Here is a 115,343-nt window from a genome sequence, read left to right on the forward strand (position 1 = left end):
TCTTCAGCCGCGACGGGCGTTCCCGAGAACGCCCGTCGCGGCTGAAGCCGCTCCTACAGCGCAGGACGCAGTAAGCCCCTCTCCCCCCGGGAGAGGGGTTGGGGTGAGGGTCCGGGCGCGTAGCGGTCGCTGAACTGTCAGGTTTGCGCCGCGATGCATGAACACGGGGGCGGGTGTTTGCGTTCGACAGCCAACGGCCCGCATTGCGGGCGCCCAACTGCGCGATGCATCGGGCCTGCGTGCTTTCGAGACTGCACGCATCTACATCCAGTGTGTTCGCACATGCCGCTCCTACAAAAAAAGACGCGTGATGTCCGCGCTGTCGTCCCGCGCCACGCCATCGGCGCAGCGCGGGACGCCGGCTCAGCGCGCTGCCGGCGCGTAGCGCAGGGTCAGCGCGTATTCGCGGCCCGGCTGGTTGTACCAGTTCACCGTCTGGTAGTCGCGATCGAACACGTTGCTGGCCTTGGCCTGCAGCGTCCAGTCCGGGGTGAACGCGTACTCCGCGCGCAGGTCGACGGTGCCGTAGCCGGCCAGGCGCACGCGGTTGGCCGCGTCGTCGAAGCGGTGGCCGCTGCCGAAGACGGTGACGCCGAGCTTGACCGGGCCGATGCCGCGGTCCACGTCCAGGCGCGCGGTGTTCTGCGCGCGGCGCGCCAGCCAGTTGTCGCGGTTGTCGCCGTCGCTGCGGTTGCGCGGGTCGGTGTGGCTCAGTTGTGCCGACAGTTCCCAGCCGGCCAGCAGCGCATAGCCGGTCAGTTCCGCACCGCGGATGCGCGCCTCGTCCACGTTGACCGGCAGGAAGCTGACCGCGTCGTAGGAGATCAGGTCCTTGACCCGGGTCTCGTAGGCGTTGAAGGTCCAGTTCCAGCTGTCGGCATACTGCGCAATGCCGAGGTTGCCGCTCTTGGAGCGCTCCGGCTTCAAGTCCGGATTGCCGGCGAACGGGTAGTACAGGTCGTTGAAGGTCGGCGCCTTGAAGCCGGTGCCGACGCTGGCGGTGAGCTTGAGGCCATGGTCCAGCGCCAGACCCCAGCCGAGGCTGCCGGTGGTGTGCTCGCCGAACTGCTCGTTGTCGTCGCTGCGCACGCTGGCCTGCACCTGCTGCGCACCGAAGCGGCCCTGGTACTCGGCGAACACGCCGGTGTTGTCGCGGCTGTCGACGTCGAAGGCGGTGCTGCTGGCGACGTGCTCGCGCTGCCAGTCGCTGCCGACGCTGAGCAGGTGGCCTTCGGCCAGGGTGATGTCGCCCTGCAGCGCGGCGGTGTCGCGGCGGCTGTCGAAGGTGCTGACGAAGCTGCGGGTGCGTGCGCCCGGCGCACGGTAGTAGCTGTCGGCGTCGTCGACGTTGCGGCCCAGTTGCGCGGCCAGGTGCAGGCGATCGGACGGAGTCCAGTCGAGCTTGCCGCTGAACACCTGCTGGGTGTTGTCGGCCTCGTTGCCGGCGAACAGCGCGTCGCCGTCGTACTCGTTGCGGCTGTCGATGTTCAACGCCTGGCCTTCGATGCGCAGCGTGTCGGTCAGCGCGTAGCCGCCGCGCGCGCTCAGCGAGACGTTGCGGTAGCCGTCGCGGTCGGGCTGGTCGACGAAGCAGCCGGCGAACAGCGTGGCCGAACCGTTGCAGGCATTGATGCCGTCGGTCTTCTGGTAGCCGCCCTGCACGGCCAGCCAGCCGCGCTCGCCGCGGTTGCTGAAGCCGGCGCCGGCCTCGCGCAGGCCGTGGCTGCCGCCGCCCAGGCTCAGGTTCTGTTGGAAGCCCTGGCCGCCGCGGCGGGTGAAGATCTGGATGACGCCGCCGATCGCGTCGGAGCCGTACAGGCTCGAGCGCGGGCCGCGCACGATCTCGATGCGCTCGATCTGGCTCAGCGGCAGGTCCTGGAACGCGGCCAGGCCGGCGCTGGCCGAGCCGATGCGCACGCCGTCCACCAGCACCAGCACGTGGTCCGACTCGCTGCCGCGCAGGTTCAGCGTGGTCAGCTTGCCCAGGCCGCCCTGGTTGGAGAGGCCGATGCCGGCGCGGCCCTGCAGCAGTTGCGCCAGCGACGTGGCCTGGCTGCGCTCGATCTCGGCACGGTCGATGACCTGCGCCGGGACCACGCTGTCCTCCACCGAGATCTGGGTGCGGGTGGCGGTGACCAGGACCTGGTCGAGGTCGGTGGCGGCATCGGCGGCGTGGGCCAGCGCGGGCAGGGACAGGGCGGACGCGATCGCGACCGAAAGCAGGCGGGACGACATGGGTGGCAACTCCGGCGCGCGGCTGCGCGCTGTGACGGCAAGGGAGTCGCGAACGGAAGGTGCAAGCGGACGGCGCCGGACACGGCGCGGCACGCCGCGACGCCCTCCGCATCGCAACCAGTGAACTGCAAGGCCGGTCTCCGGGCTCGCGATCGGGGAGGCGGACCTCCCGGCTGCGACGCCTTCCCATGCCGAGGCACAGTGGCGCAGGTCGTCAGCGCGGATCGCTTACCGTTGCGGGGGCAGCGCCGGCCTTGTCGCAAGACGCACCGGCTTCCCGTTTCAACCCGCTGGCCGGAGCCGGTGGGTCACCTTGAAGCGGCGCGATTGTACGCGATCGCCGCCGCCCGCGCGGCCAGGGCGTGTCATCCACTCGCGAGTGCACTGCGTTGGGCCTGGCAGGCGCGCCGCTGCTGAGAGGCGCAGCGCCTGGTGGTCGGGTCGAGTCGCACGGCGCCGGCGGCGCGCCTGCCAGGCCAGGCAGCAGGGGGATGAGTGCATGTGTCCGGTGCCGCGTCGTTGCCCGGGCGTGAACTGACGCCCACGGTTCTCCCGCTTCCCTTGTCACCGGCATGCGCAATCACGGCGCGGAATGCCCGGGGATGGAGGCCACGCCCTAGTCGGCGTGGGGGCCGTGGCCGTCGTCGTCGCCGTGCTGGTCGCCCATCGGCGTGTCGTGCGTGTCGTGCGCGTAGGCGTCGTCGGCAGCGTCGTCGCCGCGCGTGTCGTCGCGGTCGAAATGCGTGGTCGCCACCGGCCCGGCGACCGGCAGGCCGCGCTGCGCCGGCAGCGCCGCCGTCGCGGTTTCCAGCTCGCCCAGCAACTGCGCGCGGCGTGCCTCGGACAGTTCCTGCCAGTGGCAGCCGCTGAGCGCGCCTTCCAGCGAGTACAGCAGATTGAGGCTGGGCTTGAAGCCGGCGCGCTTGACCTTGACGAAGGCGCCGACCGCGCCGGCCGCCTCCAGGTCCTGTTGCGTGCGCACGCCGACCTGGCGCAGCCAGGCCGCGCTCTTGGGGCCGATGTTGCGCAGCTTGGTGGTGCTCATCGCAGGCTGTCGACGAAGACTTGCGCGATCGCTTCCAGGCCGCGCTGGTCGTCGGCGTCGAAGCGGGCCAGGTCGGGGCTGTCCAGGTCGAACACGCCGACCAGCGCACTGTCGCGCAGCAGCGGCACCACCAGTTCCGAACGCGAGGCCGCATCGCAGGCGATGTGCCCGGGAAACGCCTCCACGTCGTCGATGCGCTGGGTCTGGCCGCTGCTGGCGGCCGCACCGCACACGCCCTTGTGCAGCGGAATGCGCACGCAGGCCGGCAGGCCCTGGAACGGCCCGACCACCAGTTCCTTGCCGTCGTAGAGGTAGAAACCCACCCAGTTCAGCCGCGGTAGCGCGTGGTACACCAGCGCCGCCAGATTGGCGGCATTGGCGATGCGGTCGGGCTCCCCGGCGACCAGGGCGCGGGCCTGGTCGAGCAACTGGGCGTACTGTTCCGGCTTGCTGCCGGTGAGCGAGGACGAGGCGAACATCGCGCGAGTCTAGCAGCGCGATGCCTCCGCCGGCACCGCGGCGGCTGACGCGCGCGGCGGGCCCGGCTATCCTGCGCGCCGCCGCGCGTCCCGCCGGCCAACCGACAGGGTTTCGTTCGCATGGCTGTTCCCGCCTTCTACGTCACCGGCACCGATACCGGCATCGGCAAGACCATCGCCAGCACTGCGCTGCTGCATGCCCTGCGCGCGCGCGGCCAGCGCGCGGTGGGCATGAAGCCGGTGGCCAGCGGCTGCACGCGCGAGGCCGAGGGCTGGCGCAATGAGGACGCACTGGCCCTGCAGGAGGCCAGCACGCCACGCCCGCGCTATGACGATCTCAATCCGTACGCGCTGCCGCTGCCGCTGGCGCCGGAACTGGCCGCCGCCGATGCCGGCGTGCAGATGGAGCTGGCGCCGATCGCGGCCGCGTTCGACCGCCTGCGCGCGCAGGCCGACGTGGTGGTGGTGGAAGGCGTGGGTGGCTGGGCGGCGCCGCTGTCGGCGACGCTGGACCAGGCCGATCTGGCGCGGGCGCTGCGGCTGCCGGTGGTGCTGGTGGTCGGCCTGCGCCTGGGTTGCCTCAATCACGCCCGGCTCAGCGCCGCGGCGATCGCCGCCGACGGCCTGCAGTGCATCGGCTGGATCGGCAACGAGATCGACCCGGCGATGGAGCGCATCGACGACAACATGGCGATGCTGCGCGCGCGCCTGCCGATGCCGTGCTGGGGGCGCCTGCCGTATCGCCCGCAACCGCAGGCCGAGCAGTTGGCTGCGGCACTGCAGCCGTGGGCGGGCATGTCGCCCGGCTGAGCCGCTGCCTAGGCGGGTTTTGTGGGAGGGACTTCAGTCCCGACGCCCCACCAATGAAGCATCGGTGCGGCAGCTTTTTCCTCAAAGAAAGCCAGGAACGCCGAAACGCGCGTAATCGGCAAATCCCCAATCCCCACTCCCGAATCCCGCCCACAAAAAAAGGCCCGGTAGAGGGAGGGATCTACCGGGCCTTGGGTTGCACGGGGGGAGGGACCCATGCAGACCGAGCGTGCGTCGGGCGGCGAACCGCAGCGACGTCGAAAACTGGTGTTACTTGGCGGCGGGCTTCGCCTTCGGCGCGGCCTGTTCGGTCGCCGCTTCGAACTGGTGCTTGGCGAGCTGGCCGATGGCCTCGGAGGCCTTCAGGCCCAGGCCGAACACTTCCTGGTTGGCCGTGGCCAGCCGCTCGAAGTTGTCGCGGGCGATCTGCAGGCCCTTCGGCCACAGCGCCTGCACGGTGCCCAGATCGCGCGCCTCGGTCAGTTCGCCGAGGAAGCCGGTGGTGGCCGACACGTTCTTCTCGAAGGTCTTCAACTGCACGCCGAACACGCTCTCGGCGCTCTCCAGCGCCAGGCGGTTGGCACGCGCCGCGGCGGCGGCGAACTGCTGGGTGTAGCTGCTGAACTGATCGTTGAATTGAGCGGACATCATGCAACTCCGTTGGAATGCCGACTGCTGTTGCAGTGCAACATACGCCCATTCTGCTGCGATGCAACAAAATTTTCTGAAGCCGCTCAGGATTCGTTCAAGCTGCCTTTCGGATCAAAGACTTGGCGCAATTTCCCCGCGCTCGCTGGGCATCTCTGCGTCTCTGGCAAGCGGCAATGCGCGCGCCCCGCACAGCCGGCCAGCCTCATTAGCCCCTCAGCCGTCGCAGTGCCGTCCTTGCGATTCCCGATTCCCCACTCCCCAATCCCAGCCTTGCTCAGCCCGGCCCGCGATAGCGACAGCCGGAGGTGCAGGTCTCGTGCACCACCACTTCGCTCAGCAGCGGCAGTGCCGGCTTGAGCCGGTCCCAGATCCACACCGCCAGACGCTCGCTGGTGGGGTTGTCCAGGCCCTCGATGTCGTTGAGGTAGTGGTGGTCGAGCTGGTCGTAGAGCGGGCGGAACGCCGCCTTGATGTCGCCGAAATCCATCACCCAGCCGCTCTCGGCGCCGGGTTCGCCGCTGACGTGCAGCTCGATGCGGAACGAATGCCCGTGCAGGCGCGCGCACTTGTGGCCGGGCGGCACGTTGGGCAGACGGTGCGCGGCTTCGAGGGTGAAGACTTTGAAGATATCCATGGGGAGCATTGTACGGTCAGGGCTGGAGCGGCATGGCGGGCTGCCGGTGCCGCGCGACGACGACGGCGCCGTCGTGCGGCAGGGCGTCGCGACATGCGCGATGCCGGGTGGAGCGGACAAAAAAGGCCGCCCCGAAGGGCGGCCTGAGTGCGTGCGCAGCGCGTGGCCGCGGACGGATCAGCGCGGCGCGGCGGGGCGGTTGCCGCCGCCGTTGCCGTGGCGGCGGCCCTGGCCCTGGCGACGGGCGCCGTCGGCGTGGCTGCCGCCGGGCTTCTTGCTGCCGGCGTGCGCATGCGCGTGCGCCGGTGCATCGCCATGGCCGCGACGGGCGTGGCTGCCGCGACGGGGCGGGCGCTGGCCGCCCGGACGCTCGTCCGGCGGGTTGTTGTTGCCCCAGCGGATCGGCGTGACCGGCTCGAAGCCCGGCACGTCGCGGATGTCCATCTCGCGCTTGAGCATGCGTGCGATCGCGCGCAGCAGCTTGGCCTCGTCCTGCGCCACCAGCGAGATCGCCTCGCCGGTCGAGCCGTTGCGGCCGGTGCGGCCGATGCGGTGCACGTAGTCCTCGGCGACCATCGGCAGGTCGTAGTTGATGACCTTGGGCAACTGGTCGATGTCGATGCCGCGCGCGGCGATGTCGGTCGCCACCAGCACGGTGATGCGGCCGGCCTTGAAGTCGCTCAATGCGCGCAGGCGCTGGCCCTGGCTCTTGTTGCCGTGGATCGCCGCGGTCTTCAGCCCGGACTTGTCCAGGAACATGGTCAGCTTGTCGGCACCGTGCTTGGTGCGGGCGAACACCAGGGTCTGCTTGCGCGAGTCGGCGGCCAGCAGGTGCAGCAGCAGTTCGCGCTTGCGCGCACCGTCCACCGGATGCACGCGGTGGGTGATGGTGTCGGCCACGGTGTTGCTCGGGGTGGCCTGGATTTCCTGCGGGTCGTGCATGAACTCGCGGGCCAGTTGCTTGATGCCTTCCTCGAAGGTGGCCGAGAACAGCAGGGTCTGCCGGTTCTGCTTGGGCAGCTTGGCGAGGATGCGCTTGATCGACGGCAGGAAGCCCATGTCGAGCATGCGGTCGGCTTCGTCCAGCACCAGGATCTCGATGCCCGACAGGTCCACGCTGCGACGCTCGAGATGGTCGAGCAGGCGGCCCGGGCAGGCGATCAGCAGGTCCACGCCGCGGCGCAGCGCGTCGAGCTGGTTGCCCATGCCCACGCCGCCGTAGATGGTGGTGCTGGGGATGCGCAGGTACTTGCTGTAGCCGCGCAGGCTGTCGTGGACCTGGGTGGCCAGTTCGCGGGTCGGGGTCAGGATCAGCGCGCGCGGCTTGCGCGGGCCGGGGCCCACCGACTGCGGCGAAGTGCCCAGGTGCTGCAGCAGCGGCAGGCCGAACGCGGCGGTCTTGCCGGTGCCGGTCTGCGCGCCGGCCATCAGGTCATGGCCTTCCAGGGCGACGGGAATGGCCTGCGCCTGGATCGGGGTAGGGGTTTCGTAGCCCTGCTCGGCCAACGCGCGCAGCAGGAAGGGCGCAAGGCCCAGGGATTCGAACGACATGAGAATGCTCCGGATAACGCGCCGACGCCGGGACGGACCCGGCGCGCAGACGCAAGTAGGTGAGGCTCGGAGCGTTCCCGTGAACCGCGCTGCGAGAGGGTGGATCAACCCGCAGCGCGAGGCTGGGGTTCGTCGGCACCACGAAAGGCGTCGGGCGGGGCGGGCGAGTCGGATCGTTGCGATCCTGGCCTCGCCGGCGATCCCTGAGGGAAACGGACGGCCGCATGCAGACCCGGGCAGTGTACCTGAATTGGCGCGCTGCACAAAATCCGGGTCCGTTTCAGTTGAAACCAAGCCGGCGTCTGGCCGTACAATCGCCGGCTCAGCCCCCGGCACTGGACGGACATGAAGCTAGGTTCCCTGAAGGAAGGCGGTCGCGACGGCACCCTGATCGTCGTGTCCCGCGATCTGACCCGCGCGGTGCGCGCCACCGGCATCGCGCCGACCCTGCAGCGCGCGCTGGAGGACTGGAGCAACCTCGCGCCGCGCCTGAACGCGCTGTCCGAGTCGCTCAACGACGGCAGCGCCGACGGCCAGTTCGACTTGGACATGGCCGCGCTGGCGGCACCGCTGCCGCGCGCCTACGAGTTCCTCGACGGCAGCGCCTACCTGCCGCACGTCGAGCGCGTGCGCCGCGCGCGCGGCGCCGAGGTGCCGGAGAGCTTCTACACCGACCCGCTGATGTACCAGGCGGTCAGCGCCGGCTTCTACGGCCCGCGCGATGCGGTCAAGGTGGTCAGCGAGGACTACGGGATCGACCTGGAAGCCGAGATCGTGGTGGTGACCGACGACGTGCCGATGGCGGTCAGCCCGGCGCAGGCCGCCGCGCACATCCAGTTGATCGGCCTGGTCAACGACGTGTCGCTGCGCAACCTGATTCCGCCGGAACTGGCCAAGGGCTTCGGCTTCGTGCAGTCCAAGCCGCGGTCGGCGCTGTCGCCGGTGTTCGTCACCCCCGACGAACTGGGCGAGGCCTGGCAGGGCAACAAGGTGCACCTGCCGCTGCTGACCCACATCAACGGCGCCTGGTTCGGCGCGCCGGAAGCGGGCGAGGACATGCAGTTCGATTTCGCGCAGCTGGTCGCGCACGCGGCCAAGACCCGGCCGCTGGCGGCCGGCGCGGTGGTCGGTTCGGGCACCATCGCCAACCAGGACACCACGCGCGGCGCCTCCTGCTTCGCCGAACAGCGCACCGTGGAAACCCTGCGCGACGGCAAGCCGAGCACGCCGTACATGTCCTTCGGCGACGTGGTGCGGATCGAGATGCTGGATCGTGACGGAGTGAGCATCTTCGGCGCGATCGAGCAGCGCATCGAGCAGGCGCCGCTACCCTGACCCGGCCGGCGGCGCTGCCGGGGCGACCGGCGGCGCCGCGCCGCCGGTGTCCACCGGTATCGTTGTCGACTGCGCAGACGGAGGCGGGCATGGACGAGGCACTGCAGCTTTACACCTACTGGCGATCCAGTGCCGCGTACCGGGTGCGCATCGGGCTGGAGCTCAAGCGCCTGGCCTACCAGTCGCTGCCGGTGCATCTGGTGCGCGACGGCGGCCAGCAGCACTCGCCGGAATATGCGCGGTTGAATCCGCAGGAGCTGGTGCCGACCCTGTGCCACGAGGGTCAGCCGATCCGCCAATCGCTGGCGATCCTGGAGTACCTGGACGAGCGCTGGCCGGAGCCGCCGCTGCTGCCGGACGCGCCGATCGATCGCGCCCGCGTGCGCGGCCTGGCGCAACTGATCGCCTGCGACATCCACCCGCTCAATAACCTGCGCGTGACGCAGTTCTTCGAGAGCGCCTGGAACGTGCCGCAACCCGAGCGCGAAGAGTGGATGCGGCACTGGATGCAGACCGGCTTCGATGCGCTGGAGCAGTTGCTGGCCGAGTCGCCCGACACCGGACGCTTCTGCCACGGTGAGCAGCCGGGCCTGGCCGACTGCTGCCTGGTGCCGCAGCTCTACAACGCGCGGCGCTTCGGCGTGGATCTGCAGGTCTACCCGACCCTGGAGCGGATCGAGCGCGCCTGCCTGGCGCTGCCGGCATTCGACGCGGCGCGCCCGGAAAACCAGCCGGACGCGCAGTGAACCCCGCTGTGTCGTACCCGATGCGCAGCGCGTCCTGCTGCCTCGTAGGAGCGGCTTCAGCCGCGACCGGGCGCCACTGATGCGCGGTCGGCCTCCGCCGCCGCCCCCCCTGCCGCATCGATGAGCATGAGACTGTAGGAGGGACTTCAGTCCCGACGGCAAACGGCAACTCGTCGGACGTTCCGGTCTTCGCGCGTCGCGACTGAAGTCGCTCCCACAGGAGCGTGCGGCGAACTCACTGTGTGCACTGTGGGAGGGACTTCAGTCCCGACTGCAGTTTGCTGGATGAATCGCTGCTTCGTTCATAGCGCCTGAAGGGCGCCTCGAATAACGCGGTATTGCCGCGGTTCGGCATGATGTATCGCCGCTCCTACAAATGGCCTTTCGTCGTTATTAGAACTGCCCTGAAGCCGCTCCCTGCAGAGCGCGGGGCCGCACCTGGCGCGCAGGTGCGTGGGGGCGCTGGTCGCGGCAGGACGTCTCGGCAGCGGTCTGCGATGGTCCAGGCCCCGCCGTTGCCATGGCTCACCGCGACCAACGAGCTGCAAAACCCGGTCGGCCGAAGCCGCGCCTACGACGACACGGCGAGGCCTCAGACGAAGCCGTGGGTGATGCGCGGCGCGGCGCTGGGGCCGCTGTCGTAATCGGCGTAGGGATCGTGCTCGCCGCTGCCGCCTTCGGACAGGCGGAACTTCAGGGCCAGGCCGTCGCGCGAGTCGGCCGCGCGCAGCGCTTCCTCCTGCTCGATCTGGCCCTGCTTGACCATGCGGAACAGGCACTGGTCGAAGGTCTCCATGCCTTCCTCCAGCGACTCCTCCATCGCCTGCTTGATCTCGTGGACCTGGCCGCGGCGCAGCAGGTCGCGGATCATCGGCGTGTTCAGCAGCACTTCCGACGCCGGCCGGCGGCGGCCGGTGTTGTCCTTGACCAGGCGCTGCGAGATCACCGCGCGCAGGTTCAACGACAGGTTCATCAGCACGTTCTTGTGCGCGCTCTCGGGGAAGAAGTTGAGGATGCGCTCGATGGTCTGGTCGGCGTTGTTGGAGTGCAGGGTGGCCAGGCACAGATGTCCGGTTTCGGCGAAGGCGATGGCTGCCTCCATGGTCTCCGCGTCCAGGATCTCGCCGATCAGGATCACGTCCGGCGCCTCGCGCATCGCGTTCTTCAGCGCGTTGTGGAAAGCGTGGGTGTCCAGGCCGACCTCGCGCTGGTTGACGATGGACAGCTTGTGCTTGTGCAGGTATTCGATCGGATCCTCGATGGTGAGGATGTGCCCGGTGGTGGTGCTGTTGCGGTAGTCGATCATCGACGCCAGCGAGGTGGACTTGCCCGAGCCGGTGGAGCCGACCACCAGGACCAGCCCGCGCGGGGTCATGATCACGTCCTTGAGCACCTGCGGCAGGTGCAGTTCCTCGATGCTGGGAATCTTGCTGCGGATCGCGCGGATCACCATGCCGACCTCGCCGCGCTGCTTGAACACGTTGACGCGGAAACGCCCGGCGTCCTGCAGGGCGATGGCCATGTTCAATTCCAGCTCCCGCTCGAACTGCGGCACTTGGCCCTCGTCCATCAACGAGTAGGCGATCTTCTTGACCATGCCCGGCGGCAGGCCGGTGGCGCCGAGCGGGTACAGCTTGCCTTCGATCTTGATATAGACCGGTGCTCCCGTGGTCAGGAACATGTCCGAGGCGTTCTTTTCGGTCATCAGCTTCAGGAAATAGCCGATATCCATGCGCAATGGTTCCCCAACGATCCGCAATCGCCCGTTGCAAGCGCGCCACAGGCTTCCGACAATGGCCGTGACCGACGTCTCCGTCCACGGCCCCCCTAGATGAAAACTAGCTTCGCACACTTCCGTTGTCAGCAGTATGTGATGGCCTGCGCATTGGCGTTGTTCGCCGCGCCGGCCGCGTTCGCCCAAGTGGCTTCGCCGGAGCTGCTGTCCGCGCAGCAGGCGGTGCAGCGTGCGGTCCAGGCCGATGCCGACCAGTACGCGCCGGACCTGCTGGCCAGTGCCCGCCAGGGCCTGGAACAGGCGCAACAGGCCGCGCTCGACCGCCGCCAGCGCAAGACCGCACCGCAGCTGGCCCTGCGCGTGGCGGCCGATGCCGACCTGGCGCGCGCGCGCAGCGAGGAGGCGGTGGCCAATGCACAGTTGAAGCAGCGCCAGGCCGAGGTGGCCCAACTGCAACAGACCCTGGGCACCGGGGAGGGCCGCCCATGAGCCGCGCCCTGCATGGAATGCGCCGCCTGGCCCTGCTGGCGTTGCTGCTGGCGCCGCTGGGCGCGATGGCCGCCGACGACCCGGAACTGGCCGTGCTCAACCAGCGCCTGGTGGCGCTGCAGGCCGATCCGCTCAACGCCGATGTCGCCGCCTACGAGCGCCTGCAGGCGCAGCAGGCGGTGGCCAACTTCGCCAACGCCAAGCGCAAGGAGCGCGACGAGGCGCGCTACCTGGCCGAGCGCCGGGTCGAGATCGCCGAAACCATGGCCCGCGCCGAGATCGCCCGACGCCAGGTCGACCAGTTGGAGAAGACCCGCAGCGACCTGCTGATCGAGGCCAGCCGCCGCGAGGCCGCGCGCGCCCGGCAGGAGGCCGAGCGCCTGCGCGTGCAGGCGCAGATCCAGGCCGAGGAGGCCGAGAGCCTGCGTCAGGCCGCCGAGGCCGAGCAGGCCGCACGGGCAGATGCGGATGCGGCCCTGGCCAGCGTCGCCGGGCAGCAGACCGCCAAGCTCAGCGCCGCGCAGCAGAAGTCGGCCAAACTGGCGCGCGAGGAGGCCGAGCTGGTCGCCGGCACCAAGCTGCCGGCCTCGCGCTTCGAGACGCGCGGCGAGGTCTTCACCTTCTCCGGCGCGGCCTTCGGTGCCGGCAAGGCCGCGCTGTCGGGCGATGCCAGCAACCAGGCCAAGGCCCTGTCGCAGTACCTGCAGATCAGCAAGGGCAAGGTGCGGATCGAGGCCTACGACACCGACGCCGGGGTGGCGCAGAAGCGCGCCGATGCCCTGCGCGCGGCCCTGGTCGGCGGCGGCGTCGCCGCCAACCGGGTGCAGGCGGTCGGCAAGAAGGGGGCCTCGACCAAGGCCCGCTCGGCCGAAGTCGTGATCGCGCCCTAAGCTCGGACGGCGCCCTGTGCAGGCGGTTTAACGGGGTTTTTCCCTGGGCCTGAGCGCCGAGCAACTGAATGCGGCAAAGCGGGCCTGCTTCTCTTGTCCGCGACGGTGGGGAGGCGTAGGGTCGGTACTCCAGGTGGCACTCCCGCCGCCTGGTGCCAACGGAGGAGTTCGAGCCGATGACGCAGTGGCGCGCACCGCAGTCCGACGTCCCGGGAACCGTGGTTCCAGGCGTTGCAGCGGTGCAGCCGGCGGCTCGCGCGCTTCCGCTCCCAGGCAACGCCCCGTGCCGCAGCGGCCGGGGCGTTCTTGTTTCTAGCTGAAGGAGGCTATTCCTATGTTCGAAGGGCAACCGCAGACCGAAATCGACGCGTTGATCAAGTCCGATCCGGAGTTCAAGCAGCTCTACCAGCGCCACAAGACCTTGGACAAGAAGTGCATGGACGCCGAGCTCGGCGTGCTGCCGATCGACGATGTCACCCTGGCGCAGATGAAGCGCGAAAAGCTCGCCGCCAAGGAAAAGCTGCTGCGCCTTTACGAGCAGAAGCCGCACTGACCGTACTATTCCCTCTTGTCGCGGGCGGTGGCTGGCCTCCTCGTCGGCTTGCCACCGTCCGCGTCATCCCCTCCGAAAGCCGCGACCGCGGCTTTTTTCGTCCCCGCCGCGCGCATTCTCTGACTTTCCACCCCCGAGCGCGGATAATGCCCGGTCCAGCCGCTGCCGCGGCGCGACGCATTCGGACCCGATGGCCATTCACTCCTCCGTACTCGATCTGATCGGCGACACCCCCATCGTCAAGGCCAGCAAGCTCGACACCGGGGTGTGCGAGCTGTACCTGAAGCTGGAGAGCGCCAATCCCGGCGGCTCGATCAAGGATCGCATCGGCCTGTCGATGATCGAGGCGGCGGAGCGCCGCGGCGACCTCAAGCCCGGCGCGGTGCTGGTCGAGGGCACCGCCGGCAACACCGGCATCGGCCTGGCCCTGGTCGCCCAGCAGAAGGGCTACAAGCTGATCCTGGTGGTGCCGGACAAGATGAGCCGGGAGAAGATCTTCAACCTCAAGGCGATGGGCGCCGAGGTGGTGCTGACCCGCTCGGACGTGGCCAAGGGCCACCCCGAGTACTACCAGGACCTGGCCGCGCGCATCGCCGCCGAGACTCCGGGGGCCTACTTCATCAACCAGTTCGGCAATCCCGACAACCCGGCCGCGCACGAGTTCGGCACCGGCCCGGAGATCCTGCGGCAGATGGACGGCCGGCTGGACGCGATCGTGTTCGGCTGCGGCAGCTCCGGCACCATGACCGGCCTGTCGCGCGCCTTCGCCGCCGCCTCGCCGCACACCGAGCTGGTGCTGGCCGACCCGGTCGGTTCGATCCTGACCGAATACATCGAGCAGGGCACGGTCAGCGAGAAGTCCGGCAGCTGGCTGGTCGAGGGTATCGGCGAGGATTTCCTGCCGGCGATCTCCGATTTCACCCGGGTCAGTAAGGCCTATTCGATCAGCGACGCCGAGAGTTTCCACACAGCGCGGGAACTGCTGGCCAAGGAGGGCATCCTTGGCGGCTCCTCCACTGGCACCCTGCTGGCGGCGGCGCTGAAGTACTGCCGCGAACAGACCGAGCCCAAGCGCGTGCTGGTGTTCGTCTGCGACACCGGCAACAAGTACCTGTCGAAGATGTACAACGACTACTGGATGCTGGACAACGGCTTCCTGGAGCGCCCGCAGCACGGCGACCTGCGCGACCTGATCCTGCGCCCCTACAGCCAGCGCGACACGGTGGTGGTCGGCCCCAAGGACCTGCTGACCACTGCCTACCAGCGCATGAAGCTGTACGACGTGTCGCAGCTGCCGGTCATGGAAGGCGATCAATTGGTCGGCATCGTCGACGAAAGCGACGTCTTGTTGCATGTATACGGCGATGAAGCGCGGTTCCGCGACCCCGTGGCCACGGCCATGGTCAGCAAGCTCGACCGGCTGGACGTCAAATCGCCGATCGAGGCCCTGCTGCCGGTGTTCGATCGCGGCCAGGTCGCCATCGTGATGAACGAGGGCGCCTTCCTCGGCCTGATCACCCGCATCGACCTGCTCAACTACCTGCGCCGCCGGGTGCAGTAATCCCTGCGCCCGGCACGGCCCCGTGCTGCATGGGGCCGTTCAGACCGCACTGCTAGAATCACGCCCCTTTTCCGGTAACCCCACATGACGGACAACACGTCGAATCCCCATGGCGACGGCCCCGCGCTGGCGCTGGCGACCCTGGCCATCCATGGCGGACAGCACCCGGACCCGTCCACCGGCGCGGTGATGCCGCCGATCTACGCGACCTCCACCTACGCCCAGTCCAGCCCCGGCGAACATCAGGGCTTCGAGTACTCGCGCACCCACAACCCGACCCGCTTCGCCTACGAGCGCTGCGTGGCGGCCCTGGAAGGCGGCAGCCGCGGCTTCGCCTTCGCCTCGGGCATGGCGGCGACGGCCACAGTGATCGAACTGCTGGACAGCGGCAGCCACGTGATCGCCATGGACGACCTCTACGGCGGCAGCTACCGCCTATTCGAGCGGGTGCGCAAGCGCACCGCCGCGCTGGAGTTCGGCTTCGTCGACCTGACCGACCCGGCCGCATTCGAGGCGGCGATCCGCCCGACCACCAAGATGGTGTGGATCGAGACCCCAACCAATCCGATGCTGAAGATCGTCGATATCGCGGCGATCGCCGCGATCGCGCGCAAGCACGGCCTGCTGGTGGTGGTCGACAACACCTTCGCCTCGCCGCTGCTGCAGCGGCCGCTGGCGCTGGGTGCGGACATCGTGGTGCATTCGGCGACCAAGTACCTCAACGGCCACTCGGACATGGTCGGCGGCATGGCCGTGGTCGGCGACAACGCCGAACTGGCCGAACAACTGGCCTTCCTGCAGAACTCGGTGGGCGGCGTGCAGGGCCCGTTCGACAGCTTCCTGGCGCTGCGCGGCCTGAAGACCCTGCCGCTGCGCATGCGCGCGCACTGCGACAACGCCCTGGCCCTGGCGCAGTGGCTGGAGACGCACCCGGCGGTGGAGAAGGTGATCTACCCGGGCCTGCCCTCGCACCCGCAGCATGCCCTAGCCGGCCGGCAGATGAGCGGCTACGGCGGCATCGTCTCGATCGTGCTCAAGGGCGGCTTCGACGCGGCCAAGCGCTTCTGCGAACGCACCAAGCTGTTCACCCTCGCCGAATCGCTGGGCGGCGTGGAGAGCCTGGTCAACCATCCTGCGGTGATGACCCATGCTTCGGTGCCGGTCGCGCGGCGCGAGCAGCTCGGCATCAGCGATGCGCTGGTGCGGTTGAGCGTGGGGGTGGAGGATGTGGGGGATTTGCGCGGGGATCTGGAATGGGCTCTGGCAGGTGACGCGCAATGAGTTCGGTGCGTTTACCGGCGCGCGCCGTGCTGACCTCGCCGCTATCGATGGCGCGCAGTTTCCTGGCGAACCGCGCGCTGACCTATCAGTTGGCAAAGCGCGAAGTGATCAGCCGCTATCGCGGTTCGCTGATGGGCCTGGCCTGGTCGTTCTTCAATCCGCTGCTGATGCTGGCGGTATACACGTTCGTGTTCTCCGTGGTGTTCAACGCGCGCTGGGGGCAGGACACGTCGCATCGCGGTGAGTTCGCGATCATCCTCTTCGTCGGCATCCTGGTGCACGGCATTTTCGCAGAGTGCGTGAACCGGGCGCCGACCCTGATCATCGGCAACGCAAGCTACGTCAAGCGTGTCGTATTTCCCCTGGAAACCCTGCCCTGGGTGGCGATGGGGGCGGCGCTGTTCCATGCACTGGTGTCGTTGGCGGTGCTGCTGATTGCGCAAGTGCTCATCCGCGGCGTGCTGCCGCTGACCGTGCTTTACTTCCCATTGGTGCTGCTCCCGTTGGTGCTGTTCACCATGGGGCTCGCCTGGTTGCTCTCCGCGCTCGGCGTGTTCGTGCGCGACATCGGCCAGATGACCGGGATCCTGACCACGATCCTGATGTTCCTGGCGCCGGTGTTCTATCCGGTCAGCGCGCTGCCCGAGGGGCTGCGCAAGTGGATCTATCTCAACCCGCTCACGTTCATCATCGAGCAGGCGCGCGACGTGCTGATCTGGGGCAATGCGCCGGATTTCGTCGGTCTGACCAAGTACTTCGTCTTCGCCATGCTCGTTGCCTGTTTCGGCTATCTGTGTTTCCGCAAGATGCGTCGGGGATTTGCCGATGTCATCTAATCACTCCTCCGCGGACACGTCGGACCTTGCGATCCGCGTATCCGATGTCGCCAAGTGCTTTCAGGTGTACATGCAGCCGCAGGATCGTCTCAAGCAGGCTCTCTTGCCGCGTCTGTGGCGTTTCCTAGACAGGCCCCGTAATAAAGATTACTACAGCGAATTCTGGGCACTCAAAGGTGTCAACTTCGATGTACGTCGCGGCGATACGGTCGGTGTCATTGGGCGCAACGGTTCGGGTAAGTCGACCTTGTTGCAGATCATCTGCGGAACCCTCCAGCCCACGTCCGGCGAGGTCACCGTGCGTGGCCGCGTCGCCGCGCTGCTGGAGCTGGGCGCGGGCTTCAATCCCGAGTTCACCGGGCGCGAGAACGTCTATATGAGCGCCTCGATCCTCGGCCTTTCGCGAGAGCAGGTGGACCAGAAATACGAGGACATCGTGGCATTCGCCGATATCGGCGATTTCCTCGATCAGCCGGTGAAGACCTATTCCAGCGGCATGTACGTGCGCCTGGCCTTCGCGGTGATCGCGCATGTCGATGCCGATATCCTGGTGATCGACGAGGCGCTGGCCGTAGGCGACGCGATCTTCGTGCAGAAGTGCATGCGCTTTTTGCGCAAGTTCCGCGAGAACGGCACGCTGCTGTTCGTCAGCCACGATACCTCCTCCGTCCTCAATTTCTGCCAGAGCGCCGTATGGCTTGATCGCGGGCAGATGCGCATGCACGGTACCGCCCAGGAAACCTGTAATGCGTACATCGAGTACTGCGCCCAGGAAGTCTATGGCGACACCGTCAAACTGGAATCCAGGCAGACGGGAGGCGCCGCGGCAGCGAGGGCGCCTTCCTTGCCGAGCATCGAAAAGGATCTCAAGGTCCAGCTCTTCGACAACGTGGCCCATTCCGACGGCTGGCAGTCCGGTGTGGCGAGCATCGATTCGGTCGTGCTCTGCAACGAGCAGGGCGAGTCCGTCACGGCCTTCGCAGGCGGCGAACATGTCGTGCTGAAGATCCGTGCGACCGCGCACGAGGCGTTGCAAAGCCCGTTGATCGGGTTCTTCGTCAAGGACCGGCTCGGTCAATCGTTGTTCGGTGAACATACCTATACGCATGTGCAGCCGCCGATGGCGGTCGAGGCACAGACCTGCCTGGAGGCGTCCTTCCGTTTCATCCTGCCACTGCTGCCAAATGGCGAGTATTCGATGACGGTGTCGATCGCCGATGGCGACCCCTACGCCCACACGCAGCACTGCTGGTTGCACGATGCCGTGCTGATTCAGGTGTCTTCGCCCAAGCTTCGCTACGGGCTCGTCGGCATTCCCTTCGAGGAAGTGACGATGAAACGTGTCGGAGCCGAACGATGAATCACGGTGCCATTCCGCCGCTGGTATCGAACGATCCGCGGATCACGGTCGGTCGCTTCACTTATGGCGAGGCGCGATTCAAGGTGTGGACCGAGGCCGAGCGAATCCAGATCGGTGCGTTCTGTTCGATCGCCGAAGGGGTGACCCTCTTCGGAGGCGGCGAGCACCGGTCCGATTGGGTGACGACCTACCCGCTGCGGATCGCCTTTAACTCTCCGGGAGCCGGACAGGACGGCCTGCCGCATACGAAAGGCCCCACCATCATCGGCAACGACGTCTGGATCGGGCATGGCGCCATGGTGCTTTCCGGGGTCACGGTCGGTGACGGCGCGTGCATCGGTGCCGGCGCGGTGGTCAGCAAGGACGTGCCGCCCTACGCCATCGTTGCCGGCAATCCGGCGCGGCTGGTGCGGATGCGTTTCGATGCGCGGAGCGTCGCGCGCCTGCTGGAGATTCGCTGGTGGGACTGGCCGATCGAGAAGATCCGCGCGTTCGAGTCGCTGTTGAGCGATAGCGACATCTCCGCATTCATCGAAGCTGCAGAGCGCAGCGAAGATACTTCCGCAGTTCCTGCGAGGCAGTTTGTCCCATGATCGGATTCGCGTTTTCCTCAAGCATGCTGATGGTCCCGCGCTCGTTGTCGCTCAGTGCTTGGCTGGGCCATATTCCTTTCGCGTCGTGGTTGATCGAGCAGCTCAAGCCGCAGTCGATCGTGGAATTGGGAACGCACCGTGGCGCGTCGTTCCTCGCGCTTTGCCAAGCGGTCGACGAGCAGATGTTGACGGCACGCGTGTTCGCCGTCGATACCTGGGAAGGTGATGAGCATGCCGGGTTCTATGGCGAGGATATCTACAACGAACTGCGCACCTACCAGCAGCGCTACTACGCCGGCATCTCGGAGATGCTGCGGATGCGTTTCAGCGAGGCATTGCATTACTTCGCCGACGGATCGGTGGATCTGCTGCACATCGATGGCCTGCATACCTACGAGGCGGTGAGGGAGGACTTCGAGAGCTGGTTGCCGAAGCTGTCCTCGCGTGCAGTGGTTCTGTTCCACGACACCTGCGTGCGAGAGCGCGAATTCGGTGTCTGGCAGTACTGGGACGAGATCAGTCGGCAGTACCCGTCGTTCGAGTTCACTCACACGCACGGGCTGGGTGTGTTGCTGGTGGGCGAGGACCGAAATCCAGAACTGGTCAAGCTGGCGGAGGTTGCGGCGGATGGCCAATTCGCGCCGATCAACCATCTGTTCGATGCTCTGGGTCGCAGCGTCAAGGGGATGGAAGAGATCGAGCGCCTTTATGTCGCGCTGGCCACAGAGCGCGCGGAAATTGCGCGTCTCACCCAAGAACAACAGCAGACTCAGCAGCGGCAGGCGGAGCTGGGCGCTCATGAGTGGCAGCAATTGCAACAGATGTGTCAGGAGCAGTTGCAGGGCGTGCAACAACTGGCGCAGTCCGTGCAGCAGGTCTCCCAAGAAGTGGAGGCAAGCGGCGCAGCGCAGCGGGCGCTTGTCGACTCACATCTGCAGTCCCTGCAGGCGTCCATTGCGACTGTGGTGCAGCGCTTGGAAAGCCAGGAACAGAAACTGGATCGCGTGCGGCGCCCATGGTGGGCTTCCTGACCGTCTTTCCAGGCTGAGGGGCGGGGCAAGCGCCGAAGCTGTCCCCGCTTCATGTCGGACCCGGCGGCTGTGATGGGTCGTCGTGATGCTCTCCGCTTCTGAGTGGGGTGAGCACGTTTTGGGGTGATTGATCTGCGGCCAATTCGTTTCGTTCGTAACTCCCGCGTCGTAGCGGGGGGGGGGGGGGGCTGGCCCGTGCCACGCTCGCGTGCCGCCTTTTACTGCGCGCTGGGCTGCAGCGCTGTGCGATGGGGGTTGGACGTCGACGGGCGGTGCTGGTGCGGACATCGGTCATTGTCCCGAAATGGTAGAATTTCACGCTAGGCGGTGAGGATGGTGTCTGAGACATTGTGTCCAGGCGCCATCGCAGGATGCCGTCTCATGGGGCTTCAAATGTCGGGGTTGGCGGTCGTCCAAGGGCCCTGTAACGATCGTTTTTTAGGAATGGAAATGGAGCACGTGAAGGCTATCGCGTTTTATCTGCCGCAGTACCACCCCGTGGCGGAGAACTCCGAGTGGTGGGGGCCGGGATTCACGGAATGGACCAATGTCGCCAAGGGCAAGCCGAATTTCGTCGGCCATTACCAGCCGCATATACCCCGTGAACTGGGCTTCTACGATCTGCGCCTGGTCGACAACATGCGTGCGCAGGCGGAGTTGGCGAAGCTGTACGGCGTCCATGGGTTTTGTTTCTATTATTATTGGTTCGATGGCCGTCGCATTCTCGAGCTGCCGCTCGATAATTACCTGAAAAGCGACATCGAGTTTCCGTTCTGCATCTGCTGGGCAAACGAGAACTGGACACGCACCTGGGATGGACTCGAGAAGGACGTGCTGCTGGAGCAGAAGCATGGCGAAGATCAGGATCGTCGGTTCCTTGAGGATATCCTCCCGCTGCTGAGCGACAGGCGCGCCATTCGCGTCGACGGCAAGCCGATCGTGTTGGTCTACCGTGCCGACCTGTTCCCCGATTCCCTGGAGACCACTGCGCGTTGGCGCGATGTCGCCAGGCAGAAAGGCATCGGCGAAATCCACCTGGTGGCGGTGCAGTTCTATGGCATCGTCGATCCGCGCGAATGGGGATTCGATGCCGCCGTGGAGTTTCCGCCGCACACCTTCATTGGTGCCGACAACCGGCTGACGCACCACATCGAGTTCACCAATCCGGAGTTCCGTGGTGGCATTGTCGATTACCGCAAGGTGATCGCGCAGTCCATCGGTCGTCCCAAGCCTGAGTTTCGCTGGTATCGCGGTATCGTTCCGTCCTGGGACAACACCGCCAGACGCCAGCATACCTCGCATATTCTCGCCGAATCCTCGCCGTCGCTCTACGCGTACTGGCTGCGCAAGCTGGTCGAGTACACCCGCGTCAACAACGCGCCCGAGGATCAGGTGATCTTCATCAACGCCTGGAACGAATGGGGCGAAGGGTGCCATCTCGAGCCAGACCTGAAGCATGGCCTTGCCTATCTCGAAGCGACATATGCGGCGTTGTCGGGCGATCGCTCGGAACTGGATGAGGTCCTGAAGGACGAGAGGCTGTTGCGTACACTTGGAGGAGACCGGCTGAAGGCGCTATTGGACGATCGCGATCGCCTCGTGAACGACGTCGTGCTGCTCTCCGCGGAAGTGCGCAGGACAAACCCGCAGGGCATCGAAATGAATTCGCCCTCGCCATCCGGTTTGCGTTCCTTCATTGGTCGATGCCTGCTGCCCTTCCCGCGCCTGCGGGCGTTCGCCGTCCGGGTCTACAACGCATGGAACCGATGAAACCGGTGCGCCGCGTTGCGGTCGTCGCTCATTTTGATGCCGAAGGCTTATTGACCGAGTTCACCCGTCGCCTGCTCGACGAATTACTGTTGCACGCCGAACGTATCGTGCTGGTCTCCACTCGACTGGCGCCGGAGCAGGCCGCCACGCTCGATGCCCGCATCAAGGTGATCGTCCGGGAGAACGTCGGCTACGATTTCTACTCGTTCCGTACCGGCATTTTCGCGGTCGAGGCGCTTTACGCCTATGACGAGTTGATCGTCGCCAACGACAGCGCCTTGACCATCGACCGTGGCGGCATCGGCAAGGCGTTCGCCAAGATGCGCGATGTGGACTGCGATGCCTGGGGAATGACGCAATCGTTCCAGGTGGCTCGCCATCTGCAGTCCTATTTCCTGGTTTTTCGCAAGAATGCGTTCTTCAGCCAGTACTTCGATCGTTTCTGGAGAGACGTGCGTGTGCTGGAGGACAAGTGGGAAATCATTCTTTCCTACGAGATCGGCCTGACCCAATGCCTGCTCAGGAATGGCGCGAAGATCGCGGCCGCCTTCGAGCCGGACGCGAGTCATGAAGGCAAGGTTTCCGCGCGGCTGCAGCGTCGCCACGCCGGTGTCGGCGACCTTTCCTCTCCGAGCAACAAGGAGATCGCGGAAGCCAATCCCGTGCATTTCCTTTGGGATGAGCTCTACCGCAGCTTTGGCTTCATCAAGAGCGAGGTGCTGCGCGACGATCCCAATGGCGTCAACGATGTCGATCTGTCGAGCGTGGTGACCGACCCGCAGCTGCGGGCGATGGTCGAACACGAAGTGCAGCGCATGCGCCAGACGCGCGCCAAGGCAGCGCCCCTTGGCGCGGCGGAGAATGTCCTGGCGTCCAAGGATGAACTCGAGCGTTACGGCGTGCGCTCGATCCTTCCCGGAAGCCTGCGGGCGCGGTTCGCGATCGTCCTGCACCTTTACCATATGGACCTGATCGACAACATCTACGGTTACATGCGCAATGTGATCGTCGACCACGACGTGTTCGTCTCGGTTAAGTCGGTCGCCGACCACCGGGTCGCCGTTCGCTACTTCCAGGAGCGCAACGTCCGCGCCTTCGTTTTCGTGCATCCGAACATCGGGCGCGATGTCGGTCCGTTCGTCAGCCTGCTCAACACCGGTCTTCTCGATCGCTACGATGCAGTCTGCAAGCTTCATTCGAAGAAAAGCGTCTACCACAACGCCGGTGGGCAGTGGCGCGACGATCTGATGAAGTCATTGCTGGGTTCCTCGCTCACGGTGCTGAAGATCCTGCAGGCCTTCGACCACAGACCCGCCTGCGGCATCATCGGGCCGGAGAGCGCGTATGTCTGCAACTCGCGCTTCTGGGGCGGCAACGAGGAGCGACTGCGGGTGCTGGCCGCAGAAACGCATATCGACGACGCGCGCATTCGCCTTGGGTTCTTCGCTGGCACCATGTTTTGGTTCCGGCCCGTGGCGTTGGGTGCCTTGAAAGCGCGGAATATTGCCCTTAGCGAGTTCGATCCTGAGGCGGGTCAACTCGACGCGACGCTTGCCCACGTGATCGAACGCCTCTTCGTTCTATGGATTGAGCAGTCAGGGTATTTCGCAAGTACCACGCGATGCCCGGGCGTCCCGCTCCGCCACGAAGACTACGAAAAGCGTGGGCTTGCCGTCCTGCCAGCTAATGGTGTGAACTAGCACTGTGCACAGCGGGGGGGGGGCAGCGTGATCAGTCGAGTATGGCGTCAGCATCTTTCCAAGTACTTTGCGGCTCTATCGGAGGAGGCGGCGAATTCCGTACTGGAATGTGAGCAGCAGAGATCTTTCGGTTTTCCAATGAGCCTGTACCAGCCGGCGCTACTGGTGGCCAGGCGCCGTTTAAAGGCGCTTATTGGCTCAATGAACATGAGTCATCTCTACCCTGCCTGCGGGCGGACTGGGAGCGCATTCTGCGCGATGCCGGGCATGCCAGTCCGAATAGTGGCTATGCCGGTGTCTTGATTACGGGGGTTTCGGATCAACATGGCTCTTCGCTCCTTCATGCAGGGCTGGTATGAATGTCTTCTGTACATCGTGATTTTGTCGCATCTTTTGCGCTCGATTGCAGTCAGGACATCGTCGCCATGATCGCTCGATTGTTTGAGTTATTCTGCGTCCGAGCCGTCAAGCGAGCGGGCAACTACAACGATGCGAGATTTTCCGCCCTTTTGCGCTGCATAAGTAGGTGCTCCCCCGGGTGGCCAGCATGTCTTACACATGCCGGCTGGCAATACTGCTGTCGCACAAGTGGCCTGCTGCGGTTGAACGGCAATCTTCTCGTCGTACCACAGGTCCGATATCTTGCATCTGGCGAATTTACATGCATTCGTCGATGTCGCTATGTCGCGAAGATGCTATTGCATCGTATGGGATCAACCATTGGTCTTGTGCGGGCAGTGGAGGCTTATGCCAGATGTGGGAGTCTGCGCTTTGCGGACTTCCTGGTGGTATGTCAGTGGACCACCTTTAGTGTGCCAAGGCTGCGCGACATCAGGTCATTGGAATCGCCGATGTGCAACCATGCCGAACTTTGAATATCAGCATGCTGGCAATTGCCTGCATTCTCGTTCTTAACAATGGCCGCCTAAGGCCTGGATCATAGAAATTCATGAACGACCGCCACTCAATTCACTCCCCCGATATTCAGCCGACGTCGCCATCAAGTCGGTATGCGGCCGTGGCAGCTTTCCTGCTCGTAATATTGATGGTGACGCCTTGGGCGCCCGCTATGCCCTTCGCTGGATTGGATGGCTCTTGGAGCTATGCGATGAACGTCGCTACGGCCCAGCATATGCGCTTTGGCCAAGACATCATCTTTACCTTCGGACCTCTGGCGTCCATCTTTACCCGGGTCTACCACCCCGCGACCGACATGCTGATGATCGGCGGATCGCTACTAATAGCGGTTGCGCTTTTTGCCGGCATTTGGGCATGGCTAGCGCCGCATCGGCGCTGGTTGCTGCTGTGGTTGCCAGTGCTTATCAGCTTTTGCTGGGGGCGCGATGCGCTGTTCTTGTTCCTTCCGCTTTTATTGCCTTGTGTCGCCAGTGTCGGCGTGGAGCGTGGCCGGCCCATAACTATGACTTTGGCTCTTTTGGCTGCCGCCAACGCGATTTTGCCGCTGGTTAAGGGTAACTTTGGCGTAATGGTTGGAATTTCGACTATTGTGGCTATCTTGATCTGCTTGCGGTCGTCGCCACGCAGCGCGCTTCTAATTATCGTGGTGGAAGTGGGGGCGCTGATTTGCGCCTGGTTGCTTGCTGGACAACGAATAGATGATCTGCCTGGTTACTTTCTCGCGCAATTGCCGATCATCTCTGGATATACTGGCGCTATGTCGGTGCCTGGAAATGGGCTTGATATCGTCGTGTTCATGCTTGCGGCGACTCTCCTGCTAGGTATTTCGATGCTGAGCCGTCTGCGCCGGCACTGGTATCTTCCTGTGCTGTTCGCGGCCTATCTATTTGTGTGCTTCAAGACGGGGTTTGTCAGGCATGACGGCCATGCATTAACCGCCGGAATGGGCTTGGCTTATGTGGGCTTCCTCTTTTGGTTGGGGCCGACCAGCGGCGATGGCCGCGGTCCAGTCGCTTTTGCCACCGGGTTGATCGGCTGGGCATTGATTGCGTCTTCTTATCAGCCGGTGGGGCTGGAGGGCTCGGTATCCCGTTTCACCGAAATGGTGACGGAAAGTGCACGTGGTGCATGGGTGCGCCTGAATAACTCAGGCGCCTTGCAAGCGCAGTTTGAACGCCATGTTGCACAACTGGCGGCACATCCACCATTCGTGCGCAGTCAAGAACCGGCGGATGTCTATCCCGTTGAATTGACGCCGTTGCTGGCGACAGGGGCTAACTGGAAACCACGGCCGATCTTGCAGAGCTATTCCGCTTACACTCCTGGCTTGGTGATGATCAATGCTGAGCATTTGGTTCGTAACCCGCCTTCACGGATCTATTTTGCTCTATCCCCAATCGACAATCGTTATCCTTCGCTCGATGACGGCGCTAGTTGGCCGGCACTACTAGGCAGCTATACCTTGAAGCAACTGAACAGCGACTTCGCTGTGCTTGAGCGTGCGTTGCCAACCAAGGCGCCGCTGACTCCTGTTGTGCAACGTCAGGTAGATGCAGTCTTGGGTGAGGATGTGGCCGTCGCTGATTCGGAACATCCGGTATGGGTCACTGTAGATATTCAGCCGACCCTGCTTGGAAGATTGGTTGCTCTGCTTTACAAGTTGCCCGAATTGTCGATGCGCGTGCGCTATGTTGATGAGGCAACAGCTGATTTCCGCTTCATTCCTGGTATGGCACGTAGTGGTTTCCTGCTATCGCCGACGGTTAGAGATGCCAAGGACTTCGCGGCGTTGAGTTCGCATTATCGAGCGAATCTACTTGGTCAACGCCGGGTGGCCGCGCTTAGCATCGCCGGAGCCCGGGGCACGCGCTGGCTCTGGCGCCATAGTTATCGTTTGGTTTTTTCGCGTCTGGATATACCCGCGTCCGCGTCGGTTGATGAGGTTCTGGCTGGTGCCAGGACGCCTAGCGCAGGCCCGTCTTCTTTCGCCATCGGGGGGCAGTGCCGTATCGACGAGATCGATGGCCGGCCTGTCGGCGGCGCACCTTCTGCACTCGTCAAGCCAATGGTTGTGATTCGGGGCTGGGCCGCCCTTGATGCGGAGCATGGCAGGCCGAATCAGGGGGTTCGGCTGCTGATGAGTTCGGGTGGATCGGAATTCGGCACATTGCCTGCCTATCGTGTGTCACGTCCTGATGTCGCTCGTCACTTCAACCATCCCGAACTCGAATACTCAGGTTTTGAAGCCTATGTGGATGTGCGGCAGCTACCGGTAGACTCCCATATACAGATTCTTCAAAAAAATGGCGACCGGTGGCTGCTATGCAGCGGTGTCACAGCAGCTACTCACCGCGCCGACGGAGGGGAGTAGCACGCGCAGTAGCGACATAGTCCAAGATCTGCGCGCGATACTGCTATCACTTGGGTGCCCGAGCCCTTGTCAAATCTCCCGCGCGTAGTTTGCGTCATGCCTTTGAGTAGCTAACAAAACTGCTGCGCAGCCGCCAAGTGGCCGGACGGTTATATGCCACTAGTTGTGATCTCTCATTAGGTTGTTCATCCGGGGCGTCTCTGGAAGATGGGGTTACCAAGCCAACCCAGCCCCCAGGAGCCCCGGATGGAGCTGCATAAACATGCCCGTTGAACCCACGCGGTCGAGGCCTGGTTGTGGATCGCATCCTTGTTCAGGGGCTGCGCGTGGAAGAAGCAGCGCATACGGCCGGTGTCAGCGTCCGAACAGCCTACAAATGGCTCAAGCGCTTCAAGGAATAGGGGCGCAAGGCTTGACCGACCGCACATCCAGCCTCACGACTGCCCCCATGCCACGTCTCAGCGCGTCGTGGATCAGGTCATCTCACTGCGCCATTCACGCCACACGTATCGGCAGATCGCCGAGCGGTTGCCTGTGGCGCCGAGTACCATCGCGCGGTTGCTGCGCCGCGCCGGCCTGCACCGGCTGGCGGATCTGGAGCCGGCCCTGCCGCGCAATCGCCATGAGTACGCCCAACCCGGCCAACTGCTGCATCTGGACCTCAGAAGCTTGCCCGTTTTCGCCAACCCGGCCGCCGCGTGACCGATGATCGGACGGTCACTTCCCGTGGCACTGGCTGGGAGTACGTCCACCTTGCCATCGACGACCACTCCCGCGTGGCCTTCGGCACCATCGAGCCCGATGAACGCGGTATCAGTGTCTGCAGGTCACTGATGCAAGCGGTTCGCTACTACCGCAGCCTGGGCGTGCGCTTGTAGCGCGTGTTGACCGACAACGGCGCCTGCTACACATCACGCCTCTGTCGACGCCTTGTCCGATGGCTCGGCCTGCGCCATCTGCGAACCCGACCCTACACGCCGCGCACTGATGGCAAGGCCGAACGGCTGGTGCGGACCAGCCTGCGAGAACGGGCCCATGCGCGCTTTTATATCGAGTCCACACAACGCGCCAACGCCCTCCTGGGCTGGCTGCATCACTACAACTGGCATCGACCACACGCTAGCCTCGGCTACAAGTCTCCCATCTCGCGAATTCCAATGAACAACGTGGTGAGTTTACGCAACTAGCACACAGCGGTTCCTGCACGCCGTCCAAACCCCTCTGGAGGCTGCTCGCGACGTCTTGTTCACCCCTCTTGGCTTCAGTGCTATTTCGCTCACGGTTGTTGCTTTTTCGCCTCGATCGTAATGCTCCATCCCGGCGGGTTGATGGGGATTGTGTGTGTACCTGGTTGCTCAAGGTCGGAGGCGTGGTCACGCCAGGAGAAATCGCTGAGTGCGGCCCGCCTCTGGAACTGAGGATTGTTGAGTGCCACTAGGCAGATCAGCGCCGAGACGATCGCCGTTGCGCGGAAGCGACTTCCAGTGCTGCGCAGTGCTAGCCAGACCACCCACCACCACACTACTTTTATGAGATAAAAATAACGATCGGCTGCGCTTGGTTGGTAAATCTGTTGCAAATCCGTGATGCGCAGGGCGGAAGCGATGGTTTCAAGTATGGCGAAGACTGCGAACCCCATGACCTGCAGCCGCGCGTGGCCATCGATTCGCTTTGAGAGCACCAGCGTCCCGATGAGTAGTGCGTAGAGTGCCAGCCAACTAGTGCCGGTAAGGAAGTCATTACCGAACATATGGATAGGAACTAGCTCGGTGAAGGTGGCATTTATGAGCTTTAACAAGTCATGGTGCGTGGCGCTTTCCGTCGGCGGTGCTGCCAACAGCACGCCTGTCTGGATTATCGCTCCCAGCCCCAGAGCCAATAACGCTGGCCAGTCACGCTCACTTAGGAAACTACGCAAGGCTCCGTCGAATGGATCATAGGACAACTGCCTAGCCATCCAACTGGATGCCAACATGCCTGTGATGATGATCGAGAGAAGAATTGAAAAGGGGCCTGTCAATGCCATTAAAAGTATGCCTATGACGCGCAGCCATCCTAGGGTGTTGGCGTAGCGTGGAGATGCAGGCGAGAGACAGCAGGCACCTAATGCGAATTGCAGGAACCACTGTGCGTTAGTGATCGTACCGAAGATCTCACCGCTGGTCGGAACCGCCAGGCATGACAACGCAACTACCCAGGCTGGTACGTACAAGCGCAACTTCTGGCAGGTCAGGGTAATCGCTGATGCGCTCAAGGCGATGGCAAATGCGTTGTATACCAAGGGTGCCTTAGTAATGGATATCCATGATGCAACCCAGGCCACCAATCTAGGAATGGCATGCAGGTAGCCAGCGTAAGGAACCCAAAGTTGAGGCAGCTTATGCCCGAACTGTTGCTGAAAAAAGATGGTGGCGTCTTCGGCCCAAAACTGGGGATGGCTTAGCGCATCGTTGCTCTTGTAAGCGATCACGAGCAGGATCACCAAGAACATAGATGCCTGTGGTTGAGCAATCTGTGACTGGCGATGGAGGAGGGGCGGAGGACGCTTTGTCATACGATAAGCCTGTTCAGTTCATGGTGCGTGGCGAAGCGAACGAAAGACGCTTGTGCCCGAGATAGCTAGTGATGACCGGCGCCGCGACTCCAATGGCGTGTGCGATGGTTTCGTTGTGAAAATCAATGCCAAGTGTCGGTAGCAGCCAGCGAGCAAGCAACAGGCTGATAAGGATCGTCTGGCCAAGAGCCACCAGATTAATCGCCGTAAACCAGAGCATCTGATGATGTAGGCGATTTCTGGCTTGATTGAATACAAAAATTTTGTTGAGCGTGAACGCCGATATCATGCCCAGTACATACGCGATGATGATGGCTGGTACATAGGCGATCCAATGGCTCAGAACCATGCGGGAGCCAAAGTTCACTGCGGCAGCCAACCCACCCGCGATCAGGAACAGGAGGAATTGCCGGGACAGGATTGGCCCCTTCACCGCTTTTCCGTCCCCAGTGCGGCCGTATCGGCCAGGGTCCGGCCGACCGCGATGCTCTCGTTGATCGAGCGATCTTCCGGGTAGTAGTACGCCGTATCCGCCATGTAGAAGCCCGCCAGCGGCGTCTTCATCGGCGGCAGCATGTCCTGGAATCCCGGCGGGCAGATGGTCTGCGCATACTCGTAGCGATGGCAATGGGTCGCGCGGATCCACTCCGGCTTGAAGTCCGGATTGATCATCGGCAAGTAGCTGATGACTTCGTCGATCAGCTGCTGGTTGCTCCACTGCCATTTCGGATGGGTCTTGGGCATGTAGTAGGGCGCATACACGATGTGCTCGCCCGGGCCCTTGCCGGGGTTGAGGTTGCTGTATTCGATCAGGCCGGGGATGGAGATCCGCTCGTCGCTGATGTTCATCCAGAAGTTCTCGCTGACCGGCTTGGACAGTTTCAGGATCACGCAGGCGACGGGGATGTTCTCGATCGCAGCGACTTGGTCGGCGAAGGTCTTGGGCAGGCCGGGCACCATACCGGGCACGTACTGGATCGGTGCCGTCGACACCACGCCATCGTAGGCATGATGGCCGTCGCGGGTGCGGATGCCGGTGACCTTGCCGTCGACCGAGACGGCCTCTTCGATCGGTTGCGACAGCAGGATGCGTCCGCCCAGGCGCGTCACTTCCGCGGCCATGCGCTCCAGCAGCACGGCTGAGCCGCCTTCCAGATAGCCCATGCTTTCGTTGAACAGGTTGCGCCGCGACAGCGCCACGCGCTTGATGCGGGTGCCGATCCATGAGGCGGACAGGTCGTTCTGGTATTCGAAGAACTTCAGCGCGAAGGCCTTCTCCCACATCACCTTGTAGGCCTTGGGGCCGATCCAGCGGGTGATCCAGTCGCGCGCGTTCTCCTTGTCCAGCGCGGTCCAGTCGCTGATGCCCTTGGTGTGCATGACGTGCAGGGCGTAGCGGATCTTGTCGACCAGCCCCAGGTGCGGGAAGCCGAGCAGCGCGAACGGCGTGCCCCACTTGTGCAGCTTGCCCTGGTAGTAATACCCCATCTTGGTGTCCGTCCAGTGCAGGCGGTCGGACAGCTTCAGGTCCTCGAGCAGCTTGAACAGCGGGAAATCGGTCTTGCAGATGAAGTGGTAGTAGCGCTCGATGCGCAGGCCGTCGAAATCGAAGTCCGCGGACATGCCGCCGATGCGGTCGTCACGCTCGTAGACGTCGACCTGGTGGCCCTTCTTCAGCAGTTCCATGGCAGCCATCAGGCCCATGGGGCCGCTGCCGACGATCGCGAATGTACTCATGGTTCTAGTCTCGTATGACGGTTCAGCGCTTGAGCACGATGTGGCTGTAGCGCGGGTCGGTATAGCTTTCGCGGATCGCGTCTTCGAACGGGGTCTGGCGCACGCCGAACACCGCTTCGGTATCGACGCCCTTGAAGTCGTCGCCGGCGCTCAGCGCCTTCAACTGGTCGGCGGTGAACGGCGGCTTGGAGCTGAAGAGCGAGTACACGCGCAGCAGGAAGGCGAAGAAGCCGATCGGGATATGCACGATCAGGGTATGCAGCTTCTTGACCCGCTTGATCGTCTTGATGATGTCGACATAGTCCACGCGCGTATCGCCGACGATGTCGTAGACATCGCCGTCGGGTTCGCGCTCGATGCACTTGGCGATGCAACGGCAGAAGTCGCGCTCGTACAGCGGCTGGCGCATGAACCGGCCATCGCCCGGGATCGGGAACACCGGCGTCTTTGCCATGAAGCGCGACAGCCAGCCCAGGTGCTTGGGGTCGAACCAGCCGAACATCAGGGTCGGGCGCAGCACACAGTGGCGCAGGCCGCTGGCGACCACCATCTCTTCCTGTGCGCGCTTGGTGTTGGTGTAGTCGTCCTTGGCCACCGAGTTCACCACCGAGGAACTGATGTGCACCAGATACGGCACCTTCGCCGCGCGGCAGGCGTCGAGCACGTGCGCGGTCGCGGTCAGGTTGTTGCGGGTGAACAGGTCGGTGGTCTTGCCGGTGATCTGCGCGTGCAACTGGGCGACGCAGGCCGCACCCTCGAACTCGCGCGCCCACTCGCCGGGCTCGGCCAGATCCGCCTCCACCACGCGCACCGCCGGATGCAGATCGCGCAGGATCTGCAGGTTGTGCGCATGCTTGTCGATCGCCACCAACTGGGTGTAGCCCTGCTGCTCCAGTTCGACGATCAGGTTCTGGCCGACCAGGCCCGCGGCGCCGGTGATGACGATCTTGGCGTGTTTGTCGGTCATGTCAGAGCTTGATCCTGCGGAAAACGAATTCGGGAATGGACTTGATGACGAACATGATCGCCCACCAGAAACCGGGCAGGTAGGCGACCGCGCGGCGGCCGTCGACCGCGCGCAGGATGCCCTTGGCGATCTGGTCGGGCTTGGCCCACAGCGCGCCCTTCTTGAAGGCTGCGGTCATCGGCGTATCGACGAAGCCTGGCTTGATCGTGAGCACGTTGATGCCCTCCGGGCGCAGGCGCTGGCCGAGGCCGCTCAGGTAGGCGCTGACCGCGGCCTTTGCGCTGCCGTACAGGTAGTTGCTGGCGCGGCCGCGGTCGCCGGCGACCGACGAGATCACCGCCAGCGTCGCGCCCGCGCGCAGGCGCGGCACCAGCGCGGCGCACAGTGCGATCGTCGAGGTGCCGTTGGTGGCGAACTCGCGCATCGACAGCTCCACGGAGGCGTCGCACGCGGTCTGGTCAGGCAGTGTGCCGTGGGCGATCAGCACCACGTCCACGCCGCCCAGCGCGGCCCAGGCGGCATCGAAGGCCGCGGCATGGCTGGCGCCATCGTTGACGTCGAGCACGCCGACGCTGGCCTTGCCGCCGCGCGCCGACAGGTCCGACGCGATCGCGTCCAGGCGCGCGGCCTGGCGGCCGAGCAGGTGGAGGGCCGCGCCGCGCGCGGCGTAGTGCCGGGCGGTGGCCTCGGCGATGGCCGAGGTGGCGCCGATGATGAGGACGCGTTGCATGTTCACTCCGTGACCCGGCGCCAGAAGCCGGAAGAAAAGCGGGGATCGAGATAGCGGCTGAAGTCCTGCCAGCGGGCATAGGCGCGCTGGAACGAGGCGGCGGACATGCGCGCGTCCTTGGCAGGGTACAGAGCGCCGCCGGCGGCGTCGACAATCCGGTCCAGCCGCTCCAGCAGGCGCAGCACGTCGGCGCCGTCGTTGGGAAAGTCCAGCGCCAGCGTGGTGCCCGGACGCGGGAAGGACAGCATGCCGCGCGCAGGGAGGTCGCCGAATTCCTTCAGCACGGCCAGGAAGGAGCCGCTGCCGCTGCGGGCGATTTCCGCCAGCAGCGCATCCACGCCGTCGCGTGCGGTGGCCGGCGGCAGCACGCACTGGTACTGCAGGAAGCCGCGCGGGCCGTACATGCGGTTCCAGTGGCGGATGCCGTCCAGTGGATAGAAGAACGGCAGCAGGTGGCTGAGCCGGCGCTTGCTGCGCGCGGGCTGGCGCCAGTAGTACAGCGCGTTGAACGGCCGCAGCGACAGCTTGTTGACCAGCGAGACCGGCGGGGTCAGCGGCATCGCCAGGCCCTTGCCGGGCGAGGCCGGGCGCTCCTCGGGCAGGCCCGCGCAGTGATCGGCGCGGGTGAAATGGCCGCGGCCGCGGGCGCGGCCGCTGGCCAGGCAGTCGATCCAGGCGACACTGTATTCGTGGCTGTCGGCCGAGGCGGCGGACAGCGCGAAGAACTCGTCGAGCGAGCCGAAGCGGATGTTCTCCGTCTCCAGCGCCGGGCCCGGCACGCGGCGCAACTGGATCTCCGCCCAGGTGATCAGCCCGGTCAGGCCGAGTCCGCCGACCGTGGCCGCGAACCAGCCCTCGGCATCGGCGTCCGGCGTGCACAGGCGACGGCTGCCGTCGCTGCGCAGCAGCTCGAAGGCGAGCACGTGGTGGCCGAAGTTGCCGGTGCGGTGATGGTTCTTGCCGTGCACGTCGTTGGCAATGGCGCCGGCCACGGTGACGTAGCGGGTGCCCGGCGTCACCGGCAGGAACCAGCCCTGCGGCAGCGCCAGATCGATGATCTCGGCAAGGGTGACTCCCGCCTCGCAGCGCAGCCGGCCGGACGCGGGGTCGAAGCCGATGAAGCGGTCCAGGCCGCGCGCGCACAGCAGGGTGCCGTCCGGATCGAGGCAGCTGTCGCCGTAACTGCGGCCGTTACCACGCGGCAGCGCGTGGCCGGCGAAGGACGGCAGGGCGGCCGCCCGGTCGGCGATCGGCAGCAGCGTCTGCGTCGCCTGCGGGTAGCGTCCCCAGGACTGCCCGGCATCGGCCATCAGATGGCGCTCAGCGCGAACAGCCCGCACAGCACCACGACCACCTGGCTGACCCGGTCGGTGGCGGCGAAGACGATCGGGTCGTCATGCATGTCGCCGCGGTGCGCCACGATCCAGACCCGGCTGACCCAGTACAGCAGCACCGGGCAGATCAGCCACAGCAGCTTCGGATGCCGGTACAGCTGCACGCTTTCCGGGCTGTTGATGTACAGCGCCATCACCATGACCGCGATGTAGCCGGCCGCCGCGCCCATCGACTGCAGCAGCACCAGGTCTTCCACCGAATAGGCGCGACCGCTGGCCTTGGTCTTGCCGCTGCCGAGCATCGCGTGCAGTTCGGTGTAGCGCTTGAGCAGTGCCAGCGAGAGGAAGATGAACATCGAGAACGCCAGCAGCCAGAACGACAGTTCCAGGTCGATGGCCACCGCGCCGCCGATGATGCGCACGGTGTACAGCGCCGCCAGCAGCACCACGTCGATCATCACGATGCGCTTGAGCCGCAGCGAGTACGCCAGCGTCATCACGTAGTAGATCAGCAGGACCAGGGTGAAGTGCAGGTTGCAGGCCAGCGACAGCGCCAGTCCGGCCACGGTCAGCGCGGGCGCGGCGAACAGGCCCTGCAGCAGCGGCAGGCGGCCGGCGGCGAACGGCCGCTTGCGCTTGCGCGGATGCTGCCGATCCGGCGTCAGATCAAGCAGGTCGTTGAGCACGTAGACGCCGGAGGCGCACAGCCCGAACGCGACCATGGCGATCACCGACTGCAGGACCGATTCGCCCTCCAGGAAGCGGTGTGAAGTCAGCAGCGGCACGAACACCAGCAGGTTCTTCAGCCACTGGTGCAGGCGCAGCGCCTTGAGCCAGGCGCGGGCGCGCGGCGGCGCCGGCCAGTGCCCATGCACGGTGGTGCGCTGTGCGGCGGCCACACGCAAGCCGTTGCCGTTGTTGACCACCCAGGCACCACCGGCCTTGTCCCACACGTGCAGATCCACGCGGCCATTGCCGGCGTAGTCGAAATTGCCTTCGCCGAATCGCTGCACCAGCACGTCGGCCTTGTTGCGGCCGGACAGGTTGCGCTGGCCGTCGCTGGCGATGACTTCCTCGAACAGGTCCAGGTGCGCGGCGATCGGCGCGACCAGCAACTGGTCGGAGGCGGTACACAGCACGCGCGGGCGCTGCGGCGTGGTGCGCAGCAGCTCCAGGACGTGCTCGTTGTAGGGCAGGGTCTCGGCCGGGAGCGTGACCCGCGCGGCCAGTTCGCGCTTCAGCGCGGCCTTGCCGCGCAGCAGCCACAGCGGCAGCATGAACACGTACAGCGGATTGCGCGCCAGCAGCGCCAGCAGGGACTCATAGAGAATGTCCGAATTCAGCAGAGTACCGTCCAGATCCACGCAGAGCGCGCGCCCTGAAACAGCCGGGCGGTCGGCGGGAGAGCTGGGTGGGAGGGACATGCTGCGGCCTGGGGATGCATAGCGGGGCCGCGATTATAACCAGCGGTTCAGGCGGCCTGGCGTCGCTGCAGGAATTCGGTCGCGCCCATCGCCAGGGCACCGACGGCGACCGCGTACCAGAGCGTCACCAGCCGCGCGGCCACCGCGACCGCGATCGCATCGGCGGTGGCGACGCCCAGCCGGTCCAGCATCAGCACGATCGCCAGTTCTGTGGTGCCGACCCCGCCTGGAACGAAGGACAGCGCGCCGATCAGCATCGCCAGCGGGTAGATGCCGAATGCGACCACCGGATCCAGCTCCAGGCCCAGGCCACGGCACATCCCGACGAAGACCGCCGAGGTCAGGCCCCAGGCGCCGGCGCCCGCGATCAGGCTGCGCACCATCTGTGCGGTGCCCAGGCAGGCACGCAGTTCCACGGCGGCGAACACGGCGAACTGGACCGTCCTCCGCAGCCAGCGCCCGGGCAGGCGGTGTCCCATGCCCTCCAGCCAGGCCAGCAGGGCCGGCCAGGCAGCGGCGCCGAACAACAGGGCGACGAAGCCCAGCACCACCGCGGCGAGGGTGCCCAGGGTGGGGAAGACCGGCGCGGCCAGCAGCGACAGTGCCAGGATCACCAGCAGATCGGAGGCGCGCTCGAATACGAACACCGCCAGCGTCCGCCCTGCCGGCACACCCATACGTGCGAAATAGCGGATGCGCAGCAATTCCCCGGCCTTGCCCGGGGTGGCGGTCAATGCGAAACCAGCCAGATAGGCCGTCCATCCCAGCCAGAACGGCACCGCATGACCCTGCCGCTGCAGCAGCCAGCGCCAGCGCCAGAAGCGGAACAGATAGCTGGCCGAGACCGGCAGCACCGCCAGCGCCAGCAACGGCCAGATCGCGCCGAGCCGGGCGAACGTGCCGTTGCCGCGGTCGATCCACCACAGGGCGGCCAGGTAGCCGCCGCACAGCAGTACGACGAACAGCGCCAGACGATCCGCACGGTGGCGCGGCGCGGGCACGCCGTCGGCGCCGTGCGGCATCATCCCCGGGTCCCCGCGACGGCTCAGCCCAGCGCCTTTTCCAGCTCCGGCAGCACCGTGAACAGGTCGCCGACCAGGCCGATGTCGGCGATCTCGAAGATCGGCGATTCCGGGTCCTTGTTGATCGCGACGATGGTGCCGGCGTCCTTGATGCCGGTCAGGTGCTGGATGGCGCCGGAGATGCCGACCGCCACGTACAGCTCCGGCGCGATGATCTTGCCGGTCTGGCCGACCTGCAGCTCATTTGGCACGTAGCCGGCGTCGACCGCCGCGCGGGAAGCGCCGACCGCCGCGCCCAGCTTGTCGGCGAGCTGGTAGACGATCTGGAAGTTCTCCGCCGAGCCGACGCCGCGGCCACCGGACACCACGCGCGTGGCGCTCTGCAGGTCGGGGCGGTCGGACTTGCCGGCGGCGAGGCCGACGAAGCGGGTGTGGCTCGGCAGCGTCGCGTCCACGCTGGCCGCTTCGACCGCCGCGCTGCCGCCCTGTGCCGCTTCCGGCCAGGAGGCGCTGCGCACGGTGGCGACCACGATCTGGTCAGCCGGCGCCTGCACGCTGATGATGGCGTTGCCGGCGTAGATCGGGCGCTTGAACGCGTAGTCGCCGTCCACGGCCATCAGGTCGGAGATCTGGTTGACGCCGAGCAGGGCGGCCACCACCGGCATCAGGTCCTTGCCGAACGTGGTGGAGGGGCCGAACACGTGGGTGTAGCCTGCCGCCAGGGCAGCGATCTGCGGACCCAGCACCTGCGCGATGGCGTGTTCGTTGGCGGCATTGGCGACAGTGAGGACGCGGGCCACGCCGGCGATCTGCGCGGCCTGGGCAGCCACCGCGGCCGGATCGGCGGCCAGCACCACGATGTCGATGGCCTCGGCCGACAGCGCCTGCGCGGCGCTGACGCACTTGGCGGTGGCGGCGTTGAGCTGCCCGTTGAGATGTTCGGCGACGACGAGGATCTTGGCCATTACAGCAACCCCTTGTTCTTCAGTGCGGCCACCAGTTCGGCGGCATCCTTGACCATCACGCCGCGGCTGCGCTTGGCCGGCGGGGCGTAGTGGGTGGTGGTGAGGCTGTCGTTGGCCTGCACGCCCAGGTCGGCGAAGGCCAGCGTCTGCAGCGGCTTGCTCTTGGCCTTCATGATGTCCGGCAGCTTGATGAAGCGCGGCTCGTTCAGGCGCAGGTCGGTGGTGACCACCGCCGGCAGGTCCACTTCCAGGGTCTCCAGGCCGGCGTCGACCTCGCGGGTCACCGTGGCTTTGCCGTCGGCCACCACCAGCTTGCCGGCGAAGGTCGCCTGCGGCCGGCCCCACAGCGTGGCCAGCATCTGCCCGGTCTGATTGGCGTCGTCGTCGATGGCCTGCTTGCCGAGGATCACCAGGTCCGGCTGCTCCTGCTCGACCAGCTTGAGCAGGGTGCGCGCGGCGGTCAGCGGCTGGATCGCCGCGTCGGCGACCACGTGGATGGCGCGGTTGGCGCCCATCGCCAGGCCGTTACGCAGGTGCGCGGCGGCGTCGGCCGGGGCGATGGTGGCGACCACCACCTCGCTGGCGATGCCGGCGTCGCGCAGGCGCAGCGCCTCTTCCAGGGCGATTTCGTCGAACGGGTTGGCGGAGAGCTTGACGCCCTCGGTCACCACGCCGGAGCCGTCCGGCTTGACCTGGATGCGGACGTTGTAGTCCACCACGCGCTTGTAGGCGACGAGGATTTTCATCGTGTACGAGATCCTTCAGCAGTGCGGGAAGGCCCGGCCGCGGCGGCTGGCACGGGGCAGTCGGAGGATTCTAACCGGGCGCGGGGGACCATGCGAGGGCGTATGGTGGGCCATTCGGCGGGTCGTGGTCGCCGCATGCGGCGCCCACGACCGGTTCATATAAAGCGTATATCCTGTGTCGTTTGAATATCAGGCGCCGACGGCGCCGAATCAGGAGAGACACACAGTGGCGACTTGGCTCGTGACCGGCGGTGCCGGTTTCATCGGCGGTAATTTCGTGCTCGAGGCGGTGGCGCGCGGCATCCGTGTGATCAACCTGGACGCGTTGACCTATGCCGGGAACCTGAACACGCTGGCGTCCCTGGACGGCAACCCGGACCATGTATTCGTGCACGGCGATATCGGCGACCGCGAGCTGGTGGGCCGCCTGCTCGCCGAGCACCAGCCCGACGCCGTGGTCAATTTCGCCGCCGAAAGCCACGTGGATCGCTCGATCGACGGGCCCGGTGCCTTCATCCAGACCAACGTGGTCGGCACCCTCGGTCTGCTGGAGTCGGTGCGCGATCACTGGAAGGCGCTGCCTGAAGACCGCCGCGACGCGTTCCGCTTCCTGCACGTGTCCACCGACGAGGTCTACGGGACGCTCGGCGAGACCGGCAAGTTCAGCGAAACCACGCCGTATGCGCCGAACTCGCCGTACTCGGCGTCCAAGGCCGCGTCCGACCACCTGGTGCGCGCGTTCCACCATACCTACGGCCTGCCGGTCCTGACCACCAACTGCTCCAACAACTACGGCCCATACCACTTCCCCGAAAAGCTCATCCCGCTGGTGATCGCCAAGGCGCTGGCCGGCGAGCCGCTGCCGGTGTATGGCGATGGCAAGCAGGTGCGTGACTGGCTGTTCGTCGGTGACCACTGCGAGGCGATCCGTACCGTGCTGGCCAAGGGCAAGGTCGGCGAGACCTACAACGTCGGCGGCAATTCGGAGAAGCAGAACATCGAGGTGGTGCAGGCGATCTGCGCGCTGCTGGACGCACGGCGTCCGCGCGAAGACGGCAAGCCGCGCGCCAGCCAGATCACTCACGTCACCGACCGGCCCGGCCACGACCGACGCTACGCCATCGACGCCTCCAAGCTGAAGAACGAACTGGGCTGGGAGCCGCAGTACACCTTCGAACAGGGCATCGCGCTCACCGTGGACTGGTACCTGAGCCACCAGGACTGGGTGCAGGGCGTGCTCGATGGCAGCTATCGGCTGGAACGCATCGGTACCGCGGCATAACGCCAGTCCCTCGCAAGAGTCCGCCCATGCGCGTGCGGACTTCACCAGGAAATACCTCATGACACAACGCAAGGGCATCATCCTCGCTGGCGGCTCCGGCACGCGGCTCTACCCGATCACCAAGGGCGTCAGCAAGCAACTGCTGCCGGTGTACGACAAGCCGATGATCTACTACCCGCTCAGCGTGCTGATGCTGGCCGGCATCCGCGAGGTGCTGATCATCAACACCCCGCACGAGCAGGCGCTGTTCCAGGCGCTGCTGGGCGATGGCGCGCAGTGGGGCATGGACATCCAGTACGCGGTACAGCCGAGCCCGGACGGGCTGGCCCAGGCCTACCTGATCGGCCGCGACTTCGTCGCCGGCAAGCCGAGCTGCCTGGTGCTGGGCGACAACATCTTCCACGGCCATGGTCTGACGGACACCCTGCAGCGTGCCGATGCGCGGCAACAGGGCGCAACCGTGTTCGGCTATTGGGTCAACGATCCCGAGCGCTACGGCGTGGCCGAGTTCGACGCGTCCGGCAAGGTCATCGACATCGAGGAAAAGCCGGCCAAGCCGCGCTCCCACTACGCGGTCACCGGCCTGTATTTCTACGATGGCCAGGCCAGCGACCATGCCGCGGAGCTGAAGCCATCGCCGCGCGGCGAACTGGAGATCACCGATCTCAACCGCCGTTACCTGGAAGCCGGCGAACTGCACCTGGAAGCGTTGGGCCGAGGCTACGCGTGGCTGGATACCGGCACCCACCAGTCGCTGCACGAGGCCTCCAATTTCATCGAGACCATTCAGTCGCGACAGGGCCTGCAGGTGTGTTGTCCGGAAGAGATCGCCTTCGGGCAGGGATGGATCGACGCGGCGCAGCTGGAGAAACTTGCCGCTCCACTGCGCAAGAACGCTTATGGCACCTATCTGCATGAACTGGCTGTACGAGGAACCGTTCCGTGAAAGTGATTGAAACCAATCTGCCCGGCTGCGTGGTGATCGAGCCGGCGGTGTTCGGCGACGCGCGTGGCTATTTCTTCGAGACCTGGAACGCCGAGCGCTTCGGCGAGCACGGGCTGCCCACCAAGTTCGTGCAGAGCAATGTCTCCACCTCGGCCAAGGGCGTGCTGCGTGGCCTGCATTACCAGTGGCCGCGGCCGCAGGGCAAGCTGGTCAGCGTGCTGGAGGGCGAGGTGTACGACGTCGCCGTCGACATCCGCCATGGCTCGCCGCACTTCGGCCGCTGGGCCGCGGTGGTGCTGAGCGCGGAGAACAAGAAGCAGTTCTGGATTCCGGAAGGCTTCGCGCACGGGTTTGCCGTGCTGTCGGAGCGGGCGGTGTTCAGCTATCTGTGCACCGACGTGTACGTCAAGGAAGCCGACGCCGGCGTGCGCTGGGACGATGCCGCGATCGGCGTGGACTGGCCGATCAGCGAGCCAGTGCTGTCGGGCAAGGACGCGGTCGCGCCGTTCCTGGCCGACATCCCGGTCGAGCGTCTGCCGGTCTACCAGCCATGAGCGTGCTGGTCTTCGGCGGCAACGGCCAGGTCGGGCAGGAACTGCTGCGGGCGCTGGCCGGGCAGGGGCCGGTGGTCGCGACCACGCGCAGCGGCCAGTTGCCCGACGGCAGCGCCTGCGAGCGCGCCGATTTCGACCAGCCGCAGACCCTGGTCGCGCTGCTGGACCGGCTGCGGCCATCGGCGGTGGTCAACGCCGCGGCCTACACCGCGGTCGATCGCGCCGAGCAGGACGCCGAGGCGGCGCATCGCGCCAATGCCGAGTCGCCGGCGGCGATCGCCGCCTGGTGCGCGGCGCATGGCGTGCCGCTGGTGCATTACTCCACCGACTACGTGTTCGACGGGCAGGGCACGCAACCCTATCCCGAAGATGCGGCCACCGCGCCGCTGGGCGTGTACGGCGCCACCAAGCTGGCCGGCGAGCAGGCGATCCGCGCGTCCGGTGCGCAGCACCTGATCTTCCGTACCGCCTGGGTGTATGCCGCGCACGGGAACAATTTCCTGCGCACCATGCTGCGCGTCGGCGCCGACCGCGACGAACTGCGGGTGGTCGCCGACCAGGTCGGCACGCCGACCCCGGCGGCCCTGATCGCCGATGTCACCGTGCGCGTGCTGTCCCAGCGCGCGACGCTGCCGTCCGGGACCTGGCATCTGACCGCCGCCGGCGAGACCACCTGGCACGGCTTCGCCGAGGCGATCTTTGCCGAGGCGGTGGCAGCGGGCCTGTTGCCGCGCGCGCCGCGGGTGCTGCCGATCACCACCGCGGAGTATCCGACCCCGGCCAAGCGCCCGGCGTATTCGCGCCTGGATGTGTCCCGCCTGCAGCGCGATTTCGCGCTGGAACTGCCGCAGTGGCGCGATGGCCTGCGCCAGGTGATCGGCGAACTCGCCGCGGCAGCGCCGGCCCCCTGAGACGGCGCGCACTGCAAAATGGCATCGGTGAAAAACAAAGAGCCGGGCAATGCCCGGCTCTTTGTTTTTGCGGCGGATACCGGACTCAGGTGCGCCCGTAGGTGTCCTCGAAGCGCACGATGTCGTCCTCGCCGAGGTAGCTGCCCGACTGCACTTCGATCAGTTCCAGCGGCAGCTTGCCGGGGTTCTTCAAACGATGCGTCACCCCGAGCGGGATGTAGGTGCTCTGGTTCTCGGTGAGCAGCAGCACCTCGTCGCCACGGGTGACCTCGGCGGTGCCGCTGACCACGATCCAGTGCTCGGCGCGGTGGTGATGCATCTGCAGGCTCAGCGTGGCGCCGGGCTTGACCGTGATGCGCTTGACCTGGAACCGCTGGCCGTTGTCGATCGAGTCGTAGGCGCCCCACGGGCGGTACACCTTGCGGTGCCAGGTGGCCTCGGAACGGCCATTGGCCTTGATCCTGCCGACGATGTCCTTCACTTCCTGGATGCGCTCGCGGTGGCCGACCAGCACCGCGTCGTCGGTCTCCACCACCACCACGTCCTGCAGGCCCACCATCGCGATCAGGCGCGAGCCGTAGGCGTAGGTGTTGCGGCAATCGATCTCGATCACGTCGCCGTGGTGGGCGTTGCCATTGGCGTCCTGCGGCGACACGTCCAGCAGTGCCGACCACGAACCGACGTCGCTCCACTTCGCGTCCAGCGGCACCACCACCGCGTCGGCGGTCTTCTCCATCACCGCGTAGTCGATGGAGTCGGAAGGACTGGCGGCGAACGCCTCCTTGTCCAGGCGGGTGAAGTCGGCATCGCGCTTGGCCGATTGCCAGGCCTTGGTGCAGGCATCGGCGATGGCGGGCTGGAACTTGCGCAGCTCTTCCAGGTAGCGCGAGGCGCGGAACAGGAACATGCCGCTGTTCCAGTAGTACTCGCCGGAGGCAAGATAGCTTTTCGCAGTGGCCAGGTCGGGCTTTTCGACGAAGCGCTCGACCGCGCGCGCGCCGTCGCCGGCGGCGGCCTTGATGTAGCCGTAGCCGGTTTCCGGGGCGGTCGGCTTGATTCCGAACGTCACCAGCTTGCCTTGCTCGGCCGCAACGGCGGCCACGCGCACCGCTGCCTGGAAGGCGGCTTCGTCGCCGATCACGTGGTCGGACGGCAGGACCAGCAACAGCGGATCGGCGCCATCGCGCGCGGCCTCCAGCGCCGCCACGGCGATCGCCGGCGCGGTGTTGCGGCCCTTGGGTTCGAGCAGGATCGCATGCGGCTTCACGCCGATCTGCTGCAATTGCTCGGCCGCGACGAAGCGGTGCTCCTCGTTGGCGACCACGATGGGGGCATGCGCGGCGACCGGGGCCGCGCGCTGCCAGGTGGCCTGAAGCATGCTCTGTTCGCCGACCAGCGGCAGGAACTGCTTCGGATACGACTCGCGCGACAACGGCCACAGGCGCGTGCCGGAACCGCCGGACAGGATGATGGGAAGGACGTCGCTCATGGGCGGGGGAACTCCATAGTGCGTCTAGGGGGAGGGTGGTGGGATCAGCCGCGCAGCAGCTCGGAGATCTCCTGGGTGCGCTGCTCCAGCAGCGCCGCGTCGCCGCGGGTTTCCACGTTCAGGCGCAGCAGCGGTTCGGTGTTGGAACTGCGCAGGTTGAAACGCCAGTCGGCGAATTCGGCGCTGACGCCGTCGGTGTAGTCCAGCGTCGGCGCATGCGAGGCGAAGTGTTCCATCACCCGTGCCACCGCCGCCTTGGCGTCGGCGACCTTGAAGTTGATCTCGCCGCTGCACGGGAACTTCTGCATGCGCGCCTCGACCAGGTCGGCCAGCGAGCGGCCGGACTGCGACACCAGCTCGGCGATCAGCAGCCACGGGATCATCCCCGAGTCGGCGTAGGCGAATTCGCGGAAATAGTGGTGCGCGCTCATCTCGCCGCCGTACACGGCGTTTTCGCTGCGCATCTTCTCCTTGATGAAGGCATGGCCGCTCTTGCACAGCACGGGGATGCCGCCGGCTTCCTCGACCTGTTCGATGGTGTTCCAGGTCAGGCGCGGGTCGTGCACGACCTTGCCGCCCGGCTGCTTGGCCAGGATCGCCTGCGCCAGCAGGCCCACCAGGTAATAGCCCTCGATGAAGCGGCCGTCGGCGTCGAAGAAGAAGCAGCGATCGAAGTCGCCGTCCCAGGCGATACCGAAGTCGGCGCCGTGCTGCTTGACCGCGTTGGCGGTGGCGGCGCGGTTCTCCGACAGCAGCGGGTTGGGAATGCCGTTGGGGAAGTGGCCGTCCGGCTCGTGGAACACGCGCACGAATTCGAACGGCAGGTGCGGCGCCAGCAGGTCGATGATGGCGCCGGCGCCGCCGTTGCCGGCGTTGACCACCAGCTTCAGCGGCTTCAGCGTGGCGCGGTCGACATAGCTGAGCAGGTGTTCGATGTAGGCGCTCTTGTCCGGGCGGTGATGCTCGGCGGCGGTCGGCTCGGCGGCCGCCGCGGTATCGGCGGCGACGGTGTCGCGGATCGCGAACAGGCCGGTGTCGGAGCTGATCGGGCGCGCGTTCTCGCGCACCAGCTTCATGCCGTTGTAGTCCATCGGGTTGTGGCTGGCGGTGACCATCACGCCGCCGGCGGCCTGCAGGTGGTCGGTCTGGAAATACACTTCCTCGGTGCCGCACAAGCCGATGTCGATGACCTCGCGGCCGCTGGCGCGCAGGCCCGCCGACAGCGCGTCTTGCAGCCCCTGGCTGGCCAGGCGCACGTCGTGGCCGACCACCACCGGGCCGCTGCCCAATTGCCCCGCCAGCGCCACGCCGATGCGGCGCGCCAAGTCCTCGTTCAGTTCGTCGGGTACGCGACCGCGGATGTCGTAGGCCTTGAATGCGGGAAGCGACATGGAAGAGGGTCCTAGTTGGGGGAAACCCGAGTGTAACGTTACGGCGCTTAATCGGTCGTTGCGGCGGTGCGGCGGGGGTCGCAGTCCCCGAGCGGCTAAACTAGCTGTCTACATTCCAATGCGGAGCTGGCGAATGGGTGACACCTCTACCCCTGCGGGCGGGCGGCGCGGCAAGCTTTTCCCCGATGCGGCCACGGCGCTGGCCGGCGTGGTGGCGGACGGCCAGACCCTGGCGGTCGGCGGGTTCGGCCTGTGCGGCATTCCCGAGGCCTTGATCGCGGCCTTGCGCGACAGCGGCGTCGGTGGCCTCACGGTGATCTCCAACAATGCCGGCGTCGATGGCTTCGGCCTGGGCCAGCTGCTGGCGACGCGGCAGATCCGCAAGATGATTTCGTCCTACGTCGGCGAGAACAAGGAGTTCGAGCGCCAGTACCTGGCCGGCGAGCTGGAACTGGAATTCAACCCGCAGGGCACCCTGGCCGAACGCCTGCGCGCCGGCGGTGCCGGCATCCCCGCGTTCTTCACCGCCACCGGCTACGGCACGGTGGTGGCCGAGGGCAAGGAGACCCGCGAATTCGACGGCAAGCACTACGTGCTGGAGACCGCGCTGCGCGCCGACGTGGCCCTGGTCAAGGCGTGGAAGGCCGATGCCGCCGGCAACCTGGTGTTCCGCAAGACCGCACGCAACTTCAACCCGGCCTGCGCAATGGCCGGCAAGCTCTGCATCGCCGAGGTCGAGGAGGTCGTGGAGACCGGCAGCCTGGATCCGGACCAGGTGCACCTGCCCGGCATCTACGTCGACCGCATCGTGCACAACCCGCATCCCGAAAAACGCATCGAACAGCGCACCCTGCGCCAGAAGGACGCCTGACATGGCCTGGACCCGCGACGACATGGCGCAGCGCGCCGCCCGCGAACTCACCGACGGCGCCTACGTGAACCTGGGCATCGGCCTGCCGACCCTGGTCGCCAACCACATTCCCGAGGGCGTGGACGTGTGGCTGCAGTCGGAGAACGGCCTGCTCGGCATCGGCCCGTTCCCGACCGAGGACGAGGTCGACGCCGACCTGATCAACGCCGGCAAGCAGACCGTCACCGCCCGCGCCGGCGCCAGCTACTTCGGCAGCCACGATTCCTTCGCGATGATCCGCGGTGGCCATATCGACCTGGCCATCCTCGGCGCGATGCAGGTGAGCGAGAAGGGCGACCTGGCCAACTGGATGGTGCCCGGCAAGATGGTCAAGGGCATGGGCGGCGCGATGGACCTGGTGGCCGGGGTCAAGCGCGTGGTCGTGCTGATGGAACACGTGGCCAAGGACGGCAGCCACAAGATCCTGCCGGCCTGCGACCTGCCGCTGACCGGCGTCGGCGTGGTCGACCGCATCATCACCGACCTGGCCGTGTTCGACGTCACCGACAGCGGCCTGGTACTGGTGGAAACCGCCGAGGGCGTGGACGAGGCCGAACTGGTCGCCAAGACCGGCGTGCCGTTCCGGCGCGGCTAAGCGCCGGAACAGCTTCCCTCAGCTGCTCCGCTGCGCGTAGGCGTAGTCGGCGGACACCGGTGGCCGCTGGCCGAGCAGGTCGGCCACGGTGGTGACGCGATAGCCGACGCGCTCGGCCAGCGGCGCCGCCAGACGCTCCACCGCATGCGCCAGGGTGGCGTCGAGTTGCCCTTGCTCCGCCTCGAATTCCGAGGGGCACAGGCCGCTGTCCAGCAGCGGCCGCAGCGCCTGCAGGCGTGCCCAAAACATGCTGCCCGAGATGAACGGCGCCTGCTCCAGGCGCGTATCGCGGTGGCCGGTGCGGCGCAGCAGGTAGTCGGCGGCTGCGCGGTTGCCGCCCCAGAAGTCGGCCAGCGGCAGCAGGTGGCCTTCGGGCGCGACCAGGCCGAGCGCAGGCTCCTGCGCGAAGGCCTGCAGCACGCGCGCGGCGCGGTCGGCGCCGGCCAGGCGTTGCAGCAGTTCGCTGCGCCAGGCATCGCCGTTGTGCAGATGGGTACTGCGCTTGGTGTGCAATTTCAGCACCACGTCCACGCCGTCGCGCAACAGCCGTTCGGCCGCGTGCAGGAACGGCAGGATGTCGCGGCCGCGGTTTTCCAGCACCATCATCTCGGACGGCAACGCGCACGCACGCAAATGCGCGCGCACCGCATCGGCCTGCTCGGGCGAGGTGGTGACCAGCAGGCGCCAGGGCAGGGCGCTCGCGGCCAGTTGCGCCAGCAGTTCGGGCAGCACCTGTGGATACCAGGCGTGGATGATCGCGTGCGGCGTCGCGTTGGGCGCCGGCAGCGGCGTCAGCGCGCGGCGGGTGGCGTCGAGATAGGCATGGCCCAGCCGCGCATCCGGTTCCAGCACGGCGCCTTCGGCCCACTCGTTCCAGGCGTTGACGAAGACCAGGCGCTGCTCGGCGCGGCGGCCCTGCAGCCGTGTGTGGATGGTGGTGCGCAGCCAGTCTTCATAGCCGCGCGGCGAGGCGTGCAGATAGACGCGGCCGGCTCCGGGGCGGCGCGCTTCGTTGTCCCAGCCCGGGTTGACGCCCGGATACAGCAGATAGTCGGGCAGCGGGCGCGCGGCGATCTCCGTGGCCAGGGCGCGCCAATCCAGCACGGCACCGCTGTAGTCGGGATTGAGCAGGTGCTGGTCGGCGGCCAGCGAGCGCGGATTGCTCATGTTCGGCGGAAATTCGACCGCCGCGTCGAAGCCGATGTCGCGCGGATCCGGCCGCTCGAAGCCTTGCACGTAGGCCAAGTGCAGTTCACCGATGCCGTGCTCGCGGCACCAGTCGCGCCAACGCGTCGCGGTGGCCTGCGGATCCGGCAGCAGGTGCGGGCGGTACACCAGCAGCATCGGCCGGCCGTCCACGCGCAGGCAGCGCGGGTCGCGCAGGTAGTCGGCCACGTGCGCGATGAAATCCAGATCGTCCTGCGCGCTGTGCGCCTGCGCCATCAGCACATCGTCGCCGCGGCCGTCCCAGCGCCGCGACCACTGCTCATTGGCCCAGCACAGGCAGAACGGCAGTTCCAGCGTGGGATCGTCCAGCCACTGCCGCAGCGGCGTCTCCAGCAGGGTCTTGCCGCCGAACCAGTAGAAGTAGAAGCAGAACGCGCCGATGCCGTACTGCTTCGCCAGCGCCACCTGCTGGCGCATGCTGTGCGGATTGCGCAGGTCGTAGAACCCCAGATCCGCCGGCAGCCGCGGTTGCACATGTCCCTCGAACTGCGGCAGCGCGCGAGTGACGTTGCGCCATTCGGTGAAGCCGGTGCCCCACCAGGCGTCGTTCTCCGGGATCGGATGGAACTGCGGCAGGTAGAACGCCACCACGGTGGCCGGCAGCGGCGCGGGCAACGGCGTCTGCTGCGAGGGCACGTAGCCGATCGCACGCTCGTCGGCGCGTGTGCGTGGCCGGCGTTCGCCGAACCCACTGCCAATCTGTCCGCGCGGCGGTGGCGGCACCAGGTCCGCATGGCGCTCCAGGAAGCGCGCGCGCAGACGATCACGCTGCGCCGGCGATAACGGCAGGGCGCGAAAGCCGGCGCGCAGGGTCAGGAACAGCGCGGTCTTCAGGCGCGCGGGCAGGCCTGCGCTCACAGGTTCTGGTAATTCGGCCCGGAGCCGCCTTCCGGCGTCACCCAGTTGATGATCGCGTAGGGATCCTTGATGTCGCAGGTCTTGCAGTGCACGCAGTTGGCGGCGTTGATCTGCAGGCGCTTGCCGGCTGCGTCGTCGACGATCTCGTACACCGCCGCCGGGCAGAAGCGCGTGCAGGGGTTGCCGTATTCCTCGGTGCAGCGGGTCACGCAGATCTGCGGATCAAGCACGTGCAGGTGCACCGGCTGGTCCTCATCGTGCTCGGTGGCGGCGAAGTACACGCCCTGCAGGCGGTCGCGCGGCGCCAGCTCGCGCTGCACGTAGTCGCGCTTGGGCTGCTCGTGTTCGCCCAGCCGGTCCAGGCTCTTCCAGTCGGCGCCGACCTTCAGCGTCCACGGCGAGGCGCCCTTGACCAGGGTTTCCCAGGCGCCGTTGAGCAGGCCGAACCACAGCCCCTTCTTGAAGCCGGGCTTGATGTTGCGCACCTGGCGGAGCTCGGCCATCACTTCCGAATTACGCAGGCGCGCATCGAAGCCGGCCGGGTCCAGCGCGGCACCGGCGGCGAGGTGTTCGGCGGCGAGCATGCCGCTGCGGATCGCTTGGTGGGTGCCCTTGATCTTGGGCACGTTGAGCAGGCCGGCGGTGTCGCCGATCAGCAGTGCGCCGGGCATCTCCACCTTCGGCAGCGACTGCCAGCCGCCGCTGGCGATGGCGCGCGCACCGGCCGAGAGGATGGTGCCGCCGTCCAGCAGCGCCTTCATCATCGGGTGGTTCTTCCACTGCTGGAAGGCTTCCCACGGGCGGTATTCGGGATCGTGGTAGTCCAGGCCGCTGACGTAGCCCAGCGCCACCTGGTTGTTCTCCAGGTGGTACAGGAAGCTGCCGCCATAGGTCTTGCTGTCGGCCGGCCAGCCCAGGGTGTGCACGATCTTGCCGGGGCTGACGCGGCCCTCGGGCAACTGCCACAGCTCCTTGATGCCGATCGAGAACGCCTGCGGATCGTGGCCGGCGTCGAGCGCGAAACGCGCGATCAGGCGCTTGGTCAGGTGTCCGCGCGCGCCTTCGGCCAGTACCGTGACCTTGGCGCGGATGTCGATGCCGGCGGTGTAGCCGGGCTTGTGCGACCCGTCCTTGGCCACGCCCATGTCGCCGATGCGCACGCCCAGCACCGTGCCGTCCTCGGCGTGCAGGGTCTCGGCGGCGGCGAAGCCGGGGTAGATCTCCACGCCCAGCGCCTCGGCCTGCGGCGCCAGCCAGGCGCACATCGCGCCGAGGCTGACGATGAAGTTGCCGTGGTTGCGCATGCCCGGCGGCACCATCGGGAACTTGTGCCCGCCGTCCTTGCTCAGGTACCAGAACTCGTCCTCGGCCGCCGGCACGCAGATCGGCGGCGGGTTGTCGCGCCAGCCCGGCAGCAGCGCGTCCAGCGGCGCCGGTTCGATCACCGCGCCGGACAGAATATGCGCGCCGATGGTGCTGGCCTTCTCGATCACGCAGACCGAGATGTCGGGGTTGAGCTGCTTGAGCCGGATCGCGAACGCCAACCCGGCCGGGCCTGCGCCGACGGTGACGACGTCGTATTCCATGACGTCGCGCTCCACTGGCTCCGGCGCGTTGGCGCCACCCTCGGTTCCCGTCATCTGCTCCGCTCCCGTTTGGCTCATTCTGGCTGCCTGCATTTTCAGGGTTTGCGCGTGAAGGGGCAAATTCCGCACGCCGGCGTATGGTGGTGGCCGGCATGCTAGCGTGGTGCGATGGAACTGGACCTGCCTGGCGCCGATCTGCGCTGGTATCCCGAGTGGCTGGACCCGGCCGCGGCGGCGGCGCTGTGCGCGCAGTTGTTGCGGGACGTGCCATGGGAGGTGCACCGGATCCGCCTGTTCGGCAAGCTGGTCGATTCGCCGCGGCTGAGCTGCTGGATCGGCGATGCCGACGCCAGCTACCGCTATTCCGGCACCCGCTTCGCGCCACATCCGTGGCCAGAGGCGCTCCTGCCGCTGCGCGCGCGCTTGGCGGCCGAGACCGGGGTGGCGTTCAACAGCGTGCTCGCCAACCGTTACCGCGACGGCCGCGACGCCATGGGCTGGCACAGCGACGACGAGCGCGAACTCGGCCCGATGCCGGTGATCGCCTCGCTGAGCCTGGGTGCGACGCGTCGCTTCGTGCTGCGCCATCGTCAGGAGCCGGCACTGCGCCAGGCGCTGGAACTGACCTCCGGCGGGCTGCTGCTGATGGCGGGCGACACCCAGCGCCTGTACCGGCATGCGCTGCCGCGCACGGCCAAGCCGGTAGGGGAGCGGGTCAACCTGACGTTTCGCAAGATCGTGTGATGGCGCATCCCTTCTCCCTCCGGGAGAAGGTGCCCCGAAGGGGCGGATGAGGGTACGAGTTGCCAGGGAAGCGTCTGGAGGAGATGGCTCCCTGGCCGCCGCACCCTCACCCCCGACCCCTCTCCCGGTGGGAGAGGGGAGCAAAGCTGTGATCCCTTCTCCCTCCGGGAGAAGGTGCCCCGAAGGGGCGGATGAGGGTACGAGTTGCCAGGGAAGCGTCTGGAGGAGATGGCTCCCTGGCCGCCGTACCCTCACCCCCATCCCCTCTCCCGGTGGGAGAGGGGAGTCAATCAGCGCCGCGGCGGCTTCGGGCTGGCCGGCGGCGGCACGCTGGGCGCCAGCGCGGTGGCGGCATCGGCCTGGCCCTGCTGCAGGGTCCAGCCGACCACGTCGTGGCCGAGTTGCGACAGCGCCTGGCCGAAGGCGTCGACCACCTGCGATTCGGCGGTGCCGGCGGCGGGTTCGGTCACCAGGAAGGTGCGCGAGGCGACCACGCGCTGGTCGGCGCTGTACAGCAGCTTGGCGTTGAGCTCGATGGTCGCCGACGGCACCGCGCGCCCGGCGTAGTCCGATTCGAAACGGCGCAGGTCCAGCAGCAGCTTGTAGTCGGCGCGGATGCCGGTGCCGAGCCGGGCCACGCCCGGAATGCGCCCGGAATCCTCGAACGCGCGCAGCAGCATGTCCTCGAGCATGTCGGTGGCCGGCTGCGCCCAGCTGACGCCGCCGTACACCTGCAGCTCGTCGGGCGTCGGCCGCACCGCGATGCGCGAACTGTCGACCACGCGCGCGGCGCTGGGCTTGGTCAGCGCCAGTTGCCAGCTCACCTGCGGCCAGGCCGGGTCGGCGGTGACCCGCACGTCCGGCGCGTAGATCGTCACCGGCTCCTTGTTGCCGCCGGGCAGCGAGCAGCCGGCCAGCAGCAGGGCCGGCACGGCGAGCAGGAGGAAGGCGCGCATCGGCTTCATTTGGGTTTGAACTCCTTCGGGGCGTCGCGGCCGAGCAGGTAGCGCGCGGGGTTGTTGTCCAGCCGGTCGCTGACCCGGCGCAGGTCGCGGATCAGGCCGCGCAGTTCGGTCAGGGTCGGGCCGAGCTGGCCGAGGCCGTCGTTGGCGAAGCTGTTGATCGCCGAGCGGTTCTCGCCAAGGATCTTGTCGGCATTGCCGGCGGCCGAATCCAGCTTGCTCAGCGTGTCCTCCAGCTTGTTGAGGATCGGCGGCAGCTGCTGCACCAGGTTCTGGTCCAGGCGCTGGATGGTGCCGTTGGTGGTCTTGAGCGTGGTGTCCAGATTGCGCGCGGCGTCGCGCGCGCTGACGATCAGCGACTGCATGCCCTGATCGCGGTCGGCCAGGCCGCCGCTGATGGTCTCCAGGTTGTGCAGGGTGGCGGTGATGCTGGCGACGTTGCGGTCGCTGAGCACCTCGTCCAGCCGCTCGACGATGCGGTTGGCGGTGTCGGTGATGTTCTGCAGCGCCGAGGGCGTGGTCTGGATGATCGGCGCATCGCTGTTGTCGATCGAGGTCAGCGCCGGCGCTTCCGGGGTGCCGCCGGAGAGCTGGATGATCGACGGGCCGGTCAGGCTGGTGATGCCCAGCTTGGCGCGGGTGTCGCTCTTGATCGGCGTGGTCGAGTTGACCCGGACCCGGGCCACCACCTGGCGCGGATCGTTCGGCGCCAGGGTCAGCTCGGTGATCGAGCCCACCGCGATGCCGTTGTACTGCACCGGGCTGCCGACCGACAGGCCGGTCACCGCCTCGCGGAACACCACGCGGTATTCCTGCCAGGTGCGGTCGGAGGAGTACTTGGCGGCCCAGAGTCCGAACAGCAGCAGCGCGATCCCCACCACGATGGTGAAGGCGCCGATCAGCACGTAATTGGCTTTGGTTTCCATGGGCTCAGGGGGTCTCGGTCCAGGCGGTCTTGGCATCGCGCGCGGCGCGGGCGCGCGGGCCGTGGAAATACTCTTGGATCCACGGATGGTCCACTTGCTCGATCTCGGCCAGCGGCGCGTTGGCGATGACCTTGCGGTCGGCCAGCACCGCCACGCGGTCGCAGATAGCGTACAAGGTGTCCAGATCGTGGGTGATGAGGAACACGGTCAGGCCCAGCGCTTCCTGCAGGGTGCGGATCAGCCGGTCGAAGGCGGCCGCGCCGATCGGGTCCAGCCCGGCGGTGGGCTCGTCCAGGAACAGCAGCGGCGGATCCAGCGCCAGCGCACGCGCCAGCCCGGCGCGCTTGCGCATGCCGCCGGACAGCTGCGAGGGCAGCTTGTTCAGCGCATCGGCGGGCAGGCCGGCCAGCTTCACCTTCAGCAGCGCCAGTTCGTAGTGCCAGCTGTCGGGCAGTTCGCCGAAATGCTCCTTCAGCGGTACCTGCACGTTCTCGCCGACGGTCAGCGAGGAGAACAGCGCGCCGTCCTGGAACAGCACGCCGGTATTGCGCTCCACGTGCAGGCGATCGGCGCGGCGGCCGGAATCGGTATCCACGCCGAGCACCTGGATCTTGCCGGCATCGGGCTCGCGCAGGCCGAGGATGGTGCGCATCAGCACCGACTTGCCGGTGCCCGACCCGCCGACCACGCCGAGGATCTCGCCGCGGCGCACGTCCAGGTCCAGCTCCTCGTGCACGGTCTGGGTGCCGAAGCGATTGACCAGGCCACGGACCGAGATGGCGAGTTCTTGCTCGGGATTCGGGATTGGGGATTCGGGATTGGTCAAAGCAACAGCTCCCGCACGGGCGCGCAGCGCCCGGCTTCAACCAATCCCCAATCCCGAATTCCGAATCCCTGCTCCATCACCACCCCATGTTCATGAACCACAGCGCAGCGATCGCGTCGATGATGATCACCAGCGAGATCGTCTGCACCACGCTGGAGGTGGTGCGCTCGCCGACGGACTGCGCGGTGCCTTCCACGCGCAGTCCCTCCAGGCAGCCGATCAGGCCGATCACGATGGCGAAGATCGGCGCCTTGGACAGGCCCACCAGCATGTGCCGGATCTGGATGGTGTCGTGCATGCGCGCCAGGTACATCTGCGGCGGGATGCCCAGGTCGAAGGCGCCGACGGTGACGCCGCCGGCCAGGCCGGCGATCATCGCCACGAAGGTCAGCAGCGGCAGCATCAGCAGCAGCGCGACCAGCCGCGGGATCACCAGCAGGTCCATCGGGTCCAGTCCCAGGGTCTGGATCGCGTCGACCTCTTCGCGCGCCTTCATCGCGCCGATCTGTGCGGTGAAGGCGCTGGCAGTGCGCCCGGCCAGCACGATCGCGGTCAGCAGCACCGCGAACTCGCGCAGGAAGGCGATGCTGACCAGCTCCACCACGTAGATCTCGGCGCCGAAGTCGCGCAGGATCGTGGAGCCGAGGAAGGCGATCACCGCGCCGACCAGATACGACAGCAGCGCCACCAGCGGCACCGCGTCCAGGCCGACCTGCTCCATGTGGTGCACGGTGGCGGTCAGGCGGAACCGGCGCGGCGCGTGCAGCAGCCGCAGCAGCTTGACCAGGGTCTCGCCGAGGAAGCCGACCAGGGCGACGATTTCCTTGCCGTTGCGGTGCACCGCGTAGCCCAGGCGTTCCAGCGCCGCGGCGAAACCGTAGTCGCGCTTGCGCTTGGGACGGTCGTCGGCCACGTCCTCGATGGTCGAGACCAGTGCGCGGTGGTCCTGGCGGAAATCCAGCGCCTCGTGGGCGATGCCGTTGCGGGTGGCGTAGCGCATCAGTTGCAGCACCCCGGCCGAATCCAGCTGGCCGATGCCGCTGGCATCGATGCCGGTGGTGCCGGCCGGCATGCCGCGCAGCACTTCCGAGGACGCCAGGGCCGTGGCCAGGGTCCAACTGCCGGTCAGCCGCACCCGCGAGGGGTCTCGGTCGTCCTGGCTGAGTTTGGGCGGTTGCGGTTCGATCATGGGGGCGTCCGGTGCGCGAGCATACCTGTTTCGCCCGTGTTGCAGATGTGGTGATCGCGACGGGGTGGCCGGGCGCGGCGTTCGCGCCATACTAGCCGACATGCCCGCCGCTCCCACCGTCAGTCCCTCCGCCAACGCGACCTACGCGCAGCGCATCGCCTTCGTCTCCGACATCGCCGGGCGACTGCACACCTACGGCACCACCGCGCAGCGGCTGGAGGCGGCGGTGGTGGCGCTGGCGCAGCAGTTGGACCTGGATTGCGAACCCTGGTCCAACCCGACCGGGCTGATCCTCAGCTTCAGCGACCCGACCAAGGCGATCGGCTCCAGCGACATCACCCGCGTGGTGCGGCTGGCGCCAGGCGACAACGACCTGCACAAGCTCAGCGTCGCCGACCGCATCGCCGACGACGTGGCCAGCGGGCGCATGAGCGTGGCCCAGGGCCACACCGCGCTGCGCCAGCTGGATCAGCCGCCGGGGCGGCGCTGGATGGCGATGCAGGTGCTCGGCTTCGGCCTGGCCGCGGCCGGCGTGGCCGGGCTGTGGCGCCTGCCGTGGCTGGATATCGCCACCGCCACCGCGATCGGCCTGCTGATCGGCGTGCTCACCCAGCTCACCGACAAGCGCCCGGCGACCAAGGAAGCCAACGACGCGCTGGCGGCGTTGCTGGCCGGTTTCGTCGCGACCCTGGTGGCCAGTTTCGTGGCGCCGCTGAATCTCAATACGGTGATCATCGCCTCGCTGGTGGTGCTGCTGCCGGGTATGGCGCTGACCAATGCGGTCAACGAACTCACCAGCCAGCACTGGGTCTCGGGCACGGCGCGCTTCGCCGGCGCGGTCACCACCATCGTCAAGCTGACCGTCGGCGCGGTGATCGCGGTGACCCTGGCGCAACTGCTGGGCCTGGAGCCGATGGTGCGGGCGTCGCGGCCGCAGCACGGCTGGGTGGAATGGGCCTCGCTGCTGGTCGCCGCCTACGCGTTCGCACTGCTGTTCAAGGCCAGCCTGCGCGATTATCCGTTCGTGATGGCGGCCTCGGTGGCCGGCTACGCGATCGCGCGCTTCGCCGGCGACGCCTGGGGCAGCCCGGTCGGCATCTTCCTGTCGGCGATGGTGTTGACCGCGGCCGGCAACCTGTTCGGACGCATCGTGCACCGGCCGGGCGCGCTGGTCCGGTTGCCGGGCATCATCATGCTGGTGCCCGGGAGTGCCAGCCTGCGCGGGCTGTTGACCCTGGTCCAGCAGCAGGACGTGCTCGGCGGGCAATCGGCGCTGCTGACGGTGACCAATATCGTGATGGCGCTGGTCGCCGGCCTGCTGTTCGGCAATCTGTTGGTACCGGCGCGCAAGAATCTTTGAATGCGGTATAAAAAAACGCCGGCATGCGCCGGCGTTTCGACTGCGGTGCCGTGGCGGATCAGGCCTTCGGCGCAGCGCTCTTGCTGGCCTTCTTGGCGACGCGCTTGACCGCCTTCTTGGCGGTCTTCTTGGCCGGCGCGGCGGATTTGGCGGCGCCGCCGGCGATCAGGAAATCGTCGACCTTCTTGCCCTTGGCGACCAGATCGGCCAGCCAGCGCGGCTGCTTGCCACGGCCGGTCCAGGTTTCGGCGGCATTGGCGGGATTGCGGTATTTCGGCGGAACCTTGCCCAGTTTGCGGCCCGGCTTCGGACCCGGCTTGCCGGCCTTGCGGCCACGCGGGGCAGCGGCGCCACCGCCAAAGACTTCCTCCATGCTGTAGCCGTGGCTCTTGGCCAGGCGGGTCAGCTGGGTGCGGACCTTGGCGATGGGAGTGCGCTTGGCGACGATGGACTGCTGCTTCTTGGCGGTCTTGATGAGCGCGCCCAATTGCTTGGCCGACAGGCCGCTGAGATCGATGGTCATCTTTACTCCGGAAAATGGGTGGTGGCCTTCCGCCATTCCCTGGCAGCGCAGAATCATAATGATGCGGAATCGCCTTGACAAATATCCGGCTTATTCGCGCCGGGTATTTCCAGTCGCAATGGCGTTGGAATATGTCCTTATGGATCCATGCCGGGCGTATTCAATTGCGCCGATACCCGCCTGGTTTCCCCCATAAGGCGTGACGGCGGCGTAAAGAAAAAGGGCCGGGATATCCTCCCGGCCCTTTCGTCATGCCTGCAGGCGTGCCAGCAAGGTGCTTCGATCCAGGTGTTCGGCATCGCCGCCGCTGCGCGCGCGATATTCGAAGGTGCCGGCGGCCAACCCCCGCTCCGAGACCACCACCCGGTGCGGAACGCCGATCAATTCGATATCGGCGAACATCGCGCCGGGGCGCAGGCCGCGGTCGTCCAGCACGGCATCCAGCCCGGTTTGCTGCAGCTCCGACAGCAGCGCCTCGCCGGCGGCGTCGACCGCCGGATCGCGCTTGGGATTGATCACGCACACCGCCACCGTCCACGGCGCCATCGGCTGCGGCCAGCGGATGCCGGCGTCGTCGTGGTTCTGCTCGATCGCCGCAGCGACGATGCGGGAAATGCCGATGCCGTAGCAGCCCATCGCCAGCGTCACGGTCTTGCCGTTCTCGTCCACCACGGTGGCGTCCAGCGCCTGCGCATACTGGCGGCCGAGCTGGAACACATGGCCGACCTCGATGCCGCGGGCCAGGCGGATCTCGCCGCCGTCGTGGGCACGCTCGCCCTCGACCACGTTGCGCAGGTCTGCGACGGCGTCCGGTTCCGGCAGGTCGCGGCCCCAGTTGACCCCGGCCAGGTGGAAGCCGCGCTCGTTGGCGCCGACCACGAAGTCGGCCAGCGCCGCGACGTCGCGGTCGGCGACCACGCGGATCGGCTGGCGCGGACCCAGCGGGCCGAGGAAGCCCGGTTCGCTGCCCAGGTGCGCGAGGATCTCGGCCTCGCTGGCCATGCGGTAGCCGGCCAGGCCGGCGACCTTGCCCAGCTTGATCTCGTTGACCGTGTGATCGCCGCGCACCAGCGCCAGCACGAAGGTCTCGCCGGCCATCACCGCCACCGACTTGACCGTGCGCTGCAGCGGGAGGCCGAGCAGCTCGGCCACCGCCTCGCAGGTCTTCTGGGTGGGCGTGGCGACCTTGCGCAGTTCCTCGCTCGCCGCCGGGCGCGGGGCCGGCGCCGCAGCGACGGCGGCTTCGACGTTGGCCGCGTAGTCCGAGCCGGTGGAGAACGCCAGCGAATCCTCGCCGGAGGCGGCCAGCACGTGGAATTCCTGCGAGGCGTCGCCGCCGATGTCGCCGGAATCGGCCTGCACCGCGCGGAACTGCAGCCCCAGGCGGGTGAAGATGCGGGTGTAGGCCGCCTTCATGTTCTCGTACTCGCGCGCCAGGTCCTCGTCGCTGATGTGGAACGAGTAGGCGTCCTTCATCAGGAACTCGCGCGCGCGCATCACCCCGAAGCGCGGGCGGATCTCGTCGCGGAACTTGGTCTGGATCTGGTAGAAGTTGACCGGCAACTGCTTGTAGCTGCTCAGCTCCTGCCGCGCGAAATCGGCGGCGGCCTCTTCGGCGGTCGGGCTGTAGCAGTAGTCCTGTTCCTTGCGGTCCTGCATGCGCAGCATCAGTCCGCCGAACTTGCTCCAGCGCCCGGTGGCGTCCCACAGCTCGCGCGGCTGGATGGTCGGGAACAGCACTTCCACCGCGCCGGCGCGGTTCATTTCCTCGCGCACCACCGCTTCCACCTTGCGCAGCACGCGCAGGCCCAGCGGCGACCAGGTGTACAGGCCGGAGGCGAGCTTGCGGATCATGCCCGCGCGCAGCATCAGCTGGTGGCTGACCAGTTCGGCGTCGGCCGGGGTTTCCTTGGTGGTGTGCAGGTGGAACTGGGAAAGGCGCATCGAGGGGCTTCGCAGACGGCGGGTCGCCCATTTTGCCAGTCATTGCCGGCGCTGCGGGCATCGCCCGCGGCCGGCTCCGCGTGGTCGGCTTACTTGGCGGGTACGGCGGCCGGGGTGCAGTAGGCCTTGATCGCGGCCTCGGCCAGGGCCTTCTGTGCGCCGCGTTGGGATTCGTCCAGTTCCCCGTCCGGCTTGCCGTCGCCATCGCTGTCGGTGGTGATCTTGCCGGGCTTGTCGAGGATGTCCAGGTTCTTGCGTGCGGTCAGGCACTTGGCGTTCTCGGCCGGGGCCGCCTCGGGTGTCTCGGCCGGGGCGTCGCCACGGGTGTCGACCTTGCGCACCTGGTACTTGCCGCCGGGGGGCGGGGTCTCGGCATAGTGGGTGACGCCCTGCGCGTCCTTCCATTGGTACAGGGTGGTGGCGCCGAGCATGCCGCTGACGGCGAGCAGGGGCAGGCAGCAAAACCGGGGCAGGGCGCGCATCTCGGTCTCCAGGGCGCGGCGGGAGCGCCGATTGCAGCACCCGCCGACGGGCCTGGCAAGTCGATTAGACTGGCGGGATGGACCCATCCCGACCGCCCCCCCGTTCGCGCACCATCTACCTGCTGCCGAACCTGTTCACCACCGCCGGCCTGTTCTCCGGTTTCTACGCCATCATCGCCGCCGCCAACGGCCAGTTCGTGCACGCCAGCGTGGCGGTGTTCGTGGCTGCGGTGATGGACGGGCTGGACGGGCGCGTGGCGCGGCTGACCGGCACCAGCAGCGAATTCGGCGTGCAGTACGACTCGCTGGCCGACCTGGTCAGCTTCGGCATGGCGCCGGCGCTGGTGATGTACCACTGGTCGCTGTCGGCGCTGAAGTTCGACGGCAGCATGCTGGGCCGGGTCGGCTGGTCGGCGGCGTTCCTGTACGCAGCCTGCGCCGCGCTGCGCCTGGCCCGCTTCAACACCCAGGTCGGCACGGTCGACAAGCGCTGGTTCGTGGGCCTGGCCAGCCCGGCCGCGGCCGGGCTGATGATGGCCTTCGTGTGGTCCTTCGCCGACGGCTCGCTGGGCTGGGACGGCGAACAGCTGCGCTACGTAGCGCTGGGCCTGACCGTGACCGCGGCGCTGCTGATGGTCAGCCGCATCCGCTTCTGGAGCTTCAAGGGCAGTGGCGAGAAGGGGCCGCGCACCGATCGGGTGCCGTTCCTGATGCTGGTGCTGGCGCCGATCGTGCTGGCGGTGCTGGTCATCGACCTGGCCCGGGCGCTGCTGGCGATCGGCGTGCTGTACGCGCTGTCCGGCCCCTGCCTGTGGCTGTGGCGGCGCTGGCGCAAGGTGCCGGACGCGGCATGAGCGAGCCCGCGTCCATGCATGCGCCGTTGTGGTCGGCCGAGCAGGTCGGCTGGCTGCAGGCGCTGGGCCACACCGTGTACGTGGATGCCGCGGCCGTGGTCGAGCCCGAGCCCATCCCGTCGCCGGCGACCGAGCCGGCGCCGCCGGTGCAGCGCGCGCCATCGGCATCGGCGCCGCCGCGTGGCGGCCATGCCGCCGACATGCCGGCCGGCGACGCACCGGAACGGCGACGGACGCCGGCACCACCGGCACCGGCGGTGCAGCCGGATTCCGTGCGTGCGGTCCCTGCGGCAGGTGCGCGCCGGGTCGGCCTGCGCCTGCCCGACCGCCTGCAGATCGCCCTGCTGCGCGCCTCCGGCCTCAATCCCAACGATCCGGCCACGCAGGCGCTGATGGCGACCTGGCCGCTGGACGAACTGCGCGGCAATGCGGCGGCCAAGCGCGCGCTGTGGCCGCAGTTGCGCGCGCTGCGCAAGCGGGCGCCGCGATGAGCGCACTGGGGTCGGCATCGGCGCCCACGGCCACGCTGCGCGCCTTGCGCGAGGCCGATCTGGACGCGGTGATGGAGATCGAGCGCCGCGCCTATCCGTTCCCCTGGACCCGCGGCATCTTCCGCGACTGCCTGCAGGCCGGTTACCCGGGCTGGGTGCTGGTGGAGGAGGGCACGATCGTCGGCTACGGCGTGATCAGCGTCGCCGCCGACGAGGCGCACATCCTCAACGTCTGCGTGGCGCCGGAGCGGCAGTCGCGCGGCTACGGCCGGCTGCTGCTGCGCGCACTGATCAAGTACGGCGTCGATCTCGGCGCACGCCGGGTGTTCCTGGAAGTGCGGCCGTCCAATCCCAATGCGATCGCGCTGTACCACAGCGAAGGCTTCAACGAGATCGGCCGGCGCCCGCGCTACTACCCGGCCGCGAACGGCCGCGAGGACGCGCTGGTGATGGCGATCGAGCTGTTCTTCGACGGCATGTCCTGAGTTCCTGCGCGTCCGCCGCGGGCGGCGTGCGGTTTCGCTCGAGTGCTGCCGCCTGGGTGCGCAAGGCGTCGGCGCAAGCGCCGGTGTAGCTGATGCCGGCCTTGCTTCCGGCCGGTGCGGCGGCGCTGCGCCGCATGCGCCCCGCAAGCTGATCCTGGCGATTCCGCTGCAGGCGGTCGGCGGGGTGTCGGCAGTGTTCGTTGCGGCAATCGCACCTGCGTGCTGTGCGTCGATCGGCGATGACGGGTACGCGTCGCCACCTGCCTGTTGCGGTTTTCCTTGTACTTTCGCGCAGTCGCAGGCGGCTTCCGCAATGTCGCCTTCTGTCGGTGGGACAGCGTTGTTGTCCCGCAGCGATGGCGCCGCGGCGCCCTGGCGTGCGCGGGCGATTCGTGCGACGCGGCTCACACATCGTGCGGTTGGATCGTGCGTTTCTCCATCGCCTCTTTACACGCGCCACGCGCTCCCTACAGTGCGCGCCTCTTCGGCGCCTGCCTCCCACGAAGGCATGACCCGCAGTTGTCCGAGGGGACAGCGATCGCGCAGGCGTCGCCGTGCATTCCGCTGCTGCGGAGCGCGCGCGCCTGCGTCCAAACCACGCACGCTCACGAGGTTTCCAGGATGACCACGCAGTCCCTCATCGCTTCATCGCCGCGCTCGCCGCTGCGCACGTTTGGCCTGGCCCTGTGCCTGGCCGGCCTCGCCGGCGCCGCCCATGCCGACGCCAGCCTGGAGGTCGCCAGCACCGGCTGGGCCACGCAGAACGGCGGCACCAAGGGCGGTTCCAAGGCCGCCGCGGCCGACGTCTACAGCGTCAGCACCGCGGCACAGCTGAAGGCCGCGCTGAAGGCCAGCGCCGGCAGCAACGGCCGCATCATCAAGGTCAACGGCATCATCGACATCAGCGAAGGCACGCCGTACAGCACCACCGCGGACATGAAGAGCCGCGCGCGCCTTGACGTGCCCACCAAGACCACGCTGATCGGCGTCGGCAGCAACGCCGAGATCCGCGAGGGCTACTTCTACGTCAAGGCCAACGACGTGATCGTGCGCAACCTGACCATCGAGAATCCATGGGATCCGCAACCGGTGTGGGATCCGAACGACGGCAGCGCCGGCAACTGGAATTCCGAATACGACGGCATGACCATCGAGGGCGCCAGCAACGTGTGGGTGGACCACGTGACCTTCACCGACGGCCGCCGCACCGACGACCAGAACGGCACCGCCAACGGCCGCCCCAAGCAGCACCACGACGGCGCGCTGGACATCAAGAAAGGCGCCAACTACGTCACCGTGTCGTACTCGGTGTTCAAGTCGCATGAGAAGAACAACCTGATCGGCTCCAGCGACAGCGCTTCCAGCACCGATAGCGGCAAGCTCAAGGTGACCATCCACAACACCCTGTTCGAGAACATCTCCGCGCGCGCGCCGCGGGTGCGCTTCGGCCAGGTGCACCTGTACAACAACTACCACGTGGGCAGCACCAGCAACGCGGTGTATCCGTTCTCCTATGCGCACGGCGTCGGCAAGGAATCGAAGATCTTCTCCGAGAACAACGTCTTCGACATCAGCGGCGTGAGCAGCTGCGACAAGATCGCGGCCGACTACGGCGGCAGCGTCTACCGCGATTTCGGCTCGCTGCTCAACGGCCAGGCGCTGACCTGCTCGTGGAACAACAACATCGGCTGGACCCCGCCGTACACCTATTCGCTGCTGCCGGCCAACAAGGTGGCCGCGGACGTCAAGGCCAAGGCCGGCGCCGGGAAGCTCTGAGGCATTCGCTACGCCGCCGCCTGGAAGGCCGGGCGGCGGGGTGGTGGTGTGCTGAGTGTCGTCGCTTCGCCGGTCGATGGCGTAAGAGAATTGGAGCGTTGGTCGCGATGCCTGACGATGCGGCATCGCGGCTGGATCGCCAGCGGCCGGATCCGATGTGCAGGACGCCGGCACTTTCGCAGCGAGCTCGTGCTCGTGTTGTAGAAGCGGCTTCAGCCGCGACCCGTTACAGACCGCGGTCGCGGCTGAAGCCGCTCCTACAACCGGCGTTGCGTTACAGCTTGGCGCGCTGTGCGCGCAGACCGTCCAGTTGCGCGCTCCAGTCGGCCAGGCGCTGGCGTTCCTGTTCGATCACCGCGGCCGGCACCTTGTCGGTGAACTTGGCCAGCTTGGCCTCGCTCTTGTCCTTCTCGGACGCGACACGGGCGATTTCCTTGTCCAGACGCAGGCGTTCGGCATCCAGGTCGACCAGGCCTTCCAGCGGCACCAGCAGCGTCAGTTCGCCGACGATCGCGGTGGCCGCGGCCGGCGCCGGTGCGCCGTCGTCCAGCCACTGGATGGACTCCAGCTTGAGCAGGAAGCGCAGCTGCGCGGCGAAACGTTCGATTCGCGCGCGGTCCTGTGTCTGGCCGCCCTGCAGCAGCAGCGGCACCTGCCGCGACGGCGCGACCTGCAGTTCGCTGCGCACGCGGCGCAGCGCCGACACCATCGCCTTCAGCCATTCCACGTCGGCCGCGGCACCGGCGTAGGCGGCCACTTCCATCGCTGCCGCATCCGGGTACGGCTGCAGCGAGATGGTCGGTGCGGCGATGCCCAGGCGCGGTGCCACCTGCTGCCACAGCTCCTCGGTGAGGAACGGGGTCAGCGGATGCAGCAGGCGCAGCAGGGTTTCCAGCACGTGCAGCAGGGTGTGGCGGGTGCTGTCGGCGGCGGCTGCATCGTCGCCGCTCAGCGCCGGCTTGGCCAGTTCCAGGAACCAGTCGCAGAACTCGTTCCAGGCGAATTCGTACAGGCACTGCGCCAGCAGGTCGAAGCGATACGCGGCGAACTGCGCCTGCGCCTCGGCCGTGACCGCCTGCAACCGCAGCAGGATCCACTTCTCGGCATCGGTGACCGGCTCTTGCGACGCCCGAATCCCGACTCCCGACTCCCCGCCTTGCGTATTCATGAGCACGAAGCGGCTGGCATTCCACAGCTTGTTGCAGAAGTTCTTGTAGCCCTCGGCGCGGCCCAGGTCGAACTTGATGTCGCGGCCGTGGCCGGCCAGCGCGGCGATGGTGAAGCGCAGCGCGTCGGCGCCGTGGGCGATGATGCCCTCGGGGAATTCCTTGCGCGTGGCCTTCTCGATCTTCTCGGCCATGCGCGGCTGCATCAGCCCGGTGGTGCGCTTGGCGACCAGGTCCTCGATGCTGATGCCGTCGATGATGTCCAGCGGGTCGAGCACGTTGCCCTTGGACTTGGACATCTTCTGCCCGTCCTTGTCGCGGATCAGACCGGTGATGTAGACGTCGCGGAACGGCACCTTGCCGGTGAAGCTGTCGGTGGCCATGATCATGCGCGCCACCCAGAAGAAAATGATGTCGAAGCCGGTCACCAGCACGCTCGACGGCAGGTAGCGGTCGAAGCCGCGCTCGGCCATCGCCTGCGCATCCGGCCAGCCCATGGTCGCGAACGGCCACAGCTGCGAGGAGAACCAGGTCTCCAGCACGTCGCTGTCCTGGTGCAGAGCGAAGTCGGCGCCGAGGCCGGCCTTGGCGCGCGCATCGGCCTCGTCGCGGCCGACATAGCAGTTGCCGGCGTCGTCGAACCAGGCCGGAATGCGATGGCCCCACCAGAGCTGGCGGCTGATGCACCAGTCCTGGATGTTCTCCATCCAGTGACGGTAGGTGTTGATCCAGTTCGGCGGCACGAACTGGATCTGCCCCGACTCGACCAGTTCCAGGCCACGCTTGGCCAGCGCGTCCATCTTCACGAACCACTGGTCGGTCAGATACGGCTCGATCACCTGGCCGGTGCGATCGCCGCGCGGCACCTGCAGCTTGTGCGGCTTGGTCTCGACCAGGATGCCGAGGTCTTCCAGATCGGCCAGCACCGCCTTGCGCGCGTCGTAGCGGTCCAGGCCGCGGTATTTTTCCGGGACGCTGTCATTGAGCGTAGCGGTCTGCGTGAACAGGTTGATCATCGGCAACCCATGCCGCACGCCGACCTGGTAGTCGTTGAAGTCGTGCGCGGGCGTCACCTTGACCACGCCGGTGCCGAACGCGCGGTCCACGTAGTCGTCGCCGATCACCGGCACGCGGCGGCCGGTCAGCGGCAGGGTCACCGTCTTGCCGATCAGGTGCGCGTAGCGCGCATCCTCCGGGTGCACCATCACTGCGGTATCGCCGAGCAGGGTCTCCGGGCGGGTGGTGGCGACCACCAGGTAGTCGCGGGTCTCGCGCAGGGTCTCGTTGCCGTCGGCGTCGTGCTCGACGTGTTCGTAGCTGGCGCCATCGTCCAGTTTGTAGGCGATCGACCACAGGAAGCCGTCTTCCTCGACGTTCTCCACTTCCAGGTCGGAGATCGCGGTCTTCAGTACCGGATCCCAGTTGACCAGGCGCTGGCCGCGGTAGATCAGGCCCTGTTCGTGCCAGCGCACGAAGGCCTCGATCACCGCCGCCGACGGCTGCGGGTCCATGGTGAAGGTGCTGCGCGACCAGTCGGCCGAGGTGCCGAGGCGGCGCATCTGCCGCTCGATGGTGTCGCCGGAATGCTGCTTCCACTCCCAGACCTTGGCGATGAAGCCGTCGCGGCCCAGCGAATCGCGGGTCTCGCCCTTGCCTTCCAGGGTCAGGTTGCGCGACACCACCATCTCGGTGGCGATGCCGGCGTGGTCGCTGCCGACCTGCCACAGCGTGTCGAAACCGCGCATGCGGTGGTAGCGCACCAGCGCATCCATCAGCGTCTGCTGGAAGGCGTGGCCCATGTGCAGCGTGCCGGTCACGTTCGGCGGCGGCAGCAGCACCGTGTACGGCGTGCCCTGCCCGGACGGCGCGAAGTAACCGGACGCTTCCCATTGCGCGTACAGGCGCGATTCGAAGGACTTGGGATCGTAGCTGGAGGCGAGGGTGGTCATGGAGAAGCCGGGATTGGGGATTGGTGATTCGGGATGTCTTGCCGTGCGGTGCCGATGAGGGAGCGGGGCGGGGATTCATCCCGAATCCCGAATCCCCACTCCCGGCGCCTCACATATCGTGCTTGCTGACCGCGTAGCCCTGTGCCTTGTACTGCTTCCAGCGCTCGCGCAGCGGGTCGCGCGCGGACGGGTCGGCCGGCACCACTTCGAGGACGCGGTCGCAGGCGCCCAAGTAGGGCGCATCGCGCAGGTTGATCACCAGCGGGCGCTCCGGCGCGTCGACGCCGGGTGGGACGATCAGCACCTGGGCCTCTTCTTCGTCGGCATCGGCGTCGGCGATCTGGTGCGGGATGTAGGCGTCGGCATCGAACGCCCACAGCAACTCGTCCAGTTCCTCGGCCTGGGCCATGTCGCGCGCCAGCACCAGCGTCCACAGATTGGCGTCGTTGGCCTTGCGCGCCAGTTCGCACACCAGCCGCAGCGGTTCGTTGAGGAACCGCGGCTTGGCGATCAAATAGAAGTCGGCGCGCATCAGGGCTGGGATTCGTTAGTGGGGATTTGGGATTGGCAACCGCGGATCACGGTCGCCTGCTGGAGCAGGGGGCGCGGAAAGGAAACGCGGAGGCGCCTTTCACGAATCCCCAATCCCGACTCCCCAATCACGCCGCGCCGCCTGCGGCGCGGTCGAGCAACCACTGCGACAGCAGGCCCACCGGGCGGCCGGTGGCCATGCCGCGCTTGCCTTCGTCGCTGGCGACGCCGGCGATGTCCAGGTGCGCCCAGCGCTGGCCTTCGGTGAAGCGCGACAGAAAGCAGCCGGCGGTGATCGCGCCGGCCCAGCGGCCGCCGATGTTGTAGACGTCGGCGAAGCTGGAATCCAGCAGCCCCTGGTACTCGTCCCACAGCGGCAGGCGCCAGGCGCGGTCGAACACGTGCTCGCCAGCGGCCAGCAGTTCGGCGGCCAGGTCGTCGTGCTTGCTCATCAGGCCGGCGGTCTGGTGGCCGAGGGCGACCATGCAGGCGCCGGTGAGGGTGGCCACGTCGATCAGCGCCGCCGGCTTGAAGCGCTCGGCGTAGGTCAGCGCGTCGCACAGGATCAGGCGGCCCTCGGCGTCGGTGTTGCCGACCTCGATGGTCTTGCCGGACATGCTGGTGATCACGTCCGACGGGCGGTAGGCGTTGCCGTCGATCGCGTTCTCCACCGCCGGCACCACCACCACCAGGTTCAGCGGCAGGCGCGCAGTCGCGGCGGCGACGAAGGTGCCGATGACGTTGGCGCCACCGCACATGTCGTACTTCATCTCCTCGATGCCGCCCTGGGTCTTCAGGTTGACGCCGCCGGTGTCGAAGGTGATGCCCTTGCCGACCAGCACGTAGGGCTGGGCGTCGCCGCCACCATTCCACTTCAGCACCAGCAGCCGCGGGCGGTTGGCCGAGCCGCGCGCCACCGCCAGCAGCGAGCCCATGCCCAGTTCCTGCATCTGGGTTTCGTCGAGGATCTCGGCCTCGGCGCCGTCCACGCCCCGGGCGAAGGCGGCGGCGGTCTCGGCCAGGTAGGCCGGGGTGCACAGGTTCGGCGGCAGGTTGCCCAATTCGCGGGCGAATTTCACGCCGGCGGCGATCGCCTCGCCCTGAGCCAGCGCGGTGGTGTCGTCGCCGTGCACGGCCAGGCGGGCGAGGCCGCTGTCGTCGGGCTTCTTCTTGCCGAGGGTGGCGGTGTAGCGGTAGCAGGCGTGGTCGCTGGCGATCACCGCCTGGCGGATCGCCCAGGCCTGGTCGCGGCCCTTCACCTCCAGCTCGCTCAGGGTCAGCAGCGCGCTGGCCGCCGGCCCGCTCTTGAGCGCGCGCGCGGCGTCGCCGACCGCCTTCAGGTATTGCGGCACGCCGAACTTGGCGGCGTCGCCCAGGCCGACCGCCAGCACGCGCGGCGCCTGCACGCCGGGCAGGTCGTGGAGCAGGGCGGTGGCGCCGGTCTTGCCGCTGACGTCGCCGCGCTCGGCCAGCGCGGTCAGGCGTCCGCCGCTGGCCGCGTCCAGGGCCTGGGCGGCCGGGGACAGGCGCTTGTCGGCGAACACGCCGACGACGATGCAGTCGAACGCCGCGGTGGCCGGGGCGTCGTGGTTCAGGGTGAATTCCAGGGCCATTGATCAGATTCCGTTGGCAAATCCGTACAATCGCGGACTCTTTACCCCCAGTCGGATAGGCTGGGGCAGCCGCGAACGAATCCGAGAGTTTAAATCAACCCACCCCCATGCCGAAGCTCGATCGATACCTGCTGCGCGATTTCGTCCAGAGCTTCTCGGCCACCCTGATCGTGCTGCTGGTGGTCAGCGTCGGTGGTGTGCTGGTGGACATCCTGGGCAACATCGCCGATGGCCGCATCCCGGCCAAGTTGTTGTTTTCACAGCTCGGCCTGCAGTTCGTGGTGTACCTGCCGCTGATCCTGCCGCTGGCGCTGATGCTGGGCCTGCTGCTGGCGCTGGCACGGCTGTACCGCGACTCGGAAATGGCGGTGATCACCGCCATCGGCGTGGGCCCGCGGCGCCTGCTGCGGCCGATCCTGATGCTGGTGATCCCGGTGGTGACCCTGGTCGGCATGTGCTCGCTGTGGCTGGGCCCCTGGGCCGACCGCACCTCCGACCGGCTGATCGACGAGGCCAACCACAGCCTGCTGATGGCCGGGCTGGAGGCTGGGCGCTTCACCCCGCTGTCCGACGGCGGCATCGTCTACATCAGCACCCTGTCCGGGGATGGCACCAAGCTCAGCAAGGTGTTCATGCAGCGGCAGAAGGACGGCCGCCTGGACGTGGTCACCGCGCAGCGCGGCGCCATGTTCTTCGAGGGCAAGGCCGACCGCTACCTGCGCCTGGAGGACGGCTACCGGGTCGAGGGCCCGCTGGCCGGCGACGGGCTGGACTACCGGATGATGCGTTTCGTCAGCAACGACGTGGCGCTGCCCGACCGCAACGCCGCGCGCAAGGACGATGACCCCGAACTGCTGCCCACCGCCAAGCTGATCGGCGATCCGCGCCCGCAGGCCAATGCGCAGCTGCATGCGCGCCTGGCGCCGCCGCTGCTGGCGCTGGCCTTTGCGCTGCTGACCCTGCCGCTGTCGCGCAGTTCGCCGCGGCAGCAGCGCTATGGCCGGATCATGCTGGCGTTCCTGGCCTACCTGGTCGGCACCAACCTGATGTTCCTCGGCACCCAGTGGCTGAGCACCGAGAAGCTGCCGCGTGCGCTCGGCCTGTGGTGGCTGACCCTGCCGTTGCTGGCGCTGTCGGTGTGGATGTACCTGCGCGATGGCCGGTTGTCGCGGCCGCGGAGGCAGCCGGCATGAGGCTGCGTCCGAACCTGCACGATGTGTACGTGGGCCGCGCCGTGCTCGGCACGGTGCTGCTGACCTGGGCGGTGCTGCTGGGCCTGGACGTGATCATGGCCCTGTCCAACGAGTTCAAGACGATCGGCACCGGCAGCTACAGCCTGGGCCATGCCGCCGCGTTCGTGGCCTACACGGTGCCGCGCCGCGCCTACACCCTGTTTCCCACCGGCGCGGTGATCGGCGTGCTGATGGGTCTGGGCCAGCTCGCCGCCACCTCCGAACTGACCGCGCTGCGCGCGCTGGGTCTGTCGCGGCGCCGCCTGAGCCTGGCGGCGGCCTCGACCATGGCGGTGCTGACCGTGGTCATGGTGGTCAACGGCGAGACCCTGGCGCCATGGGCGCAGAACCAGGCCGATGCGATCAAGGCCAACGCCAAGTACAACGGCGACATGAGCATGGCCCGCTATTCCGGGCTGTGGGCGCGCGAGGGCAACACCTTCCTCAATGCCCAGGCCGGCGAAGAGCACCTGGAGGACGGCGGCGGCACCTGGCTGGAGCTGCGCGACGTGCGCCTCTACACGCTGGACGAGAGCGGCCGGCTGGCGTCGTTGACCCACGCCGCCATCGCCGAGCATCGTCATAGCAGTTGGACCCTCAAGCAGGCCTACCGAGACACCTTCGCCGAACGCTCGGTGCAGCGCGAGAAGTTCGACAGCCTGCCATGGCAATCGCAGCTGGATGCGAAGGCGCTGGCCTCGGGCCTGGCCAAGCCGCGCAACCTGTCGGCGCGCGACCTGCACACCAGCATCGAGTACCGCCGCCGCAATGGCCTGGACGCGCGCGACTACGAGGACCAGTATTGGAGCCGCTGGTTCTATCCGCTGAACGTGCTGGCGCTGTGCTTCGCCGCGATTCCGTTCGCGTTCGGCGCGCTGCGCAGCGGCGGCATGGGCAAGCGCCTGTTCCTGGGCATCCTGTTCGCCCTGGTGTTCTGGCTGCTGCAGCTGTTCTTCGGACGCATGGCCGGCGCCCTGAAGTTCGACTACCGCATCGCCTACGCCTTGCCGCCGCTGGTGATGCTCACCGTGTCCTGGTTGCTGTTCCGCAAGCGCAGCAGTTAGCGCGTGGTGCATGCGGCGTCGGGTACTTGCGCTCTTTCGAGCGGCGTCGCCCGTCGGCTCGATGAAGTCTGAAATTGTTGTATTTGCCAACTGGAAGGGTTTTCGATGCATCCCACTGCAATGAGTAATGGCCAGCGTTTCTTTGACGCTTACTCCGAGCCATTCAAAAGCCAATCGAGCGTCAAGGTCGTCGAGATCGGATCCAGGAATTTCAACGGTACCCTGCGCCAGGTCACGCCAGAGCCGTTCGAGTACATCGGTGTGGATTTCGCGAGCGGCGACGGCGTCGATGTCGTGCTGGATTCGCCGTATTCCCTTCCGTTCGACGATGCGTCCATCGACATGGTGGTGTCCAGCAGCTGCCTCGAACATTCGGAAATGTTCTGGGTGGTATTCCTGGAGATCCTGCGGGTGCTGAAGCCGGGCGGGCTGTGCTATTTGAATACGCCGTCGAACGGTGACTTCCATCGGTATCCGGTCGATTGCTGGCGCTTCTATCCGGACGCCGGCCAGGCGCTGGTCACCTGGGCGAAGTGGAACAAGATCGATGCGGTGCTGCTCGAGTCCTATGTCAGCAACCAGCATCTGGACCAATGGAACGACTGCGTCACCGTCTTCCTGAAAGATGCGCAGCACCTCGAGCGCTACCCGACCCGGATCCTGGACACGTTCCAGGACTTCCGCAATGGCACCAAGCATGGCGTCGAGGGATTCCTGAACCTCAGCGACTCGCCCGAAGACAGGGTCAGGCTGGCGGTCATCGAGCGGGTCGTGACCGGGCAGACCAAGGTCTAATCCCGCTCCGCTGCGCCAACGCATTGGCGGGGGGCGCGGCGCGCCGTGTTCTCGCGTTGGATCGTGCGCGTGGGCGATGATATGCAACAGCGGTGCGCCATTGCCGCGCCGCTGCGGATAGGCGCACACGTTGAAGTGCAGCTATGCCCTGTGCTGACGTCACGTCTTTGTTTTCGGTAGCCGCGTCAGACGGGTGCCGCTTGCGCGGTCGTGCCGCGCCGCAGTGGTCCCGATGTGGCAGGAGTGGTCGGCGCGCCGCCGCGCGCCCATGTGCTGCGATCAGGGCTTGGCTTTGGGCAATCGCGTCAGATAGGTGCCGCTGGCCCTGTCGTGCCGCGCCGCAGTGGTCCCGATGTGGCAGGAGTGGTTGGCGCGCCGCCGCGCGCCCATGTGCTGCGGTCAGGGTTTGGCTTTTGGTAATCGCGTTAAACAGGTGCGGCTGGCACGGTCGTGCCGCGCCGCAGTGGCCCCGATGTGGCAGGAGTGGTTGGCGCGCCGCCGCGCGCCCGTGTGCTGCGGTCAGGGCTTGGCTTTTGGTAATCGCGTTAAACAGGTGCGGCTGGCACGGTCGTGCCACGTCAACCGCTCCCGATCAAAAAGCGCCCACCAGAACCCCAACCCGCCCAGCAGCAACGACACCGTGCCGACCAGATAGCGCCGCCACAGCGCGCCCCAACCTGGCGCGTTGCCGTCGGCGCCGTGCAGGCGCAGCCGCCATGGACGCATGCCCAGGGTCTGGCCACCGCGACGCCAACTCAGCGTCGCATACAGGCCGGCCACCACCCAGCAACACAGCCACAGCAGCCACTGCAGGGCGCTGAACGGGGCGATGTTCTCGCGCGGCGCATGGCCTTCCAGCGTGTAGCCGAGGGTGAACAGCGCCGAGACCACGAACCACAGCGCCAGCACCGGCCAGGCGTCGTAGAACAATGCCAGCAGCCGCCACAGCAGCAGCGCGCGTGGACGGGGGGCGGAAGCGGGAGGCGGTGCGCTCATCGGCACAGCTTAGAGCCAGTCGCGCGCTTTGCGGTGGACTGCGTTGCGCGCGGCTCGCGCATGTGCCGCCCTGCGCTCGTCCCGCCCACATCGACCTTGCGCCCCCCGGCAAAGCCGCTAGGCTTTCCCGATTCCCGATTCCCGATTCCCGATTCCCCAATCCCCAATCCCCAATCCCCAATCCCCAAAATGCCCTCCCTGCAGTCCCCCGCCGAACGCCGCCAGCAGACGCAACGGCTCGCGCCGCTGCGCGAGGCCGATGCGGCGGCGATCCAGCAGTTCCTGGATGCGGCCTGGGCCGAGCAGGGGTTGGCGCGGCAGAGCCTGGACAGCTACCGCCGCGACCTGGAGGGTTTCGCGCGCTGGCGCGACGGTGCCGGCGGCGGGCTGGCCGGTGCCGATCGGCAGGCGCTGTTCGATTACCTGGCCTGGCGTACCGAACTGGGCTATTCGCCGCGCAGCAATGCGCGCTGGCTGTCGTCGCTGCGCGCGTTTTTCGCCCTGCGCGTGCGCCGCGGCGAGCGCAGCGACGATCCGACCGCGCTGCTGGAACCGCCGCGGCTGCCGCGTTCGCTGCCCAAGGCGCTGGCCGAAAGCCAGATCGATGCGCTGCTGGCGGCGCCGGACGCGACCGCGCCGACAGGCCTGCGCGACCGCGCCATGCTCGAGCTGATGTATGCCGCCGGCTTGCGCGTCAGCGAGCTGGTGAACCTGCCGGCCAATGCGGTGAATCTGCGCCAGGGCGTGCTGCGGGTCACCGGCAAGGGCAGCAAGGAGCGGCTGGTGCCGCTGGGCGAGGAATCGCAGCACTGGCTGCAGCGCTATCTGGACAGCGCCCGCCCGACGCTGGCGGCCGGGCAGGCGGTGCCGGCCAGCGATGGCGCGGTGCCGCTGTTCATCGATGCCGCACGGCGCGCGCTGACCCGCCAGCAGTTCTGGGGACTGGTCAAGCGCTATGCGGCGGTGGCCGGAATCGATCCTGCACGGATCAGCCCGCACGGCCTGCGCCACAGCTTCGCCACGCATCTGCTCAACCGCGGCGCCGACCTGCGTGCGCTGCAGATGCTGCTCGGCCACAGTTCCCTGTCCACCACCCAGATCTATACGCTGGTGGCGCGCGAGCACCTGCAGAGCCTGCACCGCAAGCATCATCCGCGCGGCTGAGCGTCGCCGCGGCGCGTGTGCGCGCCGCTCAGCCTGTCTACATGGAGCGTGCCGGGGGGTGTGCGACAATCGGGCGATTCGCAGCCCTCATGGATCGCCAATGCTCCGTTTTGCTCTCTGCACGCTGCTGGGCGCGGCTTCGCTCTCCGCCTGCGCACAGTCCACCTCCCCGGCGCCCGGCGCCGCGTCGGCCAAGGCCGCTCCCGCCGCCAGCGGCGCACCGGGCGAGCAGCGCGTACGCTCGGCGCTGCTGCAGCTCGATCCCAACTTCAAGCCCGACTACATCGGTGCCGCGCCGTTCCCCGGCTTCCGCGAAGTGGTGGTCGGCGGGCAGGTGCTGTACGTCTCCGACGACGGCCGCTACCTGTTCCAGGCGCAGCCGTTCGACATCCAGGAAAAGCAGTTCGCCTCCAGCGAAGGCCTGCTGAGCTACCGCCGCAAGCTGCTGGAATCGGCGCCGCGTGCCGACCGCATCGTGTTCGCCCCGGCCAATCCCAAGTACACCATCAGCGTGTTCACCGACATCGAATGCGGCTACTGCCGCAAGCTGCACAGCGAGATCGGCGAGCTCAACAAGCAGGGCATCGCCGTGGAGTACCTGGCGTACCCGCGCATGGGCCTGGGCAGCCAGGACTACAAGGACATGGTCGCGGTGTGGTGTGCGGCGGACAAGAAGCAGGCACTGACCGAGGCCAAGAGCAGCGGCAAGGTGCCCGGCGCGGCCAACTGCAAGAACCCGGTGACCATGCAGTACAACCTGGGCCAGCGCCTTGGCGTCAACGGCACCCCGGCGATCTTCGCCCCGGACGGCACCCAGATCGGCGGCTACCTGCCCCCGGCCAAGATGCGCGAGGCGCTGGACAAGCGCGCGGCGGAAGCGGCGAAGGCGGGCGGGAGCCGCTGAGCGCTGGCGCGCTGGGATTCGGCATTCGGGATTGGGGATTCGCTGGAGCGCTGCTGCGGCGAATTCCTTTGAGCAGGCGCTCTGCGTGCGGTTTCGGGCCCCTGATTCCCACTTCTACTGCGATCAGGACGCGGTCAGCGCGTCCTCGTGGCGAGCGGCCCTCCCGGCACGCGCCATTGCCGCGCCGTCCCCGATCCCACGACCCCGCCCGGGCAGGCCATCTTCATGGCGTTGCCTGATGGGCGTCCGTGCGCGGAACACCGCTTTTACCAATCCCAAATCCCGAATCCCCAATCCCGGCTTACAATAGCCAGCCCGTTTCCTCACACGGTTCCCCGGACATGATCGTCCTCGAGGGCGCTTCCGCCCTTTCGCCGTTCCGTCGCGCTCGGCTCGAAACCCGCCTGCAGTCCCTCGTTCCCGGCGTGCGCATCGTCGGCGCCTGGCACGTGTACTTCCTCGACGGCGACGACGCCGGGCAACTGGACCTGGTCGCGGCCCGCCGCATCCTGCAGGCGCAGGACGCACCGGCGCCGGCCGAAGCGGGCACCTGCTCGCGCTACGTGGTGCCGCGGCTGGGCACGCGCTCGCCGTGGTCGAGCAAGGCCACCGAACTGGTCCGCGGCGCCGGCTTGGCGATCCGCCGGGTCGAGCGCGGTACCCGCCTGGACCTGGCCGGCTGGCCCGAGGCGGCGGCCGACCAGGCCGCGCTGGCCAAGCTGCTGCACGACCCGATGACGCAGTCGCTGCTGGACGGCGCCGCGCAGGCGCAGGCGCTGTTCCAGGCGCCGGCGCGCGGCGAGGTCGAGCGCATCCCGCTGGATGCGTTGGAAGCGGCCAATGCACGCCTGGGCCTGGCCCTGGCCCAGGACGAGATCGATTACCTGCGCCAGCGCTTCGGCGAGCTCGGCCGCGATCCGGCCGACGTGGAACTGATGATGTTCGCGCAGGCCAATTCCGAGCACTGCCGGCACAAGATCTTCAACGCCAGCTGGACCATCGACGGCAAGGAGCAGGACCGCTCGTTGTTCCGGATGATCAAGCACACCCACCAGCAGACCCCGCAGCACACGCTCAGCGCGTACAGCGACAACGCGGCGGTGGTGGAAGGCCATCCGGCCGCGCGCTACCGTCCGGATCCGGCCAGCGGCGAATACCGCAGCGAGGCGGTGACGCCGTCAGCGTTCTGCATCAAGGTCGAGACCCACAACCACCCGACCGCGATCGCGCCGTTTCCGGGCGCCTCCACCGGCGCCGGCGGCGAGATCCGCGACGAGGGCGCCACCGGCCGCGGCGGCAAGCCCAAGGCCGGCCTGACCGGCTTCAGCGTCTCGCACCTGCGCATTCCCGGCCTGCCGCAGCCGTGGGAGGGTGCGCGTCCGCTCAACCCGCGCATGGCCCCGGCGCTGGAGATCATGCTGGACGGCCCGCTCGGCGGCGCCGCGTTCAACAACGAATTCGGCCGGCCCAACCTGCTCGGCTATTTCCGCAGTTTCGAGCTTCCGGAGACGCAGGACCTGACCCGCGCCTACGACAAGCCGATCATGCTGGCCGGCGGCCTGGGCGCGATCGACCGCGTGCAGGTGGAGAAGATCCCGCTGCAGCCCGGCGATGCGGTGATCGTGCTCGGCGGCCCGGCGATGCTGATCGGCCTGGGCGGCGGCGCGGCCAGTTCGGTGGCCTCCGGCGACAGCGCCGAGGATCTGGATTTCGCCAGCGTGCAGCGCGACAACCCGGAGATGGAGCGGCGCGTGCAGGAGGTCATCGACCGCTGCGTCGCGCTGGGCGCGGACAACCCGATCCGCTGGTTCCACGACGTCGGCGCCGGCGGCCTGTCCAACGCCATTCCCGAACTGCTGCACGATTCCAACGTAGGCGGCGTCATCGACCTCGACCGTGTGCCCAGCGACGACCCGTCGCTGTCGCCGATGCAGCTGTGGTGCAACGAATCGCAGGAGCGCTACGTGCTCGGCGTGCCGCAGGCGCGCCTGGCCGAATTCGCCGCGATCTGCGAACGCGAGCGCTGCCCGTTCGCCGCGGTGGGTGTGGCGACCGCCGAGGAAAGGCTCATTGTGGGCTACGGCGTCCTCGGCGCCGGGAACGATGAAACGCCAGCGGCACCCGCTTCTCACGAATCCCCAATCCCTAATCCCCAATCCCCGCACCCCATCGATCTGCCCATGGACGTCCTCTTCGGCAAGCCGCCGAAGATGCACCGCGACGCCCGGCAGCCGCCGGCACCGCGCTGGCCGGAGCTGGACACCGAGGCGCTGGACCTGCGCGAGGCCGGGCTGCGCGTGCTGGCCCATCCGACCGTGGCGGCGAAGAGCTTCCTGGTCACCATCGGCGACCGCAGCGTCGGCGGCCTGACCGCGCGCGAGCAGATGATCGGCCCCTGGCAGTTGCCGCTGGCCGATTGCGCGATCACTTTGACCGGCTTCGACACCTACGCCGGCGAAGCGATGGCGATCGGCGAGCGCACCCCGCTGGCCCTGCTCGACGCCGCCGCGGCGGCGCGGATGGCGGTGGGCGAAGCGATCACCAACCTGTGCGCGGCGCCGGTGCAGGCGCTGGACCAGGTCAAGCTGTCGGCGAACTGGATGGCCGCGGCCAACCACGACGGCGAAGACGCGCGCCTGTACGCCGCGGTCAAGGCCGTGGGCATGGAACTGTGCCCGCAGCTGGACCTGAGCATCCCGGTGGGCAAGGACTCGCTGTCGATGCAGGCGCAGTGGGGTGTGGCCGGGATTCGGGATGGCCGGCCTGCGGCCGTCGAAGAGCGAGTGGGATTGGGGATTGGCGAGAGCGGCACTGCGCGCGCGGAAGGCGCTTCTGCGAATCCCGAATCTCCACTCCCCACTCCCGGCGTCACCGCCACCCACAAATCCGTCTCGCCCGTCTCCCTCATCGTCTCCGCCTTCGCACCCGTCGCCGATGCGCGGGCGCAGTTGACGCCGTTGCTGGCGCGCGAGGCCGAGAGCGAGCTGTGGTTGATCGGGCTGGGCGGCGGCAAGCAGCGCCTGGGCGGTTCGGTGCTGGCGCAGGTGCATGGCGACGGCGCGCTGCCGGCGTTCGGCGGCGCGGTGCCGGATCTGGATGATCCGCAGCGGCTGCGTGCGTTCTTCGAGATGATCCGCGATGCGCGCGAGGCCGGCCTGCTGCTGGCCTATCACGACCGCAGCGACGGCGGCGCGTTCGCCGCGCTGTGCGAGATGGCGTTCGCCTCGCGGCAGGGCCTGGACATCACTCTCGATGCCTGGGGCGACGATCCGTTCCGCAGCCTGTTCAACGAGGAACTGGGCGCGGTGGTGCAGGTCGCGCGCGAAGACCGCGCCGCGTTCGCCGACCTGGTCGAACGCCATGCGCTGACCGAGTGCGCGCAGCGCATCGCCCGCCCCAGCACCGCTGCGGCGGTGCGCGTGGCCCTGGGCGGCAAGACCCTGGCCGAATGGCGCTGGGACGAGTTGTTCGATGCCTGGTGGTCGGTGACCCACGCCATGCAGACGCTGCGCGACAACCCCGACAGCGCCGCCGAGGAACGCGCGCTGGCGCGCGATTTCGCCGCGCCCGGGCTGAAGCCGAAACTGGCCTTCGACCCGGCCGAGGACATCGCCGCGCCGTTCATCGCCAGCGGCCAGCGGCCGAAGGTGGCGATCCTGCGCGAGCAGGGCGTCAACGGCCAGATCGAGATGGCCAATGCGTTCGAGCGCGCCGGTTTCCGCGCCTTCGACGTGCACATGAGCGACCTGATCGCCGGCCGCGTGGACCTGGCCGACTTCGTCGGGCTGGCTGCCTGCGGCGGCTTCAGCTACGGCGACGTGCTGGGTGCCGGCCGCGGCTGGGCCACCTCGATCCTGGAGCGGCCGGCGCTGCGCGATGCCTTCGCCGCGTTCTTCGCGCGTCCGGACACCTTCGCCCTGGGCGTGTGCAACGGCTGCCAGATGCTCAGCCAGCTCAAGGACATCATCCCCGGTGCCGAGCACTGGCCGCGCTTCCTGCGCAACCGCAGCGAGCAGTTCGAGGCGCGCACCAGCCTGCTGGAAGTGGTGGAATCGCCGTCGATCTTCCTGCGCGGCATGGCCGGCTCGCGGATCCCGGTGGCGGTGGCGCACGGTGAAGGCCGCGCCGAATTCGACACTGCCGTCGACCAGGCCGCCGCGCGCGTGGCATTGCGCTTCGTCGATGGCCATGGCGCTGTCGCCACGCAGTACCCGCTGAACCCGAACGGCTCGCCCGACGGCATCACCGGCCTGACCAGCGACGACGGCCGGGTGACCATCCTGATGCCGCATCCGGAACGCACCCTGCGCTCGCTCAACCTCAGCTGGCATCCGGCCGAGTGGCCGGACGAGGCGCCGTGGCTGCGCATGTTCCGCAATGCGCGGGTATGGGTGGGCTGAAGCCCGCCCCTGGCGCGCTCGCCGCGATGGCGACGCGCCTGCCTGGTCGGCTTTCGACGGTGCCGTGTTCCGTGACCTGATCGCGTGCTGGCGATGGGGCCAGCCAGGGCGCCATCGGCAGCGCCTGCTGCCGCGATCTTCGGGCCGGCGCTGCCGGCTGCGTTGATCGGGGCTGCTGCCGCGCTGCCATCGCTGTGGGATGCAGAATGCAGCGCCGGGATTGGTGGCGTGGCGCATGCGCCGAATCGCGCGTCGCTGTGTCCCATGTGGGAGGGACTTCAGTCCCGACGCAGGCCGCGTCCAGGCCGGCCGAGCCGGCGGTTTGACGGGCCGATGCCGTCGATTTTTCCTGTGTGCCGAGTGGGTTTCCTCGGCGCATCCCGGCGCATCCCGCTTTCGCATGAGCTGACCGTGCGCGGTCGCGGCTGAAGCCGCTCCTACGAGACATCGTGCTGCGTCGCGCCTTGCGCGGTGCCGTCATCGCTGCAGTGTGTGCCCGCGCCATCCGCCACCGCTTGCAAGCGAATGGTGCGTCCTCCCGCGCGTGGCGCTCTTCGCTGTGTAGCGACAGCCCGGCAGCACCCGCCCGTCGTCCGGCACAAGGTCGCTCCGCTGCGCGACCACTCACCCCCATTTCGCGCAGTCGGCGCCATGCGCAGCCGTCTGGAGCCGTCACCCAGCATGCCTGGACGCGCTTTCGCGCCTGTACCACCTGCTTGCGTCAAGTCCTTGACAGGAAACGAAATCGCCCGAAGTGCGATGTGTCAAGACTGGCAAGGTGTGTGCCGAAAAATTGGCGCGAGCTGGTTGTTTTCATTGATATTTGTCGAAAATTTAACGAAATCAGGCTGAATTCACGGTCTGTGTCACGACATGTGTCGCATTAAGTCAAAAACTTGACGTACTCGAGAGGCCGAGTTAACACTCGGGTCAGTTCCGCATTCCACCTCGGTTCATCTACAGCTCCGAGCAGCGACAGGCGTGAGCCTCTCGCGTCCCGGCAAGGGACGTGCGGCACCAAAAAACCGACAGGGGGTCGGCCGGCCGGAACGCCGGGCGAGGGTGGCTTTTTGACCAAAAACCAGCCGAATTGAGGAGCAGTCGTCGATGAATCGGATTTATCGCAAGGTCTGGAACAACGCGTTGGGGATGTGGGTCGTGGCATCGGAGCTGGCCAGCGGCGATGCGCGCGGGGCCGTCGTCCGCGACCGCCGCGCCGCACGCGCACACGGCCTGGCCCTGGCCGGCGCCATCGCGCTGGCGCTGGGCGCCGGCGTCCTGCCCACCAGCGCCCAGGCGCAGGCCCTGCAGATCGGCGACAACGCCAGCGCCAGCGGCGACTACGCCACCGCGGTCGGTGCCGAGAGCAACGCCAGCGGCGCGCAGAGCACCGCGACCGGCGCGGCCAGCAACGCCAGCGGCGACGGCAGCGTGGCCAGCGGCACCCTCAGCGACGCCAGCGGCGTGGAGGCCAGCGCGCTCGGCTACTACAGCACCGCCAGCGGCGACGGCGCGACCGCGCTCGGCGCCGAGAGCATCGCCTCCGGCGCGGCCAGCGCCGCGGTCGGCGTGGCGGCCGACGCGACCGGCGCGTACGCCACCGCGGTCGGCGGCTTCTCCAGCGCCAGCGGCTTCAACAGCACCGCGCTGGGCAACAGCGCGGTCGCGCAGGGCCGCAACAGCGTGGCGCTGGGCGCCGATGCGGTGGCGGACCGCGACGACAGCGTCTCGGTCGGCAAGGCCGGCGGCGAGCGCCAGATCACCCACGTGGCCGCCGGCACCGAGGCCACCGATGCGGTCAACGTGGCCCAGCTCGACGCGGTCAGGCAGACCGCCGACACCACCGCCAAGTATTTCCAGTCCAGCGGCAGCGACGCCAGCGATGCCGGCGCCTACGTCGAGGGCGCCAATGCGATCGCCGCCGGCGAAGGCGCCAACGCCATCGGCAACGGCGCCAGCGCACTGGGCAGCGGCGCCACCACGCTCGGCGGCAACGCCACTGCGGTCGGCAGCAACGCCACCGCCGTCGGCGCCTCGGCAACGGCGGTCGGCGGCGCGTTGTCGATCGTCGACGAGAACGGCGAGGTGCTGCTGGAAGGCACCACCACGGCGGCCGAGCAGGGCGCCAGCGCGTTCGGCGCCGGCGCGCAGGCCAATGGCGCGTTCTCCACCGCACTGGGCACGGCGGCGCGCGCCGACGGCCTGCAGAGCACCGCCACCGGTTTCTCCGCCGCCGCCACCGGGCTGGCCGCGACCGCCAACGGCGGCTTCAGCCAGGCCGGCGGCGACTTCGCGTCCGCGGTCGGCTACGGCGCCAACGCCAGCGGCGGCAATGCCGTGGCGCTGGGCTATTCGAGCCTGGCCAGCGGGGCGTCCAGCACCGCCGTCGGCGGCAGCGTGCTCGGCCTGTTCACCACCGAGGCGCAGGGCGAAGGCGGCAGCGCGTTCGGCGCCGGCGCCTGGGCCAATGGCGACTTCTCCACCTCGGTCGGCTGGTTGAGTTCGGCCGACGGCGCCTCCAGCGCCGCGTTCGGCGCCGCGTCGTGGGCGCAGGCCGACGATTCCACGGCGCTGGGCTACGGCGCCAAGGCCGCGGCCAGCGGCAGCGTCGCGCTCGGCCAGGGATCGGTCGCCGATCGCGCCGACACCGTCTCGGTCGGCACGGCCGGCAAGGAGCGGCAGATCGCCAACGTCGCCGCCGGCACCGAAGGCACCGATGCGGTGAACCTGGACCAGCTCGACGCGGTCAAGCAGGTGGCCGACGGCACTGCGCGGCTGTTCGCCGGCAGCGGCGACGGCACCGCGCTGGCGCAGGGCCAGCAGGCCACCGCCGCCGGCGCCGATGCGCTGGCCGATGGCGACTACACCACCGCCGTGGGGTCCACCAGCACCGCCGCCGGCCTCGGCGCCTCGGCGCTGGGCAGCGGCGCGGTCGCCAGCGGCGCCCATGCCAGTGCGGTCGGCACCGATGCCACGGCGGTCGGCACCTCGGCCACGGCCATCGGCAGCACCGCGACGGTGTACGAGTACGACGAGAACGGTTTCATCGTCGGCAGCCGCGAGCAGACCACCCAGGCCCTGGGCGTGGCCGCCACCGCAGTCGGCGGCGGCGCGCAGGCGCTGGATCCGCTGACCACCGCGGTCGGCACCGGCACCTCGGCCGGCGGTGTGCAGAGCACCGCGCTGGGCTACCACGCGCAGACCTTCAACGACGGCGCCACCGCGGTCGGCGGGCTGTCGGAAGTGGCCGGCGAACTGGGCACGGCGGTGGGCTACAGCTCCCGCGCCGCAGGCGACTACGCCACCGCGATGGGCATCGGCGCGCGCGCCACCGCCACCAGTGCGGTGGCGATGGGCATGAACGCACTGGCCAGCGGCACCGACAGCGTCGCCGTGGGCGGCGTCAGCACCGCCGCGGCCAGCGCCGGCAACAGCGTGGGCATCGCCGCCGCCACCGGCGTCGGCGGCATCGCGCTGGGCGCCGGCGCGCAGAGCCAGTCCGACTACGCGATCGCGCTGGGCTACAACGCCAACGTTTTCCCGAACCTGCCGGGCAACGTCGATTCGGTCGCCATCGGCCACAGCGCCGGTTCGTTCGCGCCGCGCACGGTGTCGTTGGGCAGCTATGCGCTGGCCGCCGGCGACAGCGGCATCGCGCTGGGCTACAAGGCCATCGCCTGGAACCCCGACAGCGTCGCGCTGGGCGCACGTGCGGTGACCTCGACCTACCACAGCAACGGCACCGCGCTCGGCACCGACAGCCAGGCCAACGGCAGCGATGCCACCGCGATCGGCTACGGCGCGCGGGTCAGCACCTGGCTGGACGATGCGCGCAACCAGGCGCCGACCAATGCGGTCGCGCTCGGCGCGCATTCCTACGCCGCGCGCGACAACAGCGTGTCGGTCGGCGACGTGGCCAACGGCCTGACCCGGCAGATCACCAGCGTCGCCGCCGGCACCGAAGCCACCGACGCGGTCAACGTGGCGCAGTTGCAGGAGGCCGGCAAGTACCTGCAGGCCAGCGCCGGCAACAGCGACGCCGGCGCCTACGTCGAAGGCGACGACGCGCTCGCCGCCGGCGAGGCCGCCAATGCCATCGGCAACGGCAGCACCGCAGTTGGCGCCGGCGCCGACGCGCTCAACAGCGGGGCGACCGCAGTCGGCAGCGGCGCGGTGGCCGCCGGGCAGAACAGCGCCGCCTTCGGCACCAACGCGCAGGCCACCGGGCCGGCGGCGGTGGCGGTCGGCGGGGTGGCGGTGGACGCCAACGGCGAGCCGCTGATCACCAAGAGCGGCGTGGCGGTGGATACCGGCGCCACCAGCGCCGGGGTCGGCGGTACCGCGCTGGGCGCCAGCGCCGATGCCAGCGGTTTCGCCGCCTCGGCGGTGGGCGTGGGCGCCTACGCCGGCGGCGCGCAGGCGTCGGCCTTCGGCGCGGTGGCCAACGCCACCGGCGACTACGCCACGGCGGTCGGCACGCAGAGCGCGGCCACCGGTACCAGCAGCGTCGCGGTCGGCGGTCCGGCCGATCTGATTCCGGGACTGGGCCTGTTCGTGCAGACCCAGGCCAGCGGCGCCAATGCCGCCGCGTTCGGCGCCGGCGCGATCGCCTCGGGCGACGAGTCCACCGCCAGTGGCAGCATGACCGAGGCTTCGGGCCTGCAGAGCACCGCGCTGGGCTACTTCGCCTATGCACCGGGCGACCATGCCAGCGCGCTGGGCGCGCAGTCCTGGGCCAGCGGCGCCAACAGCACCGCGCTCGGCTACTACAGCACCGCGTTTGCGGCCGACAGCGTGGCGCTGGGCGCCAACGCGGTGGCGCGCCGGGCCAACACGGTCTCGGTCGGCGATGCCGGCAGCGAGCGACAGGTCGTCAACGTCGCCGCGGGCACGCAGTCCACCGATGCGGTCAACCTCGCGCAGCTGGATGCGGTGCGCGCCACCGCCGAAAGCACCTCCAGGTTCTTCGCCCACAGCGGCGGCGGCACGGTCGGCGCCTATGCCGACGGCGACGGCGCGCTGGCCGCCGGCGATGCGGCCAATGCCTACGGCAGCGGCGCGGCGGCGTTCGGCAGCGGCGCGGCGGCGATGGGCGATGACGCGGTGGCGCTGGGCAACGGCAGCAGCGCCAGCGGCACCGGCGGCACCGCCATCGGCGGCCGCGGCCAGGCCTACGACCAGTACAACCAGCCGATCGTCGATGCCGCCGGCAAGCCGGTGCTGGTCGGCGCCAATGCCGGCGAGAACGCCACCGCGCTCGGCGCGGGCGCGCAGGCGACGGGCAGCGTCGCCACCGCCACCGGCTACGGCGCGCAGGCCACCGGCGACCACAGCACCGCCGGCGGCTACAAGGCGCGTGCGACCGGCAACTACAGCCTGGCGCAGGGCGACAACGCCTGGGCCAGCGGCGAGGACGCCAGTGCGGTCGGCGCCTATGCCTGGGCGACGGCCGATGGCGCGTCGGCGTTCGGCACTTCGGCCTGGGCCACCGGCACCAATGCCTCGGCGTTCGGTACCGGGGCGTGGGCCAGCGGCAGCGGCGCCACCTCGATCGGCTTCAACAGCTGGGCGCCGGGCCTGAGCGCCACCGCGGTCGGTCGCGGCGCGTTCGGCTACGGCAACTACAGCGTGGCGATGGGCTTCCAGGCGCTGGGCAACCAGGTCAACACCATCGCCATCGGCACCAACACCGTGGCCGACGCGGAAAGCGCGATCAGCATCGGTGCCGGCAGCGAGGCCACCGCCGCCAATGCGGTGGCGCTGGGTGCCGGGGCGGTCGCCGACCGCGCCTACAGCGTGTCGGTGGGCAGCGCCGGGCAGGAGCGGCAGATCACCAACGTGGCCGCCGGCACCGAGGCCACCGATGCGGTCAACGTCGCGCAGCTGGATGCGGTGAAGCAGGCGGCGGCGGCCACCAGCAAGTATTTCCAGGCCAGCGGCAGCGCCGACAGCGATGCCGGCGCCCTGGTCGACGGCGACAACGCGCTGGCGGCCGGCGAGGCGGCCAACGCCACTGCCGACGGCGCCACCGCGCTCGGCGGCGGCGCCAATGCCGTGGCCGCCGGGGCGACCGCGATCGGTTTCAACGCCGTGTCCAGCGGCGTCGACGCAGTTGCGCTGGGCAACACCAGCCAGGCGTCGGGCGAGAACAGCATCGCCATCGGCAGCAACGCCCAGGCCAGCGAGATCGGTGCCACCGCCAGCGGCGCCGGTGCGCAGGCCAGCGGCACCTATGCCACCGCCACCGGCAACGAAGCGGTGGCCTCGGACAACCAGGCCACGGCGACCGGTTTCCGCAGCACCGCCTCGGGCACCGGTGCCACCGCGCTGGGCGGCTACAGCGAGGCCACCGGCTACCTGTCCTCGGCACTGGGCTATGGCGCGCTGGCCTCCGGCAGCTACGGCACCGCGGTCGGCGTGTCCTCCACCGCGTCCGGCAGCGGCAGCGTGGCGGTGGGCGAGTACAGCGTGGCCTCCGGCGAGGAGAGCGTGGCGGTCGGCGGTACCTCGTTCTTCGGCCTGATCCCGGCCGAGGCCTCGGGCGCCAACAGCGCGGCGTTCGGCGCCGGTGCCGGTGCCACCGCCGACTTCAGCAGCGCGCTCGGCAGCCTCAGCTACGCCAGTGCCGACAGCGCCAGCGCGTTCGGCTATGGCGCCTATGCGTCCGGCGTCAACAGCGTGGCCCTGGGCGCGAACTCCGAAGCGGCGCGTGACAATACCGTGTCGGTGGGCAGCGCCGGCAAGGAGCGGCAGATCACCAGCGTCGCCGCCGGTACCGAGGCCACCGATGCGGTCAACGTCGCGCAATTGAACGAGGTGAAGCAGTCCGCCGATGCCACCGGCAAGCAGTTCAAGGCCAGCGGCGGCAGCGACCCGGCCGACGATGTCGGCAGCTACGTGGAGGGCAATTACGCCACCGCCGCCGGCGAAGCCAGCAACGCCTACGGCACCGGTGCCTCGGCCTTCGGCAGCGGCGCGCTCGCGGGTGCCCGCTACGCCACCGCGTCCGGCTACAACGCCACCGCCACCGGCGAGTCCAGCACCGCGATCGGCGGCTCGCTGTACTACACCGACGCGTCCGGCAACGTGCTGCTCGACGGCACCACCACCGCCAGCGCCGCCGGCGCCACCGCGCTGGGCGCGGGTGCGCAGGCCAGCGGCACGTTCAGCAGCGCCAGCGGTGCCGGTGCCGTCGCCAGCGGACTGCAGGCCACCGCCGATGGCTACAAGGCCACGGCCGGCAGCGACTACAGCACCGCGGTCGGCGCCTTCAGCACCGCCAGCGGCACCCGCACCAGCGCGTTCGGCTACGGCGCGGCGGCGGCAGGCAACTACGCCTCGGCGCTGGGTTGGGGCAGCACCGCGTCCGGCGCGTATGCCGCGGCGCTGGGCTACAGCGCCCGCGCCACCGGCGAGGATGCGACCGCGCTCGGTGCCTCGGCCTGGGCCACCGCGGCGCAGACCACCTCGGTCGGCCAGTTCGCTTGGGCGACCGCGCAAGGCGGCACCGCGATCGGTCAGAACGCCTTCGCCTACGGTGGCACCAACGCCACCGCGCTGGGCATCAACGCCTCGGCCAGTGGCGCCGGCAGCGTCGCCCTGGGTTCGGGCGCGCGCACCAGCGAAGCCAACGTGGTGTCGGTGGGCGGCGGCAACGGCGTCACCGCGCCGGCGACGCGCCGCATCACCAACGTCGGCGCGGCGGTCAACGCCACCGACGCGGTGAACAAGGCGCAGCTGGACGCGGTGGCCACCGCGGCCGGCGACACCAGCGCGCGCTTCCAGAGTTCCGGTACCGCAGTGGCCAGCGCCAGCGGCGTGGACAGCACCGCGGCCGGTGCCGGCGCCACCGCCAGCGGCCTGCGCAGTTCCGCGCTGGGCGTGGGCAGCGTCGCCGCTGGCGCCGGTGCCACCGCCAACGGTGCCGGCAGCTCGGCGACCGGTGCGCGCAGCACCGCGATCGGCCTGCAGACCAATGCGATCGGCGAGAACGGCGTGGCGATGGGCTACAACAGCTTCGTCCGCAACAGCGGCAGCAACGGCGTCGCGCTCGGCGCCAATGCCGGCGTCTCGGCGGACAACGCGGTGGCGCTCGGTGCCGGCTCGCGGGTGTACGAGGCCGACACCGTGTCGCTGGGCAGCGGCAACGGCCGCGGCGGCCCGGCGACCCGGCGCATCGTCAACCTGACCGCCGGCAGCGTCGCCGTCGGCAGCACCGAGGCGATCAACGGCGGCCAGCTGTACCAGTCGCTGAGCAACATGGCCACGTTCCTGGGTGGCGGTGCCGGACTCGGCGCGCAGGGCCTGTTCGTGGCGCCGACGTACGTGATCCAGGGCGCCAGCTACAACAACGTCGGCGCGGCGCTGGCGGCGCTGGACGGCAAGGTCAGCGAACTGGATGCGCGCACCGGCGGCAGCGCCACCGCGGCACGCAGCGCGCGCATGGTCGGCGCCAGTGCGGTGGCCGCGCAGGCCACCGAAGCGGCGCCTGCGGCGTCGGCCGCGACCGCTGCAACCGCGGCGGCGACGCCGGTATCCGGCAGCATCGGCACCGCGCAGGTCGGCGAAAGCACGGCGGTCGCCTCCAGCGCCACGGCGGTGGGGGCCGCCGCGCGCGCCAATGACGTCACCGGCACCGCCATCGGTGGCAGTGCCTACGCGCACGGCCCCAACGACACCGCGATCGGCAGCAACGCCAAGGTCAATGCCGACGGCAGCACCGCGGTGGGCGCCAACAGCCACATCGCGGCGGTGGCGACCAACGCGGTGGCGATGGGCGAGGGCGCCAGCGTCAGCGCGGCCTCGGGTACCGCGCTCGGCCAGGGCGCCAGCGCCACCGCGCAGGGCGCGGTCGCCCTGGGGCAGGGTTCGGTGGCCGATCGTGCGCAGACGGTCTCGATCGGCAGCGCCGGCAACGAGCGCCAGCTCGCCAATGTCGCCGCCGGCACCCAGGCCACCGATGCGGTCAACAAGAGCCAGCTCGACAACGGCGTGGCCACGGCCAAGTCGTACACCGATGCACGCTTCGGCACCATGGCCGACAGCTTCGAGGTGCTGCGCGGCGACGTCGATGCGCGGTTGCGCGACCAGGACCGCCGCATCGACCGCCAGGGCGCGATGAGCGCGGCCATGCTCAACATGGCCACCAGCGCCGCCGGCATCCGCACCCAGAACCGGGTCGGTGCCGGCATCGGTTTCCAGAACGGCGAGTCGGCGCTGTCGGTGGGCTACCAGCGTGCCTTCAGCGACCGCGCCACGGTGACCATCGGCGGTGCCTTCAGCAGCGACGACAGCTCCATCGGCATCGGTGCCGGTTTCGGCTGGTGATCCATCGCGGACGGCGGCGCGTGCCGCCGTCCGCCACGCAATGGCCTGAGGGGGCAGACCACAGGACCTTGGCTGGGCCGGCCAACGGATTCGGAAAAAGGGAGTTTTACGGCCGCAACTGTCGCCTGATCCACGAAACTTTGAAGAGGACGTCAACGTGATCGACAAGCAAAACCTTCGTATCAATGCCATCGCCGCCGCCATGCTGGCGATGTCGCTGGGAGCCTCGAGCGCGATCGCGGCCAGCGCCTCGGCGCCGCTGCCGGTCAAGGAACCGGGCAGGTCCGCGCCGGCCGATGCGGTGACCTCCAACCGCATCCTGGTGCGCTACAACGCCGGCACCGCCGCGGCCAGCGACCGCAGCGCCAAGCTGTCGACGGTGCAGTCGGCGGTGGGCCGTGCCAGCCTCGGCGGCAGCAACGGCATTTCGCGCGCGGCCGCGGCCAGCGTGCGCGCCGAGTATGTGCGGACCCTGGGCATCGGCGCGGACCTGATCCGCCTGGCCGGCAAGCTGAGCAAGGCCGACCTGGACAAGGTGGTGGCGGAGATCGCCGCCGACCCGACGGTGAAGTACGCGCAGGTCGACGCCAAGCTGCGGCCGGTCGACGTGCTGCGGGCCAAGACGCAGGTGCAGCCGCAATTCGTGCCCAACGATCCGCTCTACGCGCAGTACCAGTGGCACTACAGCAACGCCACCGGCGGCATCAATGCGCCGGCCGCGTGGGACGTGTCCAAGGGCGATGGCGTGGTGGTCGCGGTGCTCGACACCGGCATCCTGCCGAACCACCCGGACGTGGCGGTGAACCTGCTGCAGGGCTACGACTTCATCTCCGACGCGGCGACCTCGCGGCGTCCGACCGACGCCCGCGTGCCGGGCGCGCTGGACTATGGCGACTGGGTCGAGAACGACAACGAGTGCTACGCCGGCTCCGTCGCCGACGACAGCTCCTGGCACGGCAGCCATGTCGCCGGTACCGTCGCCGAAGCCACCAACAACGGCGTCGGCATGGCCGGCGTGGCGCCCAACGCCACCGTGCTGCCGGTGCGCGTGCTCGGCAAGTGCGGCGGCTACACCTCCGACATCGCCGACGCCATCATCTGGGCCTCGGGTGGCACCGTGTCCGGCGTGCCGGCCAACCAGAATCCGGCCGAGATCATCAACATGAGCCTGGGCGGCGGCGGTGCCTGCGACAGCGCCACCCAGGAAGCGATCAACGGCGCGGTGTCGCGCGGCACCACGGTGGTGGTGGCCGCCGGCAACAACACCGCCAATGCCGCCAACTTCAGCCCGGCCAGCTGCGACAACGTGATCGCGGTCGGCGCCACCCGCATCACCGGCGGCATCACCTACTACTCCAACTTCGGCGCCAAGGTGGACCTGTCCGGTCCGGGCGGCGGCGGCAGCGTCGACGGCAACCCGGGCGGCTACATCTGGCAGAACGGCTACAGCGGCGCGACCACGCCGACCTCCGGCAACTACACCTACATGGGCCTGGGCGGCACCTCGATGGCCTCGCCGCACGTGGCCGCGGTGGCCGCGCTGGTGCAGAGCGCGCTGATCGCCGCGGGCAAGGCGCCGCTGACCCCGGCGGCGCTGGAGACGCTGCTCAAGCAGACCGCGCGTCCGTTCCCGGTGTCGATCCCGTCCAGCACCCCGATCGGCACCGGCATCGTCGACGCCAAGGCCGCCCTGGCCAAGGCGCTGGAGGAGCCGTGCGATCCGGCCACCGAGCAGTGCGCGCCGCCGGCGACCGCGCTGACCAACAAGGTGGCGGTGGCGGGCCTGGCCGGTGCCGCGGGCAACGAGGCGCTGTACAGCTTCGAGGCCAAGGCCGGTGCGGTGCTGAGCTTCCTCACCTACGGCGGCAGCGGCAATGTGTCGCTGTATGTGAGCTTCGGCAAGGAGCCGGGCACCGGCAACGCCGACGCCAAGTCGACTCGTCCGGGCAACAACGAGACGGTGCGCTTCACCGCGCCGCAGGCCGGCACCTACTACATCAAGCTGGTCGGCGAGAGCACGTACAACGGCGTCAGCCTGGTCGCGCGCCAGTAAGCGTACGCGGCGCAGGGAAGCGCCATGCGGTTCCAGGAAACCCGGCTCCGGCCGGGTTTCCTGCGTCTGGGGTAGCGCCGTGTCGGCCCACTCCGCGATCGCTGCGGCGCGCAACGCAACTTCCCAGCATGTCCTGCCAGGATGTCAGGCCGATGACCGCGACGGGCATGCCGGTGCCGGTCGGCTGGCCGCCCGGTAGACAGCGGCGGGGGAGCGCGCCGGATTCGGCGTCGGGTCATGCCGAACTGCTAAAGTCGCACGGTCATCTGGGAGGGATCGCGTGAATGCGCTCGTGAAGGACACTGCCGTCGCCGTGGAGACGCCCGAAACCCGCATCATCGCGGCGTTGCTGGCCAAGGGCCGGCTCAAGGACGGCGACCTGGCGCGCGCGCGGCAATTGCAGCGCGAATCCGGCGGCAGCCTGCTGGCGCTGCTGGCGCGCCTGGGCCTGGTCTCCGAGCGCGACCATGCCGAGCTCAGCGCCGAAGTCCTGGGCCTGCCCCTGCTCGACGCCAAGCAGCTGCCGGCCACCGCGCCGGAGAGCCTGCCCGAGGCGCAACCGCTGTCGCTGCGCTTCCTCAAGCAGTTCCATGTGTGTCCGCTCGGCGAGCGCGAAGGCGTGCTGGAACTGTGGATGGCCGATCCGCACGACGCCTACGCCGCCGACGCGGTGCGCCTGGCCACCGGCCTGCAGGTGCTGCCGCGGGTCGGCCTGCGCTCGGAGATCGACGACCTGATCGAGCGCTGGTTCGGCCAGGGCCGCAGCGCGATGGGCGCGATCGTGGAAACCGCCGACGGCGACAGCGTCGCCGCCGACGACATCGAGCACCTGCGCGACCTGGCGTCCGAGGCGCCGGTGATCCGCCTGGTCAACCTGGTGATCCAGCGCGCGGTAGAACTGCGCGCCTCGGACATCCACATCGAGCCGTTCGAGAGTCGGCTCAAGGTGCGCTACCGCGTGGACGGCGTGCTGATCGACGGCGAGAGCCCGCCGGCCAACCTGACCGCGGCGGTGATCAGCCGCGTCAAGATCATGGCCAAGCTCAACATCGCCGAGCGCCGCCTGCCGCAGGACGGCCGCATCATGCTGCGGGTGCAGGGCAAGGAACTGGACCTGCGCGTGAGCACCGTGCCCACCGCGCACGGCGAGAGCGTGGTGATGCGCCTGCTCGACCGCGAGACCGTGGTGTTCGACTTCCACCGGCTCGGCTTCACCGACGCGTTCCTGCCGCAGTTCCGCAAGGTGCTGGAGCAGCCGCACGGCATCCTGCTGGTCACCGGCCCCACCGGCTCGGGCAAGACCACCACGCTGTACACCGCGCTGAGCCAGCTCAACACCGCCGACGTCAAGATCATCACCGTCGAGGACCCGGTCGAGTACCAGATCGAGGGCATCAACCAGATCCAGGCCAAGCCGCAGATCGGCCTGGACTTCTCGCATGCGCTGCGCAGCATCGTGCGCCAGGATCCGGACATCATCATGATCGGCGAAATGCGCGACCTGGAGACGGCGCGCATCGCCATCCAGTCCGCGCTGACCGGCCACCTGGTGCTGTCGACCCTGCACACCAACAACGCCGCCGGCGGCATCACCCGCCTGCTCGACATGGGCGTGGAGGACTACCTGCTGACCTCCACCATCAACGGCATCCTCGCCCAGCGCCTGGTGCGGCGGCTGGAGCCGACCCATGCCGAGCGCTACGCGGCCTCGCCGGAGGAAATCGAGAAGTTCGAACTGCGCCGGCTGCAGCCGGAGGGCGAGATCTTCCTGTACCGCCCGCGGCCCTCGGCGATCGCGCCGACCGGCTACGTCGGCCGCACCACGATCATGGAATTCCTGGTGATGAACGACGTGCTGCGGCGCGCGGTGATGCGCCACGCCGGCATGGGCGAGATCGAGCAATTGGCGCGCGAGGCCGGCATGCGCACCATGTACGAGGACGGCCTGGCCAAGGCGCTCAGCGGCCAGACCACGATCGAGGAAGTGCTGCGCGTGACGGAGGAAACCTGATGCGCGCGGCGTGCGCTCCGGCGATGGCAGCCTGTTGCTTCGCCATGCGCGGGCATTCCGTGTTCGAAAAGGCACGGGCCGCGCGCGATGCGCACTCCCCTTCCCGATTCCCCATTCTCCAGTCCCAGCTCCAGCCCTGATGCCCCTCTATCGCTACAAGGCCCTGGACTCGCACGGCGAGGTCCTGGAAGGGCAGATGGAAGCCGCCAGCGAGGCGGAGGTGGCGCTGCGCCTGCAGGAGCAGGGGCATATGCCGATGCAGGCCCGGCTCGCCGCCGAGGGCGGCGGCACCTCGCTGCGCGGGCTGTTCCGGCCCAAGCCGTTCGACGGCGCGGCGCTGGTGCAGTTCACCCAGCAGCTGGCGACCCTGCTCGGCGCCGGTCAGCCGCTGGACCGCGCGCTGTCGATCCTGCTCGAGTTGCCCGAGGACGAACGCTCCAAGCGCACCGTCGGCGACATCCGCGACGCGGTGCGCGGCGGCGCGCCGCTGTCCACCGCGCTGGAGCGCCAGCACGGGCTGTTTTCGCGCCTGTACATCAACATGGTGCGCGCCGGCGAGGCCGGCGGCAGCCTGCACGACACCCTGCAACGCCTGGCCGAATACCTGGAGCGCAGCCGCGAACTGCGCGGGCGGGTGATCAACGCGCTGATCTATCCGGCGATCCTGGTCAGCGTGGTCGGCTGCGCGCTGCTGTTCCTGCTCGGCTACGTGGTGCCGCAGTTCGCACAGATGTACGAGAGCCTGGACGTGGCCCTGCCGTGGTTCACCCAGGCGGTGCTGAGCGTGGGCCTGTTCGTGCGCGACTGGTGGATCGTGCTGCTGGTGGTGCCGGGCGTGACCGTCCTGGCGGTGGACCGCAAGCGCCGCGACCCCGCGTTCCGTGCCAGCTTCGATGCCTGGCTGCTGCGCCAGCGCTTCGTCGGCGTACTGATTTCGCGGCTGGAGACCGCACGCCTGACCCGCACCCTCGGCACCCTGCTGCGCAACGGCGTGCCGTTGCTGGCGGCGTTGGGCATCTCCCGCAACGTGCTGTCGAACCTGGCGCTGACCGCCGATGTCGGCGCCGCCGCCGACGACGTCAAGAACGGCCACGGCCTGTCGGCGTCGCTGTCCAAGGGCAAGCGCTTCCCGCGCCTGGCGCTGCAGATGATCCAGGTCGGCGAGGAGTCGGGCGCGCTCGACATCATGTTGCTGAAGACCGCCGACACCTTCGAGCAGGAGACCGCCCAGGCCATCGACCGCCTGCTGGCGGCGATGGTGCCGGCGATCACCCTGGTCCTGGCCTCGGTGGTCGGCCTGGTGATCATCTCCGTCCTCGTCCCCCTCTACGACCTGACCAATGCGATTGGGTGAGGCGCCACGCTTATGCGCCATGGCGCATGTGGCGCCGAACGCCCGGCCAGGGATGGCCGGGCCGGTGGTTCCGGCGCTCGTCGTGCTGCGCCACGGATGGCAACGCGTGCGTCTGGCGCAGCGGAGTAATGAATCGAAAGAGGCCATGCGCTTGCGAACCACCGGTTCGCGCATGGCCGAACGCCCGGCCATGGATGGCCGGGCCGGTCTATCCGGAGCCGGCAATGCGACGCCACGGACGGCAGCGGCCTTGCCTGGCGCGTCCGCGCGGCGCGCCATGGCGCATGTGGCGCCGAACGCCCGGTCTCGGCCGGGCCGCGGGCGACCCTCGCGGACTGTGACGCCGCGCGTTCCCACGCGGGAACCTTCCGCCGCCGCCCCTGTCCCATTGCCAGCGGCGCCGCGCGCGCCGGCCGCGGCCGTGCGTGCGCGCGGCGCGGATCCTCCACCGCCCGGTGTGACGGCGTGCGTGACGCGCCGCTGTACCGCCGGCCGGCACCGGCTGCCATCGTCACCGTGTTCGGCTACATAGGTCTTCCACCGCAAGGATCCGATGCAATGCGCACTCTTCGCCGCTCCCTGACCCGTTCCCCGTCCGCCGCACGCCAGGCGGGCATGAGCCTGCTGGAAATCATCATCGTCATCGTGCTGATCGGCGCGGTGCTCACCCTGGTCGGCAGCCGCGTGCTCGGCGGCGCCGACCGTGGCAAGGCCAACCTGGCCAAGTCGCAGATCCAGACCCTGGCCGGGAAGGTCGACAACTACCAGCTCGACACCGGCAAGCTGCCGTCCAAGCTCGACGACCTGGTCACCGCGCCGGGCGGCGTCAGCGGCTGGCTCGGTCCGTACGCCAAGCCGGCCGAACTGAACGACCCCTGGGGCCACCCGATCGAATACAAGGTGCCCGGCGAAGGCCGTCCGTTCGACCTGATCAGCCTGGGCAAGGACGGTCAGCCCGGCGGCAGCAGTTACGACGCCGACATCAAGTACGAGTGATCCGGCGCCGTGATCCGGGCCCCTGCCGGCGCGCTGCGCTTCGGCGTGCCGGCGTGCGCGCCGGCCGCGCGTGCGCGCATGCGCGGCGTGTCGCTGCTGGAGATGCTGCTGGTGGTGGGCCTGATCGCGATCGCCGCGCTGCTGGCGGCCTCGGTGCTGACCGGCGGCATCGACGGCATGCGCCTGCGCTCGGCGGCCAAGGAGATCGCCTCGCAACTGCGCTACACCCGCGCCCAGGCGATCGCCAGCGGCCAGCCGCAGCGCTTCCTGATCGATCCGCAGGCGCATCGCTGGCAGGCGCCCAACGGCCGCCACGGCGAGATCCCGCCGTCGCTGACGATCCGCTTCACCGGTGCGCGCCAGGCGCAGCGCCGCGACGGCGAGGGCGCGATCCAGTTCTTCGAGGACGGCGCCTCCACCGGCGGGCGCATCGACCTGCAGGCGCGCCAGGCGCGCTGGCGCGTCGACGTGACCTGGCTGACCGGCGAGGTCACGGTCGGGCGTGCACCGGACCAGGCGGGCCCATGAACCGCCAGCGCGGCTACACCCTGATCGAGGTGATCGTGGCGTTCGCGCTGCTGGCGCTGGCGCTGACCCTGCTGCTGGGCTCGCTGTCCGGCGCCGCGCGCCAGGTGCAGCGTGCCGACCAGTTGAGCCGCGCCACCCTGTACGCGCAGTCGCTGCTGGCGGCGCAGGGCGTGGAGCAGCCGCTGCAGCCGGGCCGCAGCCAGGGCACGCTGGACCAGGGCCGCTACCGCTGGACCCTGGACGTGGCGCCCTACGCCGACCCGCGGCGGCCGCCCGATGCCGCGGTGACGCCCGGCGCACCGACCTTGTTGCAACTGACCCTGCAGGTGAGGTGGGGCGATACGCCGGCGCAGGCGCTGCAGTGGAAGACCCTGCGCCTGGTCGCCCCGCAAGGCAACGGGGTGCCGCAATGAACGCACGCGCGCCGCACCGCGCCACCGCGCGCGGCTTCACCCTGATCGAAGTGCTGCTGGCCACGGTGCTGCTGGTCGGCGGCCTGACCCTGGCCTTCGCCACGCTGCGCTCGGCGATGGCGATCAGCGGCCGCGGCGAGGCGATCGCCGGACGCAGCGAACGCATGCGCGCGGTCGAGGGCTTCCTGCGCCGGCGCCTGAGCGGCGCGCAGTCGCTGCCGCTGGACATCGACACGCACACCCTGCAGCCGGTGCGCTTCGTCGGCGAACCGCAGCGCATGCAATTCGTGGCCGATCTGCCCGAGTACCTCGGCCGCGGCGGCCCCTATCTGCACGACCTGCGGGTCAGCGGCGAGGGCGACCATCGGCAACTGGCGATCGCGCTGGTGCAGGTGCAGGCCGGCAAGCAATTGGCGGAGACCCCGCCGCGCCCGCCCGAGCCGCTGGCGCGCGACCTGCGCGAGGTGCGCTTCCGCTACCGCGGCCTGGACCCGGAGCGCGGCACCATCGGCCCCTGGCAGGAGCGCTGGGAGCGCACCGACACGCTGCCGCTGCTGGTCTCGATCGAACTGCGCAGCGGCGACGGCACGGCATGGCCGCCGCTGGTGGTGGCGCTGCGCCAGGCCGGCGGCGCGGAGATGCGGCAGTGAGCGCGGCACATCGCAGCCGCGGCGCGGCGCTGGTGCTGGTGCTGTGGCTGATCGCGCTGCTGACCGCGCTGATCGGCGCCTTCGCACTGACCGCGCGCACCGAGAACCTGCAGGGCAAGGTGCTCGGCGACGGCGCCGAGGCGCAGGAACGCGCTCGCGCCGGCCTGGAATACGCGCTGACCCGGCTCGCCGGCACCGCCACGCAGCCGGGCTGGCGTGCCGACGGGCGCCGCTACCGCTGGCAGTACGAAGGTGCCACGGTCGACCTGCGGGTCACCGACGAGAGCGGCAAGGTCGATCTGAACATGGCCGATGCGCAACTGCTGGCGGCGCTGGTGCGCGCGGTCGGCGAGGATCCGCAGCGCGCCGAACGCATCGCCGCGGCGATCGTGGACTGGCGCGATCCCGATAACCTGACCCAGCCCAACGGCGCCGAGGATCCGGACTATGCCGCCGCCGGTTTGCCCTACGGCGCCAAGGATGCGCCGTTCGAAAGCCTGGCCGAGCTGCAGCTGGTGCTGGGGATGGACCCGGAGCTGTACGCCAAGCTGCTGCCCAACCTGACCCTGTACGGCGGGGTGTCGCGGCCCACGCCGGACTTCGCGCCGGGGCCGGTGCTGACCGCGCTGGGCCTGGACGCGCAGCAGGTGCTGGCGCAGCGCGAACGCACCGACCAGACCCAGCTCGGCATGGTCGGCATGGGCGGTGGCGGCACCTACAGCATCGAAAGCCGGGCGCGGCTGGGCAATGGCCGCGAGGGCGTGTTGCGTGCGGTGGTGCGCCCAGGCTCGTCGGCGCTGCCGGGCTCCGCCTACACTGTGTTGCGTTGGGAAGAAGGAACGACGGTGCGATGACGGCGTGGCGCGACACGATGGACAAACTTGGCGTACGCATCGCCCCCGGTGCGGGCGGGCTGCTGGCCTGGTGGCAGCGCTCGCTGATGGCGTGGCTGCCGCCGCGCTGGCAGCTGCAGTTGGGCTGGTCGCAGGCGCGGCTGCTGCTGTGGCGCGAGGGCGAGCAGCTGATGCTGGCGCGGCAGGTCGAGTCCGAACTGGGCGCGCCGCTGGCGCTGCCGTGGCCGCTGCTGCCCGACGAACTGGAGGCGCTGCTGGGGCCGCGCCTGGCGGCGCTGCCGCGGGTGTGGCTGTTGCCGGTCGAGGCGGCGCTGCAACGCCGGTTGCGCCTGCCGGCGGCGGCCGCCGAGCACCTGCGCGAGGTGGTGAAGTTCGAGATCGACCGGCAGACCCCGTTCCAGGCCGACCAGGTGATCTACGACGTGCGCGCCGACGGCCGCCGCGACGACGCCCAGCTCGATGCCGAACTGGTGGTGGCCCCGCGCCGCGTGCTGGATGACCTGCAGGCCAGTGCCGGCGCGCTGCGTCCGACCCTGGCCGGCATCGACGTCGCCGGCAGCGATGGCGCGCCGCTGGGGGTGAACCTGCTGCCGCAGGAACAGCGCCACCGCCGCGCCGACCCGATGCGGCGCTGGAACGCGATCCTCGCCGTCACCGCGCTGCTGGCGCTGTGCGCGGCCGGCTGGCAGTTGCTGGACAACCGCCGCGATGCGCTGGAGCACCTGCGTACCCAGGTGGACAGCGGCGCGCAGCGCGCGCGCGCGGTCGCCGCGCAGCGCCAGCAACTGGTCGACCTGGTCGAAGGCGCCGCGTTCTTCGACCAGTTGCGCGCCGAGCGCCCGGCCTCGGTCGAGGTGTGGAACGAACTGAGCAAGCGCCTGCCGGAGGGCACCTATCTGGAGAAGTTCTCGATCGAGGGCAACCAGCTGCAGTTGATCGGCCTCAGCAGCGAAGCCTCGTCGCTGGTCGGGCGGCTGGAAGGTTCGCCGCTGTGGCGCACGCCGTCGCTGACCGGTGTGCTGCAGGCCGACCCGGGCAGCCACCGCGACCGCTTCACCCTCACCGCCGAACTGGCCGGCACCAAGCGCAAGGAGGCCGCCGATGCCGGTGCAGGTCGATAAGCGCGATCGCTGGCTGGCGCTGGGGCTGCTGCTGGCGGCGCTGGCGCTGGGCTACCTGGTGCTGGTGCATCCGTGGTGGACCGTGCCGATGCGCGAGGTCGATGCGCAGATCCAGGAACTGCGCCAGCGCGAACTGCGCGTGCGCATGCAGTTGCAGCAGGCGCCGCAGGTGGCGCAACGGCTGCAGCAGGCTCAGGGCGAACTGGCCACGCGCCCGGGCTTCCTGCGCGAGACCTCGGCCGAACTGGCCTCGGCCGGCCTGGTGCAGCGCCTGGAAAGCGCGGTGGCCACGGCCAGCCCCGGCAACCGCAGCTGCGCGATCAGCAACCGCTCGCCGCTGGCCGCCGACAACCGCAGCGACCGCTTCACCCGCGTGGCGGTGCAGGTGCGCCTGCGCTGCGGCACGCCGGAACTGGCCGCCGTGCTGCATGCGCTCGAGAGCGGCACGCCGGCGCTGTTCATCGACAACCTCAACGTGATGGCGCAGCGCTACCAGCTCTCGCCGGGCGAGAGCGGCAACGGCCTGGACGTGGCCTTCGAACTGGCCGGCTACCTGCGTCCGAACGCGATGCCGGCGCCGCCGGCGGCGTCTGCCACGCCGGATCCGTCGGCAACGGCAGCACCCGCCGCGGCCACGCCGGTGATGAACGCCGGCGGTTCGGCCGGCGCCGGCCCGAGCGAGCCGGCCGCCGTGCCGTCGCCGCCGCCGGCCACGCCCAGCGCGACCAACCCGCCAGGTGCGCCCGGCGCCGCGAATGCCGCGCCCGCGGACCTGCCGCAACAGGTGGAGGGCCGCCATGCGAATTGAAGCGATGGGCCTGCGTACCGTGTGGCTGGGCACGCTGGCGCTGTGGGGCCTGCTGATCTGGGCGCTGGGCCTGGGCGGGCTCGGCGAACGCGTGGCGCCGCTGCCCGACGATCCTTCGATGCTGCAGCGGCTGCCTGGCCTGCCCGCGGCGTCCACGCAGCGCCTGGGCGATTTCTCGCAGTACGGGGAGATCGCCGCGCGGCCGGTGTTCGCCGAGGATCGCCGCCCGCATCCGTTCTTCCTCAGTGCCGACAGCGGCCAGTCCGCCGCGCCCAACGTGCGCCTGACCGGCGTGCTGCTCACCGACCGCTTCAAGATGGCGACGCTGACCACCGAGCAGGGCGAATCGCTGCGCCTGCAGGAAGGCGGCGACGCCGTGCAGGGCTGGCGGCTGCTGTCGCTGGCGCCGCGCCAGGCCACGGTCAGCGGCAGCGGCGGCACCCAGACCCTGGAACTGAAGGTGTTCGACGGCAAGGGCGGGCAACCGCCGACCGTGCTCGGCCAGCCCGGGCGTGCCGCTGCGCAGGGGCAGATGCCGCCGCCGGCGTCCGCGCCCAACGGCCAGGCCAACGCGACCGCGCCGCGCCCGCCGAACCAGTCCACCCCCAACCCGGTGCCGAACCAGGCGCCGACCCCGAGCGCCCCTCAGCCGTCGTCGCCGGCTCCGTCGTCGGAGCAGTTGCAGGCCATCCGCGAGCGGATCGAAGCGCGGCGTCGGCAATTGCAGCAACAGCGCCAGAACAACCCCTCAGGTCAGAACCCTTGAAGAGTGATCGCATGACGCCGCGTCTGTTTTCCCTGTTCCTCGCCATCGGCCTGGTGGCCGGCTGCGCCACCACGCCCTCGCCGGACATCCGTCGCGGCGCCGCGATCAACCCCCAGGTGGGCGCGGCCGGCAGCACCCAGACCGACGGCCAGGGCGGCCCGGCCGATCCCAACGCCTTGCCCGAGCGCGCCACCCCGGTGATCCGCCGCGGCAGCGGCACCATGATCAACTCCGCGGCCGCCGCGGCACCGGCGCCCTCGCTGGGCAACGCCAGCAGCGGCAGCGCCACCTTCAACTTCGAGGGCGAATCGCTGCAGGCGGTGGTCAAGGCCATCCTCGGCGACATGCTCGGGCAGAACTACGTGATCGCACCGGGCGTGCAGGGCACGGTGACCCTGGCCACGCCCAAGCCGGTGTCGCCGGCGCAGGCGCTGAACCTGCTGGAGATGGTGCTGGGCTGGAACAACGCACGCATGGTCTACAGCGGCGGCCGCTACAACATCGTCCCCGCTGACCAGGCCCTGGCCGGCACGGTGGCGCCGAGCACCGCCTCGCCGGCCAACGCGCGCGGCTTCGAGGTGCGGGTGGTGCCGCTGAAGTACATCTCCGCCAGCGAGATGAAGAAGGTGCTGGAGCCGTACGCGCGGCCGAACGCCATCGTCGGCATCGACGGCTCGCGCAACGTCATCACCCTGGGCGGCACCCGCGCCGAGTTGGAGAACTACCTGCGCACCGTGCAGATCTTCGACGTCGACTGGCTGTCGGGCATGTCGGTGGGCGTGTTCCCGATCCAGTCGGGCAAGGCCGAACAGGTGGCGGCCGACCTGGAGAAGGTGTTCGGCGAGAACAGCAAGACCCCCAGCGCCGGCATGTTCCGCTTCATGCCGCTGGAGAACGCCAACGCGGTGCTGGTGATCACTCCCCAGGCGCGCTACCTGGACCAGATCCAGGAATGGCTGGACCGCATCGACAGCGCCGGCGGCGGCGCGCGGCTGTTCTCCTACGAACTCAAGTACATCAAGGCCAAGGATCTGGCCGACCGCCTGGCCGAAGTGTTCGGCGCCGGCGGCGGCAACCGCGGCGACTCCAACGCCTCGCTGATGCCGGGCTCGCAGATGAGCCAGTTGAACGGCGGCGGCCTGGGCGGCTTCAACGGCAGCGACAGCAGCAGCCTGGGCGGCGGCAGCTTGGGCAGTAGCGGCAGCAGCAGCGACAGCCTGTCGGGCGGCAGCAGCTCGTCCGGCAGCAGCGGCGGCTTGGGTAGTGGCAGCCTGCAACTGTCCCCGCGCACGTCCGGCAACGGCAGCGTGACCCTGGAAGTGCAGGGCGACAAGGTCGGCGTGTCGGCGGTGGAGGAAACCAACACCCTGCTGGTGCGCTCGACCCCGCAGGCCTGGCGCTCGATCCGCGACGTGGTCGAGAAGCTCGATGTGATGCCGATGCAGGTGCACATCGAGGCGCAGGTGGCGGAGGTCAATCTGACGGGCAAACTGCAATATGGCGTCAACTGGTACTTCGAGCAGGCGGTGAACGCAGCGTCCGATGCCACCAATATCGGCATCGGCGGCGGCGCCAATCTGCCCAGCGCGGCGGGTCGCAAGATCTGGGGCGATATCGCCGGCAAGATCACCGGCAGCAGTGGGCTGGGCTGGACCTTCCTCGGCAAGAATGCCGCGGCGGTGATCACCGCGCTGGATCAGGTCACCGACGTCAAGCTGCTGCAGACGCCATCGGTGTTCGTGCGCAACAACGCCGAGGCCACGCTCAATGTGGGTACGCGCATCCCGATCAATTCGGTCAGCGTCGACACCGGCCTGGGCACCGGCACCACCTACTCGTCGGTTAACTACCTCGATACCGGCGTGATCCTGAAGGTGCGTCCGCGCGTGACCAAGGACGGCATGGTGTTCCTGGACATCGTGCAGGAAGTCAGCTCGCCCGGCGCGGCGCCGACCAATTGCGGCACCAGCGCCGGCACCAGTGTCGCCTGCAACGTGCCGATCAACACGCGACGGGTCAAGACCGAGGCGGCGGTGCAGAGTGGCGACACCATCATGCTGGCCGGCCTGATCAGCGACAGCACCACCGACGGCAGCAACGGCGTGCCGTACCTGAGCAAGCTGCCAGTGGTCGGCGCACTGTTCGGGCAGAAGACCCAGGACAAGACCCGTCAGGAAGTGATCGTGCTGATCACGCCGTCGATCGTGCGCAACCCGCAGGAAGCGCGCAATCTCACCGACGAGTACGGGCAGAAGTTCAAGGCCATGGAGCCGCTGCCGGCACGCGGCAAGAAGTAAGCGGGTGAGCCTGCCCATCGTGCTGCTGGCGGTCGGCGTCGACGACGTCGCGCTGGACGCCTGCCTGGGCGCGTTGGAAGCGAACACCCCGGCCGGCACCCGCGTGTGGCTGGCCGACGATGCACAGGCCGGCCCGCGCGGCATTCGGGTGATCGAGGCCTGGCTGGCGCGCACGCGCCTGCAGGCCGACTACACGCGCCGGCCGCGCATGCTCGGCGAGGTCGCGCATGTGGACGAGATGCTGCGTGCCTGCGGCGACGCCGATGTGGCGGTGCTGGCGGCCGACGCGCAGCCCGGGCCAGGCTGGTTGCTGCAGTTGAGCGCCTGCCTGGCGCGCGATGCGGCCATCGCCAGCGCCACGCCGTGGAGCAATGCCGGCGAGGCCTGCGCGTGGCCGCGGCTGGGCGAGATCAATCCGCTGCCCGAGGATCCCGAGCGCCTGGCACGGGCCTGCGCGGCCTTGCCGCCGCTGCATCCGGAACTGCCGTCGGCGGTCTGCCATGCGGTGGTGCTGCGCGGCGTGGCGCGGCAGCGCGCCGGCGGGCTGGACGCCAGCAGCTACGGTTCGTGGTATGCGGCGCTGACCGATCTGTCGCTGCGCATGGCCGGGCTCGGCTGGCGCAACGTGCTGTGCGAGACCGTGCATGTCGCCTGCAGTGGCGAAGGCCGCGCCGCCGATGGCGACATGGACGCGCTGGCCACGCGCTGGCCGGCCTGGCATGCGCGCCTGGCCGGCTTCCTGATGCACGATCCGCTGCGCGCCTGTCGCGAGGAACTGCAGCGCCTGTACGACACGCTGCCGCCACCGGATCCGCAACGTGTGCTGTTCGATGCGTAGTGCGTCTGGTGTCGAGGTCGCTCCCATAATTCAGCCATGGTGACAACAAGTGCAAGGGCAAAGCTTTCGCCTTGCGGCGAGTCACTTTTCTTTGCTTGTGCAAAGAAAAGTAACCAAAAGAAAGCACACCCTGCCTCGCGCCCTCCGCGCTAACGCGCTCCGGGTCCGCGTCCATCCCGGGGATCCGCGGAAGGGGCATCCTGCCCCTGCCGCGGACGGCGCACATCCATGTGCGCCGCCCCTTCGGGGTTTTTCCCCGCGATGGCCGCCGCTTCGGAAGGGAACCCGGTAAGTCAAAAGCAAGGGCAAGAGCAACAGCCAAAGCCGAGCGAGCGCGACTTCCACAGCAGCTTGCGGCGAGCCCGCCGGATGCACTGTGGGAGGGACTTCAGTCCCGACGCATTTCGCCATCGGAAAGTACGCACCACTTCGTGCGTCGTGGCTGCATGACAGTTGACTCCCACAACCTCCCGTGCCTGGTTGGCATCGCCGCAGGTCGGCTTATTCCTCCGGCGCGTAGACATCCACCGACACTTCCAGCACATCGTGGCGCCAGGACTCGATGTCGAATTCCACGGCACGTCCGTCGGGATCGTAGCTGACGCGTTGCAGTCGGAAGCAGGGCGTGCCGGCGGTGGATTGCAGCAGCACCGCCTGCTCGGCATCGAGCGTTGCCGGATACATCGACAGCCGGCTGCGCGCCTGCCGCAAGCCCAGGCGCTGGGTCAGCACGGCGCTCAGCGAGCCAGCCAGATCGTGATCGAGCAGCGTCGGTGCCCACGCGGCGAGGATCGCGTTGGTCTCCAGCAGCACCGCGCGCCGTCCGATCCAGCGGCGTCGGCGCAGCACGAACACCTCGGCATCGGGATCGTCCAGGTGCAGGTGCCGGGCGAGCGCCGGGCCGGCCGGCTGGCGCTGCGCGGCGAGCAGTTCGGTGCGCGGTACGCCGCCCTGCGCGGCCACGTACTGCATGAAGCCGGCGATGCTGTTGGGGTCGTGGCGCACCCGCGGCGCGCTGACGAACCAGCCGCGGCGGTTCTCTCGGTAGATGTGCCCGTCCGACTCCAGTTGCTGCAGGGCTTCGCGCAAGGTGATGCGGGTGCAGCCGAACAGCGCGGCCAGTTCGCGCTCCACCGGCAGGCGTTGGTCCGCCCGCCATTCGCCGGCGGCGATGCGCGCCAGCAGCGCATCGGCGATGCGTTGGGCGAAGCCGGCGGTGGTGGCGAAGTGCATGCGAAATCCAGTGCGTGGAGAAGCGTTGCTGACAAGACTACGCTGCCGGCAGGCACGCGGACGATGCGGGCGTCTGATGTTCGCGTGATGCGCGTGCGGCTGCTGCGCGCCATTCGCATCGAGTTGACGACGGCACGCGCTGTGCCGCCAGGCAGCAAATAGAGCGTGGCGTGTCAGGTGACGGCTTGCGCGCGGCGCAGATCGGCCTGCCACAGGCGCAGTCCGTACACCGCCAACACCACGAATCCGGCGTACAGCGCTGCGGTGGGGTACAGCCCCTTGTACACGAACACGCCGACGTAGACGCAGTCCAGCACGATCCACAGGCCCCAGTTGGCGATGCGCTTGCGCGCGGCCCACACGCTGGCGACCACGCTGAACGCCGACAGTGCCGCATCCAGCCACGGCAGCGCCGCATCGGTGTGCCGGTGCATCCACCAGCCCAGCAGCACCGCGCCGACAGCGCCGACCAGCACCGAGCGCAGGCCTTCGCCCCACGGCAGCGGCCCGACCTGGACCTTGCCGTCGTCGCCCAGTCCGTTGCTCCAGCGCCACCAGCCGTAGCCCTGCAGCACCACGTACAGGCCCTGCAGCAGCATGTCCGAATACAGCTTCCACTGATAGAACAGCCACGCGTACAGCAGCACCGCCACCACGTTGACCGGCCAGCACCAACGCACCCGCCGCGCGGTCAGCCACACACCCAGGACGTTGATCAGTACGGCGAGCAATTCGAGCGGGGACATGGTGGGGAGGCCGGGATTGGGGAGTGGGGATTCGGGATGGGACAGTTCGCGAGTGCGCAGCATTGCGCGCTGTTCTGTAGGAGCGGCTTCAGCCGCGACAGGCGTTACCGGGAAGGCCCATCGCGGCTGAAGCCGCTCCTACCCTGGTCTTCGGCATAGCTGACGTTCGAGTCATCGTGGATCAGTGCATCCGGATTGGGATACTGAAAACGCATCGGATCGTAGGTGCTGTAGGAGCGGCTTCAGCCGCGACCCGTCAGCAATAGCGCGTCGCGGCTGAAGCCGCTCCTGCACGGTGGCGCGCCATGTTTCGCTTTTGGTTTTTACCAATCCCGAATCCCGATTCCCCATTCCCAGCCCTTCAAAAATCGAACTGCAGCGCCAGCCGCGCGGTCCGCGGCGCGCCGAGGAACAGATAATCGTCGCCTTCATAGGCGCCGACGTCGCGCCAGTAGCGCTTGTCGGTGAGGTTGTCCACGCTCAGTCGCAGCGTGGTCGGCACCGTGCCCAGCCGGGTGGCATAGCGGGCCCCCAGGTTGTAGACGCTGTAGCCGCCGACGGCGACCTGGCCGCTGCGGTCGGCGTACTTGGCGCCGCTGTACTGCGCGCCGCCCAGCAGCGCCAGGCCGTTGACGCCGGGCACGTCCCAGGTGGCCTGGGCGCTGGCGCGCAACCGTGGCACGTTCAGTGCCTGGTGACCTTCGTCGCCCGGCGTGCCGGTGTCCTCGGCACGCGCGCGGATGCCGGCGACGCTGGCCTGCAGGTGCAGGCCGGCGCCCAGCGTGCCGGCGGCGGACAGTTCGATGCCGCGGTTGTGCAGGCGCCCCTGCTGCACGAACAGGAAGCTGCCGTCGGCCTGCGGTTGCGCGTACTGGTTGGCCTGGCGCATGTCGAACAGCGCCGCGCCCAGGGTCACGCCATCGCGCTCGTACTTCATGCCGGCCTCGCGCTGGTAGGCGCTGGTGGGGGCGAGGATACTGTCGGCGTTGCTGGCGAACCACGGCGCGGTGCCGCCCGGGGCCAGGCCCTTGGCGAAGCTGGCGTACAGCGACAGCGACGGCTGCAGCTTGAACAGCAGCGCCGCCTGCGGCAGAAACACCGAACGGCGCGTGCGTCGGGTCAGGCTGCCGTCGCGATCCCAGGCGCGTTCGTCGTAGCGCACCTGGCGTGCGCCCAGCAGCAATTGCCAGGCATCGCCGATGCCGATGCGGTCGCTGGCCAGCAGCGCGGTCTGCGCGCTGTCCAGGCGCCGGCGCTTTGGACCGAGCACGGCGTCGGCAGGCGCCAGCAGCGGCGGATCGGCGTCGATGTTGCCGCTGCCGATCATCTCGTTGATCGAACCGTGCCTGTCGATGGTGCGATGCAGGTAGTCGACGCCGACCTGGAACTGGTGCTGCAGCACGCCGGTGCTGGCGCTGCCGCTGGCGATCGCCTGCAGTTCGTCGTTGCGGCGGCTGTCGGCGGGGCTGCGGTAGTCGTAGATGTCGTAGTCGCCTTCGCGGCTGAAGTAGTTGGGTACTGCGTCGCCGGCGCAACTGGCTGTGCCGTAGCAGCCCCAGGCGAAGCTGGAGTAGTCGTCGATCAGTGCACGGCTGTGCGAGGCGGCCACCTGCAGATGCCAGGCGTCGCTGAAGCGGTACTCGTAGCGCGCCTGTGCATTCAGCGCCTCGATGCCGACCGGCCTGGACCACGGCTGGTAGGCGAGCAGGCGATGCACGGACACTCCGCTCGGCACCTGCGTGCCGCCGAGCAACTGGTAGCCCGGCACCGAGCGCTGCTGGCGGTCCTGGTACTCCACGTCCAGTTGCAGGGTCGATTGCGGGTCGATGTTCCAGTCCGCGGCCAGCGACAGGAAGTTGCGGTGGCCGTCGGCGTGATCGACATAGCTGCGCAGGGTCTCGTGCGCGGCGTTGACGCGCAGGCCGAACTGGCGCTCGCTGCCGAACCAGTCGCCCAGGTCCACCGCCGCGCCGCGGCTGCCGTCGTCGTCGCCGTTCAGCACCAGGCTGCGCACGTGCTGCGGACGCTTGGTCTGGTAGTCGATCACGCCGGCCGGGGTGGTGATGCCGGACAGCACCCCGGACAGACCCTTGAGTACCTGCACCTGCTCCTTGTTCTCCAGCGCCACGTTCTGTTCACCGGCGATGGTCAGACCGTTGATGCGGTAGCTGTTGGCCGCATCCAGCGAATAGCCGCGGACCAGGAAGTTCTCGTAGTAGCCGATCGGCGCGTAGCTGTCGCCGACTGCGGCGTCGGCGCGCAGCACCTCGCTGAGCACGCGCACCTGGCGGTCGGCCAACTGCGTGCGGTCGATGGTGTCGATCGCCATCGGCGTGTCCAGCAGCGGCGCGTCGCCGTAGCCGCTCAGGCTGCTGCGGTCGTGCGGCTGGCGGCCCTGCACGTTGACCGCGTCCAGTTCGACCGGGGTCTGCGTGCTGGCGGGTGCTGGCGCAGCGTCGGCGGCTAGGGCCGGCAGCGGCAGGGCGATGGCCAGTGCCAGCGCGAGGGCGTGCGGAGCGGGGAAACGGCGGGTGGGAAGCATGCGGAACGACCTCGGGGAAACGAAACGGAAGAGGGAAGCGGCACGGCCGCGCAGTGCGCGGCCGGCAGGCGTGACGGTGTCGCTGCGACGGTTCATGGTGCGGCCGCCGCGCGCCGCTGCAGGTGCCGCAGCAGGCGCTGGCCCTCTTCCTCGCCGAACCAGGCGGCGTGGCCGAGCAGGTAGCGGCGGTAGGCGATCCCGGCGTGCGCGTCCGAGCCGGTGATGCCGGCGAAGTACTCGATCTCGCTGAGCGCGAAATCGGCATGCACCAGCGGCAGCAGCGCGGCCAGCAGGCGCAGTTGCGCCGCGTCCAGCGGCAGCAATGTGGCGTAGCCGTGCAGCAGCGCATCGAGCTGGTCGAGATCGGCGACGGCGGTGCCGCCGTCGTCCAGCTGCAGCCACGGGATCAGGTTGCGCTCGATCGCGGTGGCCAGGTCGAACAGGGCGAAGCTGCGGTCGGCCAGACCGAAATCGAACACCGCGCTGACCGTGCTGGCGGCGCCGTGGCCGCGCCACAGCAGGTTGGAGGCGTGCCAGTCGCCGTGCGTCCACAGCGCCGGCGGCGGCGTCTGCAGCAGCGGCCAGGCCTGCGCGTGCCAGGGCAGCAGCTGCGCGCGCAGGTCGCCCTGCCAGTCGCGCTGCTGCAGCCATGCCGCCAGCGCCGGGCGCCGTGCCAGATCGTGTTCCAGCGCCTGCAACGGCTGCGGCTGGGCGAACAGGCGCAGGTTGGCGACCAGCACGGTGGTGTTGCGTGGCGGCGCGGCGTAGCCGGCGGCGGCGCGGTGCAGTGCGGCCAGCGCGCGGCCGGCGGCAGCGGCATGCGCGGGGTCGGCGAACGGCGTCCACGACATCGCCTCGCGGTAGCGGTCCTCGCCCTCGCCGGCGCGCATCACCTCGTAGGTCCAGTGGCCACGCCGCACCGCGCTGGCGCCATCGCGGTCGCGCAGCACCTCCGGCACCGGCACGCCCTGCGCGCGCAGATGCCCGATGAAGGCATGCTCTTCGCCCAGCGCGTGCAGGTCGCGCACGCGGCGATGGTGGCGTTTGACGAACAGCGTGCCGGCGGCGGTCTCGACCTCCGCCGCTGCCGAGAACGGGCGCGGACTGTGCCAGCGCAACGCGTGCAGGCGGCCGGGCAGGGCGTACTGCTGCAGCAGCGCTTCCACCTCGCCGTCGGACAGCGGCGGCCAGTCGGCGGCCACGGTCTGCATGCCCATGCCGTGCATCTGGTGGCGGGCGCTCATGCGCGCGCCTCACGGTGCCGGCACCATCCGGTGCGCCGTGCCAGCGGCCTTAGGCCGGGCGCGCCATGCGCCACAGCACGGCCCTTGCGGGTGGTTGGTCTAGACCAGGAGCGGGGAGGCCTGGGGCAGGGCCCGGTCGCGCGATCGGGAGCGGGGACGGTGGCGCCGCCGGCGTCTCGGCATGCGCGCGGGCTCAGGCGGCGCGCGCGGTCTGCGGGGTGGGGCGGCAGCCTGGGACAGGAAACAACGCTGACCGGCATCTGCACTGGGCGAAGGAGAGGACACGGATCGCTCCGTCTCCCATGCGCGCGGGGCCGCAGGCGGCCGCGCAGCGCACGGGGCGCAGAGTATGCGCGGCAATCGCCGCCGCCGCCATGCCCGCCGTGCGCGTGGCGGGCAGCGCATGCGGGATAATCGGCGGATGAGCGAACAGCAGATAGCCGTGGTAGTGGTGACCTACGAGAGCGGCAGCACCATCGATGCCTGTCTGCAGCGGTTGCGCGCGGCGGCCGAGGTGGCGCAGATCCGGGTGGTCGACAACGCCTCGCGCGACGACACCCTCGCCGTGGTGCAGCGGCACGCGCTGGACGATGCGCGGGTGCGCTTCATCGCCAACCCCGACAACCCCGGCTTCGCCACCGCCTGCAACCAGGGCGCCGCGGCCAGCGACGCGCCGTGGCTGGCCTTCGTCAATCCCGACCTGATGGTCGAGCCCGACACCCTGGCCCAGTTGCGCGCGCAGGCCGCCGCGCTCGGCGAGGCGCTGCTGGGCGTGGAGCAGGTCGATGAGCACGGCCGCGCCGACGCCGCGGTACGCCGCCGCGACCCGGACTTCGCGGCGATGCTGCGGCATCCGCTGGCCGGCTCGCGGCTGGCGCTGGCGGCCGATCCGGCGCAGCCGCTGCAGCCGGTGCCGGCGCTGTCCGGCGCGCTGATGCTGTTGCCGCGCGCGCTGTTCACCCGCATCGGCGGCTGGGATGCCGGCTATCGGCTGCATGCCGAGGACCTGGACCTGTGCCGCCGGGTGCGCCAGGCCGGTGCCACGGTGGCGGTGCTGAACCGCCTGCGGGTGCTGCACGTACGCGGCGTGTCCAGCCGCAAACGCCCGTGGTTCGTCGAGTGGCACAAGCACCGCGGCCTGTGGCGCTACTTCCGCAAGTTCGAGGCGCCGACCCGGGCCTGGCCGGTGCAGGCGGCGGTGTGGGCTGTGATCTGGCTGCATGCCTCGGTCACCTTCGCCCGGCTGTGCTGGCGCCGCCCAGGCTGAACAAAATCGGCCGCGTTGCGCGCGCGTGCGGCATGGCAACATAAATTCGCTATATTGGGAAGTACGTCACTTAACAAATGACGTGTTCCGCCGATCTCTCCTGGACCGCGCCTGCTTTCCGGTTCGGGGGAACCCCACCAGGAACTCAACCATGCATGATTTCGACGGCGTGCGTCCGCGCACCCACGCGCGCGCCTGCGCGTCCGCTGTGCCCATGCCCGCTGCCGGCCGCGCCCGACCTGCGCGCCGCGCGCGGCTGGCGCTGGCGCTGCTCGCGCTGGCGGCCGGCCCCTGCGGCGCCAGCGCCTGGGTCGACGAGGCCGGCCACGGGCTGGTGATCCTCAAGGCCAGCCATACCGATGGCGGCGCGGTGTTCAACAGCCACGGCCAGTCGGGAAACTTCCCCGATGCCGGGCGCAGCCGCCAGGACCAGCTCAACCTCTACGGCGAATACGCGCTGAGCTCGGACCTGACCCTGGTCGGCAACTTCTATTTCAGCAAGGTCGGCTACCGCAACGACAGCGGCTACGGCGACCGCCACAGCAGCGGCTGGTCGGACCAGGAAATCGGCCTGCGCTACCGGCTCGACCCGGATGGCGCCGACGGTCCCTGGCAGGGCGCGCTGCAGGTGCTGGCCTTGGTGCCCGGCTACGCGCGCCAGCGCGACGGTGAGCGGCCGGCACTGGGCCAGGGCGACTACGGCGCCGAGCTGCGCTACAGCATCGGCCGCGGCTATCGCCTGGGCGGGCACGACGGCTATGTCGACCTGGGGACGGCGGTGCGCCTGCGTGGCGGCGACGCCTCCGACGAAGCGCGGCTGGACGTGTCCAGCGGTGTGGCGCTGGCGCCGCGCTGGATGCTGATCGGCGAGTTCAACGTGATCCAGAGCCTGGGCAACGGCAAGGGCCCGAACCGGATCTACGCGCCTGGCGACAACACGCCGATCCGCGGCAACAACTTCGATTTCAGCAAGCTGCAGGCCTCGGTTCTGTACACGTTGCCCGGCGGCACGCAACTGCAGCTCGGCTACCAGCAGCCGGTGGCCGGGCGCAACACCGGCGGCGCGGGCGGTCCGTTCGTCGCCGCCTGGTGGCGGTTCTAGCCGTGTCCGGCGAACACGAGAGCGTCGCCGCCGAGGCGGGCGTGCCCGGCCGGCTCGGGCGGCTGCCCACCGAGGGCGGCCTGCAGGCGCCGATCGGCGAGGCCCTGGTCGCTGCGGGGGTGATCGACCCGCCGCAGCTGCAGAACGCGCTGGCCCTGCAGTCGCGCTGGCGCTCGCGGCTGGGCGACGTGGTGCTGGCCCAGCGCGGGGTCGCGCCGCTGCGCTTCTACACGGTGCTGGCGCAGCACTTCGGGCTGCACTTCGCCAACCTGCTCAAGCAGCCGATCGACCCGGCGCTGTTCCAGCCGGAGCGGCTGGCCGACTACGCGCAGCGCCTGGTGCTGCCGTGGCGCGAGGAGGACGGCCAACTGGTGCTGGCGGTGGCCGATCCCGGCCCGGAGATCTTCGCCTGGGCCCGTGCCACCTACGGCGAGCAGGTGCGCTTCGTCGGCACCTCCAAGTTCGACATCGTCTGGAGCCTGCAGCAGCACGCCGACGCGCAGCTCACCCACGACGCGCTGAACCTGCTGGCCGAACACGCGCCGGAACACTCGGCGCGGCAGGTGATCACCCGCGCGCAGTCGGTGTTCCTGGTGGCGTTGACCGTGGTGCTGGCCGCGGCGCTGGCGCTGTGGCCGCTGGTCACCCTGATCGCGCTCAACACGCTGATCGCGGTGGCGTTCCTGGCCACCTTCGGGCTGAAGCTGGTGCTGGCCTGGCGCGGCGCGCGGCGCCGCATCGACATCAAGGTCAGCGACGAGGAAGTGGCCGCGCTCGGCGACGAGGACCTGCCGGTCTACACGGTGCTGGTGCCGATGTACAAGGAACCGGACGTGCTGCCGATCCTGGCCAACGCGCTGCGCCGGCTCGACTACCCCACCTCCAAGCTGGACGTGAAGCTGGTGCTGGAGGCCGACGACACCGAGACCATCGAGGCGGCCAAGGCGCTGGGCCTGGAGGCGTTCTTCGAGATCATCCGGGTGCCGCCGTCGCAGCCCAAGACCAAGCCCAAGGCCTGCAACTACGCGCTGCGCTTCGCCCGCGGGCAGATGCTCACCATCTACGACGCCGAGGACAAGCCGGAGCCGGACCAGCTCAAGCGCGTGGTCGCCGCGTTCCGCAAGTCGCCGGCCGACGTGGCCTGCATCCAGGCGCGGCTGAACTACTACAACGCCGACGAGAACTGGCTCACGCGCATGTTCACGCTGGAATACACGTTGTGGTTCGACTTCTACCTGCCGGCGCTGGAAACCCTGCGCATCCCGATTCCGCTCGGCGGCACCTCCAACCATTTCCGCCTGGACATCCTGCGCAAGGTCCATGCCTGGGATCCGTACAACGTCACCGAGGACGCCGACCTGGGCGTGCGCCTGACCCAGCAGGGCTACCGGGTCAGCGTGGTCAACTCGACCACGTTCGAAGAGGCCAACGTCAGCATCCCCAACTGGATCCGGCAGCGCTCGCGCTGGCTCAAGGGCTACATGCAGACCTGGCTGGTGCACATGCGCGACCCGGTGCAGCTGTACCGCTCCACCGGCGTGCGCGGGTTCTGGGGCTTCCAGCTGTTCGTCGGCGGCACCTTCTTCACCGCGTTGGCCGCGCCGCTGATGTGGCTGAGCTACGGGCTGTGGCTGGCGGTGGGCTCGAAATTCTTCGATCCGTTCTTCCCGCCCGCGCTGCTGTACCTGAGCCTGCTCAACCTGCTGCTCGGCAATGGCTTTTTGATCTACATGACCCTGGTGGCGGCGTTCAAGCGCGACTACTTCCGCCTGGCGCCCTACGCGCTGACCGTGCCGCTGTACTGGCTGCTGCAGTCCATCGCCGCCTACAAGGGCCTGTGGCAGCTCATCCGCAACCCGTTCTACTGGGAAAAGACCACCCATGGCATCAGCAAGCACATGGCCGAAGAGCGCCGCGCCGCGCTCGACGACTGACGCGCCGCCGCGCGCGCGCGGCACCGCGGTGTTCGTGTTCACCGCGGCGCTGCTGGCGCTGCTGTGCCACCGGCTGCTCGCGCACGGCTACATGAGCGACGACGCGATGGCGCAGTACGCCAAGCTGCTGCTGTTGCGCGACGCGGCCGGTTTCCGCATCGAGTACCTGGGGTTCCTGTACGCGCAGGCCTCGCTGTACCTGGGTGTGCTGATCGGCGGCCTGCCGGGCCTGTCCACGCCGCTGCTGCCGTACCTGGTCGACGTGCTGGCCGGGGCGACGCTGGTGACCCTGCTGTGGCGCGACATCGCCGCCGGCCTGGGCCGCGGTTGGGCCTGGGCGCTCAGTGCGGGGGTGGTGATCCAGCCGTTCTTCCTGTGGCCGACCCTGTCCGGCAACAACCAGGGTCTGGGCCTGCTGGTGTTCTACGTGGCCGCGCGCGCGCTGCGCCACTTCCGCGACGATCCGGAAGCCTTCGCCTACCTGCGCCTGGCCGCGAGCCTGTGCCTGCTGTTCTTCGTCGACGAGCGCGCCTGCTTCCTGGCCGTGGCGCTGGCGCCGTGGCTGTTCCTGATCGCGCCGCCGCGCCTGATGCGGCAGGCGCCGTTGGCCTTCTACCTGGTGTGCTACCTGCCGTTCCTGTTCGCGGTGGGGGCGTGGATGTACCTCAACTACATGTTTTTCGGCGACCCGCTGCTGTTCGTGCGCGACGCCACGTCCGCTTTCCGCGGCATCTCGGCGCAGGCGGCGCTGCAGCCGTGGCTGCAGCAGGCCGCGGCGCAGCCGTGGTGGCCGCCGCTGTGGCTGCTGCTGGCCGGGGTGGTCAGTGCGCCGCTGTTGCTGTTGCTGCGCCACACCCGCGACAGCGACACCTGGCGCAGCGTGCTGGCCGCCGCCGCCACCGTGATCGGCGCCGGTACGCTGGCCACCTGGGCGCGTTTCACGGCGCAGCCGCTGGACTTCCTCGCCCTGCTGCTGGTGCCGGTGGCGCTGGTGCTGGGCGACCTGCGCCGCAACGCGCGCTGGCTGGGCCTGGCGCTGCTGCTGGCCGGCGCGGTGTCCAGCGGCTGGGTGATCGCCCGCACCGCCACCTCCACCACCCGCGACTGGATCGCCGCGCTGCAGGCACCGGCGCCGCCGCGGCATGCCGACGCTGCGCACTTGGGCGCGTGGCTGGCCGAGGCGCGGCTGCCGACTCTGCTCGACGATCGCGCCAGCTATCCGGTGATCGTCGCGCGCGGCGACGCCAAGCAACTGATCCTGCCGTTCGACCCGCGCTTCAAGCAGGCGCTGGTCGATCCGCGGCAGATGCCGGCGCAAGTGGTGGTCAGCGACCCCGCCAGCCAGACCGGCGCGCTGGACAGCCTCAACCGACGCTTCCCGCAGCTGTGGCAGCAGGGCTTGCCGGGCTACAGTCTGGTCTACCATCAGGGCATCTACCGGGTATGGCGCCGATCGCCGTGAGACTGCTGACCGCACTGCTGCTGGCGCTGAGCGCCGGCGGCTGCAGTGCGGCGCTGCCGCCGTGGATGGGCGCCAACGTCAAGGTGTCGCCGCAGGCGCCGTGGGGCAGCGCGGCGGCGCAGCAGTCGCTGCGGCAACTGGCCGATGCAGGTGCCACGCGCGCATTGCTGGTCGCCTTCGTCTGGCAGGCTGCGCCGCAGTCCTCGACGCCGGTGCTGGGCAGCGACAGCAGCCCGGCGCTGGTCCGCGCCGGGCTGCGGCAGATGCGCGCCGCCGGCCTGCAGCCGGTGCTGAAGGTACATCTGTGGATTCCCGGGCACTGGGCCGGCGAGGCCGCGCCGGCCGATCGCGACGCCTGGTTCGCCGCCTACCGGCGCGCGCTGCTGCAACTGGCCCAGGTCGCCGCCGAGGAGCGCGCCAGCGCGCTGATCGTCGGCACCGAACTGCGCCAGTTGCAGGACGCGCCGCAGTGGCCGGCGCTGCTGGCGGCGGTGCGCCAGGTCTATCGCGGCCCGATCGGCTATGTCGCCGACGGCCTGGAGCAGGCCGAACGCTTCGGCTACTGGGACCGCTTCGATTTCGTCGGCACCAGCCTGTATCCGGCGCTGGCCGCCGCGCCCGGGCAACGGCGCGCGCAGATGCGTGGGGCGGCGGCGCGCGTGCAGGCACTGGGCGAGCGCAGCGGCCGGCCGGTGTGGGTGGCCGAGCTGGGCCTGCGCTCGGCGCGCGGCAGCCTCGCCGCGCCCTGGGAAAGCCCGGAGCAACGCACGGCCGATGTCGACACCGCGTTGCAGGCGCAGGTGCTGCGCGAGTGGCGCGAGGTGCTCGACGCGCAGCCGCGCATCGCCGGCATCGCCCTGTGGTGCTGGTACACCGATCCGGACGCCGGCGGCGCGCGCGACAGCGATTTCACCGTGCAGCACAAGCCGGCGCAGGCGGTGCTCAAGCGCTGAGGGATGCGCGTGCATCGCACCGCCTGCAATTGGCCACCACGGGGCCGCAACGCAGCGAGCGCATAATCGGCCGATGATCATCGACTCGTTGCTGGACACCGACCTCTACAAGTTCACCATGATGCAGGCGGTGCTGCATCAGCATCCCGGCGCGCAGGTGGAATACCGCTTCAAGTGCCGCACCCCGGGCATCGACCTGGCGCAGTACCTGCCGCAGATCTCGGCGGAGATCGACGCGCTGTGTGCGCTGCGCTTCCGCGAGGACGAGCTGGACTACCTGCGCGCGATGCGCTTCATCAAGCCGGACTTCGTCGATTTCCTGGCGCTGTTCCACCTGGACCGCAAGTACCTGCAGCTGCAGGCCTCGGCCAGCGTGCCCGGCGAGATCGAGCTGCACATCCGCGGGCCGTGGCTGCACACCATCCTGTTCGAAGTGCCGCTGCTGGCGATCGTCAACGAGGTGTGGTTCCGCCATGCCGGCGGCGCCGACCATGCCGAAGGCCTGCGCCGGCTGCAGGCCAAGATCGCGCTGCTGCGCGACACACCGGGCTACGACAACTGCGCCATCGCCGACTACGGCACCCGCCGCCGCTACTCGCGCGCCTGGCATGGCGAACTGCTGCCGGTGCTGCAGCAGACCCTCGGCAAGCAGTTCGTCGGCACCAG

The 115,343-nt window shown here is 68.6% G+C and carries 88 protein-coding genes, 2 pseudogenes and 1 riboswitch (1 of these 91 running past the window's edge); of the genes and pseudogenes, 54 read left to right on the plus strand and 36 right to left on the minus strand.

Annotated features, from left to right (window positions below):
• Positions 1–363 precede the first annotated feature (363 nt).
• The 3 genes from btuB to PIQ37_RS07445 all read right to left on the minus strand — a co-directional run bounded on the left by btuB (position 364) and on the right by PIQ37_RS07445 (position 3,759).
• A complete protein-coding gene (btuB, locus tag PIQ37_RS07435) occupies positions 364–2,235 on the minus strand; it encodes a TonB-dependent vitamin B12 receptor (protein WP_342072974.1) in 1,872 nt (623 codons plus the stop codon).
• Between the two features lie 114 nt (positions 2,236–2,349).
• Positions 2,350–2,566, minus strand: a riboswitch (cobalamin riboswitch).
• 285 nt (positions 2,567–2,851) lie between these two features.
• Positions 2,852–3,280 carry a TfoX/Sxy family protein gene (locus tag PIQ37_RS07440; RefSeq protein WP_342072975.1) on the minus strand — a complete coding sequence of 143 codons (429 nt, stop codon included), beginning with the start codon at positions 3,278–3,280 and terminating at the stop codon, positions 2,852–2,854.
• Positions 3,277–3,759, minus strand: coding sequence for a GAF domain-containing protein (locus PIQ37_RS07445; RefSeq protein ID WP_160948164.1), 483 nt, complete (start codon positions 3,757–3,759; stop codon positions 3,277–3,279). Before PIQ37_RS07445 ends, PIQ37_RS07440 begins: the two co-directional genes overlap by 4 nt.
• 120 nt (positions 3,760–3,879) lie before the next feature.
• On the opposite strand from PIQ37_RS07445, the gene bioD reads away from it, so the two are divergent.
• A complete protein-coding gene (gene bioD, locus PIQ37_RS07450) occupies positions 3,880–4,569 on the plus strand; it encodes a dethiobiotin synthase (protein WP_342072976.1) in 690 nt (229 codons plus the stop codon).
• 270 nt (positions 4,570–4,839) lie between these two features.
• Here bioD and PIQ37_RS07455 read toward each other — a convergent pair whose 3' ends face one another.
• The 3 genes from PIQ37_RS07455 to PIQ37_RS07465 all read right to left on the minus strand — a co-directional run bounded on the left by PIQ37_RS07455 (position 4,840) and on the right by PIQ37_RS07465 (position 7,405).
• Entirely contained in the window at positions 4,840–5,217 is a 378-nt protein-coding gene (locus PIQ37_RS07455; RefSeq protein ID WP_026143664.1) for a phasin family protein, read from the minus strand.
• A 277-nt stretch (positions 5,218–5,494) separates the two neighbouring features.
• Entirely contained in the window at positions 5,495–5,854 is a 360-nt protein-coding gene (gene queD / locus PIQ37_RS07460) for a 6-carboxytetrahydropterin synthase QueD (protein WP_017916250.1), read from the minus strand.
• 177 nt (positions 5,855–6,031) lie between these two features.
• Positions 6,032–7,405, minus strand: coding sequence for a DEAD/DEAH box helicase (locus PIQ37_RS07465; protein WP_043093333.1), 1,374 nt, complete (start codon positions 7,403–7,405; stop codon positions 6,032–6,034).
• A 345-nt stretch (positions 7,406–7,750) separates the two neighbouring features.
• Here PIQ37_RS07465 and PIQ37_RS07470 point away from each other — a divergent pair, with 345 nt between their 5' ends.
• The gene (locus tag PIQ37_RS07470) at positions 7,751–8,740 is read left to right on the plus strand and encodes a fumarylacetoacetate hydrolase family protein (protein WP_017908490.1); all 990 of its coding nucleotides are present in this window, start codon (positions 7,751–7,753) and stop codon (positions 8,738–8,740) included.
• Between the two features lie 89 nt (positions 8,741–8,829).
• On the plus strand, positions 8,830–9,486 hold the full coding sequence (gene maiA / locus PIQ37_RS07475; protein ID WP_342072977.1) for a maleylacetoacetate isomerase: 657 nt from the start codon (positions 8,830–8,832) through the stop codon (positions 9,484–9,486).
• A 592-nt stretch (positions 9,487–10,078) separates the two neighbouring features.
• On the opposite strand, the gene PIQ37_RS07480 is transcribed toward maiA, so the two are convergent.
• Positions 10,079–11,218 carry a PilT/PilU family type 4a pilus ATPase gene (locus PIQ37_RS07480; RefSeq protein WP_342072978.1) on the minus strand — a complete coding sequence of 380 codons (1,140 nt, stop codon included), beginning with the start codon at positions 11,216–11,218 and terminating at the stop codon, positions 10,079–10,081.
• A gap of 99 nt (positions 11,219–11,317) precedes the next feature.
• On the opposite strand from PIQ37_RS07480, the gene PIQ37_RS07485 reads away from it, so the two are divergent.
• The 13 genes and pseudogenes from PIQ37_RS07485 (at position 11,318) to PIQ37_RS07545 (ending at position 27,761) form a co-directional block, all read left to right on the plus strand.
• On the plus strand, positions 11,318–11,710 hold the full coding sequence (locus tag PIQ37_RS07485; RefSeq protein ID WP_026144112.1) for a DUF4398 domain-containing protein: 393 nt from the start codon (positions 11,318–11,320) through the stop codon (positions 11,708–11,710).
• A gap of 17 nt (positions 11,711–11,727) precedes the next feature.
• Positions 11,728–12,600 carry a hypothetical protein gene (locus PIQ37_RS07490; RefSeq protein ID WP_342073132.1) on the plus strand — a complete coding sequence of 291 codons (873 nt, stop codon included), beginning with the start codon at positions 11,728–11,730 and terminating at the stop codon, positions 12,598–12,600.
• 334 nt (positions 12,601–12,934) lie between these two features.
• Positions 12,935–13,153, plus strand: a complete 219-nt coding sequence (locus PIQ37_RS07495; RefSeq protein WP_010340228.1) for a YdcH family protein — start codon at positions 12,935–12,937, stop codon at positions 13,151–13,153.
• Between the two features lie 190 nt (positions 13,154–13,343).
• The gene (locus tag PIQ37_RS07500) at positions 13,344–14,714 is read left to right on the plus strand and encodes a pyridoxal-phosphate dependent enzyme (RefSeq protein ID WP_342072979.1); all 1,371 of its coding nucleotides are present in this window, start codon (positions 13,344–13,346) and stop codon (positions 14,712–14,714) included.
• 84 nt (positions 14,715–14,798) lie between these two features.
• Positions 14,799–15,995 carry a cystathionine gamma-synthase gene (locus PIQ37_RS07505; protein WP_342072980.1) on the plus strand — a complete coding sequence of 399 codons (1,197 nt, stop codon included), beginning with the start codon at positions 14,799–14,801 and terminating at the stop codon, positions 15,993–15,995.
• Positions 15,992–16,831: an ABC transporter permease gene (locus PIQ37_RS07510; protein ID WP_342072981.1), complete on the plus strand. Its 840-nt coding sequence runs from the start codon at positions 15,992–15,994 to the stop codon at positions 16,829–16,831. Before PIQ37_RS07505 ends, PIQ37_RS07510 begins: the two co-directional genes overlap by 4 nt.
• Positions 16,821–18,191, plus strand: coding sequence for an ABC transporter ATP-binding protein (locus PIQ37_RS07515; protein WP_342072982.1), 1,371 nt, complete (start codon positions 16,821–16,823; stop codon positions 18,189–18,191). Before PIQ37_RS07510 ends, PIQ37_RS07515 begins: the two co-directional genes overlap by 11 nt.
• Entirely contained in the window at positions 18,188–18,784 is a 597-nt protein-coding gene (locus tag PIQ37_RS07520) for a CatB-related O-acetyltransferase (RefSeq protein ID WP_342072983.1), read from the plus strand. The genes PIQ37_RS07515 and PIQ37_RS07520 overlap by 4 nt, the downstream gene beginning before the upstream one ends.
• Complete coding sequence (locus tag PIQ37_RS07525) at positions 18,781–19,815, plus strand: class I SAM-dependent methyltransferase (protein ID WP_342072984.1); 1,035 nt, start codon at positions 18,781–18,783, stop codon at positions 19,813–19,815. The genes PIQ37_RS07520 and PIQ37_RS07525 overlap by 4 nt, the downstream gene beginning before the upstream one ends.
• 450 nt (positions 19,816–20,265) lie before the next feature.
• The gene (locus tag PIQ37_RS07530; protein ID WP_342072985.1) at positions 20,266–21,585 is read left to right on the plus strand and encodes a glycosyltransferase WbsX family protein; all 1,320 of its coding nucleotides are present in this window, start codon (positions 20,266–20,268) and stop codon (positions 21,583–21,585) included.
• Positions 21,582–23,285: a rhamnan synthesis F family protein gene (locus PIQ37_RS07535; RefSeq protein WP_342072986.1), complete on the plus strand. Its 1,704-nt coding sequence runs from the start codon at positions 21,582–21,584 to the stop codon at positions 23,283–23,285. The genes PIQ37_RS07530 and PIQ37_RS07535 overlap by 4 nt, the downstream gene beginning before the upstream one ends.
• A gap of 949 nt (positions 23,286–24,234) precedes the next feature.
• Positions 24,235–26,574: a hypothetical protein gene (locus PIQ37_RS07540; RefSeq protein WP_342072987.1), complete on the plus strand. Its 2,340-nt coding sequence runs from the start codon at positions 24,235–24,237 to the stop codon at positions 26,572–26,574.
• A gap of 246 nt (positions 26,575–26,820) precedes the next feature.
• Positions 26,821–27,761: pseudogene (locus PIQ37_RS07545) on the plus strand (IS481 family transposase).
• Between the two features lie 89 nt (positions 27,762–27,850).
• Here the strand turns inward: PIQ37_RS07545 and PIQ37_RS07550 are convergent.
• The 10 genes from PIQ37_RS07550 to PIQ37_RS07595 all read right to left on the minus strand — a co-directional run bounded on the left by PIQ37_RS07550 (position 27,851) and on the right by PIQ37_RS07595 (position 38,053).
• Complete coding sequence (locus PIQ37_RS07550; protein ID WP_342072988.1) at positions 27,851–29,059, minus strand: hypothetical protein; 1,209 nt, start codon at positions 29,057–29,059, stop codon at positions 27,851–27,853.
• An 82-nt stretch (positions 29,060–29,141) separates the two neighbouring features.
• Positions 29,142–29,561 carry a GtrA family protein gene (locus PIQ37_RS07555; RefSeq protein WP_342072989.1) on the minus strand — a complete coding sequence of 140 codons (420 nt, stop codon included), beginning with the start codon at positions 29,559–29,561 and terminating at the stop codon, positions 29,142–29,144.
• Positions 29,558–30,865 carry an NAD(P)/FAD-dependent oxidoreductase gene (locus PIQ37_RS07560; protein WP_342072990.1) on the minus strand — a complete coding sequence of 436 codons (1,308 nt, stop codon included), beginning with the start codon at positions 30,863–30,865 and terminating at the stop codon, positions 29,558–29,560. The genes PIQ37_RS07555 and PIQ37_RS07560 overlap by 4 nt, the downstream gene beginning before the upstream one ends.
• A 22-nt stretch (positions 30,866–30,887) precedes the next feature.
• On the minus strand, positions 30,888–31,832 hold the full coding sequence (locus tag PIQ37_RS07565; RefSeq protein ID WP_342072991.1) for an NAD-dependent epimerase/dehydratase family protein: 945 nt from the start codon (positions 31,830–31,832) through the stop codon (positions 30,888–30,890).
• Position 31,833: 1 nt separating this feature from the next.
• Positions 31,834–32,562 carry an SDR family oxidoreductase gene (locus PIQ37_RS07570; protein ID WP_342072992.1) on the minus strand — a complete coding sequence of 243 codons (729 nt, stop codon included), beginning with the start codon at positions 32,560–32,562 and terminating at the stop codon, positions 31,834–31,836.
• 2 nt (positions 32,563–32,564) lie between these two features.
• Positions 32,565–33,872, minus strand: a complete 1,308-nt coding sequence (locus tag PIQ37_RS07575) for an FAD-binding oxidoreductase (RefSeq protein WP_342072993.1) — start codon at positions 33,870–33,872, stop codon at positions 32,565–32,567.
• Complete coding sequence (locus PIQ37_RS07580; protein ID WP_342072994.1) at positions 33,872–35,260, minus strand: UbiA family prenyltransferase; 1,389 nt, start codon at positions 35,258–35,260, stop codon at positions 33,872–33,874. Before PIQ37_RS07580 ends, PIQ37_RS07575 begins: the two co-directional genes overlap by 1 nt.
• A gap of 107 nt (positions 35,261–35,367) precedes the next feature.
• Positions 35,368–36,345: a lysylphosphatidylglycerol synthase transmembrane domain-containing protein gene (locus PIQ37_RS07585; protein ID WP_342072995.1), complete on the minus strand. Its 978-nt coding sequence runs from the start codon at positions 36,343–36,345 to the stop codon at positions 35,368–35,370.
• A gap of 20 nt (positions 36,346–36,365) precedes the next feature.
• Positions 36,366–37,307 (minus strand): electron transfer flavoprotein subunit alpha/FixB family protein, encoded by a 942-nt coding sequence (locus tag PIQ37_RS07590; protein ID WP_342072996.1) that lies wholly within the window; start codon positions 37,305–37,307, stop codon positions 36,366–36,368.
• Complete coding sequence (locus tag PIQ37_RS07595; RefSeq protein ID WP_342072997.1) at positions 37,307–38,053, minus strand: electron transfer flavoprotein subunit beta/FixA family protein; 747 nt, start codon at positions 38,051–38,053, stop codon at positions 37,307–37,309. The genes PIQ37_RS07590 and PIQ37_RS07595 overlap by 1 nt, the downstream gene beginning before the upstream one ends.
• 226 nt (positions 38,054–38,279) lie before the next feature.
• On the opposite strand from PIQ37_RS07595, the gene rfbB reads away from it, so the two are divergent.
• Genes rfbB through rfbD form a run of 4 tightly spaced genes read left to right on the plus strand, consistent with a single transcriptional unit; the run spans position 38,280 to position 41,746 of the window.
• Complete coding sequence (gene rfbB, locus PIQ37_RS07600) at positions 38,280–39,335, plus strand: dTDP-glucose 4,6-dehydratase (RefSeq protein WP_342072998.1); 1,056 nt, start codon at positions 38,280–38,282, stop codon at positions 39,333–39,335.
• Positions 39,336–39,393: 58 nt separating this feature from the next.
• Positions 39,394–40,281 carry a glucose-1-phosphate thymidylyltransferase RfbA gene (gene rfbA / locus PIQ37_RS07605; protein WP_342072999.1) on the plus strand — a complete coding sequence of 296 codons (888 nt, stop codon included), beginning with the start codon at positions 39,394–39,396 and terminating at the stop codon, positions 40,279–40,281.
• Positions 40,278–40,835, plus strand: coding sequence for a dTDP-4-dehydrorhamnose 3,5-epimerase (rfbC, locus tag PIQ37_RS07610; protein WP_019797144.1), 558 nt, complete (start codon positions 40,278–40,280; stop codon positions 40,833–40,835). Before rfbA ends, rfbC begins: the two co-directional genes overlap by 4 nt.
• Entirely contained in the window at positions 40,832–41,746 is a 915-nt protein-coding gene (rfbD, locus tag PIQ37_RS07615) for a dTDP-4-dehydrorhamnose reductase (RefSeq protein ID WP_342073000.1), read from the plus strand. The genes rfbC and rfbD overlap by 4 nt, the downstream gene beginning before the upstream one ends.
• An 85-nt stretch (positions 41,747–41,831) precedes the next feature.
• Here the strand turns inward: rfbD and PIQ37_RS07620 are convergent, their stop codons facing one another.
• A complete protein-coding gene (locus PIQ37_RS07620) occupies positions 41,832–43,235 on the minus strand; it encodes a mannose-1-phosphate guanylyltransferase/mannose-6-phosphate isomerase (protein ID WP_342073001.1) in 1,404 nt (467 codons plus the stop codon).
• Positions 43,236–43,279: 44 nt separating this feature from the next.
• Positions 43,280–44,626, minus strand: coding sequence for a phosphohexomutase domain-containing protein (locus PIQ37_RS07625; protein WP_342073002.1), 1,347 nt, complete (start codon positions 44,624–44,626; stop codon positions 43,280–43,282).
• Between the two features lie 133 nt (positions 44,627–44,759).
• Here PIQ37_RS07625 and PIQ37_RS07630 point away from each other — a divergent pair, with 133 nt between their 5' ends.
• Positions 44,760–45,497, plus strand: coding sequence for a CoA transferase subunit A (locus PIQ37_RS07630; RefSeq protein WP_342073003.1), 738 nt, complete (start codon positions 44,760–44,762; stop codon positions 45,495–45,497).
• A gap of 1 nt (position 45,498) precedes the next feature.
• Positions 45,499–46,131 (plus strand): CoA transferase subunit B, encoded by a 633-nt coding sequence (locus PIQ37_RS07635; protein ID WP_152246364.1) that lies wholly within the window; start codon positions 45,499–45,501, stop codon positions 46,129–46,131.
• Positions 46,132–46,149: 18 nt separating this feature from the next.
• Here the strand turns inward: PIQ37_RS07635 and PIQ37_RS07640 are convergent, their stop codons facing one another.
• The gene (locus PIQ37_RS07640) at positions 46,150–48,216 is read right to left on the minus strand and encodes a glycoside hydrolase family 99-like domain-containing protein (RefSeq protein ID WP_342073004.1); all 2,067 of its coding nucleotides are present in this window, start codon (positions 48,214–48,216) and stop codon (positions 46,150–46,152) included.
• Complete coding sequence (locus PIQ37_RS07645; RefSeq protein ID WP_342073005.1) at positions 48,213–49,856, minus strand: electron transfer flavoprotein-ubiquinone oxidoreductase; 1,644 nt, start codon at positions 49,854–49,856, stop codon at positions 48,213–48,215. The genes PIQ37_RS07640 and PIQ37_RS07645 overlap by 4 nt, the downstream gene beginning before the upstream one ends.
• A 114-nt stretch (positions 49,857–49,970) precedes the next feature.
• Between PIQ37_RS07645 and PIQ37_RS07650 the strand changes: the two genes are divergently transcribed.
• A complete protein-coding gene (locus PIQ37_RS07650) occupies positions 49,971–50,546 on the plus strand; it encodes an alpha-ketoglutarate-dependent dioxygenase AlkB family protein (protein ID WP_342073006.1) in 576 nt (191 codons plus the stop codon).
• 290 nt (positions 50,547–50,836) lie between these two features.
• Here the strand turns inward: PIQ37_RS07650 and PIQ37_RS07655 are convergent, their stop codons facing one another.
• From PIQ37_RS07655 to PIQ37_RS07670, 4 genes are all read right to left on the minus strand, one after another.
• Entirely contained in the window at positions 50,837–51,511 is a 675-nt protein-coding gene (locus tag PIQ37_RS07655; protein WP_342073007.1) for an ABC-type transport auxiliary lipoprotein family protein, read from the minus strand.
• On the minus strand, positions 51,508–52,434 hold the full coding sequence (locus PIQ37_RS07660) for an MlaD family protein (protein WP_295936670.1): 927 nt from the start codon (positions 52,432–52,434) through the stop codon (positions 51,508–51,510). The genes PIQ37_RS07655 and PIQ37_RS07660 overlap by 4 nt, the downstream gene beginning before the upstream one ends.
• 4 nt (positions 52,435–52,438) lie before the next feature.
• On the minus strand, positions 52,439–53,260 hold the full coding sequence (locus tag PIQ37_RS07665; RefSeq protein WP_342073008.1) for an ABC transporter ATP-binding protein: 822 nt from the start codon (positions 53,258–53,260) through the stop codon (positions 52,439–52,441).
• A 76-nt stretch (positions 53,261–53,336) separates the two neighbouring features.
• Complete coding sequence (locus PIQ37_RS07670; protein WP_010340194.1) at positions 53,337–54,449, minus strand: ABC transporter permease; 1,113 nt, start codon at positions 54,447–54,449, stop codon at positions 53,337–53,339.
• 100 nt (positions 54,450–54,549) lie between these two features.
• Between PIQ37_RS07670 and PIQ37_RS07675 the strand changes: the two genes are divergently transcribed.
• On the plus strand, positions 54,550–55,809 hold the full coding sequence (locus PIQ37_RS07675) for a threonine/serine exporter family protein (protein WP_043093281.1): 1,260 nt from the start codon (positions 54,550–54,552) through the stop codon (positions 55,807–55,809).
• A gap of 58 nt (positions 55,810–55,867) precedes the next feature.
• Here PIQ37_RS07675 and PIQ37_RS07680 read toward each other — a convergent pair whose 3' ends face one another.
• The 3 genes from PIQ37_RS07680 to PIQ37_RS07690 all read right to left on the minus strand — a co-directional run bounded on the left by PIQ37_RS07680 (position 55,868) and on the right by PIQ37_RS07690 (position 58,758).
• Entirely contained in the window at positions 55,868–56,332 is a 465-nt protein-coding gene (locus tag PIQ37_RS07680) for an H-NS histone family protein (RefSeq protein WP_342073009.1), read from the minus strand.
• A 249-nt stretch (positions 56,333–56,581) separates the two neighbouring features.
• Positions 56,582–58,276: a proline--tRNA ligase gene (locus tag PIQ37_RS07685; protein ID WP_342073010.1), complete on the minus strand. Its 1,695-nt coding sequence runs from the start codon at positions 58,274–58,276 to the stop codon at positions 56,582–56,584.
• An 89-nt stretch (positions 58,277–58,365) separates the two neighbouring features.
• Positions 58,366–58,758 (minus strand): DUF4124 domain-containing protein, encoded by a 393-nt coding sequence (locus tag PIQ37_RS07690; protein ID WP_342073011.1) that lies wholly within the window; start codon positions 58,756–58,758, stop codon positions 58,366–58,368.
• A gap of 77 nt (positions 58,759–58,835) precedes the next feature.
• Between PIQ37_RS07690 and pssA the strand changes: the two genes are divergently transcribed.
• From pssA to PIQ37_RS07710, 4 genes are all read left to right on the plus strand, one after another.
• On the plus strand, positions 58,836–59,612 hold the full coding sequence (gene pssA / locus PIQ37_RS07695; RefSeq protein ID WP_017913906.1) for a CDP-diacylglycerol--serine O-phosphatidyltransferase: 777 nt from the start codon (positions 58,836–58,838) through the stop codon (positions 59,610–59,612).
• Positions 59,613–59,626: 14 nt separating this feature from the next.
• A complete protein-coding gene (locus PIQ37_RS07700) occupies positions 59,627–60,103 on the plus strand; it encodes an alanine acetyltransferase (RefSeq protein WP_342073133.1) in 477 nt (158 codons plus the stop codon).
• Positions 60,100–60,588 carry a ribosomal protein S18-alanine N-acetyltransferase gene (rimI, locus tag PIQ37_RS07705; RefSeq protein WP_017907927.1) on the plus strand — a complete coding sequence of 163 codons (489 nt, stop codon included), beginning with the start codon at positions 60,100–60,102 and terminating at the stop codon, positions 60,586–60,588. The genes PIQ37_RS07700 and rimI overlap by 4 nt, the downstream gene beginning before the upstream one ends.
• Positions 60,589–61,209: 621 nt before the next feature.
• Entirely contained in the window at positions 61,210–62,364 is a 1,155-nt protein-coding gene (locus PIQ37_RS07710) for a pectate lyase family protein (protein WP_153752129.1), read from the plus strand.
• Between the two features lie 274 nt (positions 62,365–62,638).
• On the opposite strand, the gene PIQ37_RS07715 is transcribed toward PIQ37_RS07710, so the two are convergent.
• From PIQ37_RS07715 to PIQ37_RS07725, 3 genes are all read right to left on the minus strand, one after another.
• The gene (locus PIQ37_RS07715) at positions 62,639–65,479 is read right to left on the minus strand and encodes a valine--tRNA ligase (RefSeq protein ID WP_342073012.1); all 2,841 of its coding nucleotides are present in this window, start codon (positions 65,477–65,479) and stop codon (positions 62,639–62,641) included.
• A gap of 109 nt (positions 65,480–65,588) precedes the next feature.
• Positions 65,589–66,014 (minus strand): DNA polymerase III subunit chi, encoded by a 426-nt coding sequence (locus PIQ37_RS07720; RefSeq protein ID WP_043090908.1) that lies wholly within the window; start codon positions 66,012–66,014, stop codon positions 65,589–65,591.
• 124 nt (positions 66,015–66,138) lie between these two features.
• Positions 66,139–67,623: a leucyl aminopeptidase gene (locus PIQ37_RS07725; protein WP_342073013.1), complete on the minus strand. Its 1,485-nt coding sequence runs from the start codon at positions 67,621–67,623 to the stop codon at positions 66,139–66,141.
• A 107-nt stretch (positions 67,624–67,730) separates the two neighbouring features.
• On the opposite strand from PIQ37_RS07725, the gene lptF reads away from it, so the two are divergent.
• From lptF to PIQ37_RS07740, 3 genes are all read left to right on the plus strand, one after another.
• The gene (gene lptF, locus PIQ37_RS07730; protein WP_010343579.1) at positions 67,731–68,816 is read left to right on the plus strand and encodes an LPS export ABC transporter permease LptF; all 1,086 of its coding nucleotides are present in this window, start codon (positions 67,731–67,733) and stop codon (positions 68,814–68,816) included.
• Positions 68,813–69,919: an LPS export ABC transporter permease LptG gene (lptG, locus tag PIQ37_RS07735; protein ID WP_342073014.1), complete on the plus strand. Its 1,107-nt coding sequence runs from the start codon at positions 68,813–68,815 to the stop codon at positions 69,917–69,919. The genes lptF and lptG overlap by 4 nt, the downstream gene beginning before the upstream one ends.
• Before the next feature lie 105 nt (positions 69,920–70,024).
• A complete protein-coding gene (locus tag PIQ37_RS07740; RefSeq protein ID WP_279362465.1) occupies positions 70,025–70,714 on the plus strand; it encodes a class I SAM-dependent methyltransferase in 690 nt (229 codons plus the stop codon).
• A 519-nt stretch (positions 70,715–71,233) separates the two neighbouring features.
• Here the strand turns inward: PIQ37_RS07740 and PIQ37_RS07745 are convergent.
• Positions 71,234–71,710 carry an RDD family protein gene (locus PIQ37_RS07745; RefSeq protein WP_342073015.1) on the minus strand — a complete coding sequence of 159 codons (477 nt, stop codon included), beginning with the start codon at positions 71,708–71,710 and terminating at the stop codon, positions 71,234–71,236.
• A 189-nt stretch (positions 71,711–71,899) separates the two neighbouring features.
• Between PIQ37_RS07745 and xerD the strand changes: the two genes are divergently transcribed.
• The 17 genes and pseudogenes from xerD to PIQ37_RS07830 all read left to right on the plus strand — a co-directional run bounded on the left by xerD (position 71,900) and on the right by PIQ37_RS07830 (position 102,194).
• Complete coding sequence (gene xerD / locus PIQ37_RS07750; protein WP_342073016.1) at positions 71,900–72,874, plus strand: site-specific tyrosine recombinase XerD; 975 nt, start codon at positions 71,900–71,902, stop codon at positions 72,872–72,874.
• A 100-nt stretch (positions 72,875–72,974) separates the two neighbouring features.
• Positions 72,975–73,778, plus strand: coding sequence for a DsbC family protein (locus tag PIQ37_RS07755; protein ID WP_342073017.1), 804 nt, complete (start codon positions 72,975–72,977; stop codon positions 73,776–73,778).
• 341 nt (positions 73,779–74,119) lie between these two features.
• Complete coding sequence (gene purL / locus PIQ37_RS07760; RefSeq protein ID WP_342073018.1) at positions 74,120–78,178, plus strand: phosphoribosylformylglycinamidine synthase; 4,059 nt, start codon at positions 74,120–74,122, stop codon at positions 78,176–78,178.
• 1,107 nt (positions 78,179–79,285) lie between these two features.
• On the plus strand, positions 79,286–87,505 hold the full coding sequence (locus PIQ37_RS07765; protein WP_342073019.1) for an ESPR-type extended signal peptide-containing protein: 8,220 nt from the start codon (positions 79,286–79,288) through the stop codon (positions 87,503–87,505).
• A gap of 157 nt (positions 87,506–87,662) precedes the next feature.
• Positions 87,663–89,558 (plus strand): S8 family peptidase, encoded by a 1,896-nt coding sequence (locus PIQ37_RS07770; RefSeq protein WP_342073020.1) that lies wholly within the window; start codon positions 87,663–87,665, stop codon positions 89,556–89,558.
• 280 nt (positions 89,559–89,838) lie between these two features.
• Positions 89,839–91,569: a type II secretion system ATPase GspE gene (gene gspE, locus PIQ37_RS07775; RefSeq protein WP_342073021.1), complete on the plus strand. Its 1,731-nt coding sequence runs from the start codon at positions 89,839–89,841 to the stop codon at positions 91,567–91,569.
• 139 nt (positions 91,570–91,708) lie between these two features.
• A complete protein-coding gene (gene xpsF, locus PIQ37_RS07780) occupies positions 91,709–92,923 on the plus strand; it encodes a type II secretion system protein XpsF (protein WP_152237093.1) in 1,215 nt (404 codons plus the stop codon).
• A 558-nt stretch (positions 92,924–93,481) separates the two neighbouring features.
• Complete coding sequence (gene gspG, locus PIQ37_RS07785; protein WP_026143220.1) at positions 93,482–93,919, plus strand: type II secretion system major pseudopilin GspG; 438 nt, start codon at positions 93,482–93,484, stop codon at positions 93,917–93,919.
• A gap of 78 nt (positions 93,920–93,997) precedes the next feature.
• The gene (gene xpsH, locus PIQ37_RS07790) at positions 93,998–94,447 is read left to right on the plus strand and encodes a type II secretion system protein XpsH (RefSeq protein ID WP_043082891.1); all 450 of its coding nucleotides are present in this window, start codon (positions 93,998–94,000) and stop codon (positions 94,445–94,447) included.
• The gene (xpsI, locus tag PIQ37_RS07795) at positions 94,444–94,860 is read left to right on the plus strand and encodes a type II secretion system protein XpsI (protein ID WP_017913116.1); all 417 of its coding nucleotides are present in this window, start codon (positions 94,444–94,446) and stop codon (positions 94,858–94,860) included. Before xpsH ends, xpsI begins: the two co-directional genes overlap by 4 nt.
• Positions 94,857–95,510 carry a type II secretion system protein J gene (locus tag PIQ37_RS07800; RefSeq protein WP_342073022.1) on the plus strand — a complete coding sequence of 218 codons (654 nt, stop codon included), beginning with the start codon at positions 94,857–94,859 and terminating at the stop codon, positions 95,508–95,510. Before xpsI ends, PIQ37_RS07800 begins: the two co-directional genes overlap by 4 nt.
• Positions 95,507–96,364: a type II secretion system minor pseudopilin gene (locus PIQ37_RS07805; RefSeq protein ID WP_342073023.1), complete on the plus strand. Its 858-nt coding sequence runs from the start codon at positions 95,507–95,509 to the stop codon at positions 96,362–96,364. Before PIQ37_RS07800 ends, PIQ37_RS07805 begins: the two co-directional genes overlap by 4 nt.
• On the plus strand, positions 96,361–97,485 hold the full coding sequence (locus PIQ37_RS07810) for a PilN domain-containing protein (RefSeq protein WP_342073024.1): 1,125 nt from the start codon (positions 96,361–96,363) through the stop codon (positions 97,483–97,485). The genes PIQ37_RS07805 and PIQ37_RS07810 overlap by 4 nt, the downstream gene beginning before the upstream one ends.
• Positions 97,466–98,110, plus strand: a pseudogene (gene gspM / locus PIQ37_RS07815) (type II secretion system protein GspM); the annotation flags it as partial. The gene PIQ37_RS07810 and the pseudogene gspM, both read left to right, overlap by 20 nt.
• A gap of 172 nt (positions 98,111–98,282) precedes the next feature.
• Positions 98,283–99,059, plus strand: coding sequence for a type II secretion system protein XpsN (gene xpsN / locus PIQ37_RS07820; protein WP_342073025.1), 777 nt, complete (start codon positions 98,283–98,285; stop codon positions 99,057–99,059).
• Positions 99,060–99,070: 11 nt separating this feature from the next.
• Complete coding sequence (gspD, locus tag PIQ37_RS07825) at positions 99,071–101,356, plus strand: type II secretion system secretin GspD (protein ID WP_342073026.1); 2,286 nt, start codon at positions 99,071–99,073, stop codon at positions 101,354–101,356.
• A gap of 4 nt (positions 101,357–101,360) precedes the next feature.
• The gene (locus PIQ37_RS07830; protein ID WP_342073027.1) at positions 101,361–102,194 is read left to right on the plus strand and encodes a glycosyltransferase; all 834 of its coding nucleotides are present in this window, start codon (positions 101,361–101,363) and stop codon (positions 102,192–102,194) included.
• Positions 102,195–102,695: 501 nt separating this feature from the next.
• On the opposite strand, the gene PIQ37_RS07835 is transcribed toward PIQ37_RS07830, so the two are convergent.
• From PIQ37_RS07835 to PIQ37_RS07850, 4 genes are all read right to left on the minus strand, one after another.
• Entirely contained in the window at positions 102,696–103,427 is a 732-nt protein-coding gene (locus PIQ37_RS07835) for a UTRA domain-containing protein (RefSeq protein ID WP_342073028.1), read from the minus strand.
• A 173-nt stretch (positions 103,428–103,600) separates the two neighbouring features.
• Positions 103,601–104,173, minus strand: a complete 573-nt coding sequence (gene pnuC, locus PIQ37_RS07840) for a nicotinamide riboside transporter PnuC (RefSeq protein WP_342073029.1) — start codon at positions 104,171–104,173, stop codon at positions 103,601–103,603.
• 361 nt (positions 104,174–104,534) lie between these two features.
• Positions 104,535–106,715, minus strand: coding sequence for a TonB-dependent siderophore receptor (locus PIQ37_RS07845; RefSeq protein WP_342073030.1), 2,181 nt, complete (start codon positions 106,713–106,715; stop codon positions 104,535–104,537).
• Positions 106,716–106,807: 92 nt separating this feature from the next.
• Positions 106,808–107,959: a phosphotransferase enzyme family protein gene (locus tag PIQ37_RS07850; protein WP_342073031.1), complete on the minus strand. Its 1,152-nt coding sequence runs from the start codon at positions 107,957–107,959 to the stop codon at positions 106,808–106,810.
• A 421-nt stretch (positions 107,960–108,380) separates the two neighbouring features.
• On the opposite strand from PIQ37_RS07850, the gene PIQ37_RS07855 reads away from it, so the two are divergent.
• The 6 genes from PIQ37_RS07855 to pncB form a co-directional block, all read left to right on the plus strand.
• Entirely contained in the window at positions 108,381–109,226 is an 846-nt protein-coding gene (locus tag PIQ37_RS07855; RefSeq protein WP_342073032.1) for a glycosyltransferase family 2 protein, read from the plus strand.
• 151 nt (positions 109,227–109,377) lie between these two features.
• Positions 109,378–110,328: a hypothetical protein gene (locus PIQ37_RS07860; protein ID WP_342073033.1), complete on the plus strand. Its 951-nt coding sequence runs from the start codon at positions 109,378–109,380 to the stop codon at positions 110,326–110,328.
• Between the two features lie 2 nt (positions 110,329–110,330).
• Entirely contained in the window at positions 110,331–112,262 is a 1,932-nt protein-coding gene (locus PIQ37_RS07865) for a glycosyltransferase family 2 protein (protein WP_407136597.1), read from the plus strand.
• Complete coding sequence (locus tag PIQ37_RS07870; protein ID WP_342073034.1) at positions 112,210–113,724, plus strand: hypothetical protein; 1,515 nt, start codon at positions 112,210–112,212, stop codon at positions 113,722–113,724. Before PIQ37_RS07865 ends, PIQ37_RS07870 begins: the two co-directional genes overlap by 53 nt.
• Positions 113,706–114,677 (plus strand): glycoside hydrolase family 113, encoded by a 972-nt coding sequence (locus PIQ37_RS07875; RefSeq protein WP_407136598.1) that lies wholly within the window; start codon positions 113,706–113,708, stop codon positions 114,675–114,677. The genes PIQ37_RS07870 and PIQ37_RS07875 overlap by 19 nt, the downstream gene beginning before the upstream one ends.
• A 73-nt stretch (positions 114,678–114,750) precedes the next feature.
• A protein-coding gene (gene pncB, locus PIQ37_RS07880) for a nicotinate phosphoribosyltransferase (protein ID WP_267114574.1) crosses the window boundary here: on the plus strand, positions 114,751–115,343 show its 5' portion. Its footprint extends 592 nt past the window's final position; 593 of the gene's 1,185 nt are visible here — the first part of the coding sequence; its start codon is at positions 114,751–114,753; its stop codon lies off the right edge, out of view.

It is taken from the genome of Xanthomonas protegens, assembly GCF_038442435.1.
GTDB lineage: Bacteria > Pseudomonadota > Gammaproteobacteria > Xanthomonadales > Xanthomonadaceae > Xanthomonas_A > Xanthomonas_A sontii.

Excerpts from the sequence above, each read along its gene's own strand:
- btuB (WP_342072974.1), bottom strand. The coding sequence starts at position 2,235 with ATGTCGTCCCGCCTGCTTTCGGTCGCGATCGCGTCCGCCCTGTCCCTG.
- PIQ37_RS07440 (WP_342072975.1), bottom strand. The coding sequence starts at position 3,280 with ATGAGCACCACCAAGCTGCGCAACATCGGCCCCAAGAGCGCGGCCTGG.
- PIQ37_RS07445 (WP_160948164.1), bottom strand. The coding sequence starts at position 3,759 with ATGTTCGCCTCGTCCTCGCTCACCGGCAGCAAGCCGGAACAGTACGCC.
- bioD (WP_342072976.1), top strand. The coding sequence starts at position 3,880 with ATGGCTGTTCCCGCCTTCTACGTCACCGGCACCGATACCGGCATCGGC.
- PIQ37_RS07455 (WP_026143664.1), bottom strand. The coding sequence starts at position 5,217 with ATGTCCGCTCAATTCAACGATCAGTTCAGCAGCTACACCCAGCAGTTC.
- queD (WP_017916250.1), bottom strand. The coding sequence starts at position 5,854 with ATGGATATCTTCAAAGTCTTCACCCTCGAAGCCGCGCACCGTCTGCCC.
- PIQ37_RS07465 (WP_043093333.1), bottom strand. The coding sequence starts at position 7,405 with ATGTCGTTCGAATCCCTGGGCCTTGCGCCCTTCCTGCTGCGCGCGTTG.
- PIQ37_RS07470 (WP_017908490.1), top strand. The coding sequence starts at position 7,751 with ATGAAGCTAGGTTCCCTGAAGGAAGGCGGTCGCGACGGCACCCTGATC.
- maiA (WP_342072977.1), top strand. The coding sequence starts at position 8,830 with ATGGACGAGGCACTGCAGCTTTACACCTACTGGCGATCCAGTGCCGCG.
- PIQ37_RS07480 (WP_342072978.1), bottom strand. The coding sequence starts at position 11,218 with ATGGATATCGGCTATTTCCTGAAGCTGATGACCGAAAAGAACGCCTCG.
- PIQ37_RS07485 (WP_026144112.1), top strand. The coding sequence starts at position 11,318 with ATGAAAACTAGCTTCGCACACTTCCGTTGTCAGCAGTATGTGATGGCC.
- PIQ37_RS07490 (WP_342073132.1), top strand. The coding sequence starts at position 11,728 with ATGCGCCGCCTGGCCCTGCTGGCGTTGCTGCTGGCGCCGCTGGGCGCG.
- PIQ37_RS07495 (WP_010340228.1), top strand. The coding sequence starts at position 12,935 with ATGTTCGAAGGGCAACCGCAGACCGAAATCGACGCGTTGATCAAGTCC.
- PIQ37_RS07500 (WP_342072979.1), top strand. The coding sequence starts at position 13,344 with ATGGCCATTCACTCCTCCGTACTCGATCTGATCGGCGACACCCCCATC.
- PIQ37_RS07505 (WP_342072980.1), top strand. The coding sequence starts at position 14,799 with ATGACGGACAACACGTCGAATCCCCATGGCGACGGCCCCGCGCTGGCG.
- PIQ37_RS07510 (WP_342072981.1), top strand. The coding sequence starts at position 15,992 with ATGAGTTCGGTGCGTTTACCGGCGCGCGCCGTGCTGACCTCGCCGCTA.
- PIQ37_RS07515 (WP_342072982.1), top strand. The coding sequence starts at position 16,821 with ATGTCATCTAATCACTCCTCCGCGGACACGTCGGACCTTGCGATCCGC.
- PIQ37_RS07520 (WP_342072983.1), top strand. The coding sequence starts at position 18,188 with ATGAATCACGGTGCCATTCCGCCGCTGGTATCGAACGATCCGCGGATC.
- PIQ37_RS07525 (WP_342072984.1), top strand. The coding sequence starts at position 18,781 with ATGATCGGATTCGCGTTTTCCTCAAGCATGCTGATGGTCCCGCGCTCG.
- PIQ37_RS07530 (WP_342072985.1), top strand. The coding sequence starts at position 20,266 with ATGGAGCACGTGAAGGCTATCGCGTTTTATCTGCCGCAGTACCACCCC.
- PIQ37_RS07535 (WP_342072986.1), top strand. The coding sequence starts at position 21,582 with ATGAAACCGGTGCGCCGCGTTGCGGTCGTCGCTCATTTTGATGCCGAA.
- PIQ37_RS07540 (WP_342072987.1), top strand. The coding sequence starts at position 24,235 with ATGAACGACCGCCACTCAATTCACTCCCCCGATATTCAGCCGACGTCG.
- PIQ37_RS07560 (WP_342072990.1), bottom strand. The coding sequence starts at position 30,865 with ATGAGTACATTCGCGATCGTCGGCAGCGGCCCCATGGGCCTGATGGCT.
- PIQ37_RS07565 (WP_342072991.1), bottom strand. The coding sequence starts at position 31,832 with ATGACCGACAAACACGCCAAGATCGTCATCACCGGCGCCGCGGGCCTG.
- PIQ37_RS07570 (WP_342072992.1), bottom strand. The coding sequence starts at position 32,562 with ATGCAACGCGTCCTCATCATCGGCGCCACCTCGGCCATCGCCGAGGCC.
- PIQ37_RS07575 (WP_342072993.1), bottom strand. The coding sequence starts at position 33,872 with ATGGCCGATGCCGGGCAGTCCTGGGGACGCTACCCGCAGGCGACGCAG.
- PIQ37_RS07585 (WP_342072995.1), bottom strand. The coding sequence starts at position 36,345 with ATGATGCCGCACGGCGCCGACGGCGTGCCCGCGCCGCGCCACCGTGCG.
- PIQ37_RS07590 (WP_342072996.1), bottom strand. The coding sequence starts at position 37,307 with ATGGCCAAGATCCTCGTCGTCGCCGAACATCTCAACGGGCAGCTCAAC.
- PIQ37_RS07595 (WP_342072997.1), bottom strand. The coding sequence starts at position 38,053 with ATGAAAATCCTCGTCGCCTACAAGCGCGTGGTGGACTACAACGTCCGC.
- rfbA (WP_342072999.1), top strand. The coding sequence starts at position 39,394 with ATGACACAACGCAAGGGCATCATCCTCGCTGGCGGCTCCGGCACGCGG.
- rfbD (WP_342073000.1), top strand. The coding sequence starts at position 40,832 with ATGAGCGTGCTGGTCTTCGGCGGCAACGGCCAGGTCGGGCAGGAACTG.
- PIQ37_RS07620 (WP_342073001.1), bottom strand. The coding sequence starts at position 43,235 with ATGAGCGACGTCCTTCCCATCATCCTGTCCGGCGGTTCCGGCACGCGC.
- PIQ37_RS07625 (WP_342073002.1), bottom strand. The coding sequence starts at position 44,626 with ATGTCGCTTCCCGCATTCAAGGCCTACGACATCCGCGGTCGCGTACCC.
- PIQ37_RS07630 (WP_342073003.1), top strand. The coding sequence starts at position 44,760 with ATGGGTGACACCTCTACCCCTGCGGGCGGGCGGCGCGGCAAGCTTTTC.
- PIQ37_RS07635 (WP_152246364.1), top strand. The coding sequence starts at position 45,499 with ATGGCCTGGACCCGCGACGACATGGCGCAGCGCGCCGCCCGCGAACTC.
- PIQ37_RS07645 (WP_342073005.1), bottom strand. The coding sequence starts at position 49,856 with ATGACGGGAACCGAGGGTGGCGCCAACGCGCCGGAGCCAGTGGAGCGC.
- PIQ37_RS07650 (WP_342073006.1), top strand. The coding sequence starts at position 49,971 with ATGGAACTGGACCTGCCTGGCGCCGATCTGCGCTGGTATCCCGAGTGG.
- PIQ37_RS07655 (WP_342073007.1), bottom strand. The coding sequence starts at position 51,511 with ATGAAGCCGATGCGCGCCTTCCTCCTGCTCGCCGTGCCGGCCCTGCTG.
- PIQ37_RS07660 (WP_295936670.1), bottom strand. The coding sequence starts at position 52,434 with ATGGAAACCAAAGCCAATTACGTGCTGATCGGCGCCTTCACCATCGTG.
- PIQ37_RS07670 (WP_010340194.1), bottom strand. The coding sequence starts at position 54,449 with ATGATCGAACCGCAACCGCCCAAACTCAGCCAGGACGACCGAGACCCC.
- PIQ37_RS07675 (WP_043093281.1), top strand. The coding sequence starts at position 54,550 with ATGCCCGCCGCTCCCACCGTCAGTCCCTCCGCCAACGCGACCTACGCG.
- PIQ37_RS07680 (WP_342073009.1), bottom strand. The coding sequence starts at position 56,332 with ATGACCATCGATCTCAGCGGCCTGTCGGCCAAGCAATTGGGCGCGCTC.
- PIQ37_RS07685 (WP_342073010.1), bottom strand. The coding sequence starts at position 58,276 with ATGCGCCTTTCCCAGTTCCACCTGCACACCACCAAGGAAACCCCGGCC.
- PIQ37_RS07690 (WP_342073011.1), bottom strand. The coding sequence starts at position 58,758 with ATGCGCGCCCTGCCCCGGTTTTGCTGCCTGCCCCTGCTCGCCGTCAGC.
- pssA (WP_017913906.1), top strand. The coding sequence starts at position 58,836 with ATGGACCCATCCCGACCGCCCCCCCGTTCGCGCACCATCTACCTGCTG.
- PIQ37_RS07700 (WP_342073133.1), top strand. The coding sequence starts at position 59,627 with ATGCATGCGCCGTTGTGGTCGGCCGAGCAGGTCGGCTGGCTGCAGGCG.
- rimI (WP_017907927.1), top strand. The coding sequence starts at position 60,100 with ATGAGCGCACTGGGGTCGGCATCGGCGCCCACGGCCACGCTGCGCGCC.
- PIQ37_RS07710 (WP_153752129.1), top strand. The coding sequence starts at position 61,210 with ATGACCACGCAGTCCCTCATCGCTTCATCGCCGCGCTCGCCGCTGCGC.
- PIQ37_RS07715 (WP_342073012.1), bottom strand. The coding sequence starts at position 65,479 with ATGACCACCCTCGCCTCCAGCTACGATCCCAAGTCCTTCGAATCGCGC.
- PIQ37_RS07725 (WP_342073013.1), bottom strand. The coding sequence starts at position 67,623 with ATGGCCCTGGAATTCACCCTGAACCACGACGCCCCGGCCACCGCGGCG.
- lptF (WP_010343579.1), top strand. The coding sequence starts at position 67,731 with ATGCCGAAGCTCGATCGATACCTGCTGCGCGATTTCGTCCAGAGCTTC.
- lptG (WP_342073014.1), top strand. The coding sequence starts at position 68,813 with ATGAGGCTGCGTCCGAACCTGCACGATGTGTACGTGGGCCGCGCCGTG.
- PIQ37_RS07740 (WP_279362465.1), top strand. The coding sequence starts at position 70,025 with ATGCATCCCACTGCAATGAGTAATGGCCAGCGTTTCTTTGACGCTTAC.
- PIQ37_RS07745 (WP_342073015.1), bottom strand. The coding sequence starts at position 71,710 with ATGAGCGCACCGCCTCCCGCTTCCGCCCCCCGTCCACGCGCGCTGCTG.
- xerD (WP_342073016.1), top strand. The coding sequence starts at position 71,900 with ATGCCCTCCCTGCAGTCCCCCGCCGAACGCCGCCAGCAGACGCAACGG.
- PIQ37_RS07755 (WP_342073017.1), top strand. The coding sequence starts at position 72,975 with ATGCTCCGTTTTGCTCTCTGCACGCTGCTGGGCGCGGCTTCGCTCTCC.
- purL (WP_342073018.1), top strand. The coding sequence starts at position 74,120 with ATGATCGTCCTCGAGGGCGCTTCCGCCCTTTCGCCGTTCCGTCGCGCT.
- PIQ37_RS07765 (WP_342073019.1), top strand. The coding sequence starts at position 79,286 with ATGAATCGGATTTATCGCAAGGTCTGGAACAACGCGTTGGGGATGTGG.
- xpsF (WP_152237093.1), top strand. The coding sequence starts at position 91,709 with ATGCCCCTCTATCGCTACAAGGCCCTGGACTCGCACGGCGAGGTCCTG.
- gspG (WP_026143220.1), top strand. The coding sequence starts at position 93,482 with ATGCGCACTCTTCGCCGCTCCCTGACCCGTTCCCCGTCCGCCGCACGC.
- xpsH (WP_043082891.1), top strand. The coding sequence starts at position 93,998 with ATGCGCGGCGTGTCGCTGCTGGAGATGCTGCTGGTGGTGGGCCTGATC.
- xpsI (WP_017913116.1), top strand. The coding sequence starts at position 94,444 with ATGAACCGCCAGCGCGGCTACACCCTGATCGAGGTGATCGTGGCGTTC.
- PIQ37_RS07800 (WP_342073022.1), top strand. The coding sequence starts at position 94,857 with ATGAACGCACGCGCGCCGCACCGCGCCACCGCGCGCGGCTTCACCCTG.
- PIQ37_RS07810 (WP_342073024.1), top strand. The coding sequence starts at position 96,361 with ATGACGGCGTGGCGCGACACGATGGACAAACTTGGCGTACGCATCGCC.
- xpsN (WP_342073025.1), top strand. The coding sequence starts at position 98,283 with ATGCGAATTGAAGCGATGGGCCTGCGTACCGTGTGGCTGGGCACGCTG.
- gspD (WP_342073026.1), top strand. The coding sequence starts at position 99,071 with ATGACGCCGCGTCTGTTTTCCCTGTTCCTCGCCATCGGCCTGGTGGCC.
- PIQ37_RS07835 (WP_342073028.1), bottom strand. The coding sequence starts at position 103,427 with ATGCACTTCGCCACCACCGCCGGCTTCGCCCAACGCATCGCCGATGCG.
- pnuC (WP_342073029.1), bottom strand. The coding sequence starts at position 104,173 with ATGTCCCCGCTCGAATTGCTCGCCGTACTGATCAACGTCCTGGGTGTG.
- PIQ37_RS07845 (WP_342073030.1), bottom strand. The coding sequence starts at position 106,715 with ATGCTTCCCACCCGCCGTTTCCCCGCTCCGCACGCCCTCGCGCTGGCA.
- PIQ37_RS07850 (WP_342073031.1), bottom strand. The coding sequence starts at position 107,959 with ATGAGCGCCCGCCACCAGATGCACGGCATGGGCATGCAGACCGTGGCC.
- PIQ37_RS07855 (WP_342073032.1), top strand. The coding sequence starts at position 108,381 with ATGAGCGAACAGCAGATAGCCGTGGTAGTGGTGACCTACGAGAGCGGC.
- PIQ37_RS07860 (WP_342073033.1), top strand. The coding sequence starts at position 109,378 with ATGCATGATTTCGACGGCGTGCGTCCGCGCACCCACGCGCGCGCCTGC.
- PIQ37_RS07870 (WP_342073034.1), top strand. The coding sequence starts at position 112,210 with ATGGCATCAGCAAGCACATGGCCGAAGAGCGCCGCGCCGCGCTCGACG.
- PIQ37_RS07875 (WP_407136598.1), top strand. The coding sequence starts at position 113,706 with ATGGCGCCGATCGCCGTGAGACTGCTGACCGCACTGCTGCTGGCGCTG.